The organism is Mycobacterium sp. FW102-FHT13B02 (genome assembly GCF_058790275.1).
Genome location: NZ_JBYTCM010000018.1, coordinates 1 through 115,343, shown reverse-complemented (window position 1 = coordinate 115,343; position 115,343 = coordinate 1). Strand labels below are relative to the sequence as shown.

Sequence of the window (115,343 nt, the reverse complement as noted above, 5' to 3'; positions counted from 1 at the left end):
GTGTCCGGACCGAGTTGCTGCGCGAGCGCGGCCGAATGCCCGTGCGGCAGACCCAGAAACACGACATCATGCCCGGCGAGGACGTCGACCTCGGTGGGCTGCAGCACCTGCTGCGCGATGGGCAGCAGGTGCGGGTGGTGGTCACCGACCGTGGTTCCGGCATTACCCGCGGCGGTCAGTGCACCGATGGTGAGACGACCGTCCGCGTAGGCCGGATGGCCCAGCAGAAGCCGCAGAATCTCGCCGCCGGCGTACCCACTGGCACCGGCCACCGCCACAGAAGTCATAGCCCGATTCTGCATGGTTATGCATCAACTTGCAAACCCATTAGGGCTAGGCGGTCTGCCGAAGCGCCTCATACAGCCACCGCTGCAGAGCGCCGACGGTGGTGGTCTCACCGGTGATCTCGGTGACCCGATCCCAGTATGTCCGAACCCGCGGATCCCGGTCGGCACCGGCGTTGGCTATCAGCGCCTGCCGAAACTGTGGCGTATCTGCCTCACGGCGCGACCTGGCATGCGCGTCGACGAACCTGTCGACAGCCGGCCCGGCAGCCGGTGGCCGGCCGGCACGCACCAACGGCAGCGCCAGATCGCATGCCTGCGCCACGCCAGTGACCAGCCCACGACGATCGCTGATCCTCGACGGATCGAAGCGCCACAACTGCCGGGCCATCACCACACCGAAGTCCGGTTGCCGCGCCAGCGCAACGAGTTCCGCGTAGGCGAGGGCACATGCTAAGTCCGGGTGCGCCGGCGCCGGCGGCACGGTCATTTCCACAAAGTCGTCGAACGTCCCCGGCGGAGACGCCCCGGCAAACAACTGCCGCCAGAACTCCACAAGTCCGTGCTGCGCGCCTGGGCCGTTCTGGATCACCGACTGAACGGTGGCCAGGGCTGCCTGGCGGCCGGCCAGCGCGGCGAGACCGGCGTCCACCGCTGCCTGCTCGACGCGTACAGCCTCGTCAATGGAGATCCGCGCTGCCTGGATGTCGCCGATCACCTCCAAGCCGAGACCCAGGGCGCGCAATCGCCGGATCAACAACAGCGCGTCAACCGCAGCGGCGTCGAACACGCGGTGTCCACCCGAGCTGCGGTGGAAATCGAGCAGACCCTCGTCGCAGTAGAACCGGATTGTCCGCACCGGCACACCCGTCGCCTGCGACAACTCCCCGATGGTTGTGCGGTGTGTCACAGCCACTTGAACCTCCACCCGACTGGAGTTTCTAGCGTAGGCGCAGACCCGAAAGGAGCAACCGTGAACGCCGAAGACATCTGGCGGGCTGTCGACGCCGAAAGGGACAGCCTGCAGGGACTCCTGGCGCAGTTGAGCGCCGTGCAGTGGAGCCGGCCCAGCCTGTGCGACCGGTGGCGGGTCCGGGACGTGGTCGCACACATCGTGCTGTCCGCCCGCGCCACCCCGTCGCAGTTGGCACTCGGTTTGATCCGGGCCCGCGGCGATATCAACCGCATGGCCTGCGAAACCGCGACCCGCCACGCCCGTGGCCGCACTGACTTCCAGTTGCTGGACGAACTCCGCAGCACCGTCGGGTCACGGTTCACCCCGTTCGGCACCACGCCGGCCGACCGGCTGATGGATCTGCTGGTGCACGGGCAGGACATCGCGATTCCGCTCGGCATTCATCACGCGATGCCGCCCGCAGCGGCGCAACTGGCGATCGAACGAATCTGGACCGCCCGCTTCCCGTTTCGTGCCACCACCCGGCTGTCCGGCCTGCGACTGCATGCGGTCGACACCGGATGGACGGCCGGCGACGGGCTCCCCATCGAAGCACCGGTCTCCGCGCTGCTCCTACTGGCTACCGGACGTGCCGTCGCCGCACTACCGCAGCTACGCGGTGACGGTGTCGAGTTGGTGCGGGCCGCTCAGGCGCGCTGAACCGCGCCCAGCCGCTCGGCGGCCAGGGCCACTGCCGCGTCGCGGGCCGCACTGGCCTCGTCCTCTGTCAGCGTGCGGTCGGGCGCCCGGAACCGCAGGGCCAGGGTCAGCGACTTGCGCCCTTCCCCGATCTGCGGGCCGGTGTAGACGTCGAACAACCGCGCGTCCTCGAGGAGCCCGCCGGCGCCCGCGCGTACGACGTCGACCACGGCCTGGGCCGCCACGTCGTCGGCGACGATCAGGCTGACGTCCTGGAACACCGCCGGATACGCCGACACCGATGGCACGATGGCGCGCTCGATGACCGGGATGGCGTCCAGGTTCAACTCGACGGCGCAGGTGCCCTTCGGCAGACCCGTGCGCTCGATGACCGCCGGGTGCAACTGGCCGGCGTAGCCGACCACGGTGTCACCCAGCAGCACCTCGGCACAGCGTCCCGGATGCCACGGCAGTTCCTGCGCGGCGCGCAGCGTCACCTCCACACCGCACGCCCGGGCGATGATCCGCACGGTCTCCAAAGCGTCGGTGGCCTCGACCGCCCGGCCGGGACCCCATGGACCGGCCGGCTCGCGCAGGCCGGCGAGCACCGCGGCGACATACAGCGGCTGATACGGCAGGGCCTGGTTGATCGCGGCCAGCTCGGCCTCGGTCGGACGACGGTCCACCGGGATCGGCGCCACGGCCTTGGTGTTCGGCGTCGCCTGGACGACCTGCTCGATACCGAAGAGTGCGACGTCGGCCGCGCCGCGAGACACGTTGCGTACCAATGCCTCCAGCAGGCCCGGCAGCAGCGTGGTGGCCAGCGCGGGCCGGTCGGCTTCGAGCGGGTTGAGCACCGAGATGGTGGCACGTCGCGGGTCGTCGGCCGGCAGATCCCAGGCGTCCAGCACACCGGCCGGCAGGAACGGCGTCGGCAACACCTCGACGAAACCACCCAGCGCCAACGACTTCCCGATGGCACGACGACGCTGCTGCGTCGCGGTCAGCCCGCGGCCGGCGGGCGCCTGCGGCAGCACCGACGGAATCGCGTCGAGTCCTTCGAGGCGCAGCACTTCCTCGACCAGGTCGGCAGGCTGCTTCATATCGGGCCGCCAGCTCGGCGGCACCACGGTGGCCGTAACACCAGACACCGTGACGTCCGCACCGATCTGCGTGAGGCGGCGGGCCGTGGTGCCGCTCGGGTAGCTGACGCCGGCAATCCGGTCGGGCAGGTCGACGGGGATGGTCACCGGCGGCTGCGACCAGTCCGGCGTCGCATCCTCGCTGCGCCAGTCCGTGAGCGTGGGTTCGACTGCACCACCGGCGATTTCCGCCAGCAGCGCGGCACAGCGGTCCAACGCGGCCCGGGAGATCGCCGGATCGACGCTGCGCTCATACCGGCGGCTGGCCTCACTGACCAGGTGCAGGCGACGCTGGGTGCGCGACACCGCGGCCGGATCCCAGACCGCCGCTTCCAGCAGCACGTCGGTCGTCGTGTCGCGGACCTCGGTGGTGCCGGCGCCCATCACCCCGCCGATGGCGGCAGTCGCCACCTCGTCGACGATCAGCACGTCGCCCGGATCCAGTTTGCGTTCAACGTCGTCGAGGGTGACGACCGTCTCCCCCGGCTTCGCGAAACGCACGTCCAAGCCGCCGGTGATCAGCTTGCGATCGTGGGCGTGCATCGGGTGCCCGAGTTCGAGCATCACGTAGTTGGTGACGTCGACGGCCGGCGAGATGGCCCTGATGCCCGACAGCAACAGCCGGCGCTGCAACCACCATGGCGATACCGCGGTCGGGTCGATGCCGACGACCGGGCGCAGCCCGAAACGCTGCACGCCGGTGCCGGGCTGGACCTTCAGCGGCCAGGCCTCGCCCTCAGCGGGCAGCGCCGGTACGTCGGCGGGGTCGACGAAATCGAGGTCGAAGGCGCACGCGATTTCGCGGGCCATACCGCGGATCGACAGGCAGTAGCCGCGGTCTGGGGTGATGGCGAGGTCGAACACCACGTCGTCCAAACCAAGCACCTCGGCGCCCGAGGCACCCGGCTCCGCGGTACCGGGCGGCAGCACGATGATGCCGGAATGGTCGGCGCCGAAGTTCAATTCGGCGGCCGAGCAGATCATGCCGTCGGACACCCGGCCATAAGTCTTGCGGGTGGCGATCTTGAACTCGCCGGGCAGCACGGTGCCGGGCAGGGCCGCGACGACCAGGTCGCCGACCGCGAAGTTTCGTGCACCGCACACGATGTCACGCGGCTGCGGTTCACCCACGTCGACCTTGCAGGCCCGGATGGGCTTCTTGAACTCGGTCAGTTCCTCGATCTCGACGACGCGGCCGACCGTCAGGGGGCCGGTGACCGGCCCGGCGGCGATGACGTCCTCGACCTCGTGGCCGATCCGGATGAAGGCCGCTTCCAGCTCTTCCGGTGACACGTCCCAACCAGGCGCTCCGGCCTGGACCGCTTCCCGCAGCCAGCTATAGGGAATACGCATCAGGCACCCACCCCGAACGGCAGGGAGAAGCGCACGTCGCCCTCCACCATGTCGCGCATGTCGGGAATTCCATTGCGGAACTGCAGGGTTCGCTCCAATCCCATACCGAAGGCAAATCCGGAGTATTCATCGGGGTCAATGCCGCAGGCCCGCAACACATTCGGGTTGACCATGCCGCAGCCGCCCCATTCCACCCAACCGGGGCCGCCCTTCTTGTCCGGGAACCAGACGTCGACCTCGGCCGACGGCTCGGTGAACGGGAAGAAGTGCGGACGGAACCGCGTGCGCCCCTCGGGGCCGAACTGGGCACGCGCCAGCGCATCCAGGGTGCCGCGCAGGTTGGCCATGGTCAGGCCCTTGTCCACGGCCAGACCCTCCACCTGGTGGAACACCGGGGTATGGGTGGCGTCGAGTTCGTCGGTGCGGAAGGTGCGGCCGATCGACACGATGTAGACGGGCAGTTCGCGATCGAGCAGGGCGCGGATCTGCACCGGGGACGTATGAGTGCGCAGCACCTGCCGCGACCCCTCGGGCGCGACGTGGAACGTGTCCTGCTCGCTGCGGGCCGGGTGGTCGGGCGGGAAGTTCAGCGCGTCGAAGTTGAACTGTTCGGTCTCGACCTCGGGACCCTCGGCCAGCTCCCAACCCATCGCCACGAAGGTGTCGGCGACGTTCTCGGCGAGGATCGTGATCGGGTGGCGGGCGCCGATGGGCTGCCGGGTGGTCGGCAACGTGACGTCGATGCGCTCGGCCACCAGTGCGGCGGCATCGCGCTCGGCGCGCAGCACCACGATGCGGTCGTCGTACGCCTGCTGCGCGGCGGTGCGGGCGACGTTGACACGCTTGCCGGCGTCGGACCGCGCTTCCTTGGGCAGCGTGCCCAGTGCCTGACGGGCCAGTGCGATGGGCGCCTTGTCGCCGAGGTGCTCGGTCTTGGCGCGGGCCAGGGCGTCGAGGTCAGCGGCCTGGTCGAAGGCGAGCCGGGCGGCGCCGACCGCCGCGGTCAGTGCTACATCGGATAGTTCTTCACCCTGCTCAGCCACCCCGAGATCATAGCGACGCACACCCGACCGGCCGAGATACCCTCACTCAGTGCTCTTGCGGCCGGTTCTCATCGCGGGTCTGTGGTTGTGCGTGGCGCTCACCGCCGTCGCGGCGGTGCTCGTCGATGCGCGATGGGCGGTGCCTGCGGCATTGATCGTCGCCCCGGCAGTTGTCGGCACCTCGGATCTGGTGCAGAAACGACATTCGATCCTGCGGGCGTACCCCGTGCTGGGCCACATCCGGTTTCTGATGGAGCTCCTCCGCCCAGAGGTGCGGCAGTACTTCATCGAGTCCGACACCGACGCCACACCTTTCGACCGCGAGACGCGCGATCTGGTCTACGAGCGGGCCAAAGGCACCAAAGGCGACGAACCGTTCGGCACTCCCCGTGATGTCAACGCGGTCGGATACGAGTTTCTCCGGCATTCGCTGCGGGCCCGCGCCGCTGACGACTTCAACCCACGGGTACGGCTCGGCGGGCCGGACTGTTCCCAGCCGTACGACATCGCCCTACTGAACGTTTCGGCAATGAGTTTCGGTGCGTTGTCGGCGAACGCCATCGAGGCACTCAACCGTGGCGCGGCACTCGGCGGATTCGCCCACGACACCGGTGAAGGCGGCATCAGTCCCTACCACCTGCACGGCGGTGACCTGATCTGGGAAATCGGCTCGGGGTATTTCGGCTGTCGGGACGCCGAAGGTCGTTTCGATGCGGAGGCCTTCGCCGAGAAGTCAGCGCTGCCGACGGTCAAGGCCATCTCGATCAAGCTGTCGCAGGGCGCCAAGCCCGGCCTGGGTGGTGTACTGCCCGGCGCGAAAGTCAGCCCGGAGATCGCTGCCACCCGCGGAGTCCCGGCGGGACGCACCGTGGTGTCTCCGCCGTCGCACAGCGCATTTCACACGCCGACCGAGTTGATGGAGTTCATCGCGACGCTGCGCCGACTGTCCGGCGGCAAGCCGGTCGGATTCAAACTGTGCGTGGGCGCCAGGACCGAGTTCTTGTCCGTCTGCAAGGCGATGCTGGCCACCGGCATCACACCCGACTTCATCATCGTGGACGGCTCCGAAGGCGGCACCGGCGCGGCGCCGCAGGAGTTCGAGGACCACGTCGGCATGCCACTTACTGCGGGCCTGATGCTGGTGCACAACGCGCTGGTCGGAACCGGGCTGCGCGACCGGATCCGCGTGGGCGCCTCGGGCAAGGTCGCCAGCGGCGTGGACATCGTCAGCCGGATCTGCCAGGGCGCGGATTTCACCTTGGCGGCCCGGGCGATGATGTTCGCCGTCGGCTGTATCCAGGCCCGTGCCTGCCACACCAACCGCTGCCCGACGGGAGTGGCCACCCAAGATCCCGGACGGGCGCACGCGCTCGACGTTCCGAACAAGGCCGGCCGGGTCTACAACTTCCAGCGCGCGACGGTGTCCAGCGCGGCACAGATCGTCGCGTCGATGGGATTGGACGGCTTTCATCAGCTGTCACCGGCAATGCTGAACCGGCGCGTGGACGGTCAGCACACCTTCAGCTATGCCGAGATCCACCAATGGCTCACTCCGGGTGAGCTGCTGACTCATCCACCCGAGTCCTGGCGCGCCGACTGGGCCGTGTCCCGCGCCGACCATTTTGTCTGAAGACGCCGGGACACCACGGCGGTGACGGCGGCACAAAGCAAACTTGCCGGCAGTCCGACCAGCGCCAGCTCGGGTGTGTGGACCAACACGGCGTACCCGAAGCACACGCCCACGCCGAACACGACGGCTTCGCCACGCGTCCAGTGCGGTGGTGGTTCCAGCCGGGTCGACATCAACAAACCGACTGCGAACGCGATCGCGTGACCGGCCTCGGTGAAGTCGCTGCTGACCACCACAACCGCGACGGCGCCCGCCAGCCACCAGCCGAGCCACACCGGTTTCAGCCGCGTGGGAATCACCGCGGTCAGTGCTCCGACCACCGTCAGCACCCCGTAGCTGACCCCGACATCGGCAACTCGGCTGATGGATCGCGGCAACCATCCGAGCTCGACCGCGACCACCAACCCCGCGGCGACGACGAGCGTGGTGACGACGTGGCCCACGAAGAACATCACCACCAGCCGGTGGCTCCGCCAGCGCAGTTCAACTGCCGCGAGCAGGCAGATCAGGCCGGGCAGCCAGAAGTAGAACAAGTCGTCATCGGCGATGAACGCACTGCTGAGCAAGGTGCCGAAGCGGCCGTGGGCCAGGTTGTGCAGATTGGTACTGGCGTACCCGATCACCCGGTCATGGACGGCAGGACCCAGCGCCGCCAAGGCGACTGTGACGGCGACCAGCACGATGGCGTAGACGACGGTGACCGGGACGCGGTGCAGGTGGCGCCACACCGGGCCGACCCTAAGCCTCAGCGAGCTCCCCGTCATCGGGCTCGGCGCCCGCGTCCTTACGCGGCCTGATCCAGTACATGGACAAATCCTCGGGCACGCCCGAGGATTTCGCGGCGAACAATTGCTTGCGCACCTTCTTGGGCGTGACACCGAGGGCATCGAGGTACTGCTGGTCGATCCGGTCGAGCGTCGCCTGCGAAATGATCAGCCCGCCCTTGGTGGCCCGCTCCATGACCCGCGCCGCGATGTTGACGTCGACGCCGAGCAGGTCCGACCCGATGCGTTGCGGGTGCCCCGTGTGGACACCCGCCCGCATCTTGGGCCGGTAGCCGTCGATCTCGACCTCTTTGAGCGCGTCGAGCGCCCGGATGACCGACCGGAGCGCGGTGACCGGGTTGCTGAACACAGCCATGGACCCGTCGCCCATACGTTTGACGATGTGCCCGCCGGATTCCAGTAGCGGCGGTTCGAATACCTGGGCCACCCGGCGCAGCAATCGGAGTGTCGTCTCATCACCGACGCTCAGCGACCACTTCGAGAAGCCGACCAGATCGGTGAACACGATGGTCACTTCGGGGTTCGCAGGCCGCCCGGAGACCCTTTCGGTGAGCGCCTGCCACACCTGCAGCCCTGCCAGGCTCACCTCGTGGGATGCCCCGCCGCGTGACAACAACCGATCGGCGGCACGAGCGGCCGCGCTGGGCCCGCCGACGCCGGCCACCGACAGCGGGTCACCGAAGTCCGGGTCACCCGGCAGCGCGCGCCGGGCCCGCCTGATGAATCCGATTACAGCCGGACTGTGATTGGTGTTCTGCAACCAGCCCAACGGTCCACTTGATCCTGGCCCCGCGTGTGACGCCGGGCCGATCTCTCCCACACCGTCGGATCGTTCTTCGAACGATTCGACTTCCACGACGCCACCCTAGGTGGCGGTCCGTGGCACCGGCAATGATCGCGACCGGAGCGTCGGCGTCGACTCGCCGCACACTGCGAGACCCTTCGAAAAAGTGGCTGGTCACCGAGTCGTGGCAGGCCGATAGCCGCTCCATAACGGTCCCGCCGACACTGGCCGCAAATCGTGGACAACATGCGTTGTCACGATTATCGTGACGACACAGAACCCTCGGTATCAACGCTGAGCGAGGACAACATGGCCCCACGAACGACACCCGCGACCAAGCCGGCCGAGCCGCTGGGCCCGGATTCCCTGACCTGGAAGTACTTCGGCGACTTACGCACCGGCATCCTCGGCGTGTGGATCGGCGCGATCCAGAACATGTATCCCGAGCTGGGCGCCGGCGTGGAGGACCACTCGATCCTGTTGCGGGAACCGCTGCAGCGGGTGGCACGCTCGGTGTACCCGATCATGGGCGTGGTCTACGACGGCGACCGCGCCGCCGACACCGGGGCGCAGATCAGGGGCTATCACGAGACCATCAAGGGCATCGATCACGACGGTCGCAGGTACCACGCTCTGAACCCCGAGACGTTCTACTGGGCGCATGCGACGTTCTTCATGCTGATTCTCAAGACCGCCGAATACTTCTGCGGCGGGCTGACCGAAGCCGAGAAGCGTCAGCTGTTCGACGAGCACGTGCAGTGGTACCGCATGTACGGCATGAGCATGCGGCCGGTCCCGGAGACCTGGGAAGATTTCCAAACCTATTGGGAGCACAAGTGTTCCGAGGAACTGGAGATCAACCGGGCGACGCTCGACATCTTCACCATCAGAATTCCCAAGCCGCGGTTCGTGCTGATGCCGACGCCGGTGTGGGATCAGATGTTCAAGCCGCTGGTGGCCGGGCAGCGCTGGGTCGCCGCCGGTGTCTTCGACCCCGCGGTGCGCGAGCGCGCCGGCATGCGCTGGACACCCGGTGACGAGGTCGTGCTGCGGCTACTGGGCAAGGCCGTCGAGCTCGCCTTCCTCGCGGTACCAGAGGAAATCCGTTTGCATCCAAGGGCATTGGCCGCCTACCGCCGGGCCGCCGGCCAGGTGCCTGCGGACGCGCCACTGGTCGAGGCGCCCGGTTTCATGGCCCCGCCGAAAGATCGCTGGGGCCTGCCGATGCATTATGTGCCACGTCATAAATCGTTGATGGAGCGTGCTGGGTCACTGGTACACACCACGTTCTCCTTGGCCGGTCTGCGTCCCGCGCGCGACCGTGCTGTCCCCGGAAAGGCTGCCTGAACACATGCTTGATTGGTCCGACGTCGACATTGCCGTGCGCGACGCGGTGCGCGAGTTCGTGGACAAGGAAATCCGGCCGCACCTCGATGAACTCGAGGGCGGCGACATGGAGCCGTACCCCATCATCCGAAAGCTGTTCGCCACCTTCGGAATCGACGTGATGGCCCGCGAGTCGCTGGAGCGGCGGCTGTCCCGCCTGCGCTCCGGTGAAGCGTCGGACGGCAAGCAGCGCGCGTCGGGCGGGATGTTCGGTGGCGGGCCCGACCAGGCCGGCATGGCATGGTGCTGATCAGCGAATTGTGCCGCGTCAGTTCGGGTCTGGTGACCGGCGTGGGCGTCAGCCTGGGCCTGACGGTGCCCACCATCCAGAGCCGCGGCACGCTCGCCCAACAGGAACGCTGGCTGCCCGGCCTGGTGACCTACGAGAAGATCGGCGCCTGGGCCATCACCGAACCCGACTCCGGCTCCGACGCTTTCGGTGGCATGAAGTCCTATGTCGTGCGTGACGGTGACGACTACATCCTCAACGGCCAGAAGACGTTCATCACCAACGGCCCCGACGCCGACGTCGTGGTCGTCTACGCCAAGCTGGACGAGGGCGATGGGGCTGACAAGCGTGACCGCAAGGTGCTGACGTTCGTCCTCGACCGCGGCATGGAAGGCTTCGTACAGTCGAAGCCGTTCCGCAAGATGGGAATTCACTCGTCGCGTACCGGCGAGCTGTTCTTCAACAACGTCCGGCTGGGCCGCGACAGGCTGCTCGGCGAAAGCGAGGAGAACAAGGCCGGCGACGGCCGCGACAGCGCCCGGTCCAGCTTCTCGGCCGAACGCATCGGCGTGGTGTCCATGTCGCTGGGCATCATCGAGGAATGCCTGAGGCTGTGCATCGACTACGCCAAGACCCGCACGCTGTGGGGCAAGGAGATCGGCCAGTTCCAGCTGATCCAGCTCAAGCTGGCCAGTATGGAGGTCGCGCGAATGAACGTGCGCAACATGTTGTTCCGTGTGATCGAGTCCGGCCAGGCCGGTCGCCAGATTCCGCTGGCCGAGGCCTCGGCGATGAAGTGGTACTGCTCGCAGGCCGCCACCGACGTCGCGATGGACGCCATCCAGCTTTTCGGCGGCAACGGCTACATGACCGAGTACCGCGTCGAGCAGCTGGCGCGTGACGCCAAGTCACTGATGATCTACGCCGGCAGCAACGAAGTGCAGATCACCCACGTCGCCAAGGGACTGTTGGCTTAACGGAGCACGGCCACGCCGGCGCACCGAGGGACTCTGGTCCCTTCGCCTTCGTACTTTGGTCTCTGGGCCGCCGGGCGAAGGGTCGGGCATCGTCGAGACACCAGGGGTTCTCGAACCAGGAGTCAGGCGATGAAGGGTGCCTCATGACCATCGGATTGTCCACCGACCTGCAGACGACTTTCGCCGACGCGGTCGCGCGCACCCGGCAGGCTCTGGCTCAACAGGGATTTGGCGTGCTCACCGAAATCGACGTCAAGGCCACCCTGAAGGCGAAGCTCGGCGAGGAGTTCGAGGACTACGTCATCCTGGGCGCCTGCAACCCGGCACTGGCGCACCGCGCCCTGAACGTTGACCGCCAGATCGGGCTCTTGCTGCCGTGCAATGTCGTCGTGCGCGCCGACCCGGCCACAGCCGGTCGCATCCTCATCGAGGCCATCAACCCCCAGATGCTGGTCGACGTCACCGGCGAACCACAGCTCGCCGAACTGGCCGACGATGTCGGCACCAAGCTCCGAGCCGCCATCGAATCCCTCGACAGCAAAGGAGAACCCTCATGAATCGCGAAGTCTGCAAGTTCTTCTCCGGGGCCTTTGCCGCGTTGGCCTACGCGCACGGCGCTTACGCCATCGCGACATCCCGCGGAATCATCAGCGAGCCGGTGTTTCTCGGTAAACGCTGGGGCGTGGGCTACATGTGGACCGAAGCAGCGGTGTATACCGTCGTCAGTGTCGTCCTCGGCTATCGAGGCTGGGGGGCACCCACGGAAGCCTCTACATCCGCTTGACGCGGGCCGGTCACGACTGTGCGCGGGAGCTCTCGTACAGGCAGATCGACGCCGCGGCAGCCACATTGAGGCTCTCGGCACTGCCTCGCATCGGGATATGCACCCGCTGCGACGCCAATGCCGCAACGTCGTCGGGCAGACCGTGCGCTTCGGGGCCGAACAGCCACGCGGTGCGCATCGACAGATCGGCGGAGCGGATGTCCACGGACGCATCGAGCGCGGTGGCCAGCACTTCGATGCCGCTGTCGCGCAGGGCCGAAACCACCGCGGCCGCATCGGGATCCACCACGACCGGCAGGGCGAAGATGCTGCCCGCCGAGGACCGCAGGCACTTGCCGTTGTAGGGATCCACACTGTGCCCGGCGAACACCACGGCGTCGGCGCCCATGGCGTCGGCGATGCGAATCAGCGTGCCGGCGTTACCCGGTTCGGACATGCCGACGGCGACTGCCAGCAGCCGCGGTTCCGCAGCCAGCACGGACTCGAGAGTCGCCTCGGGCAGCGTGCACACCGCGACGAGCCCGACCGGAGTGACGGTCTCGGACAACACCTTTGCGGCCTTCTCGGTGACCACCGACACCGGAGCATCAGCCAGCAGTGCGCCGAACCGGTCCAGCGCGGCTTCCGTCGCAAAGACCTCAGAAACAAGACCGCGCCGAAGCGCTGCCTCGACGAGGTTGGGTCCCTCGGCAAGAAAGCGCCCGGCGCGTTTGCGCCCGACGTGGCGCTGCAGCTTGGCGGCAGCGACCACCCGGGCAGATCGCTCGGTGAGCGCTGAGTCTGTAGTCAGACTCAGGCAGCCTCTCCGGACGGAGCATTGACATCGGCGGGCAGAGCAGCCTTGGCCACCTCGACCAGCGCCGTGAACGCGGCGGGATCGCTGATCGCGATCTCCGACAGGTTCTTGCGGTCCACCTCGACGCCGGCCAGCTTCAGACCCTGGATCAGGCGGTTGTAGGTGACGCCGTTCTCGCGGGCCGCAGCGTTGATACGCGTGATCCACAGCTTGCGGAAGTCACCCTTGCGGGCGCGACGGTCACGGTAGGCGTAGGTCAACGAATGGAGCTGCTGCTCCTTGGCCTTGCGGTAGAGCCGCGAGCGCTGTCCGCGGTAACCCTTCGAGGCCTTCAGTACTGTGCGCCGCTTCTTCTGAGCGTTCAGTGCGCGCTTCACGCGTGCCATGAGATGTTCCTTATCCTTCGGTGTTCTTCGGGAGCGGGCGGTACTAGCCGGCCAGCATCTTGGCGACACGCGCGGTGTCGTTGGCAGCAACCACGGCGCGACCGTCGAGGCGACGGGTGCGCTTGGTGGCCTTGTGCTCCATCAGGTGGCGGCGGTTGGCCTTCTGGCGCACGATCTTGCCGGTTCCGGTCTTGCGGAACCGCTTCGATGCGCCACTGTGGGTCTTGGCCTTGGGCATGTGTCCTCAGTTTCTTTCCATGCGGTCACTCGCGGCGGCTGGGGGCCGCTGCGGGCGATCGCGACTGCTGTTACGCGGTTGCGTCAGATTCGGGTGCCGCGGGCGCCGGCCGTCCGGCCGGTGCGTCGGCGTCGTGCGCTGCCTTGGCGCGAGTCTTCGCGCCGCGGTGCGGTGCCAGCACCATCGTCATGTTGCGGCCGTCCTGCTTGGCGGACGTCTCGATGAAGCCGTATTCGGCGACGTCGGCGCCCAGCCGCTGCAGGAGTCGGTAGCCCAGTTCGGGCCGCGACTGCTCACGTCCGCGGAACATGATGGTCACCTTGACCTTCGACCCTGCTTCGAGGAAGCGGACGACGTGACCCTTCTTGGTCTCGTAGTCGTGGTCGTCGATCTTGGGTCGCAGCTTCTGTTCCTTGACGACGGTCTGCTGCTGGTTCTTGCGAGACTCGCGCTCCTTGAGAGCCGTCTCATATTTGAACTTGCCGTAGTCCATGATCTTGCAGACCGGCGGCTTGGCGCCTGGCGCAACTTCGACAAGGTCGAGATCGGCGTCAGCGGCGACGCGGAGAGCATCTTCGATGCGCACGATGCCTACCTGCTCGCCATTCGGTCCGATCAACCGAACTTCAGGTACTCGAATGCGCTCGTTGACGCGTGTCTCAGTGCTGATGGGGCCTCCCGGGTTGTTCCATTACTTGTTCAGTAGAGGTCACACCCGGCTCAGCCATCTGTTCGTACGAACAGAAAAGCCCTGCATATAGCAGGGCCCATTGCCGACCGATCACGGCTCACGCCGCCTGCGCACAACGCAGAACAGGCACAATGTGCCTGTGACCGGACCGTCAAGCCGCAAGGCCGACGGTGGGAGTGGGACTCCACTTGCTGTCCTGACGTAAGCCAGGACGGTCGCGCATGACACTCTAGCAGTCATGACCGACCCGAACATAACCAGCGACCCCACCACACACTCAGGGACTGCGGCTGATGAAGCCCAGGTGCGGGAGCTGGCCGAGATCCCTGCGGTCGAGGTGATCACCCGCGCCGCCGTCATGCTGATGAGTGCCGCCGCCGAAAAGCTCGGGCTGGCCGACGCGGATCCCGACGAGAGCCCGCACCGCGACCTCGACGAGGCCCGTCGCCTCATCACCGCGCTGGCCGGTTTGGTGCAGGCCTCGGCGGAGTATCTGGGACTGCATGCCGGCCCGGTCCGGGACGCCCTCAAGAGCCTGCAACTGGCCTTCCGCGAGGCGAGCGTCGCGCCGGACGAGCCCGGCCAGGGTCCGGGCGAGAAGTACACGGGCCCGGTCTGGTAGCCCGGGGCCCTGCAGACACTTCCAGGTTTCACCGAATATTGTCCGAACTTATGACGTTGACGCCGAGCAGACCGCAGCAGCGCCCGACGACATTGGGGTGGGTTCCGGCCGCGGCCGGCTGGGCCGTCGGTGTCGTCGCGACGCTGTCGCTGTTCGCCAGCCTGTCGCCGCTGATCCGGTGGATCATCCGCATCCCGCGCGAGTTCGTCAACGACTACCTGTTCAACTTCCCGGACACCAGCTTCGCGTGGTCGTTCGTGCTGGTCCTGCTGGCCGCGGCGTTGGCCGCGCGCAAGCGGATCGCCTGGTGGATCCTGCTGGTCTACATGGTCGGCGCCATCGGCTGGAACGTCTACGGACTGCTGTCCGGCAACCGCCCGGTCGTCGACCTGACCGTCATGGAGGACCTCGGCGAGGCACTGGGTCTGGCGTTCCACATCGGCGTCATCGTCGTGCTGCTGCTGTCGCGGAATCAGTTCTGGGCCAAGGTCCGCCGCGGGGCACTGCTGAAAGCGGCCCTGACGCTCGCGGCCGGCATGGCCGTCGGCATCCTGCTGGCCTGGGGCTTGTTGGAGATGTTCCCCGGCCGTCCCCCGCTGGACCCGGACTACCGGTTGGCCTACGCGGTGAACCGGGTCAGCGGCTTCGCCGCGGTGGGCAAAGAAGCGTTCGAGGGCGGCCACCCGCACGCGTTCCTCAACGCGCTGTTCGGTCTGTTCGGAGCCGTGGCGCTGATCGTGGCTGCGATCGTGCTGTTCCAGTCCCAGCGCGCCGAGAACGCCCTCACCGGTGAGGACGAGTCCGCCATCCGCGGGCTGCTGGAGCTGTGGGGCAAGACCGACTCGCTGGGCTACTTCGCCACCCGCCGCGACAAGGCGGTGGTCTTCGCGCCCAACGGCCGCGCGGCCATCACCTACCGCGTCGAGGTCGGCGTCTGCCTGGCCAGCGGTGATCCTGTCGGCGACCCACGGGCCTGGTCGGCAGCCATCGACGCCTGGCTGGCCCTGTGCCAGACCTACGGTTGGGCACCGGGAGTCATGGGCGCCAGTTCGGCCGGCGCCGAGGCCTATCGACAAGGCGGCCTGAATGCGTTGCAACTGGGCGACGAGGCCATCCTGCATCCCGACCAGTTCAAGCTGTCCGGGCCCGAGATGCGCGCCGTGCGGCAAGCCGTCACCCGCGCCCGCCGGGCCGGGCTGACGGTTCGGATGCGCCGGCACCGCGACATCGCGGCCGACGAGATGGCCCAGGTGATCAAGCATGCCGACGCATGGCGCGACACGGAGACCGAACGCGGCTTCTCGATGGCGCTGGGACGACTCGGGGACGCCGCCGACGGGGACTGCCTGCTGGTGGAAGCCGTGCAGGGCGACGGCGGCGAGAACGCAGCCGTCGTGGCGATGCTCTCCTTGGTGCCGTGGGGCACCAACGGGGTGTCGCTGGACCTGATGCGGCGCTCCCCCGCCTCGCCCAACGGCACCATCGAACTGATGGTCAGCGAGCTGTGCCAGCGCGCGGAAGAGATTGGCGTCACCCGGATTTCGCTGAACTTCGCAATGTTCCGGTCGGCATTCGAGCAGGGGTCGCAGCTCGGTGCGGGCCCGATTCTGCGGCTGTGGCGCGCACTGCTGATCTTCTTCTCCCGCTGGTGGCAGCTGGAGACGCTGTACCGCTCGAACATGAAGTACCTGCCCGAATGGGTGCCCCGCTATGCCTGCTACGAGGATGCGCGCCTGATCCCGCGCGTCGGCGTGGCGTCGGTAATCGCGGAGGGCTTCCTGGTGCTGCCGTTCTCCCGGCGCGACGAACAACCCCATACCGGCCACCACACCGCGGCCCCCAAGAATCTGATCGAGTCGGGCCGGTTGCATGCCGACGGCAGCGCTCCCGATGTCGCCGATCTGGCGGCGGGGGCGTCCGAGACCACCGAGGCGCGCCGCCTGCCCGATCAGGTGCGGGTCCGGATGGCGAAGCTACGGGCGTTGCAGGCGGACGGCATTGACGCCTACCCCGTCGGCCAGGCACCCAGTCACACGATCGCCGAAGCACTGGAGGCCGGCGCCGACACCGCGGTCTGCATCGCCGGACGGGTGTTGCGGCTGCGTGACTATGGCGGCGTGCTGTTCGCCCAACTGCGCGACTGGTCCGGCGAAGTCCAACTGCTGCTGGACAATTCGCTGCTCACCGAGGGCACCGTCACTGATTTCACCGCAGCGATCGACCTGGGTGACCTGATCGAGGTTTCCGGCGTCATGGGCGCCAGCCGCAACGGCACGGTGTCGGTCCTGACACACAACTGGCGCTTGATCGGCAAGTGCCTGCGCCCGCTGCCCGACAAGTGGAAGGGCCTGACCGACCCCGAGGCCCGGGTCCGCACGCGCTACCTGGATCTGGCGATCAACACCGAGTCGCGGGAGCTGATCACCGCACGCAGCCGGGTGCTGCACTCCATCCGGGAAACGTTGGTGGGCAAGGGCTTCCTGGAGGTCGAGACCCCGATTCTGCAGCAGATCCACGGCGGGGCGAACGCCCGGCCGTTCGAGACCCACATCAACGCCTACGACCTCGACCTGTATTTGCGCATCGCACCCGAGCTGTACCTCAAGCGGCTGTGCGTGGGCGGCGTCGAGCGCGTCTTCGAGCTGGGCCGCGCCTTCCGCAACGAGGGTGTGGACTTCAGCCACAACCCCGAATTCACCCTGCTCGAGGCCTACCAGGCACACGCCGACTACAACGTCTGGATCGACGGCTGCCGCGAGATCATCCAGAACGCCGCCGCGGCGGCCAACGGCGCCCAGGTCGTCATGCGGCCGGGTCCCGACGGGGGCCTGACACCCGTCGACATCTCGGGGGTGTGGCCCGTCAAGACGGTGCACGACGCGGTGTCCGAGGCACTGGGCGAGCACGTCACTGCGGAGACCGACGTGGCGACGCTGCGCAAGCTGTGCGACGCCGCGACGATCCCCTATCGGACCCACTGGGATGCCGGGGCCATCGTGCTGGAGCTGTACGAGCACCTGGTCGAAGACCGCACCGAGGCACCAACGTTCTACAAGGACTTCCCCACTTCGGTGTCGCCGCTGACCCGGCCGCACCGCAGCGTCCCGGGCGTTGCCGAACGCTGGGACCTGGTGGCCTGGGGTGTCGAACTCGGCACCGCCTACAGCGAGCTGACCGATCCGGTGGAACAGCGCCGGCGCCTCGAGGAACAGTCTCTGCTGGCCTCCGGCGGCGATCACGAGGCCATGGAGCTCGACGAGGACTTCCTGCAGGCCATGGAGTACGCCATGCCGCCGACGGGCGGAATGGGTATGGGCGTCGACCGCGTGGTCATGCTGATCACCGGTCGCAGCATCCGCGAGACGCTCCCATTCCCCCTCGCGAAGCCCAGGTAGCACACAGGCACCTCCCAGCTTTCCGCGTCACGCTGGCATGGTGACGTCCGAGGCAGCGACCGCCGGCCTTTATGGCGAGCAACACATTTCGTTGACGCACGGCTGGCTGCCCCTCACCGTCCAGGCCGTCGCCGTGGCGGTCCTGATCCTCGCGGTCGGCTGGCGCAACCGCCGGTGGCGCACCGTTTGGCTGCCCGTAGCCGCCGGTGCCGGGGTGCTGTTGACCGCCACCGCACGCTGGGTCGTCGCGACGCAGGGCTGGTCCGACGATCCCGCGCCGACGCGGCTGTGGGTGTGGACGGCAGTGACCGGCACCGCAGCGGTACTGGTGATCGTCGGATGGCGTGCCACCCGCTGGTGGCGCCGCGGGCTCGCCGTCGTGTCAGTGCCGCTGTGCGTGCTGTGCACGGCACTGACGCTGAACACCTGGGTCGGGTACTTCCCCAATCTCGATACCGCGTGGGAGCAGGCCCGGTCGGCGCCGGTGCCGGGCCAGACGCGACCCGAGACCGTCGTCGCGATGCAGAAGGCACGACAGATACCCAGCAGGGGCAGCGTCGTCGAGGTCCAAACAGGCTCGGCGGCATCAGGATTCACACACCGCGACGAGTACGTTTACCTGCCGCCCGCGTGGTTCGCCAGCAACCCCCCGCCCCGGCTACCGATGCTGATGATGATCGGCGGCGAGTTCAACACGCCCGCTGACTGGCTGCGGGCCGGCAACGCGATCAAGACGGTCGACGACTTCGCCACCGCACATCAGGGCAACGCCCCGGTGCTGGTGTTCGTCGATCCCGGCGGTTCGTTCAACAACGACACCGAGTGCGTCAACGGCCCCCGCGGCAACTCCGCCGACCACCTGATCAAGGACGTGCTGCCCTTCATGACCGCCAACTACGGCGTGAGTGCCGACCGTCGCAACCGCGGCATCGTCGGCTGGTCGATGGGCGGCACCTGCGCGGTGGACCTGACCGTGATGCATCCGGACCTGTTCAGCGCATTCCAGGACATCGCCGGGGACATCGCGCCCAACGCGGGCGACCGGCGGCAGACGGTGCAGCGACTATTCGGTGGCAGCACCGCCACGTACGCCGACTGGGACCCGATGACGGTGATGTCCCGCCGTACCTACAACGACATCGCGGCCTGGTACGACATCAGCGGGCCCGAGCTCTCCCGCGGGTCGCTGCCCGCGCAGACCGTGGCGGCACATTCGCTGTGCGGCGCCGGCAGCACCCGTGGCATCCGGTGCGCAGTCGTCGAGCGACCGGGCAAGCACGACTGGCCTTTTGCCGCGCAGGCATTCGCCGCGGGGCTGCCGTGGCTGGCCGGGGAGGTCGGAACGCCGGGTGTGCCCCGGCTGCCATTGCCCGGTGCGACAGCGCCGCCCGTTCCGGTTCAGGCCGCGCGCCGGTGACGGCCTAGTAATCGGCTTCAGCAGCCAGAATCTCGGCAAGGAAGGCATCGGGGCCGGGCGCCGCGAGCCGGGCCCGCACGTAGCGCCGGACCCGGTCCCGAACTGACTCCGTCTCGCTGTTCTGCGCACCGACGGTCACCGTGGTATCGGTCCAATCATGGCCCCACGCTTGGGTTTCGGTGACCGACAACGGCAAAGTGGCATTGCCGTCGACGTCGAGCGTGCCGCCACCGGTGATCGCCCCCGAGTCCAGGCGTACCGGTATCCCGTCGGCTGGACCCATTGTGGCGACGCGGATATCGGCGACGACGGCACCGTCGCGCGCCTGCACGGACCAGTCGATGGTGTGCTCGGCGGCGTCGAACATCCGCGCCGGCACCGCGGTCCATGAGACCGATGCGACGCCGCCCGCGATGGCGCCGGTGTCCCCCGCACCGGGTTGCCCGGCGGCGAGCGCATAGTCATCCCGCCGCGACTGTGCCCGCGCCCCAAGGACTTCCGACCAGTCCCCCAGCCCGGTGTCGTCGGCGAGGCCGATACAGCTGTTGACCAGGCCGAGCACCCGCGAATCACCGGAGGCCGCGAGACGCGTCAACGCCTCTCGGTGCGGGGTCAGCAGTCCGGTGATATCCGAGTCCAGCGTGTCCTGGCTGAAGTAGTCCTCCAACGCCGCCGTCGCCAGGGCGACCTCGGCGTCGAGCACCGCGGCGTCGAGCGGGGTGATGCCGTCGCGCGCACTGGCGGGCCACCATCGCCGCAGCCAGTGCCCGACGGCCAGACGCCGGAGTGCGGCAAGGGGTTCGGGCCGCGGCAGCACGTCGGCGAGGTCGACACTGCCGGCTGTCGCGGCTGTTTCCGCGGCGGCGGCCACCGCCACGTGCCCGGCCTCCCCGACCAGCCGCCACAACCAGTCGGCCGCAGGCAGGTCCGTGAACGTGATCCGGACTGCCTGCGCCGCGTCGTGGATCGTCCATGCGAGGACGGCGCCGCTGACTTCGAGCACCGCCACCTCCGGTGGTGCCTCGACCTCGGAGCCCAAGGCCCACAACCCGGAATCGACAGTCAGTTTCATCCTGTCGCCTCCAATTCGAGCATCGCCTTGATGCGCTGGCGGTGATCGAGGCTGACCGATCTGGCGACCCCGTCCAAGAGGCCACGCACCTCGCCGGCATCACCGCAGGATTCTTGCCAGACGTCGCGGCCGTGCAGCCGGGCCCACAGCCGGGCGACGTAGGGACGGACGAACGCCGCGAGGTCGTCCACGACGTGCTGCTGTCGTGGGTGGACGGGGCCGCCCCCGGTCAGGTATCGGCGGGCGTGCAGCACATACGCTTCCTTGCGGAGCCGGGCCTGGATTTGTCCTGCCAGGTGGTAGCGCGACCGGTGGTGCACCTCCAGTGGCGCCAGGTCCATCCCGATCTCGATGCCGGCGACCAGCGTGGCCTGATTGTCCTCGGCCAGCAGGCCCCACGGGGAGGCCGCGCGGTCCGCCTCTTCGGCGCACAGGGTCGGCAGGTCGGGCAGCTCGTCGCGGTCGAGAGCGCGGCGCAGCGTCGCCCGGACCCGGTCGACGACGCTGCGATCGAGTGGGCGTTCGGCGGTGCGGGAACCGGCGACCGTCGGCTTCGACTGTGGTGCCGCAGCGGACAATCCGATCTGGTCGACCGTCCACGGCACGGCGGCCGAGGCGTCGCGCATCCTGGCGCCGAAGTTGTACGGCGTGCTGTCGCCGATCAATGCGGTCCAGACGCGCTGCCGTGCGGCATCGGCGTTGTGTCCGCCCGACGGACCGAGCACCGTCGTCAACCCGGCGAGAAAAGGCGCGGCGGGCTCGCCTCCCGCCCGGACGTCACTCCAGCAGGCGTCGAGTTGGCGCGACAGCGTCTCCAACACTGCGGGATCGGCGAGATACTCGTGCAGCCGCTCCACCGCGGTGCGGTCTCGGTCGCCGTGCACGTCGCGCAGCGCTTCTGCCACGACGTGTGAATCATCCTGTCCCGGTTCGCCTCTGGTGGCAGCCAGCTCGAAACACACCGGGAAATAGAGTTCTTGGGCGTTGCCGGTGGTGATTCGCTCGCGCCGGCGCTGCGCCTTGAGTAGCGCGAACCACATTGCCGCAGCGCGCAACTGAGCCGAATGGTCGATGATCACCCCGCGCATCTCGTCCGCGATATCGGCGGCGACCACGGGTGCCGAATATTCGGGATGCACCCGGAGCCGGAGCACCAGCGGGTCGATGATCCGCTTCACCGCGCGGCTCAGCGGACCGCCGTCGGGACTGCTGAGCAACTCGAGCCCGGGCCCGATCTCGCGCCACGCGGCGTCGATGACGGCGCGACGCGGCTGCGGCCCGCTGGTCATCGGCTCAGGATAGGCGGTCGGCGGCATGGTCAGCGCGCGCCGTCGACGGTGAACGTCATCAGGGCCGCCCAGTAGACGGGGCTGAGCGCCGCGTCGCCGGTTCGCCAACGGTGCAAGCAGTCTCGCTGCCAGCGGTTCACGGCACGGGCCGGCGTCGTCGCCTCGTGTGCCGTATCGACGGCGATGATCACCTCGGACATCGGATCCGAGTCCCCGGATGTGGCAGTGCGGTACCCGGCCGTCGTCGGCAGGGACCACAGGGTCGCGGTAACCACCTGCGCGCCACCGAGAATCATCGCCGCCACCAGTCCGGTGGCTTCGTCGAACCGGTAGTCGGCGGCCGATGCGCATGCCAACAACGCGACCCGGGGCGGGACTGCCAATCCCATCACCATGATGTCGGCAGCGGTCAGCGGCTCGGACTCGGCGATATGCAGTGCGGCCTGGTCGGCCGAGCCATCACGGTCGGGGGCCGCGCTGGCGTGGCCGACGTACACCAGCCGCGCCGGCTGCTGAGCCAGCTGATCGGCCAGCCAGTGCCGGTCGGCGTCAGCGCGCCGGAAGAGTTCCACCGGTGCCGCGACGGCCGGCAGTGCGGGGCGCCCCGCGAAGTGCCGGGCCAGCACGGTGTCCGGCGAGGGTCTCCCCAGCACCGAGCCGAGTGCCGAATCCGGCCGCTGGCCCGGCACCTTCGGGTCCAGCAGCAGAAGTGGCGGCCCGGCCGGATTCGCTTGGCGACGGGGCGCATTCGCGATGTTCGGCGGTGCCGCGAGCAGAAGGTCGGCCAGTTCGATCAGGCGCCGGTCGTCGTTGCCGGTGGGCTGGGCGAGCAGGCCCCACGGCACGCGGCTCAGGCGGGCGCTCGGTGACACGAACAGCACCGGCGGCTCCGGCTCGTCCGTGTACCGCCGTACCAAGTCCCAGGCCTCATCGGGTAGCAGTGCACCCAGAAGCCGGGCGAGTTCGCGCTCCCGCCCGACGGTCGCGAACGGGCCGGTGGCGAGAGACCGGACCAGCGCCGCGGAAATGTGTTCACCGTCAAGCGGATCCGGCAACGCCTCGGCCAGCGCCGAGGTCACCGCGAGGAGAACATCCTCTGCCACCGTCCAGGTGACCAGCCGCCCGGGCGAGCCGACCACTCGTAGGCTGACGTACGTCGCGATCCCGATATCGGCGAAGCGCAGGACCAACGTCGTTGTGGTGGTGTCGGTTACGGACATGTCGACCACGCGTCCTGATCCGCGGTGACGGCGCGGCCGTACCGGGCCTCGGCCAGTTCACGGTAGCGCGCCAGCACCGGCGCACCGTCCGGTTCCATCTGCAGCGGCGGCAGCGGCCCGAGGCGGATCAGGCCGGCAGCGCCGACTGCGACCGGTCCGGAGGCGACCGAGGCCAGCTGCTCGACATCGATTACCGGCGTCGCCGCCGTGGTGGCCCGGGCCCATTCCCTCGTCGCGTCCTTCGCAGCGCTGACGCTGAACGCGCCGCGGGCGCTGTGATATTCGATCAGTTCGCCGACCAGGACCGGATTCTGCGATTCCCACGCGACCGCGAACGCTCCGGCGAGCAGCGGCGCGGCGACCCCGGTGGCCCAGCGTGCGCGGGCCTCGGCATCGGTGATCGAGTAGCGCACCGAGTCGACGGCAAGGGCCGCAGGCAACTTCAGGTCGGCGGCGCTGGCCAGTTTGGCCATGCCGGCCCGGTATTCGTCGGTGTCCGGTTCAGCGGACCACGTGCCGAGTGCACCGCGGTAGCGCGCTTCGGCCTGTGCCCACGTGTCGGTGGGATCCCCCGCGGCATCGAAGCCGAGGTCCGCGAGTCCCTCTGCGCGCCAGACCGTACCCAGCTGGTCGTCCAACCGGGCGTACTGCAGCCAGCTGCTGCGCGGCGAGGAATCCAGGCAGGCGCGGGCCTGACCGACGAGCGCCCGCGCCTCGTCATATTGGCCACGAAAGATGGCAATCCAGCTGCGCTGCAGCAGGATGCGGTGCACGTGCAGCGGCTTGCCGAGTTCTCGCCAGTGCCGCTCGGCATGGCCCCAGCATTCCTCGGCGGCCTGCAGCGCACCGACCGCCAGCCGGGTCAGCCCGAAGTACAGCCAGCATCGGGATACCTCGTGGGCCCGCGCCTGCCGTGCGATCTCGGGATACGCAGCGGTGACGAGTGCCTCTGTGGACTGTTGGTCACCGGCCAGCCAACTCACCGCCGCCCGCTCCAATTGTGCTCGGGCCGTGGCCAATTCCCAGCCTCGCGCCTGTGCCCGCGCCTCGGCCCGGCGCAGCCACGGCAGCGCCTCGTCGACCTTGCCGGTTTCGATACAGAATCGCGCGTAGCCCAGCGCACCGGTCACCCACAGGTACTCACGCTGGGGCTCGTCGGCCGGTGTTGCGAGCGTGGCCAGCACCTGATCCCACAACGGCACCGAATGGACGTGCAGGTCGTCGTCGCAGAGCGCGAGCGCGCACAGAATGCGGGCGTGGCTGAGGAGGTAGGTGTGTTCGTCCTCAAGATCGACGTACGGGGACCGGTTGTCCAGCGCGGTCAGGGACTGCGCCGCGCCCTCGTGGTCGCCGATGGCGGCGGCCAGGCCGGTCCGCAGAAACGTGGCCCGGCGGCGATAGCGGCTGAGCATGTGATCCGCGTCCTCGGGGGTCATGGTCATCTGCGCGACGATCTCGGCCGGTGCGCGGCCGGCCAGGATCGACGCGTAGATGTCGAGGCAGTCATCGATCCGCCGGATGCATTCGCGCACGCCGTCCAGAGCGCTGCGGATCAGATAGATCTCGCCGAGCTGGGCGCAGACCTCGAGCATGTGATCATCGCGGTCGGCGGCTTCGATGGCTGGCATCAGTGACAGCAGCAGTTCTTTGGCTGTCACCTCGTCGGCGGCGAACATCAGCGCGCGGGCGCGAGCGAGTTCGCCGGTGATCGACACGGCCGCATCATAAGGCCGGCGAGCGAAGTGACGGGGCGACGAGCAGCGGGTGCATCCGATTGCTTCAATACACCCGCCGCCCGGCCAGCCTTGGGCATGTCAGCCGCAGGACACCTTGATCTCGAAGTTCTTCGAGATCATCCCGGCCATCGGGTTCTTCATGTCAGCACCCGCGGCCTGCCCGGTGATGGTGTACGTGCTGCCGTCGACCTTGACGTCAGCCGACCCGGTCTTCATGCCGCCCATCTCCGACACCGCAAGAGCGTTGCCGTCGACCACCAGGCCCAGGGACTGCACCTTGGGCGGTGCCGCGTCGGTCATCACGACGCCGAGGCCCTGCGCGCCACCACCGATCGGGGCGCTGGCGATGTTGATGGTGCCGCCCTGCTTCACACAGGTCACCGACTTCAGGTCCAGGCCGGCCAGGTCCTGGCCCTCCACCTTCACCACGGTGTTGCCGCCGCCCGTCACCGAACCCGGGCCGGACGCCTTCGGACCGTCCCCCTTGTCGGTAGAGCAGCCGATCAAGGTGGCGCCCACGGCCAGCATGCCGATACCAGCGGCCAGAGTGCGATTGATGTTCATGTCAGAGGGTTTCCCTTCCTTGTACGCCGCCCCGGTGGCGTCGTCGTGCCGTAAGTACACGCAGACGTCGCGGCTACCGATCCCAACTTTGCAGCGCGGTACCGTGAAGCCATGGCCGACGAAACCGCCGCCGAGCAGCCATCGAGCGACCCGAACCAGCCGATCGACGCCGAGATCGTGCCGGTGGATTCGGCACCCGTCGCCGTCCCGCCGACCGCTCCGACAGATCCCGGCTACACCCCCGACGGAGTTCCTACGTTCGAGTCGGTACGGGAGAAGATCGAGCACCGGTACGGCACGGCGATCGGCTCGGCCGAGCTGGCCGCGGAGACACCAGAGGGCCGGGCGGTCGAGGAACAGTACGAGGCCCGGCAGAAGGCCGCAGCGGAACGGCTCGAGCAGATTCGTCGCTCGATGCACGACAGCTGACTTGCGCACCTTCAGCATCGCCGAGCGGCGTAACCGCTTGGCGCAACGGCACTTCCTCAACGGTGAGGCGTCGAGCCTGGACGAAGTGACCCGGTCCCTCGTCGGGCTGCACGGCACCGACCCCGCCACGCCGTACCTGTCACTGTGGGCGCGGCTGCCCGGTTTCACCGTCACGGATCTGGACAGCGCCCTCTACCGCGACCGCAGTCTGGTCAAACACATGGCCATGCGCCGGACGCTGTGGGTCGTGCACACGGCGGACCTGCCCGCGGTGCAGGCCGCGGCCAGCGATCGGGTGGCGGCCACCGAGCGCAAACGGCTGATCGGGGACGTCGAGAAATCGGGTATCGCGGCCGATGGCGAGGTCTGGCTGGAGCGCGCGTCCGCCGCGGTCCGCGGGCACTTGGAAGCGGGTTTGGTGGCCGGCACCGCTGCGCTGCGAGCTGCCTTGCCCGAGCTGGCGGGCAGCCGAGATCCGGCGCCCGGGAAAACCTGGGGCGGAAGTACGCCCATTGCGCCGCGGGTCATGACCGTGCTGTCCGCACAGGGCCATGTACTGCGCGGCCCCAACGACGGCATGTGGACGACGGCGCGCCCGCTGTGGAGCGCGGCGGCGCACTGGTTACCTGAACCGGCCGCTGCCCTGGACCCTGACGCCGCCCGCGCCGTCCTGTTGCGCACCTGGCTGCGCACCTTCGGCCCCGCCACTGCCACCGACATCAAGTGGTGGTTCGGTCACACCCTGACGTGGGCCCGTGAGGGGTTGCGCTCGATCGAGGCCGCCGAAGTCGCGCTGGAAGGGTCCGACGACACCGGGTTCGTCCTGCCGGACGATCTCGACGCCACTCCCCCGGTTTCCCCCTGGGGTGCACTGCTGCCCGGCCTCGACCCGACCGTCATGGGCTGGCAGGCCCGATCCTGGTACCTCGGCCCACACGCCGGGCAGCTGTTCGACCGCTCCGGCAACGCCGGGCCCACGATCTGGTGGGACGGCCGCCTCGTCGGCGCCTGGGGTCAGGACGTCGACGGTCGGGTGCAGCTGGAGTACGTAGAGGACGTCGGCGCGTCAGCGCGGAAGGCGCTGCAGCGCAAGGCCTCCGAGCTGACGGACTGGCTCGATGGGGTACGGGTCAAGCCGCGGTTTCCCTCGCCACTCGCACAGGTTCTGTCACGAGAAGCGCCTGATAGGAACGCGCGCTAGAGAATCGCGTCGGCCAGGCGGTCCAGCTGTTCGACGGCCGCGCCGGTCGGATGGAACAGCAGCCGGTCGAAACCGAGTTCGCGATACCGGCGCACCGTTTGGCGGGCGTCCTCCGCGGAACAGACCATGTCGTCGACGTTCACCTGCGCGTACTCCGGAGCGAAGCCGTAGTAGCGAGCCAGGTGATCCCGCCCCGCCGCGACGGCATCAGCCGGCCCGAGGCCGAAGTTCACCGATGCCTGCAGGTACGGGCGGCCGGTTCGCTCCGCGGCCTGCCAGCCGGCGCGGATCTGCTCGGCCAGTTCTGACTGGGCGTCGTAATGGCGCACAGCACCGGCTGCCCACCCGTCGCCGACGGTGATGACCCGCCGCACCGTGGCCGCCGACCGTCCGCCGAACAGCAGCGGAATACTTACGGGCGCAGGGCATAACGCAGCGCCCTCGGCGACCGGATCGCCGGCCCACAGCCGACGCATCCGCTCGACCTGCTCGTCAAGAATCCGGCCACGCCCTGCGAAATCCGAGCCGGCACTGGCGTAGTCGGCAGGCCGATTGCCGACGCCGAGGCCGACGACCAGCCGGCCACCGCACATCTGATCCACGCCGGCGAGCTGTTTGGCGAGCGGAACAACCGGATACAACGGCGCCAGAAGAACATTGGTCACCAATGTCAGTCCTTCGGTCGCACCGGCGGCCGCCGCGAGGGTGGTCAGCGGGTCGATTCCCGGGTACAGCATCCTGTCGATCGCGGTGACCGATTCGAACCCGCGCTGTTCGGCGCGGCGGGCCCAACCGATCACGGTCGCACCGGAGACCCCGGCGATGTGGTTTGGCAGACCGATTCCCAGTTCCATCATGCATCCTTCGGTTGACGTCACCTGACCGGACTCCAGCTTCGACAACACGACGAAATTCGACAACAAATTTGGGTCTGAGCGTCAAAAACAGGCATCTGACGCCGCTACTCGGTAGATTTTCCTCACTATGGAGGCAGTAGACCGTCATATTCTGCACGCATTGCAAGTGGCACCGCGAGCATCCTTTCGGCACATCGCCGAAGTCATCGGCGTCGGTGAGCAGACCGTGGCGCGCCGCTACCGAGCCCTGCGACGCGACGGAGTGCTCCGTGTAGTCGGCGTGGTGAACCCGCGGGTCTACGGCGAATGCCAGTGGATAGTCCGCGTCCGCGCCAAGCCCGCTGATCTCCCTCGGCTCGCCGAGGCGCTGGTCCGCCGGCCAGACGTCACGCACGTCAACGCGTTGTCGGGTGGCACCGAACTGGTCTGCGTTGCCCGCGCCCCGATCGGTGATGCCGGCGACGGACTGCTACAGCGACTGCCGCGTACATCGGCGGTCCTCGACATGCGAATCGAATTGGTACTCAACGTGTTCGGCTCAGTAGCCGGAGGGCACTGGACCGGCTACGGGCATGCGTTGGCCCCCGACCAGATCGCCAGGCTGCGACCACTCGAACCTGCCCGCCCAGAGCAGCCGGCCGCGCCAACGGCCGATGACCGACCACTGCTGGACGCACTTGCCGACGACGGTCGAATCGCCGACAGTGCACTGGCGGCACTCACCGGCTGGTCACCGGCCCGGGTCAAACGCCGCCTGGCCGCGCTGGTGGCGTCCGACACCCTGGCCTACGACCTCGACGTGTTGCCGGAGCGCCTGGGATTCACGCTGAACGCGATGATCTGGATTTCCACGATGCCGCGACACCTCGCGTCGGTGGCCGAACGGATCACGTGCCATGACGAGATCGCCTCGGTCGCCGCAGTCAGCGGCCCCGCCAACCTGATGGCCGTGGTGATCTGCCGCGACGAACGACATCTCTACCGCTATCTCGCCGAGCAGTTGGCCACGGTCGATCACATCCAGGCGTTCGACGTCAGCATTCGCGGCGGCCGCCTCAAGCAGGTCGGCTCACTGATCTCACACGGCCGGTTGATCGGCACCGGCTAGAGCGCCGCCTTGCGGCGTCGCTTCGCGGGCGCGGCAGGCAGCACGGGAGTCGGCAACAACTCGGCCAAAAACTGCCCGGTGTAGCTGTCGGGGTCGGCCGCGACGTCCTCCGGTGTGCCGGACACCACGACCGTGCCGCCACCGGCGCCGCCTTCCGGTCCCATGTCCACGATCCAGTCCGACGTCTTGATCACGTCGAGGTTGTGCTCGATGACGATGACCGTGTTGCCCTTGTCGACCAGACCGTTGATCACCTTGAGCAGCTTGCGGATGTCCTCGAAATGCAGGCCCGTGGTCGGCTCGTCGAGGATGTACACGGTGCGCCCGGTGGACCGCTTCTGCAGTTCGGCGGCGAGCTTGACGCGCTGCGCCTCACCGCCGGACAGCGTCGGCGCGGGCTGGCCCAGCCGGACGTAGCCCAGACCGACGTCGACGAGCGTCTTGAGGTACCGGTGGATCGAGCTGATGGGCTCGAAGAACTCGGTGGCCTCCTCGATGGGCATGTCGAGGACCTCCGAGATGGTCTTGCCCTTGTAGTGCACCTCCAGGGTCTCCCGGTTGTAGCGGGCGCCCTGGCACACCTCGCACGGCACGTACACATCCGGCAGGAAGTTCATCTCGATCTTGATGGTGCCGTCACCCGAACATGCCTCGCAGCGGCCACCTTTCACGTTGAACGAGAACCGGCCCGGCTGGTAGCCGCGGACCTTGGCCTCGGTCGTCGCCGCGAACAGGGTGCGGATCTTGTCGAACACGCCGGTGTAGGTCGCGGGGTTGGACCGCGGGGTGCGACCGATCGGTGACTGGTCGACGCGCACCAGCTTGTCCAGCTGGTCGAGCCCGTTGATCCGGGTGTGCCGGCCCGGCACCTGCCGGGCGCCGTTGAGCTTGTTGGCCATGACGGTCGCGAGGATGTCGTTGACCAACGTCGACTTGCCCGAACCCGAGACACCGGTGACCGACGTCAGCACACCCAACGGGAACGCCACGTCGACCTCTTTGAGGTTGTGCTCACGCGCGCCGACCACCGTGATCTGCCGCTTACGGTCGACGGGCCGGCGGATGGCCGGCACCTCGATCTGCTCGCGGCCCGAAAGGTAGGCACCGGTAAGCGATCTGGTGTTCTTCAGCAGCTCCTTGTAGGTGCCGCTGTGCACGATCTGGCCACCGTGCTCGCCGGCCGCCGGACCGATGTCGACGACCCAGTCGGCGTGCGCGATGGTGTCGAGGTCGTGCTCGACCACGATCAGCGTGTTGCCGAGGTCGCGCAGCCGGACCAGGGTGTCGATGAGGCGGCGGTTGTCCCGCTGGTGCAAACCGATGGACGGCTCGTCGAGCACGTAGAGCACACCGACCAGACCCGAACCGATCTGGGTGGCGAGCCGAATACGTTGCGCCTCACCACCGGACAGTGTGCCCGCGGCCCGAGACAGCGTCAGGTAGTCGAGACCGACGTCGAGCAGGAAGCCCAGCCGTGATTGAACCTCTTTGAGCACCTGGCCGGCGATGGCCTGCTCGCGCGAGCCGAGGGTCAGTGCGTTCAGGAACGCCGAGCAGTCGGCGATGGACAGATCACACACCTGCGCAATGGATTTCGCATCGTCGTCGGCGGAGAGGGTGACGGCCAGGATTTCGGGCTTGAGCCGCGTGCCGGCGCACTCGGGGCACGGGATGTCCCGCATGAAGCCCTCGTAGCGCTCCTTCATCTGCTCGGACTCCGTCTGCTCCATGCGGCGCTGCAGGAACGCCAGCACGCCTTCGAAGTCGGCGTAGTAGGAACGGGTACGGCCGTACCGGTTCTTGTACCGGACGTGCACCTGGTGGTCGGAGCCTTCCAGGATCGCCTTGCGCGCCTTGGCCGGAAGTTTCTTCCATGGGGTGTCGATGTCGAAGCCCAGCTCTTCACCGAGGCCGGCCATCATGCGGGTGAAGTAGTCGGAGTTGTGGCCCATGGACCACGGCGCGACGGCGCCCTCGGCGAGCGTCAGCTCCGGGTCCGGCACGACCAGCTCGGGGTCGACTTCCTTCTTGATGCCCAGACCGGTGCACTCCGGGCAGGCGCCGTACGGGGAGTTGAACGAAAATGACCGGGGCTCAAGGTCGTCGACGGCCAGCGGGTGCGCGTTGGGGCAGGCCAGCTTCTCGGAGAAGCGCTGCTCGCGCTGCGGGTGGTTGTCGTCGCGGTCGACGAACTCGAGCACCACGATGCCGTCGGCCAGACCCAGCGCGGTCTCGACCGAGTCGGTGAGCCGCTGCTTGGCACTGGCCTTGACGGTGAGGCGGTCGACGACCACCTCGATGTCGTGCTTCTCCTGCTTCTTGAGCTTCGGTGGATCGGTCAGCGAGTGCACGACGCCGTCGACCCGGACGCGGCTGTAACCCTGGCCGTTGAGCTTGTCGAAGAGGTCGACGAACTCGCCCTTGCGGGTACGGACGACGGGAGCCAGCACCTGGAAGCGGATGCCCTCATCCATGGCGAGCACCTGATCGACGATCTGCTGCGGCGTCTGCCGGGCGATGCGCTCCCCACACACCGGGCAGTGCGGCGTGCCGGCGCGCGCGTAGAGCAGACGCAGATAGTCGTAGACCTCGGTGATGGTGCCGACGGTCGACCGCGGATTGCGGTTGGTCGACTTCTGGTCGATGGACACCGCCGGTGACAGGCCTTCGATGAAGTCCACGTCCGGCTTGTCCATCTGGCCCAGGAACTGGCGGGCGTAAGCCGATAGCGACTCGACGTAGCGGCGCTGCCCCTCGGCGAAGATGGTGTCGAACGCCAGCGAGCTCTTACCCGAACCCGACAGGCCCGTGAACACGATCAACGAGTCTCTGGGCAGGTCAAGGTCGATTCCCCGCAGGTTGTGCTCGCGCGCACCTTTGACGATCAGACGGTCCGACACACGTATCCCTTCACCAGTCTGGGCAATCCAGACACCACAGCGCCATGCTATGTGTCCCCACCGACAAGTCCGGATACGGTGGCGTCATGATCGTCGTCAATGACACGTACACCGGCCATGTCGCGGCGGGCACCGCGGCACGTCGCACGCTGCCCGCCGCGACGATCGTCAAGGCATCCGTCGGACCGATGGACAACAACGTGTACCTCATCACTTGTTCCGCGACCGGAAAGACGCTGCTCATCGACGCCGCGAACGACGGACCGGCGCTCGTCGAGCTGATCAGGTCACAGGCACCGAACGTCGAACTCATCGTCACCAGCCACCAGCATTTCGACCACTGGCAGGCCCTGGCCGAAGTGGCAGAAGCCACAGGTGCACCCACCGCCGCGCATGCCCTGGACGCCGAGCCGCTGCCGGTCAAACCCGACCGGATCCTGGCCGACGGCGACACCATCACCATCGGTGAGCTGACTTTTGATGTCATCCACCTGCAGGGGCACACCGAGGGCTCGGTGGCGCTGGCGCTGCGCGGCGCCGACGGTGAGGTCACCCACCTGTTCACCGGCGACTGCCTGTTTCCGGGCGGGGTCGGCAAGACCTGGCAAGAGGGCGACTTCGAGCGGCTGCTCGGCGACGTCACCCGCAAGGTCTTCGACGTCTACCCCGACTCGACGATCATCTACCCCGGGCACGGCGACGACACCACACTCGGCGCCGAACGGCCGCACCTCGAGGAGTGGCGCGCGCGCGGCTGGTAGCCGCTGGAGCGGTCAGCCCACGCACTGACCCGTCGGGACGGGCTGGGTGTTGCCGACCAGCGCCAACTGGGGTCCGACTTCCTTCGCGGTCAACGCGAAACTCGTGTCGGGATCGTCCTGCGCCGCCCCGAAGATCACACCGCGCACGCGGCCGTCCAGATCGATCACCGGACCGCCTGAATTGCCTTGCTGCACAGCACCTCTGAGGGCATACACCTCGCGGGTCACGGTGCCGGTCCGAAAGATGTCCGGTCCCTGTAGCTCGATGATCTGGCGGATGCGCAGCGGTTTGGCCTCGTACGCGCCCCCATGCGGGAACCCGAGGGCCGCGGCGTCGGCGCCACTGACCGCAGGCGCCTCGGAGAACATCAACGGGGCCGTCGGCAGGTCCGGGACCGCGAGGATCGAAATGTCCATGTTCGGGTCGAACGACACCACTTGGCCGTCGTACTTGGTGCCGTTCACCTCGACCGAGACCGCGTCGGTTCCCGCGACGCCGTGCGCCGTCGTCATGACCCGCTTGGGTCCCACCACAAACCCGGTGCCCTCCAACCGCTTTCGGCAGCTGTGGGCGACGCCGTGGACCCGCACCACACTCGCCTGCGCCGCGACCACCGCGGGGTGCTGCGCCACGCTCGGGTCCGGCGGGGCTACGGCTGGAATCGTCGAAGCGGTCTCGGACGATTGCGCGGAGGTCGTAACCGGTGCGGCAGTCCGATCGTTCGCACCACAGCCGGCGACCAGTGTTGCGACGGTCAGCGACAACGCCGTCCACGACGTCAGGACGAGACTTCTTCGGGCCATGCCTGGAAACTTTACGGGCACGAAAAACACTGAAGCCCCGGCAGTACGCCGGGGCCTCAGGGAAATCCGAACTTACGAGGTGTGGACGATCAGCACGTCGATCTTGGCTCGGCGGGCCACGTTCGCCGGGACAGAGCCGAGCAGACGGCCTGCGATGGTGCTCAGACCGACGTTACCGACGACCAGCAGGTCGGCATTGGTGCTCTCCGCCAGGTCGACGAGCGCGTCGACGGGAGCACCGACGATGGCCTTCTCCTCCACCTGGGTGGCCCCGGCTGCCTCGGCACGGTCGCGGGCTTCACGCAGGATCGCGTAGATCGGCGCATCGCCGTGCACCTTGTAGCCCTCGTCCTTCAGGACGTCGGCCGCACGCTGATCATCGGCGTGCGGGAAGTAGGCGGTTGCCACGACCAACTTCGCGTTGGCCCCCGCGGCGATCTGGGCAGCGCGCTCCACAGCACGCAGTGACGAATCCGATCCGTCCGTACCGACGACCACGGTCTGGTAGCCGCTCATCAATGGCCTCCCGTTATCCAGGTTTGTGCATCCGGCGTACCTGCCGGCGTCACCGCAGACAGTAGCCGCTGAAGTGCGGCCGGTGGTGCGGTTTCACCACACGAGTTCGCCGGGGACACCGTCAAAAATGTGTTTTACCGGCACCGATGTTAGCGGCAGCCACCGCAACGGTCTTGCTAATGGTGACGAAACGGTCGGGTGTTTCGTCCAGTGAGCGGGACCGCTTCAGGCCCGAGATCGTTAGCCACGACCGAAATACAGCTCCTGTGTGGCGACGCACACCAACTGTCCGGCGCGGTTGTACATCGTCCCGCTCGCAAGGCCGCGGCCGCCGATACCGCTCGGCGAGGTCTGATCGGACAGCACCCAATCGCTCAGATCGACCGGCCGGTGGAACCACAGTGCATGGTCGATCAGCGCCGAAAAAGTGTGGGCCGGCAGCGCACCGCGCGGGATCATCGCCGCCTCCAGCATGGTGGTGCCGGTCAGATACGCGAGCAGTCCAGCGTGCAATGCCGGGTCGTCCGGGATGGCATCGGCCGGCCGCCACCACATCCGCAGATGCGGCGCCGGGTCCGGTGCGTCCTTGCCCAGCCGATCCTTGGCCAGCCGCGGGTGCGGGTCGATGTACCGCAGTTCGAACGGTTGGTCACGGACCCAGAACCCGCCGGACTCCTCGGCGTAGCCGGCGAGCTGCTCCGCCATGGTCGGGACCGAAAGCGGTTCGGGCACATCGGGAATGACGTTCTGGTAATCGAGCGCGTCGACCGGGGTGCTGAAAGACGCCAACGCCTCCAGCAGAACCTCGCCGTCCTGACGGGCGGTGATGCGGCGGGTGGCGAGCGTGCCACCGTCGCGCGCGGCGTCGACCTGGACCTCGACCGGATGCCGGGCGTCACCAGCGCGCAGGTAGTAGACGTGCAGGCTGTGTGCGCTACGCCCCGGCGCGGTCCGGCTCGCCGCCACCAGCACCTGACCGGCGAGGTGGCCGCCGGCGATGTGGTGGCTGGGGTTGTCGAGCTGGGTGGCCACGAAGTGGTGGTCATCGGTCTGATCCACCAGCAGCGTGCTGACGAGATCAGACAGGGTCGGCGAACTGTACGTCACCTGAGGCATCTTGCCTGAGGCGTTTACGGACCCGTTTGATCGGTGGTGCCGATGGCCTCGGCGAGTGCGCTCACTTCCCGCGGGTTCTCCGCAATCCTCGTCGAATACTGTTGCGGCGCGGCAGATCCACCTGGCTCACGCTTAGCAGGCGGGCCGACCAAAAACGGATGGTGCACGTCTTCCGCCGCCGACACCTGTGATCGAAACGGGGATCAGCGGCTCCATGCTGGCTTCTCAACACCGAAGTTGCCACCGCTGACCACCTCGCGCGCGGAGGAATACAGGCAACCATGCCAGTCTCCGTCGCTAGGAGGAGCGTACCCCTGTTGCTGATCGCTACACCCCACGTCAGAACCTTGTCGAGCGCAGATGATGTGATGCTGAATCGGCACGGGACGGGAGCTCGTGTCGTGGGAGCCGAAGCTGAAGTCGCAGGCGGAATTTCATTCGAATTATCGCGGTTGGCGCGCACCTCACAGAGCCAACGGGTCATGGACCTCGATTCTGAGCGGCTGCTGCTCGAGGTGACTCATGGCGGCGTGACGCTGGTCGTCAACCAACGTATTCACCCATGACGTCGAGGAGACCGCGCATAGGGCGTCCTCATGGAACGGTTCGACGTCCCGTGGGCGCGGCCTTCAGCAGACAAACGCTGACCTGGAAGCTCGACAGGTGGTGGCACCTGCCGAGCTTCCAGTATTGGAGCGAGTGACGGGATTCGAACCCGTGTGAACGGCTTTGCAGGCCGGTGCCTAGCCACTCAGCCACACCCGCACTGATCACCACGGTGCCAGTCGAGCGTCCGCCCGCCCAGGGTTCTGATCGCGGTGATTGCTACCCCTCGCAGCAGTCACCCACGGGTCGGCCCACCACCGCGCCGCCCTGCGGCCAGCCGGCCGGCGACTCTTCCCACGGCTCCTGACGGCCGTAAGGGGTCAGATCGAGGAACGGGTACCCGACCGCGGAATGGTCGAGCCCGCGCGCATATGCCGAGTACGTATGGAACACCTCGTCGCCGCGGCGGAGGAAAACGCTTGCGCCGGGCCAGTCTCCGCGTAGGTCGTCGTCGGTCCAGCCGTCGGCGTGCAGCTCGTCGAGCGACTTGTAGTTGTATTCGACGGGCGCCCGTGCCGGGTCGAGCGTCACATGAAAGTCGTAGGTGAAGTCCCCGTCGCGCGACGAGTACCACGGAAACGTCCAGCCGTGCCGGTCTCGGTATCGGGCGATGCTCTCGTACGGCGCCCGGGACACGCATGCGAACGTGACCCCCTTGCCGTGCAACAGCTTTCGATCCCCTTCGGTGAACGTCAGATCCGCCGCGGCGGTGCAGCTCGGACAGCCGGCATCGATCGCATCGAGCCACATGAAGTGGTGGATGTAGAGCTGCGTGCGACCCTCGAACATGTCGAGCAACCTGACTGCGCCGTCGGCGCCGTCGAACACGTAGTCCTTCTCGACCTTCACCATCGGCAGCCGGCGACGCTCGGCGTTGACCGCGTCGCGCAGATGCGTCGCCTCGCGTTCCCGGGCCAGGAGCTTCGTGCGAGCCCGGACCCACTCCTCCCGCGAAACGACGTCGGGATAGGCGGCTGGTTGCGCAGTCATGACATCACCCCTAATCGGAAATCGGCCTTCTGAAAGACAGACTTCGACTGCCGCCAAAACTGATCGGAGCGCGTTAGTTTGTCCTTCATGGAGTGGCTGGCAGATCCCGTCTTTTTCGGCGGACCCGGGCAGGGCTCGCGACAGATCATCGAACTGGCGGTCGCGTTCGGCCTTACCGCGCTCATCGGCCTGGAACGCGAAATCCAGGGCAAGAGTGCCGGTCTGCGCACCCAGACCATCGTCGGCACCGCTGCCGCGCTGATCATGCTGGTGAGCAAGTACGGCTTCGGCGACGTGCTGACCCCGGGACTGGTGATCGTCGACCCGTCGCGTGTCGCGGCTCAGATCGTCTCCGGCATCGGCTTTCTCGGCGCGGGCATCATCATCGTGCGCCGGGGTTCGGTGCACGGGCTGACCACTGCGGCCTCGGTGTGGGAGTCAGCGGCGATCGGCATGGCCGCCGGGGCCGGACTGCTCCTGCTGGCCACCGTGATGACCGGGATGCACCTGCTGATCATCGTCGGGTTCATGCCGCTGGCCCGACGGCTGGCGTCGCGCCTGGGAGCGACCATCCGGCTCCACATCACCTACGCCGATGACCGTGGTGTGCTACGGGACGTGTTGCAGGCGTGCGGTCGACGTGACTGGCAAATCACCGACCTCGAGACTGACCCGCCGGGCGAACCTCTCGAAGCACCGCCCGGTCACGTCGGTGTCCAGCTGACGCTCGGCGGCTCCGGAGTCATGCGGGCGGCGTCTGTGCTGGCCCAGGTCGAGGGCGTCACCGGGGTCAGACAACTCGTAGAAGATCCCGACTGACGGGTGGTGTGACGCAATCGTCAGTTCCCGTTCCTGTACGTTCCCCAAAACGAGATGGGACGGACAATGCGCGACCTGACAGATGCTGAATATCTAGCCGAGCTGGAGCCAGCAGCCGCCGACGCGCTCAACCAGCATCTGTCGAGATCCGTCCACTGGTATCCCCATGACTATGTGCCCTGGGGCAACGGGAAGAACTTCGTGGCGTCAGGCGGCCAGGACTGGGACCCGGAACAGTCTCAGCTGAGTGAACTCGCCAAGGCAGCGATGATCACCAACCTGCTTACCGAGGACAACCTGCCGTCGTACCACCGCGAGGCCATGACCCATTTGTCGCTCGACAGCGCGTGGGGCACGTGGGTCAACCGCTGGACCGCAGAAGAGAACCGGCACGGCATCGCCCTGCGCGACTATCTGGTGGTGAACCGCGGGGTGGACCCGGTGGCGCTGGAGCAGGCCCGAATGGAGCACGTAACCAACGGGTTTGCACCGACCGCCGAAGAGGAGGACGCCATCGGCGCCGGGGTGCTGATGGCCATCGTGTATCCGACGTTCCAGGAATTGGCCACCAGGGTCAGTCATCGCAACACCGGCAAGGTGTGCCACGACCCGGTGGCCGACCGTCTGCTGCAACGGGTGGCGGCCGATGAGAACCTACACATGATCTTCTACCGCCAGATGAGTGCAGCCGCACTCGATCTGGCGCCGGACCAGACCCTGCATTCGATTGCCTCGGTGATCGAAAAGTTCCGGATGCCTGGCACCGGCATGCCGAACTTCCGCCGCTATGGCGTCTTGATGGCCAAGCACGGCATTTACGATCTGCGCCAGCACCTGGAGGAAGTCGTCCTACCGCCGCTGCGCCAGTGGAAGATCTTCGATCGAACCGATTTCACCGCCCGCGGCGAAAAGCGCCGCGAGGAACTGGCCGCCTATCTGGAGACGATGGAGAAGCAAGCCAGCAGGTTCGAGGAACAACGCGACCGGCTGCTGGCACGGGAAGCCGTTCGACGCGAAGAGCCTCAACCCACCGTGGTCGGCTAGCCCGCGCTGGCATCGGAGGGCTGCCGGCTCCCCCGACTGGCCCGGTACGACGCCACACAGCCCAGCGCGGCAAGCCCGGCGAAGACCGCGAACAACCAACTGGCGCCGACCGCGTCGGGCCGATCCACCGTGTTGACGACGATGCCGGCCAGCCCGGCACCGAAAGCTCCGCAGATCAGCTGCACGGTGTTGATAGCGGCCGCGGCAACCGTGCCCTGCGCGGGATCGTCGACCCGGCCCATCGCCCACACTGATAAGTGCGGCCATGCCATGCCGACGCCGACGCCGGTCACCAATAGCGAGAACGCCCAGACCGCCACGGCAGTCGCTGAGGCGCCGTCGACCTGGCTGGCTGCCGCCGCACCCCAGCCGATCGCCATCACCAGCGGCGCCACCGCCACGATGCGCACCACCCGGGCGGGCGAGGTGACCGAGGCACTGGCGATCTCGCTCACCGTCCAGCCGAAACTCAGCGCGACGGCGAGGAAGCCTGCGGACAACGGGACCAGGCCCGCCAGGCGCTGCCCGTACAGCGGCACATACATGTTGGCCATCGTGACCGCCATCAACACACCCAAGGTCACGTAGATCCACTTGAACGGACCCGGCTCGTAGGCAGTCTTCGGCAACACGCTCACCGGCATCCGCCGGTCCACCACGATGAACAGGCCGACCAGGGCCACGCCCGCGGCCAACAGCACCACCATGAGCGGCACGCTGCGCTGGATGCCCGCCACGCTGATGGCCATGGCCGCAGACCCGAGAATCACCAACGACCACAGCGGAATCCGCAACGGTTCACGTTCGTGGCCGGCGGACCTGCCCGGCAGGCTCAACGGCACCAGGATCATCACCGCCACGGTGAGGATGGCCAGCGCGCCGAACGCCCAGCGCCACACGCCCAATTGGGCGAACAAGCCGCCGGACGACGGGCCGAGCAACGTCCCGACGCCCCACATCGCCGAGACCAGGGCCGACGCCTTGGGCCAAAGCGATTGCGGCAGAGCCGTATTGATCACGGCATAGCCCAGGCCCGCCAGCGTGCCGCCCGCAGCTCCCTGCACCACGCGCCCGGCGAGCATCAGTTCCATGGTCGGCGCCAGGGCACATACGACGCTACCTAGCGCAAAGACGGTGAACCCCAACAGATATGCCTGCCGTGGACCGAAGCGGGCCACCATGCCGCTGACCGTCGTCGCCGCCATCACCGATGCGACCAGGTACACCGTGGTGACCCAGGCATAGAGCCGTCCGCCGCCGATGTCGTTCACGGCACTCGGCAGGAGGCTGATGGTCAGGAATTCGTTGGTCGCGTACAGCGCAACGCCACCGGCCAGCACCGTCGACGCACCCAGATACTTGGGACCTAGGAGTTCCCGCCAGCTGCCGATCGTCACGGTTTCGGCGCGCATCTCGGTCACGCCCGCGACGCTAGGGGCGGGGCCGCGGTTGAGGTCAAGGAGCACTCATTTCAGCCCGGCCGCATCCATGCCGCGCAATTCCTTCTTCAGGTCCGCCACCTCGTCACGGATGCGGGCCGCCAGCTCGAACTGCAGATCCCGCGCCGCGTTCATCATCTGCTCGGTGAGGTCCTTGATCAGGTCCGCCAACTCGGCACGCGGCATGTTCGCGGTGTCACGGCCTTCCACGATGCCGGCGCTGACCGCCCGGCCCGGCTCGCCCTGGGCCCGCCGGCCCCGTGAGGCGTTGCGGCCCGAACCGCCGATATCGACGGTCTCGGTGTCTTCCGCCTCGCGATACACCTGGTCGAGGATGTCGGCGATCTTCTTCCGCAACGGCTGCGGATCGATGCCGTTCTCCTCGTTGTAGGCGATCTGCTTGGCGCGGCGGCGCTCGGTCTCCTCGATGGCCGCCTGCATGGAGTCGGTGATCTTGTCGGCGTACATGTGCACCTCGCCGGACACGTTGCGCGCCGCGCGGCCGATGGTCTGGATGAGGCTTCGCGTGGACCGGAGGAAGCCTTCCTTGTCGGCGTCCAGGATCGCGACCAGTGACACCTCGGGCAGGTCCAGGCCCTCGCGCAGCAAGTTGATGCCGACCAGGACGTCGTAGTCGCCCAACCGCAGCTGCCGCAGCAGCTCCACGCGGCGCAAGGTGTCCACCTCGGAGTGCAGGTACCGGACCCGGATACCGGTCTCGAGAAGGTAATCGGTGAGGTCCTCGGCCATCTTCTTGGTCAGGGTGGTCACCAGCACGCGCTCGTCGCGTTCGGTGCGCTTGCGGATTTCCCCGATGAGATCGTCGATCTGGCCCTTGGTCGGTTTGACGACGATCTCGGGGTCGACCAGGCCCGTCGGCCGGATGACCTGCTCGACGAACTCGCCGCCGGATTGCGCCATCTCATACGACCCGGGCGTCGCCGACAGATACACCGTCTGACCGATGCGATCGGCGAACTCCTCCCAGGTCAGCGGCCGGTTGTCGACGGCTGACGGCAACCGGAAGCCGAAGTCGACCAGGTTGCGCTTGCGGGACATGTCGCCCTCGTACATGGCGCCGATCTGCGGCACCGTGACATGTGACTCGTCGATGACGAGCAGGAAGTCCTCGGGGAAATAGTCCAGCAGCGTGGCGGGGGCCGAGCCGGCGGCGCGGCCGTCGATGTGGCGCGAGTAGTTCTCGATGCCGGAGCAGAATCCGACCTGCTTCATCATCTCGACGTCGTAGTTGGTGCGCATCCGCAGCCGTTGCGCCTCCAGCAGCTTGCCCTGGCCTTCCAGCTGCGCCAGCCGCTCTTCCAGTTCCTGCTCGATGGTCGAGATCGCCATGGCCATGCGTTCCGGGCCGGCCACGTAGTGAGTGGCCGGGAAGATCCGCAGCGAGTCGACCTTGCGCACCACGTCACCGGTCAGCGGGTGCAGGTAGTACAGCGCCTCGACCTCGTCACCGAAGAATTCGATGCGGACCGCCAATTCCTCGTAGGACGGAATGATCTCGACGGTGTCGCCGCGCACCCGGAACGAGCCGCGGGTGAAAGCCACGTCGTTGCGGTTGTATTGGATATCGACGAGCAGGCGCAACAATCCGTCTCGTGGCACGTCGTCGCCGACCTTCAGCTCGACGGACCGGTCCATGTACGACTGCGGGGTACCGAGGCCGTAGATGCACGACACCGACGCCACCACGACGACATCGCGACGCGACAGCAGGCTGGACGTCGCCGAGTGCCGCAGCCGCTCGACATCGTCGTTGATCGAGCTGTCCTTCTCGATGTAGGTGTCCGTCTGGGCGATGTACGCCTCGGGCTGGTAGTAGTCGTAGTACGAGACGAAGTACTCAACAGCATTGTGCGGCAACATCTCCCGCAACTCGTTGGCCAGCTGAGCGGCCAGGGTCTTGTTGGGCGCCATCACCAGCGTGGGGCGCTGTAGCCGCTCGATGAGCCACGCGGTGGTCGCCGACTTACCGGTACCGGTGGCGCCGAGCAGCACCACGTCGCGCTCCCCCGCAGTGATGCGGCGCTCGAGTTCGTCGATGGCCGCCGGCTGGTCACCCGCCGGCTCGTACTCACTGACCACTTCGAACTTGCCGCCGGCCCGCACCATGGCGTCAACCGGCCGGTATTCCGAGTGCGCGAGGACGGGGTGTTCAGTCGCGAAGGCCATGGGTACCAGGGTAGAGGCGGCCACCGACAGGCGCTGCCGGCTGCGCGTCGGGCGCGTACGCTGACGCCATCCACGCACCCAAGCACGAGACGTTCAACCTGGCCGACCGCACGAACACCGACCCCAAGGGCATCGTGCGGGCCGTCGATGCGTACCGAGTCGAGCCGTGGGGCCTCTACATGGCACGCCCCACACCTGGCCGACCGCAGTTCCACTACCTCGAGTCATGGCTGCTGCCCACCATCGGACTACGCGCCAGCATCTTCCATTTCAATCCGGGACATGAACGCGAGCAGGACTTCTATCTCGATGTCGGCCGGTTCACCGCGGGTGAACAGGTATGGACGTCGGAGGACCACTACCTGGACCTGGTCGTGCGGTCGGGCGTGGGCGTCGAACTGGAGGACGTCGACGAGCTACTGGACGCGGTACGTCACCACCTAATGAGCACCGACGACGGCGAACGCGCGATCGCTACGGCGACCACCGCGATCGACGGCCTGGCCCAGAACAAATACCAGCTGGGAGATTGGCTAGCCAGTCTCGGTATGCCACTGACCTGGCGAGACAGGTAATGTCAACGACCATGACATCGATCAGGCGCGGACGCGTGGCCGCGGCATCGCTGGCGTGCGGCGCCGCAGTGGCCACGAGCACCTCCCTACTGTTCGCCGCGACGGCGGTGGCCGATCCGGCACCGCCCGCACCGCCGGCGCCGCCGGCCGTCCCGGCCGCGGACACCGCGCCGCCCAGCGCGGGGCCCCACAACGTCACCTACCGGGCCCGGGTCGACGGGGTGTCACGCGGCACGCTCGTCACGTACCGGCTCACCGACAACCAGCTCAACTCGGCGACGCCGAGCTTGCTGCCCGGCGAGATGTTCGAAGCCTCGGCCGTCCTCAACAACGCGGCGAACGCCGGCATGCAGGTGTCGATCCAGTGGCCGTACTCGGCGAGCCTGCACTGCGAGATTCTCGTCGACGACGAGATGGTCGCCCAGGCCGACCAGTTCGTCGCCCCGCGGCTGACGCCGCAGCGCCAGGACCCCGGGTACGGGGTACTCAGCTGCGGTTCGGTGACCGATTTCGATCCAAGCCAGCAGTACAGCGCCGAACCGCCAGGCACCCCGGCAGCGCACTAAGGGCGCCAACCGGTTTCGTCGGCCCAGGCCCAGGCGCGTCGGTACGCACCGGCGAGCCAGGGCTCCTTGGCGTCGGCGTATTGACCACTGGTGGCCGGCGCGGCAGCGATCGCATCGCGTTTGAGGGTCAGATACTCCACCCGCTCGTCGGGGTTGGCAGCGATCCAGGCCGGGAAGAGCAAAGCGAACTGCTGGCCGGGCCAGCCGTCGACGCGGATGTGCACGTTGGTGGGCCGGCCCGGATCGGCCGAAGCGTGAAAACGCTTCTGCCACAGTGCCTTGTCGTCGGATTGGTCGAACTCGGCAACGGTGCTGCGCGCAGCGTCCTTCGCGACGTCTTCGGTGATGTCCGCGATCCGCGGGTAACCGGCGGTCAGCAACAGGCCGGCGAGTTCGTCGGCCACCTCGAGCGACGTCACGGTGATCTGGATGTCGATGACGTCCTTGGCGTCCATGTCGGGCACTGCCGTCGACCCGATGTGGTCGACCCGCACCGCCCGGTGCCCGCATGTGGTGCCCAGCCGGGCCACGATGCGGCGGGCCTGCTGATGCCACGTCTCGTCGTAGGACACCACCGCCGGCACGACGGTGGCCGGCACGCCCGCCTGCACGTTGCGTGCGAAGGGCACGATCCGCTGCTCCCACAGCTCGCGAGCCTTGGCGGCCAGTTCGTCGGCGCTGCCGTGGTTGTCCAGCCAGACATCCGCAACGGCCTGACGCTGTTCGATGGTCGCCTGCGCCGCGATCCGGGCACGGGCGTCCTCCTCCGAGAAGCCGCGGTACTTGATCAGCCGCGCGACGCGCACGTCCTCGTCAGCGTGCACCATGACGACCAACGGGAACAGCGGCGCCATCTGCGACTCGACCAGCAGCGGAATGTCTTCCACCACAACCGAACCCACCGGCGCGGCGTCGATGAGCTCGGCGCGGCGTTTGCCGACCAGCGGGTGCACGATGCCGTTGAGAGTCTTGCGCTTCTCCTCGTCGCTGAACGCGACCGCAGCCAGCGCGGGACGGTCGAGCGAACCGTCGGGCAGCAAGATGTCCCTGCCGAACGCCTCCACCAAGGCGGCCAGCCCCTCGGTGCCCGGCTCGACCACCTCGCGGGCGATCACGTCTCCGTCGACGATGATGCCGCCTTCCGCGGCGAAGGTCGATGACACAGTGGATTTTCCGGCGCCGATGCCGCCGCTCAGTCCGATACGAAGCACGCAGGACACCCTATCGGGAGCCCACCGACAACAAATGCCCCGGCCCAATGGGCCGGGGCATTTGTCTATGTCCTGCTAGGACGACCTAATCAGGCGTTGCCGGCGAGCTTCTCGCGCAGCGCTGCCAACTGGGCGTCGCTGGCCAGGGTGCCACCGGTCGACTCCTCGGAACGCGAGGAACCGCTGGTCGCCGGACGGGCAGCTGCTTCGGCGTCGGCCGCGGCGAACTTCTCCATCTGGGCGGTGTGCATCTTGTGGCGACGCTCGGCCTCGGCGTACCGGGCCTCCCACTCGTCACGCTGCTTCTCGAAGCCTTCCAGCCATTCGTTGCTGTCGGCGTCGAAGCCCTCGGGGAAGATGTAGTTGCCCTGCTCGTCGTAGCTGTCGGCCATGCCGTACTTCGACGGGTCGAACTCTTCGGTGTAGTCCTCGTTGGCCTGCTTGAGGCTCAGCGAGATGCGGCGACGCTCCAGGTCGATGTCGATGACCTTGACCATCGCGTCGTCGCCGACCTGGACCACCTGGTCCGGGACCTCGACGTGGCGCTCGGACAGCTCCGAGATGTGCACCAGGCCCTCGATGCCCTCTTCGACGCGGACGAACGCACCGAACGGAACCAGCTTGGTGACCTTGCCCGGAACGATCTGACCGATCGCGTGGGTGCGGGCGAAGTGGCGCCACGGGTCTTCCTGAGTTGCCTTGAGCGACAGCGAAACCCGCTCGCGGTCCATGTCGACGTCCAGCACCTCGACGGTGACCTCGTCGCCCACCTGAACCACCTCGGACGGGTGATCGATGTGCTTCCAGGACAGCTCCGAGACGTGCACCAGGCCGTCCACGCCGCCCAGGTCGACGAACGCACCGAAGTTGACGATCGACGAAACGACACCCTTGCGGATGGCGCCCTTGGTGAGCTGGTTGAGGAACTCGCTGCGGACCTCGGACTGGGTCTGCTCGAGCCAGGCACGACGCGACAGGACCACGTTGTTGCGGTTCTTGTCGAGCTCGATGATCTTGGCCTCGATCTCCTTGCCGATGTACGGCTGCAGATCGCGCACCCGGCGCATCTCGACGAGCGATGCGGGCAGGAAGCCGCGCAGGCCGATGTCGAGGATCAGGCCGCCCTTGACGACCTCGATGACGGTGCCCTTGACGGCCTCGTCCTTTTCCTTGAGCTCCTCGATGGTGCCCCAGGCGCGCTCGTACTGAGCCCGCTTCTTGGACAGGATCAGGCGGCCTTCCTTGTCCTCCTTGGTGAGAACGAGGGCTTCGACCTCATCGCCCACGGAAACGACCTCGTTGGGGTCGACGTCGTGCTTGATGGAAAGTTCGCGAGAAGGAATGACACCTTCGGTCTTGTAGCCGATGTCGAGCAGGACCTCATCGCGGTCCACCTTGACGATGGTCCCTTCGACGATGTCGCCATCGTTGAAGTACTTGATGGTCTTGTCGATAGCGGCGAGAAAGTCCTCTGCCGAGCCAATGTCGTTGATGGCTACTTGCGGCGAGGTGATGGAGGGACTTGGCATGTGGTGGGATGCTCCGGACAGGTTAAATCGTAGGGACAAATTGGTTGTTTTCCGTGACGCGTCGCGGCGTTGCCGCCTGACGTCTCACGCGCACCCATAGCCCATGTGGACACAGGTACTTGTTGAGGGTACTAGACCCGTAGACGCAGGCCAAACGCGGTCTACTCCACTGCAGGGGAATGTCGTTCCGGGCCGATATCCTGCGTGACGTGTATCCCGCCCCGTCGCCCGTACCGCCGCCGTACCCGTACCTGGCGCCGATGCCGCGGCGAATCCGCAAGGTCGGTGCGCCACTGGGCGTGATCATCGGGCTGGGTGTGCTGATCGGCTGCGTCCTGATCCTGACCACCCTCACCAACCCGATCGGCATGACCATCGGGTTCGTGCTGGCCAGCATCGCCACCGCCGTGGTGCTGCTGACCTACCTGTGGTTCGACCGCTGGGAGCCCGAGCCGGCGCGGCTGCTGATCTTCGCGTTCATCTGGGGCGCCTCGATCAGCGTCGTCATCTCGGTGGTCCTGGAGACGATGTCGACGCCGCTGCTCGGCAAGGACGGCTTCGCGGCCATGGCCATCGGTGCACCGGTCATCGAAGAGGCCGCCAAGGGCGCGTTCCTGCTGCTGATGATGACCGGCCGGCGCCGCAACGAACTCAACTCGCTGACCGACTGCCTGGTCTATGCCGGCTTCGTGGCCGCGGGTTTCGCGTGGCTGGAGAACATCTTCTACATCGCGATGGGCGAGACCATCGCACATTCCCTGCTCACCGCCGCGCTGCGGCTGATCATGGGCCCGTTCGCGCATCCGCTGTTCACCAGCATGACCGGCATCGGTGTGTACCTCGCGCTGCAGCACCGCGGCGCCGCGGCCAAGGTGCTGTACATCGGACTCGGCTACCTCGCCGCGGTGGTCATGCACATGTTGTGGAACGGCTCGACCGTCGTCGGCGCCGGGGCGTACTTCGCCGTCTACCTGTTCTGGATGGTGCCCATCTTCACCCTCGCCATCGTCACCGGCGTGCTGGGCCGCCGCCGCGAACAGCGGGTGGTCGCCGACAAGCTGCCGGGGCTCGTGGCCTCCGGCCTCATCACCCCGAACGAGGCGACGTGGCTCGGCTCCATGCGCACCCGGAAGGCGGCGATTGCGACGGCGACGCGGATCGGCGGCGCCCCGGCCGGGAAATCGGTGAAGGAATTCGCCGTGCAGGTCGTCGAGTTGGCATTCGTCCGGGACCGCATCGACCGGGGACTGGCTGACCAGCGGACCTATCAGCTGCATGCCGAGGAGGCGTACTGGCTCACCGCCACCCGGGCACAAGCGCCGGTGCTGCAGTGGCTGACCAACTACCGGGCGGCGTGACTGGCGTGCTCGCGCACCTTCTCGACGTCCTGCCGGCGTTTCTGGTCGCGTCGGTGATCCTGGCGGCGCTGCCCGGTCCCGCGACGGCGCTATTCCTGCACCGTGCGGTGCGCGATGGTCGCAAGGCCGGCCTGGCGGCCGTCGTCGGCAATGAGATCGGCATCTGCGGGTGGACGCTGGCCGGCGGCGGCGGGCTGTCGATCCTGCTGACGGCCAACCACTGGCTGTCGCTGGCGCTGCACATCGTCGGGGCCGCGATCATGATCTGGCTCGGCATCAGTGCCTGGCGCAGCGCGAAGCACCCCACCGACATGGCCGTCGCCCTGCCGCCGCGGGGACGGACCCCGGCCGCAGCGTTCCGTGCGGCACTGGTGTCCATCGCTGCCAATCCGAAGGCCGCGGCCTTCGGAATCGTGGTGCTCCCCCAATTCCTGCCGGGCACCGGCCCGGTGCTGCCGACGCTCCTGGTGCTCGCCGGCATCCAGCTCGTCGTCGACACGTCGTGGTGCGTCGGCGTGGTTCTGGCTGCGGACAAGGCGCGAAATGTCTTGAGCCGTACCCACATTCGTCAGCGCATCGAGCGCGCCATGGGCGCGATCCTCGTTGCGCTCGGTCTCGGCCTGGCGGCTGACGCCTAGTCAGTGCGCGGCGGCATCCCAACTGGGGCCGTAGCCCACCGAAACCTCAAGCGGCACGTCCAGCGGGTAGGCACTGCCCATTTGTTCGCGGACCAGCTTCTCGAGAGCATCCCGCTCGCCTTCGGCGACCTCGAACAGCAATTCGTCGTGCACCTGGAGCAGGATGCGTGACTTCAGCCCGGCGTCCTTCATGGCGCGGTCGACGTTGATCATCGCGACCTTGATGATGTCGGCGGCGCTGCCCTGGATGGGCGCGTTGAGCGCGGCCCGCTCCGCGGCCTCCCGGACGTTGCGGTTGCTGCTGTCGAGTTCCGGCAGATAACGCCGCCGCCCGAGCACCGTCGAGGTGTACCCGTCCTTGCGGGCCTGTTCGACGACCGAGTGCAGGTAGTCGCGCACCCCGCCGAACCGATCGAAGTACTGGTCCATCTGCTGCTTGGCTTCTTCGGTCGAGATCTTCAGCTGCGAGGCCAGGCCGTACGCCGACAGCCCGTAGGCCAAGCCATAGGACATGGCCTTGACCCGGCGGCGCAGTTCGACCGTCACGTCTTCGCTCGGCACGCCGAACGCCCGCGACGCGACGAAAGTATGGAGGTCCTCGCCGGTATTAAAAGCGTTCAGTAGGCCTTCGTCTTTGGACAGGTGCGCCATGATGCGCATCTCGATCTGGCTGTAGTCGGCCGTCATGAGCTCGGTGAAACCCTTGCCCACCACGAACGCCTCGCGGATCAGCCGGCCCGCCTCGGTGCGGATCGGGATGTTCTGCAGGTTCGGCTCGGTCGACGACAGCCGCCCGGTGGCCGCGATGGTCTGGTTGAAGGTGGTGTGAATCCGCCCGTCGGATGCCACGGCGTTCAGGAGACCGTCGACCGTGACCTTGAGCCGGGTGGCATCTCGGTGCGCCAGCAGATGCTGCAGGAATGGATGCCCCGTCTTGTCCAGAAGCGATTGCAGCGCATCGGCATCCGTCGTGTAGCCGGTCTTGGTGCGCTTGGTCTTCGGCATCTCGAGCTTGTCGAACAGCACCACCTGCAGCTGCTTGGGCGAACCCAGATTGATCTGCTCACCAATGGCCGCGTAGGCCGCCTCTGCCGCGTCCCGGATCTGGTCGGCGAACTGGCTCTGCAACCGGCCGAGCAGTTCGATGTCGACGGCGATGCCCGCGTTCTCCATCTCGGCGAGCGCCCGCTGCACCGGCAATTCCATCTGGCCGAGCAGCGCCAGCGAGTCGATCCCCGCGAGTTGGACGTCCAGCGCGTCGGCCAGATCGCCGACGGCCGCGGCCCGCACGATCAGGGCCTGAATCGCCGCGTCATCGACCTCATCAGGATCGTCGAGCAGCGAAAGCTGTTGCTGCTCCGCGCTTTCCGCGCGCAGTTCGCGGCCCAGATAGCGCACCGACAAGTCGTCGAGCGCGAAGCTGCGCTGCCCGGGACGGACCAGGTAGGCGGCCAGCGCGGTGTCGGAGGTGACGCCGGCGAGCGGCCAGCCACGGCCCAGCAAGTCGTGCCATGCGAGCTTGGCCTCGTGCAGCGCCTTGGGCGGGCCGGGATCAGCGAGCCAGGACGCCAGCGCCGCTTCATCCTCGGCATCCAGCCGGGCGGTGTCGATGTAGACGCCTTCACCGCTGGCCGACACGATGGCCACCGCGGTGGCATCGGCATCGAATGCCTTGTGAGTGCCGGCAACGGCCATCCCGAAGCGGCTGCCGTTGCTGTGCTCGGCGAGCCAGGCCGCGAGCGTGCCCGGCTCCAGCAGACCGCCGCGGACGTCGAAGCCGAGCTCGACCTCGGGCTCGACCGGCGACAACGTATCGAACAGCCGGTCCCGGAGAACCCGGAACTCCAGGTCGTCGAACAGTTGATGGATGCGGTCGCGGTCCCAGGGCTGCACCCGCAGCGCGTCCGGGGTATGCGCCAGCGGCACGTTCTTGACCAGGTCGGTCAGCTCACGATTGAGGATGACGCTGGAGAGGTTGGCTCGCAGTGAGTCGCCGACCTTCCCCTTGACCTCGTCGACATGATCGACCAGCCCCTGCAGCGAGCCGTACTGGTTGATCCACTTGGACGCGGTCTTCTCGCCCACGCCGGGGATGCCGGGCAGGTTGTCGCTCGGGTCACCACGCAGGGCGGCGAAATCCGGGTACTGCGCCGGGGTGAGGCCGTACTTCTCGACGACCGCATCGGGGGTGAAGCGGTGCAGGTCGCTGACGCCCTTCTTGGGGTACAGCACCGTGACGTCGTCGGTCACCAGCTGCAGCGAGTCGCGGTCGCCGGTGACCACCAGGACCCGGAAGTCCTCCGCCTCGGCCTGGGTGGCCAGCGTCGCGATCAGGTCGTCTGCCTCGAAACCGTCCTCGGCCAAGACCGTGATGCCGAGCGCGCCCAGCACCTCTTTGGTGATGTCGATCTGGCCGCGGAACTCGTCGGGCGTGGCGGCCCGGCCCTCTTTGTACTCCGGGTACTTCTCCTTGCGGAAGGTCTGGCGGGACACGTCGAATGCGGCGGCGACGTGCGACGGCTTCTCGTCGCGCAGCAAGTTGATCAGCATGGCGGTGAACCCGTACACCGCATTGGTGGTGAGCCCACCCCGGGTCTTGAAGTTCTCGGCGGGCAGCGCGTAGAACGCTCGGAACGCCAGTGAGTTGCCGTCCAGCAGCATCAATGTGGGCTTGGTGGTAGGCGGGGCATCCGTTGCGGTGGGGCTCACGGCCCTAACTCTATTCAGCCCCACCGACAGCCAGTAACCGCCGCGCCATGTTCGCCAACTCGCGCGCCGCCGGACTCACCGGCCCGCCGGACCGCCAGGCGAACACGAGCCGTCCGCGCAGCGCCGGGATCAGCGTGACGAGGTGCAGATCGGTGCGTGAGGCGACCAACGACTGCGGCAACACGGCGACCCCCAAACCGCGCGCGGCGAGGTCGGCCAGCGCGTGCGGCGTACTGGCCTCGAACGCGACGTGCACGTCGACGCCGAGGTCGGCGCACGCCCGGTCGAACTGGTGACGAATGCCGGTGCCGACCGGCAGCGCGATGACGGGACGGTCGGCCAACTCCTCCAACCGGGCGTTGCGCCGGCCGGACCACCGATCGTCGCGGCCGACCGCAACGACGATCGGCTGATCGGTGACGACCACACCAGCGACACCCGACGGCAGCTCGGTACCGACGGACACGATGGCGGCATCCAACCGTCCCGTGCGTATGCCCTCGATCAGTTCGTCCGAGTTCGCGGTGCCGAGAGTGATGTCGACGTGCGGGTGCGCCTCGTGGAACTGCGCCAGCAGGCTCGGCATGTCGACGTCGTGCGCGGTGACGGTGCCGATGGTCACCGACCCTCGCACCAGATCGCTCAATTCGGCCACCGCGGTGCGCGCATCGAGAACGGCGGCCAGGGCGGCGCGGGCGTGCGGCAGCACTGCCTGCCCGGCAGCGGTCAACCGAATCTCGCGTCGGCCGCGATCGAACAACGGCTCCCCCAGCTCACGCTCCAGCCGGGCGATCTGCGCACTGACCGCGGGCTGTGCGACGTGGATGCGCTCGGCGGCACGGGTGAAATTGGCTTCCTCGGCAACCGCGACGAAGTACTCGAGCTGCCGTAGTTCCATAAGCATTAATTATAGTTTGTTGACTTCATCGGTATTGGACTTATAGTTCCGTCGCGCCGAGGCTGGACACATGACACAGCTACTCATCGCCGGCGGCGGTATCGGCGGCCTCACCACCGCACTGACGCTGCACGCCCGCGGATTCGACGCCCTCGTTCTCGAGCGTGCGCACGACCTGCAGCCCTTCGGTGTCGGCATCAACCTGTTGCCGCACGCCGTGCGCGAACTCACCGAGCTCGGCCTCGGTGACGAGCTGAACGCCATGGCGGTGGCCCCGTCAGCGATTCGCTTCTACACCCATCGCGGCGAGCTGCTGTTCACCGAACCTCGGGGTCTGGACGCGGGCGACGCCTATCCGCAACTGTCGGTGCACCGCGGACGGCTACAGATGATGTTGCTCGACGCCGTACGGAAACGTCTGGGCGCCGACGCTGTCCGCACCGGCAGTGGGGTTACCGGCTTCCAGCAGAGCACCGACGGTGTCACCGTCGGTACCGCCGCAGGCCCGGTTACCGGTGCCGCGTTGATCGGCGCCGACGGCATCAATTCGATCGTGCGTGCCGCGTTGCATCCTGACCATGACCTGTTGCTGTCGTCGGGCATCACGATGTACCGCGGGGCGAGCGAGATCACGCCGTTCCTGGACGGGCGCACCATGGCAATCATCAAGGCCGACAACGGAGTTGACCTGATCACCTATCCCATCGGCGGCGCTCGGGTCAACTGGGTGCTCCAGGTCCCCAGCGGGCAGCCCGGCCCGCTGCAGGGCGACGCCGAATGGAACGCGCCCGCGGCGCCCGACGACGTCTTGCCGCACGTGGCCGACTGGGACCTCGACTGGCTCGACATGGACGCGCTGATCGGCCGGAGCCCCGCGCTGTTCAGCTACCCCATGGTCGACAAGGACCCGTTGCCCCATTGGGGCGACGGACTGGTGACGCTGCTCGGCGACGCCGCCCACCCGATGTACCCCGTCGGGGCCAACGGCGCGTCGCAATCGATCGTGGATGCCCGCGTACTCGCCGACGAACTCGCTGCCCACGGCTTCTCCGGTCTTCGCACTTACGAGACAGCCCGGCGCGCCGAGACCGCGGACGTCATCGCCGCCAACCGCGAGATGCACGTCGCCGGGGCGTCCCGGACCCCGGAGCAGCTGGCCCGGGTCACCGCCCGGTACCGGACCGAGACGGCGACAAGCACCCGGTCATGAATGGGTTGACCCGCGACCATTCAAGGCGCTTTCCCGGTGTCCGGGACAGAACTGCAACACGTTTCAGTTTTCCCCGGCCGCCGGTTACTCTGAGCTGGTGCCAGGAGTGACGGACGCCGGTAGTCAGCCGGCCATTGAAGGTTGGTGGGACACCGACGAAAGCGGTGCGCCGCACCTGATCGGGGCAAAATGCCCGCAGTGCGGAACCTATGTTTTCCCGCCCCGCGAAAACAACTGCCCCAGCCCGGCGTGTGACAGCGACGTGCTTGAGCCCGTCGCGTTGTCGCGCCGCGGCACCGTGTGGAGTTACACCGAGAACCGCTATCCCCCGCCGGCGCCGTACCCGGCGACCGATCCGTTCGAGCCGTTCGCCATCGCCGCCGTCCAACTCGAGGCCGAAGGTCTCATCGTGCTGGGCAAGGTCGTCGAGGGCACGCTCGCCGCGGACCTGAAGGTCGGCATGGAGATGGAACTGACGACCATGCCGCTGTACACCGACGCCGACGGTGTCGAGCGGACCACCTACGCCTGGGCGATAGCGGACGCGAGGAGCATGGAGGATTCAGCAGAATGAGCACCCCAGATCCGTTGTACATCCTCGGTGCGGGCATGCACCCGTGGGGCAAGTGGGGCCGTGACTTCACCGAGTACGGCGTCGTCGCCGCGCGCGCCGCACTGGCCGAAGCCGGCCTCGACTGGCGCCAGATCCAGTTGGTCGCCGGTGCCGACACCATCCGTAACGGTTACCCGGGCTTCATCGCCGGGTCGACGTTCGCCCAGAAGCTGGGCTGGAACGGCGTGCCGGTGTCGTCGTCGTACGCCGCCTGCGCCTCGGGTTCGCAGGCGCTGCAGAGCGCCCGCGCCCACATCCTGGCCGGTTTCTGCGACGTCGCGCTGGTCATCGGCGCCGACACCACGCCCAAGGGTGCCTTCGCGCCGGTCGGCGGCGAGCGCAAGAACGATCCCGACTGGCAGCGCTTCCACCTGCTGGGTGCCATGAACCCGGTGTACTTCGCCCTGCTGGCCCGCCGCCGCATGGACCTGTACGGCGCCACCTCCGAGGACTTCGCCCAGATCAAGGTGAAGAACTCCAAGCACGGCCTGAACAACCCGAATGCCCGCTACCACAAGGAGGCGTCGGTCGAGGACGTGCTGGCCAGCCCGGTCGTCTCCGACCCGCTGCGACAGCTGGACATCTGCGCCACCTCGGACGGCGCCGCCGCGCTGATCGTGGCCAGCGCGGACTTCGCGCGCAAGCACCTGGGCTCGCTGGACGGCGTGCCGTCGGTGCGTGCCATCAGCACCGTCACGCCGCGGTATCCGCAGCACCTGCCCGAATTGCCGGACATCGCAACGGATTCCACCGCAGCCATCCCCGGGCCGGACCGGGTGTTCAAGGACCAGATTCTCGATGCGGCGTACGCCGAGGCCGGCATCGGACCCGACGACGTCAACCTGGCGGAGGTGTACGACCTGTCGACCGCTCTGGAGCTCGACTGGTACGAGCACCTGGGCCTGTGCGCCAAGGGCGAAGGCGAGCAGCTGCTGCGCTCCGGCGCCACCACGATCGGTGGCCGCGTGCCGGTCAACCCCTCAGGTGGTCTGGCGTGCTTCGGTGAGGCCATTCCCGCTCAGGCCATCGCGCAGGTTTGTGAGCTGACCTGGCAGCTGAAGGGCCAGGCCATCGGCCGCCAGGTCGAGGGCGCCCGCGTGGGCGTGACCGCGAACCAGGGCCTGTTCGGCCACGGCTCGTCGGTGATCGTCGCGCGCTGATACCGCCGCCCAACGTGCGGAAAATCCCGGGAAATTACCGATTTCCCGGGATTTTCTGCACAGTGGGCCGGTGATGATTTCAGTCCGGGTCAAGCCGGGGAGCCGCAAAGGGCCGCTCGTCGAGACCGACGACGACGGCACGCTGGTGGTGTACGTCCGCGAGCAGGCGGTGGACGGCAAGGCCAACACCGCGGTGATCCGGGTACTGGCCGAGCATTTCGGCGTGCCGAAGTCGCGGGTGGAGTTGGTGTCCGGCGCGGCGGCCCGGATCAAGCGGTTCCGGATCGTCGAGTAGCGCGGTAATACTGCAGTCATGCCTCGCATCACCGCCGTCCGCGGCGACATCACCCAGCAGGACGTCGACGCGATCGTCAACGCCGCGAACAGTGGGATGCGTGGCGGCGGTGGCGTGGACGGCGCCATCCACCGGGCCGGCGGGCCTGCCGTGCTACACGACTGCATCGAGCGCTTTCCTCATGGGCTGGCCACCGGCGACTCCGGCTGGACGACCGCCGGGAACCTTCCGGCGCGGTGGGTGATTCATACGGTAGGCCCGAATTACCGCGCAGGCCAACGTGATCCGGAGTTGTTGCGATCCTGCTACCGCCGTTCCCTCGAGGTCGCCGACGAACTCGGCGCGCAGAGCATGGCCTTTCCGCTGATCAGCGCCGGTATCTACGGCTGGCCGCTCCATGAGGCAATCATGATCGCCGCCGAGACGATTGCATCTGCCGCCACGAAGGTCGATGACGTCCGTCTGGTGGCGATCGACGCGGACATCGTCAACCGAATCGATGCTCAACTGCGACGAACATGAGCTCACGTCCGAAGTTTGGCAGGAACTTCGAACACAAGCTCACGTTCGGCGGAAAGCCAGCTCAGGCGACGCCGAGGTAGGCGGCTCGGATGCTGTCATCCTTCAGCAGGTCACGGGCATTGCCGCTGCGGGTGACGGCGCCGGTCTCCAGGATGTAGGCCCGATCGGACCGGCTCAGTGCCTGCTGGGCGTTCTGCTCCACCAGCAGCACCGTGGTGCCCTGGGTGTTGATCTCGGAGATGATCCGGAAGATCTGCGAGATGACCATGGGTGCCAGACCCATCGACGGCTCGTCCAGCAGCAGCACCTTGGGCCGGGCCATCAGCGCACGGCCGATCGCCAGCATCTGCTGCTCGCCTCCAGAGAGCGTCCCGCCGGCCTGCGACCGCCGTTCGGCCAGCCGCGGGAATGTCGTCAGCACCCAGTCGAGACGCTCGTCGTGGTCGTGCTTGGACTCGAATTTTCGCCCATAGCAACCCATCTCGAGGTTCTCGATGATGGTCATCCCCGGGAAGATGCCGCGCCCCTCCGGCGCCTGGATCAGGCCCGCGGTCACCCGACGATGCGCTTTCATCTTCGATACGTCCTCGCCGTCGAACCACACCGAACCCGACGACAGCGGCAACAGGCCGGAGATGGCCCGCATCATGGTCGTCTTACCCGCGCCGTTGGAGCCGAGCAGGGTGACCAGTTCGCCCTCCCGCACGATCAGCGAAACACCATGCAGCGCTTGAATTCTGCCGTACTGGACGACGACGTCACGAACCTCCAGTAGTACCGGCCGCAGGTCGAGGTCGACGGATTCAGAGCTCGTCATCGGGCACCCCCAGGTAAGCGGCGATGACCTTCGGGTCCTCGCGAATCTCGGCCGGCAGGCCTTCGGCGATCTTGCGCCCGAACTCCAGTACCACGATCCGGTCGGTGACACCCATGACCAGCCGCATGTCGTGTTCGATCAGCAGCACGGTGTAGCCGTCGTCCCGGATGGCCTGGATCAGTTCGATCAGCGCGGACTTCTCGCTCGGGTTGAAGCCGGCAGCCGGCTCGTCCAGGCAGAGCAGTTTCGGCTCGGTGGCCAGGGCCCGGGCGATCTCCAGACGGCGCTGGTCGCCATACGGCAGGTTGCGGGCCTTCTCTTCGCCGCGGTGCGCGATCCCCACGAATTGCAGTAGCGCGGCAGCGCGTTCGATGGCGTCGCGTTCCTCGCGCCGGTGTCGCGCGGAACGCAGCAGCGCACCGGGGACCGACGTCTTGTGCCGGGCGTCGGTGCCGACGACGACGTTTTCGAGCGCCGTCATCTCGCCCCACAGCCGGATGTTCTGGAAGGTGCGCGCGATGCCGCGCCGGGTGATCTCGTGGCGCTTGATCTTGCCGAGCGGCGCGCCGTCGAACATCACCGAACCCGACGACGGCCGGTACACACCGGTGATTGCGTTGAAGCAGGTGGTCTTGCCGGCCCCATTGGGACCGATGAGGCCGAGAATCTCGCCGCGGCGGATATCGAACGTCACGGAGTCGAGCGCGGTGAGCCCACCGAACTTGACGGTGAGATCGGTTGTCGCCAAGAGCTTCTCGCCCTCGGCGACCTGCACGTCACGGTGCAGTGCGGCGAGTTCCTCGTCGGGTGTGAGCTCTGGTGAGTCGCTCATGCCGCCGCCTTCGAATCGTCCGCGTTGCGCAGCAACCGACGCGCCGCCTGGCTGTACGCCAGCAGCTGCTGGCGCACCGGGAACAGTCCCTGCGGCCGGAAGATCATCAGCACCACCAGGGCCAGGCCGAAGAACAGGTATTTGAGGTCACCGAGGTTGATGCCGAGCACGTGCACTCCGAGCAGCCGGTTCGGCAGGTAGACGATGATGAACGCGCCGAAGATCACGCCGAGCTTGTTGCCCTGCCCGCCGAGGACCACGGCGCACAGGAACAGCATCGAGTTGATGATGTTGAAGGTCGGGGGTGCTACGTACTGCACCTGTCCGGCATACAACGCGCCCGACAGGCCGCCGATGCCCGCGCCGATGACGAATGCCCATAGCTTGAACTTGAAAGTGTTGACGCCCATGACTTCTGCGGCGTCCTCGTCTTCCCGGATGGCGACCCAGGCCCGTCCGACGCGGCTGCGCTCGAGGTTGCCGACGAGCAGCAGGATGCCGACCATGAGCGCCAGCCCCAGCCAGAACCACCAGGTGCCGTAGTTGGCATGCCCGGTGGAGTTACCGCTGGAGAACACACCGGTGGGCAGCTTGTCGGTCTCCCCCAACCGCGGATACGCGATCTGGTTGAGGCCGCGGGCGCCGTTGGTCAGATCGGAAAGGTTGTCGGCCAGGAGCCGGATGATCTCGCCGAATCCCAGGGTGACGATGGCCAGGTAATCCCCGCGCAGCCGCAGCGTCGGGATACCCAGCACCAGGCCGGCCAACGCCGTGACGGCCATGGCCAGCGGCACACACGCCAGCCAGGCCCAGTCCTTGTCGAGGAACCCGCCCGCCCCCACCTGGTTCCACGGGCTGTCGGGGCTGGTCAGCAGCGCGACGGTGTACGCGCCGACGGCGTAGAACCCGACATAGCCGAGGTCGAGCAATCCGGCTTGGCCCACAACGACGTTGAGGCCGATCGCGATGATCGCCACCATCGCGAACTGCGCCATGGTGCCGCCGAAGCTGATGCCGGGCGTGTTGAGGAACGGCGGGGTGTACAGCGGCAGCAACGCCACCGCAGCGAACACGACGATGCCGACGGCCCATTTCGCGGGTCGGTTCTGCTGATCCCACCACTGGCGCAACCGGTCGCCGGGCGCCAGCACGTACCGGGCCCAGCCCTCGCTTCGATGCTGCCCGCTCATGCTCGTGCCTTCCCGAGACTTTCACCGAGTATCCCGGTGGGACGGATCAGCAGCACCAGCACCAGCAGCACGAAGGCCACCACGTCGCGCCACTGGGTACCGAAGAATGCCTGCCCGTAGTTCTCCATGATGCCGAGGATCAGCCCGCCCAGCAGCGCACCCCGAAGGTTGCCGATGCCGCCGAGCACCGCGGCCGAAAATGCCTTGATCCCCAACAAGAATCCACCTGAGTAGATGATGCCCTGCGGCACCTTCAAGGTGTAGAGCAGCGCGGCCGCGCCGGCCAGCAGGCCGCCGATGAGGAACGTCGTCATGATGATGCGCTCGCGGGACACGCCCATGAGGGTGGCTGTTGCCGGGTCCTGGGCGACGGCTCGGATACCGCGGCCGAATTTGGTGCGATTGAGTGCGATATCGGTGAGCAGCGCCAGCACAACCGCGGCCACCACGATGACGACTGTGACGTTCGAGATGTTCGCGCTGAACAGCGTGAACTGAGTTTTGGGCTGCACCAGGATGATCGGCTGCTGGGCATTGCTGCCGCCGAATCCCTTGAGGATCTTCGGCAGCACGAAGTGCACGAACTCCTGCAGGACGAACGACATGCCGATCGCGGTGATGAGGAACGTCAGCCCACGCGCATTGCGGCGGCGCAGCGGCCGGTAGGCCACGACCTCCAACCCGACGGCGGCGGCACCGGAAACCGCCATCGCGACCACCAAGGCGACACCCAGATAGAAGATCGTCAGCCCGATACCCAGGTTGTACGCATTACCGCTGGGCTTGAAACCGAGAATCATCTCCAGCGCGAAGTACGCGCCGAACATGCCGAGCATGAAGATTTCCGAGTGTGCGAAGTTGATCAGCCGCAGCACGCCGAAGACCAGGGTGTAGCCGACGGCGACCAGGGCATAGATCGCACCCCACGACAAACCGTCAATCGTCAACTGCCAGAACCCGTTCAGCAGGTTGTCTACGTTGAAATTGATATTGGCCGCGGTGCACACGTAGTGGCCGACGCAATCGGGGGTCATCGGGTGGCGGCTCCTCGGTTATCGCGGTGGTGACTGTCTGCGAACAAACGACGCGCCCGGCACGGGGTCCGGACGCGTCGTCGTCTGCAGGTTCCTACTGGACCTTGTAGACCCAGATCAGGTTGGTGGTCAGCTCACCCTTGTTGTTCCACTGGTACTTACGGGCCACACCCTGACCGTCGTACTTGGTGACGAAGTCCAGCAGCGCCGGCCGGGTGACCGCACCCGAATCGATGCCCTTGACCAGGATGGTGCCCAGGTCGTAACCCTCGGTGCTGTAGGTGCCGGGCTCCTGGCCGAACTTCTTGGTGTACTCCTCGGCGAACTGCTTGCTCGCCGGGCCGCACGGGCACGACAGGATGGCGCCCTTGGAGGACTCGCCGGCCTGCTTGACGAACTCGGGGTCCTTGGTGCCGTCGGCGCTGACGAACGTCGCGGTCACACCACCGTCCTTGAGCTGCTGGACGAACGTCGCGGCTTCGGCGTAGTACCCGCTGTAGAAGATCGCATCCGGGGCCGCGCCCTTGATCTGGGTGACGGCGGCCGAGAAGTCCTTGTCGCCCTTCTTGACCGAGATGTTGCACGCCGAATCCGCGACCGGTCCCAGCGTGGTGCGCACGGCGGTGGCCAGGCCCAGGCCGTAGTCGGTGCTGTCGTCGACGACGCAGACCTTCTTGTACTTGAGCGTGTTCTTCAGGTAGTTCGCGACGGACGGCCCTTGCACGCCGTCGTTGGCCAGTCCGCGGAAGAAGGTCTTCCAACCGTTCTCGCTGAGCGTCACATTGGTGGCCGAGGCGGTGGCGGCGACGAGGCCGGCCTGGTCGAAGACGGTGCCGGTGGCTTTCGTCTCGCCCGAGAAGGCCGGGCCGACCAGGCCGATGGTGAACTTGTCGTCGACGATCTGCGGTGCGATGGCCGTCGCCTTCTGCGGGTCACCTTCGGTGTCGAAGGTCTTGAGCGTCACCTGGCAGCCCGGGTTGGCGGCATTGTGTTTGTCGATGGCCAGCTGCACGCCGTCCTTGATGTTGATGCCCAGTGCGGCATCCGGACCGTTGAGCGCACCGGCCATGGCGATCGAGACCGGCGGGCAGGTGGCCTTGCCGTCGCCGGCCGGATCAGCGGCAGTCGCGCCCCCGGCGGCCTTGATCTCCGCACCGTTCTCATCGATCTGCACCTGCTCGACGATCTTGAGATTCGAGCCTGCCGCGCCGCTCTGTTTCGGATCAGACTGACTGCATCCCGCCAGACCGAACACGATCAGACCGGCACTGCCGACTGCAAGAGCATTCCGAGCTACGCGACTGCGCACGCTTCACCTCCGGGTCATGGTTACGTGACACCGGACGTCGTTCTGACTCTTCGCAGGTGAGGCCCGACGTCCGCTACTTCGCGTAGACAGTAACCAACCGGGAGCGGTGATACCTGCTGTTGAGCGATGCTCGCCGACGTTGTGTCGGGCGGACCTGTGTAAACGCTGGGACGCGAAACACAGAGTTAACGGGCGGCAGCCCGGTGACTCAGCCGGCTGACGGCTCCGTCGTTTCCGCGGCGGGCGGATCCAGCGTTTCGACGACGACCTCGGCCACCCGTTTCATCGTGGTGCGACGGTCCATCGCCGCCCGCTGGATCCACTTGAACGCCTCGGGCTCGGTCATGCCCTGTTTGGTCTGCAGGATGCCTTTGGCGCGCTCGACGAGCTTGCGCGTCTCGAGCCGGTCGGAGAGCGAGAGGACTTCCTGCTCCAACGCCGTCAGCTCACCGAAGCGGCTGACGGCGACCTCGATGGCCGGCACCAGATCGGTGATCGAGAACGGCTTGACCAGGTAGGCCATGGCACCCGCGTCACGGGCCCGCTCGACCAGCTCACGCTGCGAAAACGCAGTCAGGATCACGATAGGCGCGATGCGTTTGGCCGCGATCTCGGAGGCCGCGTCGATGCCGTCCCGGCGGGGCATCTTCACGTCCATGATCACCAGGTCCGGCTTGAGCTTCTCGGCGAGTTCCACCGCCTCCTGGCCGTCGCCGGCCTCGCCGACGATCTCGTAACCCTCCTCGCGGAGCATCTCCGCCAGGTCCAGCCGGATGAGCGCCTCATCCTCGGCCACGAGAACACGGCGCGGTGTGACGTCATCAGTTGTTGGACCGGTCATCACCACATTGTCGCGTGAGGCGCGCTCGGAGGCGACCTCGGGGCGCGGCGCGGCCGCCAGAATCACATCAACTATGGTGGTACACCGCACCGCGAAACGCCCTCGTATCCCAACTGGCAGAGGAAACGGATTCAAAACCCGTGCAGTGTGAGTTCGAATCTCACCGAGGGCACCAAAGCTCGCCGCTAAACTGCACGCATGGGGGCACTGCGAGTCACTGCGGATGGACTGTTCGCTATTGCCGGACAACTCGAGCAGCATGCCCAAGCTCTGTCGGCACACATCACCAGCGGTGCGCCGCTGCCTGCCGGCCAATCCACCGCTGACGTCGTCGCCGAGATGCAGACGCGCATCGACGCCGCGTCCTCCGCGCATGCCGAACGCATGTGGTCGGTAGCCGCGTCGCTGACCAGCGCGGGTCGGGCCTATACCGACTCCGACAGCTCGGCCTCGGCAGCTTTGGCGGAATAGCCTCCGATGCCCGAATTCGAATTGCCGACGCTGGCACAGATCACCGATTGGGATGTGCAGCATCTGGTCGACGCCGCCGCACAGTGGAACAAGACCGCCGACCTGTGGGAGAACTCATTCCACGACGCCTGGCAAGGCATCCTGCGCCCCGGCGGCACCACGTGGGAAGGCAGCGCGGCGGAGAACGCGCAGGACATCGCCTGGCGCGATCTGGTCAAGGTCCGGGGGTCGGCCGACGCGCTGCGGGCGGCAGCCAGCATCGCGCACACCGGCGCTGCGTCGCTCTCCGATGTCAAACGCCTGGCGCTGGGCGCAATTGACGAGGCACGCACCAACGAATTCACCGTCGGTGAAGACCTGTCGGTGACTGAGGTGCGGTACCGATTCGTGGCCAGGGAGCGCGAGTCGCGCGAGTCCATGGCCGACGATCATGCCGCCGATATCCGGCACTTCGCCGCGAATCTCGTTGCGCTGGATCGAGATATCGCGCACCGTCTCCGGGCGCTCATGTCGGGCATCGGCGCCCCGATCTACTCGGTCTGAGCGCCTCCCCGGCGCATGACACGCCGGGGAGGCTTCGCCCAACCCCGTCTATGAGCCCTGGTGCTGGTGTGCCTTGTTGTCCGTCGACGAGGTGGTCTTTCCATCCGCGCCGCCCTCGGACCGCCCCGTCGGCGTTGACGGCTGGCTCGCAGCCGGGGTCTGCTTCGTCACCTTGCCCGGCTTCGTGCCCGGCTTCGTGCCCGGCTTGGTCTTGGTGCCCGACTTGTCGCTACTGCCCGACTTGTCTTGGCCCGCGGCGTTGGTCGTCGACGCCGTGGTGCCCGACTGCCCGGTGGACGTGTCATCGGACTTCGTCGCGCCAGCCGGAGCGCCCGTCTTGGGCGTTCCCGACACGGACGAATCAGGCTGCGTCGTTCCAGATTTCGGGGTATCCGTCTTGGCGGTGTCTGTCCCCGTGGTCGACGCGCCCGTGGTGCCCGTCGTCGATCCCTTGGTCTCGTCCGTCGACTTTGCCGGCGTCGTCGAGTCCTCGGCCTTCGGGTCCGCCGCCTTTGTGTCGGTCGCCTTTGTGTCGGTCGACTTGGTGTCGGTCGATGTGGTGCCCGTCGACGTGGTGTCCGTCGACGTGGTGTCCGTCGACGTCGGGTCGACGGCACCGGCCGCCGTGGGCTGAGCGGCATCGGCAACCTTGGTGTCAGCAGACCCCGACTTGTCGCCGGCCGTGACGTGCCCGGCGGTGTCCTTCGACCCGACCACCTGGGCCTTCAGTTCTGTGAGCGTCTTATTCGCCGCGGCGAGAGTGTCCGCGGTGGACAGCGTGGCAGCCGCCGGGGCGATGCTCGCGGCGGTAGTCGCCTGCGCCGTAGCCGGTTTGAAGATTCCTGACAGGAAATCGGTGAATGCCTTGACTGCGTTGGCGAATGCGGCCTGCACCGACGAGGTGAACGACGCGAATGCCTGCTGCGCCTGGGCGAAGGCTTTCTGAATGAACGCGATGAACGCCACGAAGGGTGACGTCACCGGGTTGTGGACCATGGCATCGGCAATGGCCTTCTGGATCACCGCCACCGCGAGTTTGGGCGTCCAGTCGGTTTGGTAGATGCCGTAACCGGTGTCGGTACCGGGAGTGCCGTCACGGGTCGTGTAGATGTACAGCGGTCCGGTGTAGGTCAGCGCCCGCCACGCGGTGATCATGTCTTGGATGAAGGCGGCCTGGCTCTGGTTGCTGGCGTCGGTCACCTGGCCGTTCGAGTCGAGCACGGTTTGGAAGCCGTATTCGGTGGCCCAGATCAACTTGGTCCCGTCGCCGTTCTGCACCATGAGCGCCCGGACGCCCTCGACTTGACTGATCGCGGTGAGCGGGATGCCCTGCCCTTGCGAGAACTTCACCAGCTGCGAGAAGTCATACGGGTGCACGGACAACGCGTCGAAAAAGCCTTGCGCGCCAGCGGCATACATCGCCGCCACGTAGGTGGGCGCGGAAGCGGTCAACCCGAAGAAGTCCACCAGCGGAGCCAGCGCGCCGGCGACTACCGTTGCCGTCGGATCGAGTTGCTTCAAAACCGGATAGACAGCTTTCAACAGTGCGGTGTAGCTGGCCGGACTCATCGGCTGGTAGAACGAAGCGGAATTGACCTCGTTCCAAATCTCGTAGGCCGAGATGGTGTTGCCGTACCGTTTGGCGACCTGAGTCATGAAATTCACGTAGTCCTGCGGATTGGGCGCTCCGGCACCCGGGAGAGTGCCGCTGGGCGCTGCCCACAGCGGCGTGCTGCTGACCACGGCCAGCACGCCCATGTTGTGCGCGGCAGCCGCATTCATCACGTTGTCCATCAACGTCCAGTTGTAACTGCCCTGGGCCAACGGTTCGATCAGACCCCACGGGACGAAGACTCTGACGTTCTGCACACCGATCGACTGCAGCTTGGTCAGCGTGGCGTCGATGTCCGCCGGCGACATTCCGTACAGACTCGAATCGGCAATGCCGATGGTGGTGTTCGATTCATCGATCGTCGCGGTAGGCGTGACGTCGGCCGCGACCGACCGGGGCGGCGTCGGGCCCACGTGGCTATAGGTGCAGATGACGGCCAGCGGCATCAATACGACGACGGCTCTCAGCATCAGAGCCCGGAACAGACGGTTCACCGCGGTCCCCCTTTCCACCGTGGCCATCACATTTGTCGACGGCGCGTAGGCCGCTAATTTACTGCCCCGCCAACAAATAAATGTGTACAAAAACGAAATCAGATGGAAATACTTTTAGCACGCATTTCAGGCAAACGAAAAGGCCAACTAAGTTATTCTGCCACGTTCGGATACAGCGAATTCAATATCGGTTCGATTTTTAGCCATGAGCAAGTCTTTCCAGGGATCAGTGCACCTCACAGTCGCTGATTTACCCTTCTACGCACCATTCGACGCTACTGTCGAATTTCTAGCAATTTTGATATTGATCGCTGGATGACACATTTTTCGCACACGGCGAAGGAGCGCGCACGACGCATCAATGCGCCGCTGACCGGACTCCATAAATGGCCACCGGGACTGGCCATTTATTGCTGACCTCACCTGCCCCAAATGGCAGTCCTCCCGCAACCGTGGCGCCGTCCCGACGCCGCCCTGTTCGCCGTCAGCGGAGTATCCGCAGGCGAGCACAAAATGCGGCCCTGCGCGTCTACCCTTTATTCATGGCGATCATGGACGACGCTCGCCTCGCCAGCGGTGCCGCGGCGCCGGCTCGCGCCGAGTTGGTCGCGGCGGTGCGCCGTTCGGTCTGCGTCCCGACCGCCACGGTGCGCGAGTGCCTCCACCCCGACGCTGACACCCTGAATCCGACCGTCGCGCGCAGCCGCCGAATCCTGACCCGCACCAGCCGCCTGGGCGCCATCCTCAGCGTCTTCTTCGCCTTCCAAGCGTTGTCGACGGGGCCGTACGCGATGTGGATCGGCGCCGTCAACGTGGTCAGCGCCGCGTTGTTCCTGCTCGTGCCGACGCTCTACCGGTTCGGTGAACTGGTCGCGCCGGCGGCATTCGTGCTCATCGCCTACACAACGGTCACCGTCGTGTGCATCAACGTCGGCACGGGTTCCGGAATCCTGCTGTATTTCGCCGTAGGAGGCGCGATAGCACTGTTGATAGTGGGGCTGGAACACCTCATGTTCGCCGCGGGTGTCGCCGCGGTCGGCATGATCACCGCGATCGTGCTGGAATTCACCGTCCCGGCATACACCGGCGTGCAGACCGAGATGGAAAGCCGCGTGGCCTTCGTCATCACCGCGGTGTCGGCTTGCCTGATCGTGATGGCGACCGTCTGGTCCGTCCTGCGGGAGAACGCCATCGCGCAACGCGCCATCCAGGCCGAGTATCTGCGGTCCGAGACGCTGCTGGCGAACATCCTCCCGGAGTCCATCGCACAGCGGCTGAAGGATCCGGCACACACCGTGATCGCCGACAAATTCGACGATGCCTCAATCCTTTTCGCCGATATCGCCGGGTACACCCAACGCGCCGCCGACACCGCCCCCGCCGACCTGGTCCAATTTCTCGACACGCTGTACACCGATCTCGACGCACTCGTGGACCGGCACGGCCTGGAGAAGGTCAAAACCAGCGGCGACTCCTACATGGTGGTCAGTGGGATACCCCACGGCCGGGCCGATCACCTCGAGGCACTGGCCTGCCTGGCCCTGGACTTCGCCGACTCGGTCCGCGAACTCACCGACCCGAAGGGCCGCCCCGTTCCGGTCCGTATCGGCATCGCGGCCGGTCCGGTGGTGGCCGGCGTGGTCGGCTCGCGCAAGTTCTTCTACGACGTCTGGGGCGACGCGGTCAACGTCGCGTCCCGGATGGAGAGTACCGATGTCGCCGGCCGAATCCAGGTGCCGCACAACGTCTATGAGCGCCTACAGCATGCCTACGCATTCGAGGAGCGCGGCGAGATCGATGTCAAGGGCAAGGGTCTGATGCGCACCTGGTACCTGGTCGGCCGAACGTCTGCGGCCGGGTCATCGCGCGCCGACGGCGCTCAGTCCAGCCCGTGCTCGATGGCGTAGCGCGCCGCTTCGACCCGATTGGCCACCTGCAACTTGCGGAACGTCGCCTGTACGTGGTTCTCGACAGTACGGTGACTGAGGGTCAGGCGTTCGGCAATCTGCTTGGCGGTCAACCCTTTTGCCACGTAGCGAAGGATCTCGGTCTCCCGTTCGGTCAGACCCGCGGCCGGGTCCGCACCCGGCGCTTTGGCCAGGCGCCGATGCTCCCCCAGCACCAGGCCGGCCAGTCCCGGCGTGAACACCGCACGCCCCGCGCCCGTCGCGCGGACGGCGTCGGCCAGCTCGGCCTTCGAGGCGCTCTTCACCAGATACCCGGTGGCACCGGCCTTCACGGCCTCCAGCACGTCGTCACGCTCATCGGAGGCCGACAACACCAGTACGCGGCTGGCGGGTGATACCGCCAGCACCTGGACGGTCGCCTCGACACCGCTGCCGTCGGACAGCCGCATGTCCATCACCACCACCTGCGGTTTGACCACCGCGGCCCGACGCCCGGCGGCTGCGACGCCGTCGGCCGTGGCCACCACGATGAAGCCGGAGTCTTCGAGATCACGGGCGACGGCGTCACGCCAGATCGGATGGTCGTCGACGACCATGACCGTCAGCTCGGCCTGTTGCGGCTCAGCCATCGGTACCTTCTGTTCTGGGCACCGTCAGCTCCCACTCGGTGCCGGCGCCCGGCGACGTCGTCAGCTCAGCCGCACCGCCGAGCGATTCCAACCGTCCCACAATGGATTTCGTCACACCCATATGCCCCTCCGCCGCCGCCTGCGCCAACCGTCCATCAGCGATCCCCACTCCATCGTCGCGGATGCTCACGACGACCCGCTCCCCCAGGTCCTCGACGAGGACGAATGCCCGGGCCCCCTGCCCGGCGTGCGCCTCCGTGTTACCCAGGACGTTGGCCACCGCGGCATCGAGTTCGCCTGCCACTGCGGCGTCGAGCAGCACCGGGTCCGGCGGCACGCTCACCGCCACACGGTCCCCCGCGCGGGCCCGGAGCATTTCACCGACGTCGGCCAGACCACCCGGCACGTCGTCGAGGCCGGAACTGACCAGCCGGCGTAACGCCCGTTCCTGCTCGCCGGCGAGGTGCGCGAGCTCTGCTGTCTCACCACCGATCTCCCGCCCCTTGCGGGCCACCAGCGCCAGCACCTGGATGGCACCGTCGTGCACCCGCCGGGACAGCCTCTCGCGTTCGGCGGTCGCCGCGGCCAACCTGACCGCGCGCTGCAGTTCGGCGTGGGCCCGCCGGGCAGTCTGGGCCGCCATCCCGACCGCCAGGCCTACCGCCAACTCGATGACGAGCGTCGCCTGCCGCCCGAGGTTGGGATCGAAGTAACCCTTGAGCACCGCACCGGCTGCCGTCACGAGCAGTCCGACACCCATCCCGGCCACCGGTCCCAGTTGGATCGCCGCCGACAACGTCGCGTTGGTGGCCCACAACGTCGTCGGCCACGACTGGTTGCCGGCGATCCACACCGGGGACGCCACCAGATCGGTCGACAACACCAGCAGGACGACCACCAGCACCTCGGCGAGCACCCAGCCGTTACGTCGACCGAAGCCGTGCAGGTAGGCCACCGCACACGCCAGGCTCCAGCCGATCAGGCCCCCGAACAGCGCCCACACGACGGCGGGATGCTGCATATCGTCATTCACCGCAAGCTGAAAACCCAAGGCGTACAGGCAACTGAGCAACCGGAAGCCCTGCGCCGCCCGCCACAGCGGGGCGGCCGGGTCCGGTGCTTGTTCCGGTTTTGCAGCGAGGTGCACAGCCACTACATCACTTTGGACAAAAATGCCTTCGTGCGTTCATGTTTCGGGTCGGCCATCACCTCACGCGGGGCTCCGCGTTCGACCACCACGCCGCCGTCCATGAACACCAGCTGGTCCGCCACCTCGCGGGCGAAGCCCATCTCGTGGGTGACCACGACCATCGTCATGCCCTGCTGGGCAAGCTTCTTCATGACGCTGAGGACTTCTCCGACCAGTTCCGGGTCGAGTGCCGACGTCGGTTCGTCGAACAGCATCAGCTTGGGCTCCATCGCCAACGCGCGGGCGATCGCGACGCGCTGCTGCTGGCCGCCGGACAACTGGGCCGGATAGGCGTCGGCCTTGCTGGACAATCCGACCTGGTCGAGCAGGTCCCGCGCACGGCTCACCGCCATATCGCGTTTGACGCCTTTGACGTGGACCGGCGCCTCGATGATGTTCTCCAGCGCGGTCCGGTGCGGGAACAAGTTGAAGTGCTGGAAGACCATGCCGACGTCGCGACGCTGGCGGGCCGCATCTTTGGCCGGCAACTCATGCAGCTTGCCACCGCGTTCGCGGTAACCGACCAGCTGCTCGTCGACGTACAACCGCCCGGCGCTCACTTGCTCCAGATGATTGATGCACCGCAGGAACGTCGACTTGCCGGAACCGGACGGGCCGACGAGCACGAGCACCTGCCCCCGCTCGACCTCCAGCGTGACACCCTTGAGCACCTGCAGGGCACCGAAGCTCTTACACACCTGTTCGGCGCGCACCATAGCCGTCATGGGTGCACTTCCCCGATTTGGGCGAGGGCAAGCGCCTCGAGCTGTTTGGCGGTCAGTTTGCGCGAGGCACCGCGCGAGAAGTAACGCTCCAGATAGAACTGCCCGACCATCAGCACGCTGGTGATGGCCAGGTACCAGCTGGCGGCCACCAGCAGCAGCGGGATGGGCTGGAAGATCACGGCGGAAATGTCGCGGGTGCGGGTATAGAGCTCGAGGGTGTACGGCACGGCGGTGACCAGCGATGTGGTTTTCAGCATGCTGATCAGCTCGTTGCCGGTCGGCGGCACGATGACCCGCATCGCCTGCGGAAGGACGGTGCGCCGCATGGTCATCCACCACGACATGCCCAGCGCGACCGACGCCTCGGTCTGGCCCTCCGGTACGGAAATGATTCCGGCGCGGATGATTTCGGCCATATAGGCGGCCTCGTTGAGGCCCAGGCCGATGAAGGCCATCTGGAACGCCAGCGACAGCCCCTGCAGCTGGATGTGGAACAACGACGGACCGAACGGAACCCCGACCTGGATGTTCTGGTAGATCGACGGGAACAGGCCCCAGAACACCAACTGCACGTACACCGGAGTGCCGCGGAAGATCCACAGATAGCCCCACGCGACGGCGCGGAACACCGGATTGGGCGACAGCCGCATCACAGCCAGGACGACGCCGAGCACCAAGCCGATCGCCATCGCATAGACAGTGAGCTGCAAGGTGTTCCATGCTGCCGCGGACACCCGCGCGTCGAACAGGTACTTGACGTAGGTATCCCAGCCGTAGGCGGGATTGGTGGCGGCACCGTAGACGAACAGGCCGGCCACGACGATGATCGCGGCCGCCCCGATCCACCGCCACGGGTGCCGCAGCGGGATCGCATCGATGGTGGCGGGACCGTGCGGGTCCGCCACCGAGTCAGCGTTCGTCACGTCAGCTGGTGGCCCCATTGACGACCGGCTTGTCGATCATGCCGGCCTGCACGCCCCAGTTGGTGGCGATCTGCTTGTACGTGCCGTTGTCGATCAGGTGCTGCAACGCCTGTAGCAGCGACTGCGCCAACGGCGAGCCCTTCTTCACGGGCCACCCGTACGGCGCCGAGTTGAACACTTCACCGGCCTGCACCAGCTTGCCACCCGCCTGCTTGATCGCCCACAACGTCACCGGCGAATCGGCCGACAAGGCGTCGGCCTGGCCGACGACGACGGCGTTGGCCGCCTGGTCCTGATTGTCGAACTTCACCACATCGATCGGCGGTTTACCGGCATCGGTGCACGCCTTGGTCTTGGCGGGCAGTTCCTCGGTGTCCTGGACCGTGGTGGACTCGACCGCAACCTTCTTGCCGCAGGCATTGTTGGGGTCGACGTGGTCTCCGGCGCGCTGGGCCCACAGGCTCCCCGCGGAGAAGTAGGTGACGAAATCGACCTGCTGTTCGCGCTGCTTGCTGTCGGTGAAGGACGACATGCCGACGTTGTAGGTGCCGGCCTGAATGGCCGGGATGATCTTCGAGAAGTCTGACTCTTCGCGGTAGTCGACAGTCAGGCCGAGCGTCTGCGCGATGGCGTTCATCAGGTCGACGTCGAATCCGACGACCTTGCCGCTCGGATCCTTGTATTCGTTGGGCGCGTAAGGCAGGTTGACGCCCACGATCAGCTTGCCGCTGGACTTGATGGCCTCCGGCACCGTGTTGGCGATCGATTCGACCTTGGCGGCGGGAGCAGCCGACGAGCTCGTTGCGGGGGAACTGGATTCGGTGTTCTTCGCGCAGCCCGATAACGCCAATGCGCCACTGGCGGCCACCATCACCGCAATGCGCCACGCTGTGCCCCGAACGGACTGACTCACACCTGACACGTCGCCTCTTTCTTCATGCTTCACTTCTGCCCCGACCACACCTGCCATGACACAGCGCCAGCGCGCATCGCCGCGCGCCTGCGTTGGGAGCACCTTATCGGCACGGTCGTCACCAAGCAGCCCAATCGCCGGTTGTCCACATCTTGAACCAGGGAAAAACAGTGATGTCCGAACTCGTTGCACCCAGCGTCAAATATGTGAGACTGCGTCAATGACGACTCCAACTCCGCCAAGTCTGTTGCAGCATCTGTGGAAAACCGAGCTCATCGCGGGCCTGATCGCCGTGGCATTGGGCGCTGCCGTGTTGGCCCAGCCCGGCATCTCGGTCGCGGTGGCGGCCATCTTCTTCGGCGCCTACCTGCTCGTCACCGGCATCGGCCAGGTGGTGTTCGCCTTCAGCCTGCACGTCGCGGCCGGCGGTCGGGTGCTGGCGTTCATCAGTGGCGCCGCGTCCCTGGTGCTCGCAGTGCTGGCGTTCCGTCACCTCGGCGATGCTGTGCTGCTCCTGGCCATCTGGATCGGCATCGGCTTCATCTTCCGCGGCGTGGCCACCACGGTGTCGGCGATCAGCGATCCCGGCCTGCCCGGGCGCGGCTGGAACATCTTCCTCGGCGTCATCAGCCTCATCGCCGGTTTCGTGGTGCTGGGATCGCCGATCGAGTCGATCGGCACGCTCGCGCTGGTGACCGGCATCTGGCTGGTGGTCACCGGTGTCGCCGAAGTGATCACCGCTTTCGGGATCCGCAAGGGCGCCAAGGCTGTTGACAAGGCCGTCACCGACGCTACGACCAACGCCTGAGTCGGACGATCGGCTGAATATGTGTGGCCCGGTGCACGTGTGCGCCTGGCCACACATTTCGCGGTTCGGCAGGTATGGACCGCGACCCGCATGAACTACTACGGTAAGTCGTAGACCAATCCTCCGACTGGGGAAGGCTCAATGGACGCACTGGACGTATCGAGGTGGCAGTTCGGGATCACCACCGTCTACCACTTCATCCTTGTCCCACTGACCATCGGCCTCGCGCCGCTGTTGGCCGTCATGCAGACCGTTTGGGTGGTGACCGGAAACCCGGCCTGGTACCGGCTCACCAAGTTCTTCGGCAAGCTGTTCCTGATCAACTTCGCCCTCGGCGTGGCCACGGGCATCGTGCAGGAATTCCAGTTCGGCATGAACTGGAGCGAGTACTCGCGCTTCGTCGGTGATGTGTTCGGCGCACCTCTGGCGCTCGAGGGCCTGGCCGCATTCTTCTTCGAATCCACCTTCATCGGCCTGTGGATCTTCGGTTGGACCAAGCTGCCCAAACTGGTGCACCTGGCGTGTATCTGGATCGTCGCGTTCGGGGTGAACGCGTCGGCGTTCTTCATCATCTCGGCCAACTCGTTCATGCAGCATCCCGTTGGCGCGCACTACAATCCGGAGACCGGCCGGGCCGAGTTGACGAGCATCTGGGAGTTGCTGACCAACAACACCGGAATCGCGGCGTTCACGCACACGGTCGGCGGCGCGATCCTGACGGCAGGCACCTTCGTCGCCGCCATCAGTGCCTGGTGGATGGTGCGCAGCGGTAACACCGAAGAATCGCGCACCATGTTCCGCCCCGCCGCCATGCTGGGCTGTGTGATCGCCTTGGTCGCAGCCGCATCACTCGCGCTCACGGGGGATGTCCAGGGCAAGCTCATGTTCGTCCAGCAGCCGATGAAGATGGCCTCGGCAGAATCGTTGTGTCACACCGAAACCGACCCGAACTTCTCGGTGCTGACCATCGGCACCCACAACAACTGCGACAGCGTCATACACGTCATCGAGGTGCCGTACGTACTGCCCTTCCTGGCCGAGAGCAAGTTCCAGGGCGTCCGTCTGGAAGGCGTGCAGGACCTGCAACGGCAGTACGTCGCCAAGTACGGGCCGGGCGACTACCGGCCCAACTTGTTCGTCACCTACTGGTCCTTCCGCATGATGATCGGATTGCTGGCGTTCCCAGGGCTTTTCGCGCTCACTACACTGTGGTTGACCCGCAAGGGCCGGATCCCAACGCAACGCTGGCTGAGCCTCTTCGCGCTCGTGACGCTGCCCATGCCGTTTCTGGCCAACAGCGCCGGTTGGGTCTTCACCGAGATGGGACGGCAGCCATGGGTGGTCGCCAGCAACCCGACCGGCGACCCGAACCTGCACCTGACCATCAGGCAGGGCGTGTCGGCGCACAGCGCGGGCACGGTCTGGATCTCACTGATCACCTTCACCGCGCTGTATGCGCTGCTCGCCGCCGTCTGGTTCTGGCTCATTCGCCGCTACACCCTCGAAGGGCCGCAGGAACACGACGCCGAACCGACACCACCCACCCCACCGGGCAGCGACGACGTCGCCCCACTGTCGTTCGCGTACTAGGAAGGGGCAGACGTGGCACTTCAGCACCTGTGGTTCATCATCCTGGCCGCGCTCTTCGTCGGCTTCTTCGTCCTGGAAGGATTCGACTTCGGCGTCGGCATGCTCATGGAGTTCTTCGGCCGTGCCGCTGACGGGGATGCCGACCAACACCGGCGCGCCGCCCTGAACACCATCGGACCGGTGTGGGACGGCAACGAGGTCTGGATCATCACCGCTGGCGCGGCGATGTTCGCGGCGTTCCCCGGTATGTACGCGACGCTGTTCTCGGGCCTATATCTGCCGCTGCTGGCCATCCTGGTCGGCATGATCGTGCGGGTCTGTGCCATCGAATGGCGCGGCAAGATCGACGATCCGGGGTGGCGCCGCTGGGCCGATATCGGCATCGCCATGGGTTCCTGGCTGCCCGCCGTGCTGTGGGGCGTGGCTTTCGCCTCGATCCTTCGCGGCCTGCCGGTCGACGCCCGCCATCAGATCCAGCTGTCCTTCGGCGACGTGCTGAACCCGTACTCGCTGCTGGGCGGTATCGCCACGGCCAGCCTGTTCGCGTTTCACGGCGCGGTCTTCGTCACCCTCAAGACCGAAGGGACCGTGCACGATACGGCGCGCCGCTTCGCCACCCGGCTGACCGTTCCGGTGACGGTGGTCGTCGCCGGGTTCGGTATCTGGACCCAGCTGGCCTACGGCAACGACGTCACCTGGATTGCCCTGGGAGTCGCGGTGGTGGCACAGCTCTCGGCGGTCCGGTTGGTGTGGACGCGCCGTGCCGATGGCTGGGCGTTCGCGGCGACGGCGGTGGTCGTCGCCGCCGTGGTCGTTCTGCTGTTCAGCTGCCTGTACCCGAATCTCGTTCCCTCGACGCTCAACCCGGCGTGGAGCCTGACCATCGACAACGCGTCGTCGTCGCCGTACACGCTGAAGGTGATGACGTGGGCCGCGCTGCTGCTCACCCCGCTGGTGATCGGCTACCAGGGCTGGACGTACTGGGTGTTCCGGCAACGGATTTCGGCCGAGCATATCCCGGCCTCCATCGGCTTGTCCCGAAACGGCCAACCGCACTGACCCGACCGTCGACCAATCCCCGCATGACCGCAGGTCTGCGGCGGCATCTTGCGGCCACGGTCGGTAGCGGGGTGGTCATCACCGGCGCCGCGCTCGCCGCGGCAGTGCTCACCGCACAGGTGGTGGCCGGCGTCATCACGACCCCGGCGCCGCTGTCGCACTGGGTGCCACAGCTGCTGGCGCTCGCCGCGCTCTGGGCGCTGCGCGCCGGCGCCCTGTGGTGGCAGGCCAGGCTGGGCCAGCACGGCGCGACCGCGATGATCGCCGACCTCGACGCACAAGTCCTCACCGCGGTCACCGCGCTGCCGCCGCACCGTCGACAAGCTGTGCGCGACGAAGCCGCAATCCTGCTCACCCGCGGTCTCGACGGATTGCGACCGTACTTCACCCGTTACCTGCCCGCCGTGGTCATGTCGGCACTGCTGACGCCGGCGGCAGTGATCGTGATCGCCTGGTATGACGTGAAATCCGCCGTCGTGGTGCTGATCGCCCTGCCGCTGATCCCCCTGTTCATGGTGCTGATCGGGATCATGACGACCGAGCGCTCGGCTGCCGCGCTCGCCGCCATGGCCACGCTGCAATCGCGGCTGCTCGATCTCATCGCGGGCATTCCCACCCTGCGCGCCCTGGGCCGAGCCGAAGGTGCGGCGCCGCGCATCACCGAACTGTCTGACGCGCACCGGCATTCGGCCCTGGCCACGCTCCGGATCGCCTTCCTGTCGGCGCTGGTACTCGAATTGCTGGCCACGCTCGGGGTGGCGCTGGTGGCCGTCGGCGTGGGTCTGCGACTGGTCAGCGGCGGGGTCACCCTGCCGGTGGCCCTGACCGTCCTGCTGCTGGCACCCGAGGTCTTCTGGCCGCTACGGCGCGTCGGAGTGGAATTCCATGCGGCCCAGGACGGCAAGGTCGCTTTCGGGCAGGCCTACCAGCTGCTGGAGGCCACGGGGCAACCGGAATCGGGCGCCGCGCGGATCGGGGCGCGGCCGACCATCGACCTCGAGCAGGTCAGCATCGACGGCCGGGACGGACCGGCCCCGCACAATCTGACGTTGCGGGCGGTGCCCGGCTCAGTGACCGTGCTGACCGGCCCCAACGGCAGCGGAAAAAGCACCGCGCTGCAGGCGATTCTGGGGCTGACGACGCCTGACGCGGGTCGGGTAATGATCGGTGACGACGACCACCGCGTCGAGGTCGGCGCGCTGGATCGGCAGCATTGGTGGCGACAGATCGGCTGGCTGCCTGGGCGGCCGGTACTGGTCCCGGGCACCTTGCGAGAAAACCTGGAACTGCTCGGCGCCCTCCCCGACCTCGACGATGCCTGCCGCACATCAGGATTCGACGAGGTCCTGGCCACGCTGCCCGCCGGACTCGACACCGTTCTCGGGCGCGGAGGCTCGGGGCTGTCGCTGGGCCAGCGACAGCGGCTGGCCCTGGCCCGGGTACTGGGCCGGCCGACCCCGGTGCTGCTGCTCGACGAACCGACCGCACATCTGGACGCCGAACTGGAAATCCGGGTCCTGCAAGCGATCCGGTCCCGTGCCGAGGCCGGCGCGACCGTCCTGGTCGTCGGACACCGCGACGCGGTGCTGGCCATCGGCGACGAGATCGTCCGGGCCGGAGGTGATGTCCATGTCCACGGCTAGGTTCGCGTTCCTCTTGCTCCGCCCCCGGCTGCCCCGCCTGGTGCTGGCCGTCATTCTCGGGGCAGCCGCACTCGGCAGCGCGCTCGCGCTGGCCGGGGTGTCGGCATGGCTGATCACGCGCGCCTGGGAGCGTCCGCCGATTCTGGAGTTGACCGTCGCGGTGGTGGCGGTCCGGCTGTTCGGCATTTCCCGTGGGGTGCTGGGTTATTGCGAACGATTGGCGTCGCACGACGTGGCCCTGCGCGCCGCCGGCCGCGCCCGCACCGAGCTGTACCGGCGGCTGTGCGCCGCCCCGCCGGCGACGGTGCTGCGGCTGAGCAGCGGTGAATTGGTCTCGCGCGCCGGCGCTTCCGTCGATGACCTGGCCGACACCCTGGTGCGGTCGGTGCTGCCCATCACCGTGGCGACGGTGCTGTCGACGGCCACGGTGGTCGTCATCGCCGTCATCTCCCCCGCCGCGGCCCTCGCTCTTGCCGCCGGGCTGATCGCCGCCGGGGTGTGGGCACCGTGGCAGGCCGCCCGCGCCGCGGAAGCCACCGAACACCTTGCCGCAGCGCACCATTCGGATCGCGACGAGGCCGTCATGCTGGCCCTCGACCACGCCGCGGAGCTGGCGGTCGCCGGCCGCCTCAGCGGAGTCATCACTGCGGCCACCGAGGACCACCGCCGCTGGGGCGATGCCGCCGATCGCGCCGCCCGGCCCGCCGCTCTGGCCACTGCGGTTCCGGTCCTGGCCACCGGCGCGAGTGCCATCGCCGCGGTGGTCGCCGCCATCGCGCTCGCCTCATCCGTCGCTCCAACGACGTTGGCGGTCCTCATGCTGCTGCCGTTGTCGGCATTCGAAGCAATCGGCGCGCTGCCGGCGGCGGCGGCGCAGCTGACCCGGGCCCGCATCGCCATCGCGCGGCTGACCGCGATGTTGGCCGAGGACTCCGCCGACCGCGTCCTTGCGGCGGTCCCCCCACTCGACGTGGCGGCCGGTGACCGAGTGGCCGTCCTGGGTGCCAGCGGCCGCGGCAAGACCACCTTGCTGTTGTCCACTGCCGATCACTTCCGCGAAACCGATTCCCCGGCCGGGTTTTTCGCCGAGGATGCCCACCTGTTCGACACCACGCTGCGGGACAACCTGCTGGTGGCCCGTGGTGATGCCACCGACGACCAACTCACCGCCGCCCTGGCACAGGTTGGCCTCGGACCCTGGCTGGCGACGTTGCCCGAAGGGCTGTCGACCCTGCTCGCCGGTGGGGCAGCCGCGGTCTCCGCCGGCCAGCGCCGCCGCCTCCTGCTCGCCCGTGCCCTCTTGACCGACTTCCCCGTCGTCCTCCTCGACGAGCCGACCGAACACCTCGATGCCGCGGACAGCCATCGCCTGCTCACCGAACTTCTCACTCCCGGCGCGTTGTTCGGCACCGGGCGTGCGGTGGTGGTGGCGACCCACCACCTGCCGGCCGACCTCGACTGCACGGTGCTGAACCTGGACGCCAGCGACGACGGGTACCCTGCGGGGTCATGAGCATGTACCCCGGCGGCGGCTATCCCCCGCCGCCACCGCCGCCGTACGCCAACCAGGGATATGGGGCGTACCCGACGGCTCCGCGCAACGGCGTGGGGACCGCCGCGCTGGTACTCGGCATCGTGGGACTGCTGACCTCATGGTCGGTGGTCGGTGGGCTGCTGTTCGGCCTCGGCGCGGTGGCATGCGGCATCATCGGCCGCAGCCGGGTCAAGGAAGGGCTCGCCAACAACGCCGTGGTGGCCGGCGCGGGCATCGCGCTGGGCGCGCTCGCGACAGTGCTGGCGGTGGTGTTCGTCTTCGTCGTGATCGGTTTCTACCGCCAGGTCGGGTTCGCCGAATACACCGACTGCATGACCCGCGCCGGACAGGACCAAAACGCGCAGAGCACATGCGTCCAGGAGTTCCGGAGCCGCATCGAAAAGGAGTTCGGCGTCGCGGCCGGCTGAGCCGGCAATTCGGCGTCGGTCGAGGTCTAACAAACCGGAAACCCCTTAGCCCGGAAAGTGTTTGACGATGCCTTCCTGAGTCACCGTCGCCAGCACCTGGCCGGCCCGGTCGAAGAAATGGCCGGACGCCAGACCCCGGGAGTCGGCGGCCACCGGCGACGTCGTCGAATACAGCACCCACTCGTCGAACTTGATGGGCCGGTGGAACCACACGGTGTGGTTCATGCTGACCGCGAAAATCCGGTCGTGGCCCCACGACAGGCCGTGCGTGGTGATGATCGAGTCCAGCAGCGTCGTGTCCGACGAGTAGACCAGCGCCGCGGCGTGTAGCACCGGGTCGTCGGGCATGGCGCCCATGGTCTTGAGCCACACCCGGTTGTGGTCGAGCTTGCCGCCCTTGTCGCGCATCACCCAGGCCGGGTCGTTGGTGTAACGCCATTCGATCGGTTTGAGCGCCTCGACGAACAGCGGAACGGTCTCCTCGTAACCCTTCAGCAGGTCGTCAATTGTCGGCAGCGACAACGGATCCGGCACCTCGGGCGCCTTGACGGCGTGCTCGAGGCTCCGTCCACCGGCCAGATGTGACACCAGCGCCGTCGCCAGCAGCGTGTCGCCCTGCATGACATCGACCCGGCGGTTGGCGAACCGCCGTTCGTCGCGCAGCCGGACGACCTTGAACTCCAGGTCGCGTTCCGGGTCACCGCCGGCGATGAAGTGCGTCGAGAGCGTCGTCGGCGGCAGCTTCGGCGGCACGGTGCGGCTGGCGGCGACGAACGCCTGCGCCATCATCTGGCCACCGAAGGTGCGGACCGGGTTGCGGCTCGGATGGCCACCGGTGAAGGTGTCGTCGTCGACCTGGGTGACGTCGAGAACCTTGAGCAGTTCCTCGAAATCCGCAGTCGTCACGCGCGCTACCCCCGGCCTAGTGGTCTTCCTCCCCGATCCGGTGCACGTGGATCAGGTTGGTCGAGCCTACTGTGCCCGGTGGCGCGCCCGCGACGATGACCACCAGGTCACCGCGCTTGTAGCGGTCCAGCTCCAGCAGCGCCTTGTCGACCTCTTGGATCATGCCGTCGGTGCTCTCCATCTGCGGCACGATGAACGTCTCGGTCCCCCAGGTCAGCGCCAGCTGGCTGCGCACCTCCGGCAGGTCGGTGAAGGCCAGCAGCGGCAGCGGTGTGTGCAGGCGGGACAGTCGGCGCACGGTGTCGCCCGACTGGGTGAAGGCCACCAGCGCCTTGGCGTCCAGCCGCTCTCCGATATCGCGGGCCGCGTAGGAGATGACGCCACGCTTGGTACGGGGCACGTGCGTCAACGGAGGTGCGTCGGTGGAATTCGCCTCGACAGCTTTCACGATGCGCGCCATGGTCCGCACCGCCTCGAGCGCGTACTTGCCAACCGACGTCTCGCCGGAGAGCATCACGGCGTCGGCGCCGTCGAGAATCGCGTTGGCGACGTCCGAGGCCTCGGCCCGGGTGGGCCGGGAGTTCTCGAGCATCGACTCCAGCATCTGGGTGGCCACGATGACGGGCTTGGCATTCTCCCTCGCCATCTGGATGGCACGTTTCTGCACCAACGGCACTTCTTCCAACGGCAATTCGACGCCCAGATCGCCACGGGCGACCATGACGGCGTCGAAGGCCAGCACGATGGCCTCGAGGTTGTCGACGGCCTCGGGCTTCTCCAGCTTGGCGATCACCGGGACCCGCCGACCGACCCGGTCCATGACCTCGTGCACCAGCTCGATGTCCGCCGGAGACCGGACGAACGACAGCGCGATCAGGTCGACGCCGAGCCTCAGCGCGAACTCCAGGTCGTCGATGTCCTTTTGGGACAACGCCGGAACGGAGACGTTCATCCCCGGCAGGGACAGACCCTTGCTGTTGCTGACCGGCCCGCCTTCGGTGACGGTGCAGACGACGTCGTTGCCGTCGATCTTCTCGACCACCAGGCCGACCTTGCCGTCGTCGACGAGCAGGCGGTCACCAGCGACGGCGTCTTCGGCCAGCTGCTTGTAGGTGGTCGACACACGGTCGTGGGTGCCGTCGCAGTCGTCGACGGTGATCCGAACCGTCTCGCCGGTGCGCCACTCGGTGGGGCCGTCAGCAAAGCGACCGAGCCGGATTTTGGGACCCTGCAGATCGGCCAGCACGCCGACCGCGCGGCCGGACGCGTCAGAGGCCGCCCGCACGCGCTTGTACGCCGCCTCGTGGTCAGCGTGCGCGCCATGGCTGAAATTCAGCCGCGCCACATCCATTCCCGCGTCCACCAGCGCCCTCACGGTCTCGTCGGTAGACGTAGCCGGGCCGAGCGTACAGACGATTTTTCCGCGCCTATTCACAGTGCATGAGCATAGTGGATCGATTCAGATAACGGCCCGCCGGGAGCGCTGACCGCACGACAACATCTGTGGAACGCGGAGTTGCTCCGTGGTGTCTACGGCTGGATGAACGTCGGCACCAGCGGAAAGCCCGGGAGATTGCGGACCACCGTCCACACCGCCATCGCCACCAGCGCCGTCACGAGCGGAGGCGTCACTGACTGCCGACGTCTCCAGCACACGACCAGCCACGCCACCAACAAAGGCAATCCGACGAGCGCGAACACGTTGTCGACCACCGCGGCCGAGAAGTCTCCGTGCAACACGTCGTGAGTCATCCGCAGCCCGCCGCACAGCGGACAGTTCCACCCCGTCAGCGCCCTGAATGGGCACGGCGGGAACCCGAATCCGGGGCGGTGGGGATCGGCCAGCCCGATGTACGTCAGCGCACCCAGTGCCGCGGTTCCCGTGCCGGCCACCGCCGCGACGCGTCCGAGCCTGCCTGCTGACGTCATCAGTCCATGATGCCCGTCACGCGGCCTGTCCGGGACGGCGCCCGACAGCTCTGAAACTGGCCGGGACGGACCCGCACCGCGGATGAGGCACTCACTACGCCTGCGCGCGATGTGCAATGCGAACGTCGGTGACCCCTCGACACCGACGTTCGCCACGAACTAACGACAATATTGCCGTATTGTAACGGTTCGGGCAAACGTGGCGGGGTTTATTGGCGCAACTGACCGTGACGGATCAGCTCGTTGACCGAGTCTTCCCATCTGGTCAGTTCCGCGTCAGAGGTGAACGGCGCGGGCAGGTGCCGGTCGAGGTGACGACGCAGGATGATCGACCCCAGGGTCAGCACCAGGGGGTTCAAACCGGCCCAAACCGCGTCGAGCCCGTCGACCGCGTCCCCGGTGTCGATCATTCGCTGCCACCGCTCGATGCCGCTGCGCGCCATCGCGTCGAATATCGCCATCCCGCTTGGAGTTTCAGAGGCCACCGCGCGGCCCAGGTAATCCATGACCACCAAATGATCGGTCAGCAGACGATGCACCGCCCTGCCGATCGCGGCAACCGAATCCTGACCCGGGCTCTCGAGCGCGGCAATCATCGTGGCACTGATGAGGGTCATGGCCATGTCGTCGACGGCTTTGATCAAACCGTCCTTGGTCCCGAAATGATGCTGCACCAATCCGACTGAGACACCGGCAGTATCGGCGACCATCTGCAACGTCGCATCGGACGTGCCCCGTTGCGCAAACACCTGCAGCGCCGCATTGAGGATGCGGTCCTGCCGAGACTGCTGCAGCTGCACTCCGTCGGCTATGTCATCCACAGGGGACATCCAACCACCGCACGGGCTCACGCAACCGGCGAGTCAGGAACATACCGTTCGGATGAAAGTCCAGGTTGTGCGCATTTTCGCCGCCGGACGGAGGTGAGGTCGCACTGACTCTGCCCCTTCCGTCTTGTGGTTGCGCCCTCATCGCAGGGTCAACCGTCACGGCGTGCTGACTCTGCGCCTGCGGTCTTCGCTACTCGACCGTTTCCGCCCTCAGTTCAGGGCCAACGACCAGGGCTGCCGAGTGTCTCAGCCCTGCCGGCGCCACCACCGACGACGGGGCGCCGGCGGTTCCCACACTGGAACCCCAACCGGCTCAACCTTTTCGGCGGCTTCGGCTTTAGGCGCAGCTTCTTCGACCGCGGATTCACCAACTGATTCGTCGGAGTCTGTAGCCTCTTCCGACTCCTCGACGGCCTCGTCCTCGGCAGCGTCAACGGCATCAGCAACATCGTCAGCGTCCGCGACATCGGTCTCGGCCGCAGCCCCGTCAGCCGCCTCCTCGGACTCCGTTGACCCCTCGGACTCCGCCTCGTCCTCGTCCTCGTCCTCGGCAGCGTCAACAGCATCAGCAACATCGTCAGCGTCCGCGACATCCGTCTCGGCCGCAGCCCCGTCAGCCGCCTCCTCGGACTCCGTTGACCCCTCGGGCTCCGCGACACCTTCGACGGCTTCGGCCTCCGCAGCGTCGGCCCCGGCTTCGTCTGCATCGACCGCGTTTACGTCGACAGATTTCTCCGCGTTCTCGGCGTCGACGACTTGCTCGGCGAGGGCTTCGGGTTCGTCGGGCTGGGTCTCGACGGCGTCAGCCTCGTCGGCGACGTCGCTGGCGGCCGCAGGTTCGACGAGGTCAACGTCCTCGGCGTCGTCGGTTTCAGTGGTACCACCGGCAACCACGCCGGCCGCGACGGCCACCGGGACGGCCAACGCCGCAGCGCCCTCGGCCTCGACCTCGATCTCGGCGTCGAACTCCTCGGCCTCGGCCTCCTCGGCCTGCGGGCCACCGAGCGTTGCCGGATCCTCACGGCCCCGCGGCGCCACCATCATGTAGACCACCGCGCCGATGAACACGAACGTCGAGGTGAACGAGTTGACGCGGATACCGGCGATCAGCGTGGCGGTGTCGCTGCGCATCAGCTCGACGCCGAAGCGGCCGACGCAGTAGGCGGCGACATACAGTGCGAACAGCCGGCCGTGGCCCAGCTTGAAGCGGCGGTCGGCCCACAGCAGCAAGAAGAACACCAGAAGGTTCCACAGCAATTCGTAGAGGAACGTCGGGTGCACGATCTCGTAAACCTGCCCGGTCGAGACCCCGTTGAGCAGGTGCGGGTTCACCACGCCGGAACCGTCGCTGCGCTGGAAGATCTCCAGGCCCCACGGCAGATCGGTCGGCCGGCCGTACAGCTCCTGGTTGAAGTAGTTGCCCAGCCGGCCGATGGCCTGCGCCAGGATGATGCCGGGTGCAATGGCGTCGCCGAACGCCGGCAACGGAATTCCGTGCCGGCGGCAGCCGATCCAGGCGCCGACGCCACCGAGCGCGACCGCACCCCAGATGCCCAGGCCGCCATCCCAGATCCGGACGGCCGCCCCGATACCCGCACCGCCCTCGGCGAAGTATGTGCGCCAGTCAGTCATCAGGTGGTACAGCCGACCACCGATGAGCCCGAACGGCACCGTCCACAACGCGATGTCGTAGATGACGCCCGCTTCACCACCGCGCGCAACCCAGCGGCGATCGCCGATGACCAGCGCGGCGATGATGCCGGTGATGATGCAGAGCGCGTAGGCCCGGATCGGTACTGGCCCCAAGTGCCAGACGCCCTGGGCCGGACTCGGAATGTATGCCAGCAACGATGTGGTCACGCGGAAACTTTCTGTCGTACTCCGTGGGCCAGTTCTTCGGACAAAGCTCGAACCGCGGGGATGCCGCCGTCACCGAGCGCGGATACCAACGCCGAGCCGACGATGACGCCGTCGGCGTAGGCCGCGATCTCAGCGGCCTGTTCCCGTGACCGCACGCCGAGTCCGACACCCACCGGGATGTCCGACACAGCCCGCACGCGGGAAACCAACTCGGGCGCCATATTCGACACCGCATCGCGCGCACCCGTGACACCCATGGTCGAGGCGGCGTAGACGAAGCCGCGCGACGCCTGGACAGTGGTAGCCAACCGCTCCGGGGTGGACGACGGCGCCACCAGGAAGATGCGGTCCAGGTTGTGGGCGTCGGAGACGCTGAACCACTCGTCGGCCTCGTCGGGGATGAGGTCTGGGGTGATCAGTCCGAGCCCGCCGGCCGCGGCCAGGTCGCGCGCGAACGCGTCGACACCCCAGCGCAGCACCGGGTTCCAGTAGGTCATCACGACGGCGTGACCACCGGCGTTGCTGATGGCCTCGACGGCCTTCAACGCATCGCGGACCCGTACCCCACCTTGAAGGGCGACGTTGGTGGCGGCCGCGATCACCGGCCCGTCCATGCCCGGATCGGAGTACGCGACGCCGACTTCGATGATGTCGCAACCGGATTCGGTCATCGCCACCATCGCGTCGATCGAGGTCTGCACGTCCGGGTAACCGGTCGGCAGGTACCCGATCAGCGCCGAACGCCCTTCGGCCCGGCACGATTCGAACAATCCAGCCAGTCGGCTCATGACGCTTCCCCAGTCTCACCGTCCAGTAACCCGAACCATTTCGCGGCGGTCTCGACATCCTTGTCGCCGCGGCCGGACAGGTTGACCACGATCACCGCGCGAGGACCGAGCTCCATACCTAATTTCAAAGCACCGGCGACAGCGTGCGCCGATTCGATCGCCGGGATGATGCCCTCGGTGCGGCACAGCAGTCCGAACGCTTCCATGGCCTCGGTGTCGGTGATCGGCCGGTATTCGGCGCGGCCGGTGTCCTTGAGGTAGGCGTGCTCGGGACCGACGCCTGGGTAATCCAGACCGGCCGAGATGGAATGTGATTCGACGGTCTGGCCGTCCTCGTCCTGCAGGAGGTACGAGAACGAACCCTGGAACGCACCTGGGGAGCCGCCGGCGAAAGTTGCTGCGTGCCTTCCGGTTTCGACGCCGTCTCCGGCCGCTTCGAAACCGACCAGGCGCACACCCGGATCATCGATGAAGGCGTGGAAGATTCCGATGGCGTTCGATCCGCCGCCGACGCAGGCGGTCACCGCGTCGGGCAGCCGGCCGGCCTGCTGCTGCACCTGGACCCGCGCCTCCATGCCGATGACGCGCTGGAAGTCGCGCACCATGACCGGGAACGGATGCGGCCCGGCCGCGGTGCCGAAGCAGTAATAAGTGTTGTCGGCGTTGGTGACCCAATCGCGGAAGGCTTCGTTGATGGCGTCCTTGAGGGTCGCCGAGCCGGCTTCGACCGACACCACGGTGCCGCCGAGCAGCCGCATCCGGGCCACGTTCAGCGCCTGCCGGGCGGTGTCGACCGCACCCATGTAGACAACGCATTCGAGGCCGAGCAGCGCGCAGGCCGTCGCGGTCGCGACGCCGTGCTGGCCGGCACCGGTCTCGGCGATGACGCGGGTCTTGCCCATGCGCTTGGCCAGCAGAACCTGGCCGAGCACGTTGTTGATCTTGTGAGAACCGGTGTGGTTCAGATCTTCTCGTTTGAGGAACAGCCGCGCACCGCCGGCATGTTCGGATAGCCGCGTCGCTTCGTACAGCGGCGACGGCCGGCCGGTGTAGTGCTGCTGCAGGCGGTCGAGCTCGTCGAGGAAGTTCTGGTCGGTGCGGACCTTGTCGTAGGCCGCGGTGACCTCTTCGATGACCGCCATCAGCGCCTCGGGAACCAGCCGGCCACCGTAGGCACCGAAGTGGCCCTTGGCGTCGGGGTCGTGGCTTGTGGCTTCGGCGACCGCCGCGCTCATCCGCGGCAATTCAGTACCAGTGCGATCAGACATGAGAACTCAGGCTGCTCTTCGCGCAGGAGCCCGCAATTCAGCGGGCTGGTTTCGGGCAGGACGGGTGCGTGCCGGCCGTCACCAGGTCGGCGACGGCGCTACGGGGATCACCGCTGGTCACCAAGCCTTCACCGACCAGCACTGCGTCGGCGCCGGCACCGGCATAGGCCAGCAGGTCAGCGGTGCCACGCACCCCTGACTCAGCGATCCGGATGATGTTGCTCGGCAGGCCCGGAGCGATGCGGCCGAAGCAGTCGCGGTCGACCTCCAGCGTCTTCAGGTCGCGGGCGTTGACGCCGATGACCTTGGCACCGGCCTGCAGAGCCCGGTCGGCCTCCTCCTCGGTGTGCACCTCGACCAGTGCGGTCATCCCGAGGGACTCGGTCCGATCGATCATCGAGGTCAGAACCGACTGCTCGAGCGCGGCGACGATCAGCAGCAGCATATCGGCGCCGTGGGCCCGGGCCTCGTGAATCTGATAAGGGGTGACGATGAAGTCCTTGCGCAGCACCGGAATCGACACCGTGGCACGCACGGCGTCGAGATCTGCCAGGGAACCGTTGAAGCGGCGCTCCTCGGTCAGCACACTGATCACCCGGGCACCGCCGGACTCGTAGGCCTTGGCCAGCTTGGCGGGATCGTCGATCTGCGCCAACGCACCCTTGCTGGGGCTGGCCCGCTTCACCTCGGCGATGACGCCGATGCCGGGCTCACGCAGCGCCGCGAGCACATCCTTGGCTGACGGCGCCTGCTTGGCCCGCTCCTTGACCTCGGTCAGACTCAGTGCGGCTTCGCGGGTGGCAACATCAGCGCGAACTCCCTCGATGATGGAGTCGAGCACGGTCCCCGAAGTCATAGCGCGTCGTCGTCCTTCCGTGCCGGTTCGGCAAGCCAGATGATCTCCTCGAAGGGTAGTCGCCGGGGCGGCGCAGACTGCCACCGGGCCACGCTCATTTGCTCCCACCCTCATTCTGGGTCGGATCGTGCCCCTCATCGAGGGCATCCCACATCATCCGTTCGGACATGCCGTCGGCAGCTTCTTCCGGTGCAGCTTCGCGGCGTGCAGCCGGCGCGGCGTATTTGGAGGCGGCCGGGGCGGCGGCGCCCTGACCTGCCGAACGCATCAGCAAAACGGCTCCGACCAGCGTCAACACCGCGGCCGCCAGCGTCACGCCGGCGCCCCAGTAATGCCGCTGCGTCCCGACCAGGAACATGACGGCGATCTGCGCCATGTCGGCCGCGCGCACCGAGACGTCGGTGACCACCCACAGGCTGATGGCCAGGTATCCCATCCCGGCACTGGCCACGGCGACCAGCAGCGCCAGCAGCCGCAACGCCCAGCCGCGCACGGCCAGCGCCGCCACCGCGGCGGCGCCGACCACGAGCGCCAGTGGGATGAGGGCCGTCGACCAGGCCGAGCCGGACAGCGTCGTCGTCTTGGGCTGGCCCAGCCCATCGAACGACGACACGTCGACCCAGGGCAGCCGGGAAGCGCCCCACAACATCAGCGCGGCGACGAGCAGCAGCACCTGGGCGGTGCGGGTGGTCTTCACGGCTCGCTCAGCGTCTCAGCGGCCGCGATGGCCGCCAGCACGGCCTTGGCCTTGTTTGACGACTCGTTGTATTCGTAGGGCCCATTGGAGTCCGCCACGACGCCGCCCCCGGCCTGGACGTAGGCGGTGCCGCCGCGCATCAGCGCGGTGCGGATCGCGATCGCGAAGTCGGCGTTGCCGGCGAAGTCGAGGTACCCGAGCACGCCGCCGTACAGACCACGACGGGTCAGCTCGACCTCTTCGATGAGCTCCATGGCCCGCACCTTCGGCGCACCGGACAGCGTCCCGGCCGGGAAGCAGGCGGTGACGGCGTCCAGCGCGGTCTTGTCGTCGGCGAGGTGGCCGGTGACGGTGGAAACCAGGTGCATGACGTGGCTGTAGCGCTCGATGTGGCTGTAGTCCTCGACGCGCACGGTGCCCGGCCGGCAGACGCGCCCCAGATCGTTGCGGCCCAGATCGACCAGCATCAGGTGCTCCGAGCGTTCCTTGTCGTCGGCCAGCAGCTCTTTTTCGAGCAGGATGTCGTCCTCCTCGGTGGCGCCGCGCCACCGGGTACCGGCGATCGGGTGCGTGGTCGCCACGCCGTCCTTCACCGTGACGAGCGCCTCCGGACTGGAGCCGACCACCGAGAAGTCAAGGCCCCCTTCGGCATTGGGCACATTGAGCAGATACATGTACGGGCTCGGATTGGTCACCCGAAGCATCCGGTAGACATCAAGAGGATCGGCTGGGGTATCCATCTCGAACCGCTGCGATGGCACCACCTGGAATGCCTCGCCGGCCTCGATGTCGCCGACCAGCTTCTCGACGATCGCGGTGTACTCCTCGACCGTGCGCTGCTGGCGGGGCTGCGGCTGCGGCCGGCTGAAGGTGGCGATGCTCGACGGCAACGGCTCCCCCAGCGCCTTGGTCATGACGTCGAGGCGGGCCACCGCATCGTCGTAGGCCCAGTCGACGCGCTCGTCGGTGCCGTTCCAGTTCACCGCGTTGGCGATGAGCGTGATGGTGCCCTCGTGGTGGTCGACGGCCGCGATGTCGGTGGCCAGCAGCAGCACCATGTCCGGCAGCTTGAGGTCGTCGACCGCCAGCTCCGGAAGTCGTTCGAGGCGGCGCACCATGTCGTAGGCGAAGTACCCGACCAAGCCGCTCGACAGCGGCGGCAGCCCCGGCACCGGCGCGGTCTGCAGCAGGGCCAGGGTGTCGCGCACCGCCTGCAGCGGGTCTCCGCCACTGGGCGCGTCCTGCGGCGTGTTGCCCAGCCAGACCGCGTTGCCGTCTTTGACCGTCAGCGCCGAGGGCGCGCCCGCGCCGATGAAGGACCATCGCGACCACGACCGCCCGTTTTCGGCCGATTCCAGCAGAAACGTGCCGGGACGGTTGGCGGCCAGCTTGCGGTAGGCCGACAACGGCGTCTCGCTGTCGGCGAGCACCTTGCGCGTCACCGGCACGACGCGGTGCTCGGCGGCCAGCGCCCGGAATTCCTCACGTGAGGTCGTCTTCACGGGGTCATCCTCCCAGAAGTAGCGTGGCAGTCATGAAACGTGGTGACGTCGTCGCAGAGTTCAGCCTCCCCGACCAGACCGGGACCGTCCGCAGCCTTTCCGAGCTGCTGGCCAATGGGCCGATCGTGCTGTTCTTCTACCCCGCGGCCATGACGCCGGGCTGCACCATGGAGGCCTGCCACTTCCGCGACCTGGCGGCCGAGTTCGCCGCGGTCGGCGCCTCCCGGGTCGGGATCAGCATGGACGCGGTGGAGAAGCAGGACAAGTTCGCCGAAAAGCACAGCTTCGACTACCCGCTCCTGTCGGACACCTCGGGCGCGGTGGCCGAGGCGTTCGGTGTCAAACGCGGTCTGCTCGGCAAGCTGATGCCCGTCAAGCGGACCACGTTCGTCATCGACACCGACCGCAGGGTGCTCGAGGTCATCGCCAGCGAGATCTCGATGGACTCGCATGCCGACAAGGCCCTCGAGGTGCTGCGGTCGCGTTGAGCGATGTTGTGCACGCGCCGTGACGCTGACCGTCACGGAACGTGCACCAATCGCCGCGGCGGACCGTCATCAGCCGACCAGCTGACTGCGTGGCGTGCCGCTCCCGCCTTCCTTCGCCGCCACCACCTGAGCGAGGATCGACAACGTGATGTGCGGCGCCTCGCGGCCGCCGAGATCGAGCCCGATCGGCGCCTGGAGACGGTCGACGTCCGCGGGTGCCAATCCGTGCTGGAGGAGGGCGCCACGCTTGTTCAACGAGCGGACTCGCGACGCCAGTGCGCCGACGAATGTCGGTTGTGGACCGCCGGCCCACAACCGCGAATCGAGTGCTTCGATGAGCAGCGGGATCGAGAATCGATCGTCATGCGTCAGATCGACGATTGCGGTATCGGCGTTGATACGGCCCGCTTTTCGTTCCTGATGCAAGTAGCGATCCGGCCAGTCCCGAACCAGGTCCGCCGTGGGAAAGCGTTCCTCCTGCAGGAAAGCGGGCCGGGGGTCGCACACGGTGACCGCATAGCCCAGCGGCAGGGCCAGGGCAGCAAGCCCGGTTGCGACGTCAGTGGTTCCGAAAATCAGCATGCGCGGCGGCGGTTCGTAGTGGGTAACAAACACCGGTGCACCTTCCGCCTGCGTCAGCGACGTCTGACCCGAGCGCAGATTCAAGAACGTGGTGGCGCGCAGGCCCTGCTGAACCATCGACATCAGCGTCGCCAACTCCGGGAAATGCTGTGGTGTCACCGGGTGCATGGCGACCCGGAGAGTTCCGCGACATGGCCCTGGTGGAGCGAACGGATCGCCGTCGTACCGACGTTCATCGAAATCGACTGTTCGGCAAGCAATCCCGTCCAATGCGGCCGGATGCTCAGCGAACGCGGCCCGGGCACGCTCGAACAGATCCGCCTCGACGCAGCCCGAAGATACGCTGCCTTCGAAGCGTTCATATCGATCGAAGGCCATCATCGACCCAGGCGGGTACGGAGAGCGATCAAAAGTGCCGAGAACTGTGACCGCGACGACATCCTCGTTGCGCCGATATCTGTCGTAAATCCATTGCAGCACAGCCCTATTTTTCATCTATGTCCAATCCGCCGGCCAGGTCGGAACATTCCACGCGCACGAGCTCGGTGCACGATTCAAGGAACCGTCCGGCGCCGATATCGCCGGACAGACTGCGTGACAGTCGATTCCAATAGTCGCGCCCGATCAGCACCGGATGTCCAGGCCTGCCGCCATAGACCGCGCGTACGAGACCGCTGTCCACCGCCAGTATTCGTTCGGTGACTGCCGCGCCGATGCCAGGAGTGTCGACGGTGTGCAGGACCAGAGCATCGATCGCGTCCTCGGCCCGCGCGGCACCGACCGCCGCCGCCACGGTAGCCGACAGTCCACGCCGCCAGTCGGGTACGAGCAAGGTAGCCGCCGGTGAGGGAACCGGCACCACTGCCGCGCCGAGCGCGACAAGAATGCGGGATACCCCGCCGTCGGCCAATGCACGCACCGCGCTCTCAAGCCAGGCACCGTGGGCAGCACCGACTTTGGGCATTCCGTAGCGTGTACCGCCGCCGGCCGCCAGAACCACGCCGAGGGTTCTCGACGAGGATGTCGTTCGTGCGTGCGATCTCACCGTTCAACAGTCTTGGACGTCGGGCATCGCTACGCATCAGTCAGGTGACTGATGCGTATCGGCCGTCAATCGCCGAGAGTTCAACAGGAAGTGCTGATTACACTGCCCGTCTGCCCGCACGTGTTCCGCCGGATCAGGAGTGACATGACCAGACCCCACACCAATGTCCTCTGATTCGCCAAAGGCGGTACGGGTTGCGTCGCTCGATGATCTGACCGAGGACATACCGCACGCCGTCCGTGTCTTCGGTGTCGACCTCGTGTTGGTCCGGCAGAGCGACGAGGTCAGGGCGCTGTATGGGCGCTGCGCTCACCGCGGTGCCCTGATGTCTGACGGCCGTGTGGAGGGTGACCTGCTGGTGTGTGGTCTGCACGGCTGGCGCTACGAGATCGAGACCGGGGTCGCGCCGGTCAATCCCGCCGTGACGCTGGCGACGTTTCCCGTGTGGGTGTCGAACGGAGCGGTCTACGTCGACCACGCCGCAGTCGACGCGTACGCCCGGGCCAACCCGCCGACCTATGACGACGACGGATATCAAGGCCAGTGGATCAAACCGGCCGACAGCGCAGAGGAACCGTTCGTCACGCAGATCCATCAGTGGGCCGCACACGGATTGAACAGCGCACATGGTCCGACTGCAGCCATGGGCGTCCCGCGCGACGAACTCCCGTCATGGGACTCGATCCAGGTTCTCACCGCCCAACTGGCGCGGCTGCTACTGCTCGACGACGAACCGGTGAACACCCAGACAGTGATCGGGCCGGCAGCGCGGCGGCCGCTGGTCCTGGACATCCCGTTGTTCGTCAGCGACATGAGCTTTGGCGCCCTGTCCCAGGAAGCCAAGACTGCTCTGGCCGCCGGTGCGGAGCTGGCCGGAACGGGTATCTGCTCAGGCGAAGGTGGCATGCTTCCCGAAGAGCAGCAACAGAATTCAAAGTACTTCTATGAGCTCGCATCCGGCAGATTCGGGTGGAGCCTCGACCGGGTCCGCGAGGTACAGGCGTTTCACTTCAAGGGCGGGCAAGGCGCCAAGACCGGGACGGGCGGTCATCTGCCGGGTAACAAGGTGATCGGCCGGATCGCCGAGGTTCGCGGGCTACCCCCGGGGACCGCGGCTGTCTCCCCGGCGCGGTTCCCCGACTGGACATCTTTGCAGCCGTTCGAAGAATGCGCGGCGCAAGTGCGCCAAGTCTCCGGCGGCATCCCGGTGGGATACAAGATGAGCGCCCAGCACATCGAACGCGATATCGACGCTGCGCTGCAGATCGGGGTCGACTACATCATCCTCGACGGCCGAGGTGGTGGAACCGGCGCCGCCCCAACGATTTTCCGCGACAATATCTCAGTGCCAACCATCCCGGCGCTGGCCCGCGCACGCAGGCACCTCGACCGTTCACAAGCCGACCACGTCACGTTGGTCATCACCGGCGGTATCCGCACTCCGGCCGACATGGTCAAGGCATTGGCTTTGGGGGCCGATGCCATTGCGCTTTCCAACGCCGCGCTGCAAGCCATCGGATGCGTCGGAATGCGCGCCTGCAACACCAACAGCTGTCCGGCTGGTATCGCCACCCAAGATCCGCGCCTGCGCGCACGGTTGCCGGTACCGGCGGGTGCGGAACGGTTGAACCGGTTCCTGCGCTCAACCGTCGATCTGATGGTCGTCCTGGCCCGCGCCTGCGGCCACCGCAATCTGGCGGACTTCAACATCGATGACATCGTCACCTTTGATCGCGATTTCGCTTACCTGAGCGGAGTCCCCTACGCAGGAGCCATCCCACTGTGAACGATCAGGATCTCAACTGGCACAAGGCAGTCGATGCCGGCCAACTCGACGACGGCGAAGTGGCGATGTGCCCCGTCGGCCTCAAGACCGTCGCGCTCACCAAGCTCGACGGCCGCTACGGAGCTATCGACAACCGGTGTCCCCACCAGGGTGGTCCGCTCGGCCAGGGCACATTGGAGAACGACAAAATCCGTTGCCCCTGGCACGGTTTCGACTTCGATCCGTTCACCGGCGAAGCTGCGGGCGGCCCCGATTTCAACGTGCGCACGTATCCGGTGGAGGTGCGTGAGGACGGCGTCTACGTCGGTACCCCGCCCGCCACCACACACCCACGCACGGTGAGCGATGTACTCGTAGAGACCATGACCAACTGGGGTGTCGACACCGTGTTCGGCATGGTCGGTCACTCGAATCTCGGGCTCGCCGAGGCGATGCACCGAGCCGAAACGGATGGCAAACTGCGGTATTTCGGTATCCGACACGAAGGTGCCGCGGCGTTCGCCGCGGCCGCCTACGGCAAGCTCACCGGTCGGCCCGCCGCATGTTTCGGCATCGCCGGTCCCGGATCGACCAACCTGTTGACCGGCTTGTACGACGCCAAATCCGACCGCGCTCCGGTGCTGGCGCTGTCGGGCAATGTGGACTCCTCGGTCGCCGGCAAAGGCGCTTTCCAGGACATCGACCTGCTCGCGGCATTCGCCGACGTCGCGGCGTACTCGGCCATGGTGCGCTCCGGTTCCGACCACGCCGAACTGATGACCATGGCTCTGAAACACGCGATCCTCGAGCGCGGTGTGGGCCATCTCGTCCTCCCCGACGAGGTACAGATTCTCGAGGCCCCGAACCAGAAAGCCTCTGGGCCCGAAGGTCGAATGCCCGACCTTCGGGTATCGCCTCCGGCAGCCGCACTCGACCAGGCACTCGAGCTCATCGCCACGGCGACCCGACCGCTGATCATCGTCGGCGCCGGCGCGAAGTTCGACATGCCGGCGGTCATCGCGCTGGCGGAGAGTTTGAACGCGCCCGTGCTGACCACATTCAAGGCCAAGGGACAGATCTCCGACACACACCCACTCGCATGCGGCGTGCACGGCCGGTCGGGCACGCCCGTCGCGTCGTGGATGATGAACAAGGCCGACCTGCTCCTGGTCTTTGGCGCATCATTCTCGAACCACACCGGGATCTCGCCGTACAAGCCGATCATCCAGGTCGACACCGACCCTATGATGCTCGGCCGGTTCCGTCCGGTGACGGTCCCGGTACTCGGCGACGTGGGCGTTACCGCTTCCGCCGTTGTGCAAGGCCTTCGCCCGAACCGGGCGCTGGTCGACCAACGCCCGGAGATCGCCGAACGCTGGTCCGTCTGGCGTACGGAGAAAGCTCGCCGCGCCGTCAAGCATCCGGACGGACGGGTCGCTGCCGCAACCGTTTTCGATGAATTGAGCCGCCTGGTCCCGGCGAATGCCGTCGTGGCGGTCGATGTCGGCAATCACGCCTACTCGTTCGGGCGCTACTTCGAAACCACGGAGCAGTCGGTGCTCATGTCCGGGTATCTCGGTTCGATCGGGTTCGGTTTCCCTGCTGCAATGGGTGCGTGGGCGGCCACGCCGGACCGTCCGATCGTCGCGATCACCGGAGACGGCGGCTTCGGTCAGTACCTTGCCGACTTCACGACGGCGGTCAAGTACGACATGAACATCACGCACATCCTGCTCAACAACGGCGAACTCGCCAAGATCAGCGAGGAACAGCGCGGGGCCGAGTACGCGGTCTGGCAGACGTCACTGCTCAATCCGGACTTCGCCGCGTACGCGGCGAGCTGCGGCGGCTATGGTCGTCGCGTCACAGATCCGGCGGAAGTCTCCGTGGCCATCGCGGAGGCACTCAGCCACCGCGGACCGGCCATGGTCGAAATCATCACCGACCCCAGTACCCACTAATCCCCCAACAGATCGCGAAGTTGGTGACGCCGGCTGACGCCCAGTTTGGGATAGACGTTGTACAAGTGGGAGGCGATGGTTCGCGGCGACAGATTGAGTCGTTGGCCGATCTCGGGATTGGTCAGCCCGGAGGCCGCCATCGACACGATCTGACGTTCTTGCGCCGTCAGCGAATCCAAGCCGGCAACGGCGCCGGCAACCGGCGCCGTCACGCCGGCGGCGCGGAGTTCGGCGCGCGCGATCTGCGCGTACGGCACCGCACCCAGGCGATCGAACACTTCGAGGGCGGCGGTGAGCTGGGTACGAGCTTCGGCTGGTCGGCGCACCCGGCGAAGCCATTCGCCGTAATGCAGACGCGCTCGTGCGCGTTCCATTGGCCACTGATCGCCGGCCGGGTCGAAGATCGCGAGGCGGAAGTGCCGTTCCGCCAGATGGGTGGTCGCGGTCAGGGCGAGTGCCTGGTGCCGCAGAAGGCGCAGCCGCACAGGAGGATTCGACCCTAGCTGCCGCCCGATCGAAGCCACCAGAGGCCGTACCTCTTCCAAGTGGCCGCTGCGTGCGCCGGCCCAGGCCAGGTCGGCCATGGCGCGATGGGACACGACGAAATGAGTCGGCTCCCCGTCTGCATCGAACATTTGTCGCAAGGCCCGATAGGCAGAATCGAACTCGCTGCGGGCCAGCGCGCTGCGCCCCGTGGCCCATGTCAGTGCGGTTCTGGTTGCGGTGCCACATTTTTCGCCGATGAGACGAGATGCTGCGTCGATGGCAGCGTCCGCCGGATCCGTGTCACCACAGCAGGACAACAGATGGGCGCGCACGACGTTGCTTTCGGCATGAAGCAACGCCAGGTCATAGACCGCGCACAAGGCCTCCGTCTCGTCAAGCAGTGCCCGCAGTTCTGACCACCGCCCGGTGTCGTGTAGTCCCCACGCCAGTGGCGCGATGGCGAAGGTGAAGCCGCGCAGTCCTCCGGCTGCTTTGAGCTGCTCGACGGCTTCCCGCAATTCGGTGACCGCGAGGGCACTGTCCTCCGTGGCATACGCCATTGCTCCCACTACGAGACGCCGAAACGGTTCGACGGGAGCCGGCATGGGATGCAGCCAACGCCGATCCCATGGCCCTGGACGATCGTGGGCGCTACCCGCACTTTGCGCGTACATGGCGATATACGCCCGTTGCACAGGCCCTGCTTCGGCCGGGAAAGGCGTCGGAATTACGCTCTCCCCCAATACATCGAGAGCGGAGTCCTGCAGCCAGCGGCCAAGGCGGCTCCGGTGCGCCAGTTCCCCGGAGTAGTACGCCGATGACGCGCCGGTGTACATCAATGCCAGCCGCAGGCGCGAGTTGGACGGCGGCGCGCCGTCGAGCGTACTGCGAATCAGTTCGGCCGCCTCCGCCGGCCGCCCTGATTGCAGCAGCACCGAGGCACGAGTCAACGCTGCGTGACCGACGATCTCCGGGTCCTCCGCGCGCTGGACGGCACTGGCATTGAGAGACAGCGCCCACGACGGGTCACCGCCGAAGTTGGCCGCCACCGAGGCCAGCGTGAACCGCCGGGCCGCGTCGTCGGCACCAGGGCTCAATTCAGCGGACCGCTGCAGCGCCCTGGCCACCTCGAGATAGCCGCCGCGCTGCCGCGAACGCTCCGCGCCCTGCTCCAACAGGGATGCCACGGTCTCGTCCGGACCAGCCGCCGCAGCTGCCAGATGCCAAGCGCGGCAAGCCACATCCAGTTGCGGCGAAGCCGCAAGCGCAATATGGGCAGTGCGGCGATCGGCCAAATCCCCTTCGCTGTAGGCCACACTGCGCAGCAAGGCGTGACTGAACTGCACACGACGGTCCTCGGTCACGCGCACCAGGGACCGTTCCATGGCAGGCTCCCACCGCCACAGGTCCGCACCGAAACCGGCTGCGGCCGTGATGGTGTCAATCGTCTCGTAGCCGGCCCCCGCGGCGGCGAACAATGTCAGCCGCCGCGCATCGGGCGGCAGCTCCGACAGTTGCGCGGCGAACAACGCGTGCGCAAACCCGGAACCGACCATGTGGTTACCCCGGAACCTGACCGAACCGGTCTTGCCATAGAACCGGGCTGATTCGATCAGGGCCAATGGATTACCGTCGGACCAGCGGATGATCTCACCGCGGACGCTCGCGTCAGGCGCCAGCGACTGAGTCGCGATCAGTTCCGCGGCCGCGGCATCGGTCAGGGGCGGAACCTCAACCACCCGGAAGGAACGGTCGAGACCGTTGAGCTGGTCCACCTGCCGCGCGCTGATCAGCAACCGAACCGCAAGGTGCGGAATCCGGCCGATCACATAGGTGAGTACCTGGCGGGAGTCTGGTTCGAATCGGTCGAAGTCATCGAGCACCATCACCAGTGGCCGATCGACAGCGACGACCGCCAACAGCGCCAGCACCGCCTGCGGAACCAGCGCCGGGCCATGCCCAGCGGCACCGACACCGCCGTTGACGATGTCCTGCAGCACATCCCGCAATGGTGTCGGCAGGTCCGCGATCCGCTCGGCGATGGGCCAGAGCAGCTCGGTCAACGCAGTGAAGGGGCGCACATGGTCCGGCTCAGAACCCCCGGCGAAGAGCACAGTGGCGCGCTGTGGCCGCAGCGATGCCACTGTGTGGCGCAGCAGCGTCGACTTACCAATACCCGGTTCGCCGACCAGAATCACTGCCTGAGGCGCGCCCGCAACACCAGAGGCCACCTCGGTCATGAGACCGATCAGCTGACCGCGCCCGACGATTGGCGACTGTGGATGGGTGAGTGTCATTCGGGAAACCGCTTCCTGCGCAGCATAATCAGGCGGCGTCTTCTCATCGCTGTATCGCTTCGTCCAGGAATCGCACGCCCTGCTCCAGCGCGGCCCGAGCAGACGGTGTGTCGCTGAGCTGACTGAGCACGACGAAATCGTGGACCGTGCCCAGATAACGGGTGCAGGTGACCGGCACACCCGCCTCGCGCAGCAGTTCGCCAAACGCTTCGGCCTCATCGCGCACCACATCGGCCTCGGCGGTGATAATCAATGTCGGCGGCAGCCCCCTGAGATCCGCCACCGGTGCGCGAACCGGGGACACTGTGGGGCAATCAACATCACTGTCGCAGTACTGATCCCAATACCAGGCCTGTTCATCGCTGGTCAGCAGATAGCCCTCTGCATAGGCGTTGTGGGACGGGAATTCACACCGTGCATCAGTCGGCGGGTAATACAGCAGCTGGGCGCGGAGCCGCGGACCACCGCGAGACTTGCACAGCATGCCCACCGCCGCCGCGATCGTCGCGCCCGCGCAGTCACCGGCCAGCGCAATCACTTTCGCATCGACACCCAGAGACTCCGCGTTGTCACGGACCCACAGCAGCGCTGCATAGCATTCCTCCAGAGCAACCGGGTACCGCGCCTCCGGCGCCCGAGTGTATTCGGGAACCAGGACCGCGGCACGGCAGCGCGTGGCGATGGCTCCGACGACCCGCCCGTGAGTGTCCGCGTCGCCGAACATGAATCGCCCACCGTGGATGTACAGCACCGTCGGCAACGGACCGTTCTCGTGCTCCGGTCGCACCAGCCAAAAACCGACCAACCCAGACGGACCCACCGGCGCTGTGTGGAACCGGGCCGTCGTCCCCCGCTGTTCGATGACGGTTTGCTGCGCTTCCCGTAGTGCCAGCCGACCGTCGTCGGGCCCCAGCTGCCCCAGCGTCGGGGGCGTGGCCATGGCGGCGACCAGACGCGCGATCGCTGGGTCCAGCACCACGTCTCGACTCACGGCATCCTCCCAATCGACGGGGCCTTCGGTGTCGAGAACACTACGCCGGTCTCGTTTTCGCCGACCGGTCATCTGCGCGAGCCCAGTCATGTGACTGATGACGGCGCCCGGCACTTCTTGCAGACTCGACATGTATGCAAGCGAACCGGCCAGATGGGTCAGCGACCGGAGGATCATGCTGTCTGTCGGGCTGGTCGGCGTACCGCCGCGGCGGGTTTTCAGGCCTCGAACTGCACAGCTCACACGGCTACCTGTAACCAACCGTCGTACGCGATAACCAAAGGAGATGTCATGTCCGATGCCGACGGGATCGACATATTCGATCCGAACGAACATCGGCTGGTGCCCGCACGAACATTCGAGGAACTGAAGGTCGGCGAGGTGTTCCGCGCCCCCAGCCGCACTGTGACCGACGCCCACGGGTCGGCCTTCCAAGCGATCTCAGCCGACAACCACCCTGTGCACTACGACGTGGAATGGGCTCGGACTCATGGTCATTCGGCGCCGGTCGTGCATGGTTTGCAGGTGTTGGCCTTCACCGCGCCCGGGGCGACGCTGTTCCCGCACGTAATCGGTGACGTATTCGTCCGATTCGACAGTCTGGCGTGCCGTTTTCTGGGCGAAGTGCACGCCGGGGATACCCTCTACTCACAGCTGCGGATCACTGAACTGATTCCCCAGGACAGCGAGGGGCGGGTCAAAGCTGCTGTGTCCGTGAGGAATCAGCGCGGCGAACTGGTTCTCGACGGCGAACACGTCTACGTACTGAAACGTCGGTCCGCATGAGCAAGGAGAACAACATGGCTCAGACCTACGCGGTAATCGGTGCCACCGGGGCGACGGGTGGTGCCGTGGTCAGCGCCCTGGTCGAGCGTGGCCTACGTGTGCGCGCCATCGCGCGTAACCCCCAGTCGCCGCGCGCCCAGAAACTCTCACAGGAGGGCATCGAGATCGCTGCGGCCGATCTTGGCGACGAACGAGCCCTCACCGCTGCCTTCACCGGCGTCACCGGGGTCTTCGCGGTCACCACGCCGTTCGAGGAGGGCCCCGATATCGAAGTGGCCCAAGGTCTGCACATCATCGGTGCCGCAGTGCAGGCCCGAGTCCCCCATCTGGTCTACGCATCAGTGTCCGACGCCGACCAGCACACCGGGATACCGCATTTCGACAGCAAGGCCAAGATCGAAGAAACGCTCACCGCGTCGGGTCTGCCCCACACCATCGTCGGTCCGACCTACTTCTACGACAACATGCTCGGCGGGATCGACGAGCTCCGATCGGGTCAATTCTCGTTGCCGTTGCCGACGACCACACCGCTGCAGCAGCTTTCGCGGCGCGACCTGGGTCGATTCGTCGCCGCGATCCTGCAAGAGCCACAACGGTTCATGGGGCTGCGCATCGACGTAGCGTCCGACGCACCGACGCCACTCCAGATGACCGCCGCCCTTGAGCATGCGTTGGGCTATCCGATCGAGCTGGTCACTTACGAGCCGTCCCGAATCGCCTCCGCCGATATGCGGGCCATGTTCAGCTTTCTGTCCGTGCACGGTTACAGCGCCGACATCGCCGACTTGCATCGGCGCTACCCGGAGATCGGATGGCAGACGTTCAGCGACTGGGTGGACGAACACCTCACCGCACGCGCGAGCGACCGGTAAGCGCACAGCCCCGTAGACGCTGGTCCCGGGATCAGTCGAGGATTCTTCGCGCCACATTGGTGGTGACCAGATCGAGGAGCTCGTCCGAATGGCCGGCAAGAACGGTACGAATCGCATACAGGGAGAAGCCTTTTGCTTGTTCCGCGGTGATCGCCGGCGGGATGGTCAGTTCGTTGCGTGCTGTCACCACGTCGACGAGAGCCGGCCCGTCGTGCGCAAGCACGTCGGTGATCGCCGACTCCAACTCGGCAGGATGCTCGACACGGCGGGTGAACAGGCCACACGTGCGAGCGACCTCCGCAAAATCGGGGTTGTGCAGGTCTGTGCCGAATGTGACGATCCCTGCTGCCTTCATCTCCAGTTCCACGAAGTTCAGCGAGGAATTGTTGAACACGATCAGCTTGACCGGTAATCGGTTCTGCACCAGGGTGATCAGCTCGCCGAACAGCATGGTCAGACCACCATCGCCCGCGAGCGCGACGACTTGGCGGTGCCGGTCGGCTGTTTGTGCGCCGATAGCAAGCGGCAGCGCACAGGCCATGGTGCCGTGGTTGAAGGAGCCGATGAGCCGCCGTCGACCGTTCATCGTCAGGTAGCGCGCCGCCCACACGACTGGTGATCCAACGTCGACTGTGAAGACCGCATCGGTCGCCGCCAGCCGGTTGACCATGGCGGCGACGTATTCCGGACGGATCGGGGTTCGGTTGTGGTCGTTGACGGCAAGCGAATCGAGCCGCTCGCGCGTCCGACGGTAATGGCCGAGTGCACGGTCGAGGTGAGTTCGATCCGTTTTCGCTGCCAACATCGGATGCAGCGCGATGAGGGTGTCTCGTACCGTGCCGACAAGCCCGAGATCGATCGGTGTGCGGCGGCCGAGATGCCGGCCCCGAATATCGACCTGGATGACGATCGCATCCTCAGGATAGAACTGGCGGTACGGGAAATCGGTACCGAGCATCAGGAGCACATCTGCTTCCTTGATGGCCTTGTAGCCGGAGGCAAACCCCAGCAGTCCGGTCATGCCCACGTCGTACGGATTGTCGTACTCGACATACTCTTTGCCGCGTAGGGCATGCACCACCGGCGCCTTGAGCGTTCCCGCCAACTCAACCAACTGCTCGTGCGCCCCCGCTGCGCCGGCGCCCGCGAGAATCGTGATTCTGGCCGACTGGTTGAGAATCGCGGCCGCGGCCGCGAGCGCGGTGTCGTCCGGCCGCACGATCGGCCGGGTCGGCAATACCGGGCGGACGCGGGCCGGATCGCGCAGCCTGTGCAGGAACACCTCACCTGGGATGACAACCACTGCCACTCCCTGTTCCTCGATCGCTGCGCGCATAGCCATCTGCAGCACGCGCATCGCGGACTCCGGGGTACCGGCCATTTCACAGAAGACGCTGCACTCGCGGAACAATTCTTGCGGGTGGGTTTCTTGAAAGTACTGAGAACCGATCTCGGCGGCGGGAATGTGGGCGGCAATGGCGAGCACCGGTACGCGACTGCGCTGCGCATCGAACAAACCGTTGATCAGGTGCAGATTTCCTGGACCGCAACTACCCGCACACACGGCCAACTGACCGGTCACGGCGGCGAAACCCGCGGCGGCGAAGGCGGCCACTTCCTCGTGACGCACATGCTCCCAAGCGAATCCGTCGGCCCGCCGGATCGCATCGGTGAATCCGTTGAGACTGTCGCCGGGCAGACCGAACACCCGGTCCACCCCGCTGGCCTGCAGTGTGGCAATGACGTGGTCGGCAACAGTAGGCATCATCGCTTGTCCTCGCTTGCGTTGTTGTCACTTCTGTATAGCCGACGCAGCTGCCCTCGCCATCAGTTTGATGACTGAGCGAAACCCGTTCAGTCGGCAATGCCAGTCAGCTGACTGATGACGCGACCCACGCCGTCCTGCAACGGTGGCATGGGCGACGTCCATCGCCCATTACCGCTCCCCGAGCCAGGAGGTGGCATGACGATCACGGTGTATCCGTCGCCGGCGAGTGCCGACGCCGTCGATGTTCGGGTGGTCGCGCTCGAAGAGCACTACACCACCGCGGAGTACCTGGCGGCCACAGAAAAGTTCCTGCCGCCCGCCGCGCACTCACCCACATTGCGGGCAGCCTTACTCGATCTCGATGACTCCCGGATCGCCGCCATGGACACAGGCGGTGTCGACGTTCAGGTGCTGTCCCTGGCCGCCGGCGGTCAGCACCGACTGATACCCGCCGATGCAACCGCACTGGTCCGCGACGCCAACGACACGGCACACGCCGCGACCCGCAGGCACCCGGGCCGTTTGCGCATGTTCGCGAGCCTCGCGCTCCGGCAACCTGAGCAGGCGGCCGATGAACTGCGCCGTGGGGTACGTGAATTAGGCTGCCTGGGCGGATTTCTCGACGGCACCACAGGCGGCTCCTTTCTCGACGATCAGCGCTATACCCCGATCTTCGAGGCCGCCTCGGAACTGGGAGTGCCGCTGTACCTCCATCCGTCGCCACCGCCTCGCGCTGTCCGGGACATCTATACCGCCGGCCTGCCCGACAGCGCTGCTTACTTCCTGGCCACCGCTGCGTACACCTGGCACGCGGAACTCGGATTACATTGTCTGCGTATCATTCTCGCCGGTGTGCTCGACCGCTTCCCGAAGTTGCGCTTGATCATCGGGCATCTCGGGGAACACCTCCCGTACAGCTTGCTGCGCGCCCAAGACGGGTTGCCGTCGTCCGTGACGGGACTGCAACGCCCCATCAGTGAATATTTCCTGGATCACTTCACCATCACCACGAGCGGCTATTTCACGGCACCGCCCTTCATGTGTGCACGCGACGTGATGGGTGCCGACCACATCATGTACTCAGTGGACTACCCCTACCGGTCTCCCCTGTCCGGAGCGGAATTTCTTCGCCGACTACCCATTCCGGCAGCAGAGCTGGCTCAGCTGGCCTCGGGAAACGCGGAACGGATCCTCCACCTGTGAGCGCCGATCGCGAACGCTGGACCGAGGCGATCGGGCGACCACTCAACCGGGTCGAGGGCAATGACAAGGTGACCGGTCGAGCACGCTACGCGGCCGACACCACGCTACCCGGGGTGCAGCATGCGGTTCTGGTGCAGTCGGAGATTTCGCACGGGCACGTCACCCGCGACTCGCTGGTAGCCGCCATCTCCCGCGCCGAGACCGCAGCAGGGGTGGTCTGCGTTTTGTCACCGCTGAATTGTCCTTCCCTACAAATGCTTCCCGAGGTTCTCACCTGGGACCTGCCGTTGGAACGCCGGCCACCACTGTCAGATCTGACGGTCCAGCACCGCGGCCAGCATCTGGCCGTCGTCGTCGCCGACACCCTGGAAAATGCGCAGTTCGCCGCGTCGTTGATGGACCTGACCTATGACGAGCTGCCCGCCGTACTGACGGCTCGTGAGGTGCTCGACCAGCCCGAAGACCGGAACCACGGCGACGGTCGGATTGTGCGCGCAGGGGTGTACCAGCCCGACCATTTCGTGAAACTGCCGGAAGAGAAACTCCAAGACCACCGCGGTCCTGCCGACGAACCGGTCGAGGGAATGAGAATCTCGTCGCGCTACACCACATCGGAGAACGCCCACTACCCCATCGAGCTGGCATCGACGATCGCCACCTGGGACGGGGATCACCTCACCGTGTACGACAGCACCCGATGGATCGACGGTGAACGACAAACACTGGCAACCTATCTGGGCATCTCCGTCGACCACATCCGGATCGTCGCTCCACTGGTCGGAGGCGCCTTCGGCTCAAAAAGTTTCATGTGGATGCACGTCGCGCTGTGCGCCGCGGCGGCACGAATGACGGGGCGGGCCGTCAAGTTGGTCGTCAGCCGCGACCAGATGTTCACCTCGACCGGACACCGTCCCCGCACCGAACAACATCTGCGACTGGTCGCCGACGCTCAGGCTCGGTTGACCAGCATCGAGCACCATACCCTCACTGAAACGTCCACCGTCGGCCACTTCTGCGAACCGGCCGGGTTGTCGACGCGGTTCCTCTATCAATCACCGCGAATGGTGGTGTCGCACACCGTTGCCCGAGTGAACCGACCCACACCGTGCTTCATGCGCGGACCCGGCGAAGCGCCGGGGTTGTTCGCCCTCGAAGTCGCCATGGATGAGCTCGCCCATGCACTGCGCATCGATCCGCTGGAACTGCGGATTGCCAACTACGCCGGCAGAGATCAAGCCAGCGGACGGCCCTGGTCCGACGAGCACCTGCTCGAGTGTTACCGGCAAGGATCCGATCGCTTCGGTTGGGAGCATCGACCGCACCAACCCCGCTCGCTGCGGCGCGACGGCGTGCTCGTCGGTTGGGGCATGGCCACCGCCACCTATCCGGGGCGCCGGATGCCGGCCGGTTGCCACGTACGCACCAGACGCGGCGGCACCGTTGAATTCTCTTCTGCCACCCACGAAGTTGGCACCGGCGTGCGGACTGCCATGACCCAGATCGCCGCGGACGCCGCCGGTTTGAATCTGTCGCAGATCGCATTCTTTTCTGGCGACTCGGACTTCCCCACGGCACCCTATAGCGGAGCATCGCAAACCACCGCCGCCGTCGGCTCGGCGGTGTTCGAGGCTGCCCGCGAATGGAAGCGTCGGGTGCTCGAATACGTCGTCACCGACGAGAGCTCACCGCATGCCGGATGCGATCTGACCACGGTGGACATCCTGGGCGGTCAGATCGTCAGCGTCCAGCCGGCACGGCCCGGTATCCCCGTCGCGTCCCTACTCGCGACAGCCGACAGCGCCCTGCTCGACCAGTTGTCCTTCACCACCGGCAGCGATGGGGCACCCGAAAATGGGCCAGTGTCACAGTCTTTCGGAGCGCACTTCTGCGAGGTGGAGGTGGACGAACAAATCGGGCGAGCATCGGTGACGCGGTGGGTAGCGGTGATGGACTGCGGACGGGTCATCAACCCGATGCTCGCACGTAGTCAGGTGATCGGTGGCATCACCTTCGGGCTCGGCATGGCGCTGATGGAGCAGGTGCCTTACGCCCCCGGAACCGGTCATCCCTTGGGCGAGTACTACCTGCCCACCCACGCCGACATACCGGCCTTCGACATCAGCTTCATCGACGGTGCCGACAGCCACCTGACGGCATTCGGTGCTCGCGGCATCGGCGAGATCGGCATCTGCGGTGTGCCCGCCGCAATCGCAAATGCTGTGTACCACGCCACAGGTCGACGACTGTACGACCTGCCCATCACTGTCGAAAATCTGTTGTCCCCCTTCAGCGATACACTCAAGGAGCCAACATCATGACGGCCGGCAACTCACCACCGCACTCTGTCGAACTGTTGATCAACGGTGTTCCGGTCTCCGTACAAACCGACGTTCGGTCGACGCTGCTCGACCTGCTGCGCGAACGTATCCAGCTCACCGGAACCAAGAAGGGCTGCGACCACGGCCTTTGTGGCGCGTGCACGGTGAGCGTCAACGGCCGGCGCGTGGTGAGCTGTCTGACGCTCGCCGTGTCGATCGACGGGGCCACCGTCCTGACCATTGAAGGCATCGCCGAGGGCGAGCAGCTTCATCCGCTGCAACAGGCATTCGTCGACCACGACGGATTCCAATGCGGCTACTGCACGCCCGGCCAGATCAGCTCTGCGCATGCGCTTCTCGGTGAGCACGCCCGTGGTGACCTGTCCGCCGCATCCTTCGACGGCCCGTACAGCGATCTTGCCAAGGGCCCCGAGGCCCTGTCTAACAATGAGATTCGCGAACGGATGGCGGGAAACATCTGCCGCTGCGGCGCCTATCCCAACATTGTGGATGCGATCGCGTCATGCCTGCACGAGTGTGGCAGATGAAGACATTCGACTTCCACCGCGCGCGCGATGTCGACGCCGCTCTTGCCGTCGCGGGCATTACCGGCGGCAGCTACTACGCCGGCGGCACGAACCTGCTCGATCTGATGAAACGCGGCGTCACACAGCCATCGTCGTTGATCGACGTCGGTAAGCTGGGCCTGGACGAGATCACCGCCACCGACAGCGGCGGCGTCCTGATCGGCTCGGGCGTAACGAACAGCGCGATCGCGAACCATCACCTGATCCGCACGAGGTACCCCGTGCTGTCACATGCAATCCTGTCCGGAGCGACCACACAGCTGCGAAACATGGCCACTGCCGGCGGCAATCTCATGCAGCGCACCCGCTGCCCGTACTTCATGGATGTCACGTTCCCGGCATGCAACAAGCGCGTGCCCGGCTCCGGGTGCGCTGCGCTCGACGGGTTCAACCGCGAGCACGCGCTTTTCGGCGCGAGCCGCTCGTGCGTCGCGGTACACCCGTCCGATATGGCGGTGGCACTCGCAATCCTCGACGCCGTCGTGCACGTGCGGTCGCGCGAAAGCTCCCGCAGCATCGCACTGGCCGAGTTCTTCCGGCTTCCTGGGGATCACCCCGAGCAGGACAACGTGCTGCATCCGGGTGAGCTGATCGTCGGTATCGAGCTGCCGCCCTCCGAATACGCCTTCCACAGTTGGTATCTCAAGGTGCGCGACCGCCACAGCTACGCCTTCGCCCTCGTCTCTGTGGCGGTCGGCATGACGATCGACGACGGAATCATCACCTCGGCTGCCCTCGCCTTAGGCGGCGTCGCCGCCAAACCATGGCGGTCCCCCGACGCCGAAGTGGCATTGGTTGGAGAGATTGCCGATACCACGACGTTTCGGCGGGCCGCCGAGGCGGCGATGAACGGGACCGCCGCGCTGAGCCAGAACGCATACAAGATCGATCTCGGCAAAAACAGCGTGGTGCGGGCACTCCGGCGGGCCGCCAACCGACAATGAACGCCATCCCATCCCTTACATCGAATCGAGGTTGACCAACACGATGGCCCGCGACGACGCTCACTACTACGAGCCCGCCGAAGGCAGCGGGCTACCCCACGATCCGTTCAATGCGATCGTGGGGCCCCGACCTATCGGATGGATCTCGTCGACCAGCGCCTCCGGAACGCGAAACCTGGCACCCTACAGTTTCTTCAACGCGTTCAACTACACCCCGCCGCTTGTCGGATTCTCCTCCATCGGATGGAAGGACACCGTCGCGAACATCGAAGCCACGGGAGAATTCGTCTGGAACCTTGCCACCAAAGACCTGTCCGAGGCGATGAATGCGACCTCGGCAACGCTGCCGTCAGAAGCCGACGAATTCATCCATGGCGGTCTGACTCCTGTGCCGGCGCGCCGTGTACGCGCGGATCGTGTCCTCCAAAGTCCGGTGAACTTCGAATGTCGACTCACCCAACTGGTTCAGCTGCAGTCTGCCGAACGTCAAGCGCTTCAGACGTGGCTGGTGATCGGCGAGGTCGTAGCTGTACACATTGACCAGCGCATGCTCGTCAACGGTATCTACGACACCGCAGCCGCGCACCCGATCCTGCGCGCCGGCGGGCCGGCCAATTACGCCGAGATACGGCCCGACTCGATCTTCAGGATGCTGCGGCCGCAATAGCCGGCGATGCATCAGTTGGGGGCTTCGTTGGCCGCCCGGATCACCGCCGCCAGTGACGCGGTGAGCACGGAATCGCTGCGACCGCAGGACCAGCCGCCGCGGTGCTCCAGGTAGGTGACCGCCGTGGCACCGATGGACTGCTGGGTCAGGCCCAGAATCTCGACCGGACGGCCCACGTCGGCCAGCGCCTGGGTCAGCGCCGCGACCGGTCCGACGCCGCGATGTGCGCTGGTGTGGGCCATCCCGTTGACGGTCAGCGTGATCTCGGTGGTCTCGTCGCTGCTCGCGTGCCAGTCCTTGAGCTCAACCGGACCCCTGTGGTCCAGGTAGGTGGCCTCGAACAGGTCGTACAGCTCCGCCGCGGTCACCTCGGCACCGCTGCCGTCGGTATGGGCCTGCACGTGCCGGGCGAAGTCGATCTGCAGCCGCCGCGGCAGGTCCAGCCCGTATCCGGTGTGCAACAGGTAGGCGATGCCGCCCTTGCCCGACTGTGAGTTGACCCGGATGACGGCGTCGTAGCTGCGTCCGATATCAGCCGGATCGATCGGCAGATAAGGCACCCGCCAATCGATTTCGCGCTCCGATTTGCGCTCCGCAGTGGCCCGGGCGCGATGTTCGATCAAGCCCTTCTTGATCGCATCCTGATGCGTGCCCGAAAACGCGGTATGCACCAGGTCGCCGACATATGGATGCCGATCGTGGATGGGCATCCGGGTGCAGTGCGAGACGGTGCGGGCGACCGCGTCGATATCGGAGAAGTCGATCATCGGGTCGACACCCTGGGCGTACAGGTTCAGGGCCAGGGTGGCGATATCGACATTGCCGGTGCGCTCGCCGTTGCCGAAGACACAGCCCTCGACGCGTTGTGCGCCGGCGAGCACGGCCAATTCGGCGCAGGCCACCCCGGTCCCGCGGTCATTGTGCGGGTGCACGGACAGGATCACCGCGCCCCGCCGGGCCAGGTTCCGGTGCATGTACTCGATCTGGTCGGCGTACACGTTGGGCGTCGCGACCTCTACGGTGGCAGGCAGATTCAGGATCACCGGCCGCTGCTCGGTGGCGTCCCACAGCTGTGTCACGGCATCGCAGATCTCCAGCACATAGTCGGCTTCGGTGAGGTTGAACACCTCCGGAGAGAACTGGAATCGGATGTTCGGCAGGCCATCCGTCAGCGTCAGCACATCGAGCGCGCCGTGCAGGATCAGGCTGCGCAGTTCGTCTCGGTCTCTGCCCAGCACGGTATTTCGCCACGTGGGCGCCGTCGCGGTGTACATGTGGATGACGACGTCGTTGCGCATGCCCCGCACCGATTCGACCGTGCGCTCGATCAGGTCGCGCCGGGCCGGGGTGAACACCGCGATGGTGACATCCGGTGGCGCAATGTCGGTCTCGGCCAACAACCGCACGAAGTCGAAGTCGGTCGCCGACGCCGACGGGTAACCGACCTCGATCTCCTTATAACCGATGGCGACGAGCTGTTCGAAGAATTCGCGTTTGCGATCGGGGTCCATCGGCTCGGCCAGCGCTTGGTTGCCGTCGCGCAGGTCGACGGGCACCCACAACGGCGCGGTGGTGATTCGCTTGCTGGGCCAATCCCTTTGGGCCACCGGAATGTCCACGCGGTTGAAGACATCGGTGTAGCGGTGCCAGGGCATCGGTGACGGTTGTTGACGGTTCCAGGAGGTGCTCATGAGTGGTCTGCTTTCGGTCGGTTGCTGAAGTGACCGGTCGCGACAGAGCCCCACGGCAGGGGGCCGGTCGTTTCAGACCCCGCCGCGGCAGCCAAGGAGGAGCACGCGCGTCATGATGGTTAGACTATACACAACTCCTCAGACAAGTAGAGAGGTTTCATGGTCTCGCAGGTACAGCGTCAACCGCTGGCGGCACAAGCCGCACAGCTGCTGCTGACGCGCATCAAAGATGGCGAATGGGCACTGGGACAACGCCTTCCAGGCGAGATCACCTTGGCCGCGCAGCTCGGCGTGGGACGCTCCACTCTGCGGGAGGCCATCCGGGAACTGGCCGGAAAAGGCGTCCTCGACAGCCGTCAGGGCGCCGGCGTGTTCGTCACCGCCCTCGATGTCACCGACGATTGGGACACCGTGCTGCGCAGTGCCAACATCGCCTCGGTGATCGAGGCCCGCATCGCCATCGAGGCCGAGGGCGCCGCGCTGGCCGCGACCCGTCGTACCCCTGCCGACTTGCGCACCATCCGACGGACCCTCGCGGCCCGCGGGGTCGCCGGCCAGTCAGTCCCCGAACATGTGGACGCAGACATGGCTTTTCACCGGGCCGTGATCGCCGCTGCGCACAACGACGTGTTGATCCAGTTGTTCGACGCATTCCTCCCCCGGCTGCGGTTGGCGATGATCGACATGCTCAAAATCCGCCCAGTCCCATCAGAGCCGTGCGACCACGACCTGCATCAGCAACTCGCCGACGCGATCGTCGCGCGCGACACTGCCGCGGCCGCCGCGGCCAGTCGCACCCATCTGAGCACCCTGAAGGAATCATTCTCATGACCCCGGTCCTCGAACTCGACGACGTGACCTTCCGCCGCGAAGGCAAGCAGATCATCGACGGCATCTCACTGACGGTGCAGGAAGGTGAGCACTGGGCACTGCTCGGTCCCAACGGTGCCGGCAAGAGCACGCTGCTGGGTTTCTGCGGCGCGGTGACGTTTCCGACGACCGGAATCGTGCAGGTCCTGGGCGCGCAGATGGGCCGCACCGACCTGGCACCGCTGCGCCGGTCCATCGGCCACGTTAACCCCCGGCACCGGCTGCAGTACCCGCTGATGGTGCGCGAGGTGGTACTGACCGGCATCACCGGCACCATCGACATCGCCGCTCGCTGGACGCCGACCGCCGAAGACATCGCCCGCGCCGACGAGTTGATCGGGACCGTGGGGCTGACCCACCGGGCCGATGCGGCGTGGCCGACGCTATCGCAGGGTGAACGGGGCCGGACCCTGATCGCCCGCGCCCTGATCGCCGAGCCCCGACTGCTGTTGCTCGACGAGCCGACCACCGGCCTCGACGTGGCGGCCCGTGAGCAGTTGCTGGAAACCCTTGATGCACTGGAGCATTCACATCCCGAAATGGCGTCGATTCTGGTGACGCATCACCTCGAGGAACTGCCGACCTCCACGTCCCACGCCCTGTTGATCTCGGGCGGCCGCACGGTCGCAGCAGGCCCCGCCATCGAGACCTTGACGACCGATCATGTGTCAGATGCCTTTTCACACCCTGTCGAGGTCGGCTACGACCACGGCCGGTGGTCCGCCCGCGCGAAGGCCAGCAGAGTCAACGCCTAACACACAAGCCGGCCCCTGTCCGGCAATTGGCAGTATTACTGCCCAGTACCCTCGTCTTCTGCCGTTAATTTACGTGTGCGACAGAGTCTTTCGGTTCACTTGCGACAGCTGTTCGACTAGTGGTCTACTGCGAACTAGAACATGTTCCACCAGCCAACCACGACGATGTGGACGCGGGAACGTAGTCGGGGACATCTACGGACACCTGCGGGGTTGCCTCATGGCCATCGCGGGCGCTGTCGCCGCGTCATCTGCTTCGGAATCGACTTCACCGCGCTGACAGCGAAAGGGCATCGATGACCTCAACGACAGAAGCGACCGGCCTCAGCCGGGCCGGCGACGCGTTTCCGCCCTACCCCTACAGCTGGTATGCGGTGGCATTCGCGCACGAGCTCAGGCCCGGGACCGTGTTGACGCGGCGCTTCCTCGACGGCGAGATCATCATCTTCCAGACCGCCTCCGGCGAGCTGTCCGCTGCCGAGCCCTACTGCCCACACCTCGGCGCCCACATCGGAAAACGTGGCTGGGTCGACGGCGAGGCCGTGGTGTGCCCGTTCCACGAGTTCAGATTTGCTCCGTCGGGCGCGTGCGTCTCGACGCCGACCGGCGAGCCGCCGCGTGGCGCGGCGCTCAAGACGCTGCCGGTCCGTAACCACCTGGGCATGATCATGGTCTACCACGGGCCACCCGGACAGCAGCCGGCGTTCGAGCTCGATCTGCCCGCCGCCGACGCGGGCTGGCACCCGATCGCGACCAAGAAGCTGCACTTCAAGACCCACCCCCAGGAAGTCAACGAAAACGGTTTGGACCATGCGCATTTCGCGACCATTCATAAGTTTCGTGACTTCGTCGTACCCAAGCCCATGGAGATCGACGGTCCCCGCATCTACACCGAATACGGTGGCACCAAACCCATTCCGGTGATCGGCGGTGTCAGCTTCCACTTCAGATCGGTTCTCGTCGGCCTCGGGTTCTCTCTGGTGGAGATCGCCATCCAGGGCGGCTTGACCGTCCGTCAGATGGTGCTGCCCACGCCTGTGGCCGAACGCAACGTCGACATCTACATCGGCATTGCGGCGAAACGGCATGTGCGAAACCGGCTTCTAGGTGCACTGCTGGCGCCGATCGAACGGCTGGCGGGCTGGATCGTGCTCCAGGTCGTGGCATATGAGGTGCAGCGGGACCAGTTGATCTGGGATGACAAGGTGTACCTCGAGCATCCGAAGCTGACTCCGGGCGACGGCCCGATCGGCAAGTACCGCCACTGGGTGCGGCAGTTCTACCCACCGGCGGCATGAGCACGGCGATACCCCGCGCCGAGCGGGTCAGCGGGATGGATGCCTGGCAGCTGTATCAGGAGACCGAGCTGCAGGTCGGCAATGGGATGTCGCTGATCCTGGTCGATCGCAGTTCGGTGATCGGCAACCTTCGCGACTACGTGGTGTCGGCCCTCGACAACCGCATGCATCTCATGCCGGCGTACCGCAAAGTGCTCTACGACCCATGGTTCAACCTGGACCGGCCCATGCTCGTGGCTCGCCCGCAGATCGACGTCGCGGCTCGCGTGACGGCCCTGCCCATGCCTGCCCCCGGTGGCGCGGCCGGTGCGGCGAAAGCGCTGGCCGCGGTCCGCGCCATGCACCTGGACCGACGGGAACCGTTGTGGCACATGTACGTTCTGGAGGACGACGACCCCGAACATGCGTATCTGATCTCGGTGGTACATCATCTCCTCGTCGACGGTGACTCGGCGATCGAGGTGACCGGCTGCCTGATGACCCCCGGCGATTTGAGCTCCCGGCCCGCCAAGGTCGTCCCCGAGTCGTCGACGTTTCCGGCGCGGCCGGCGGCGATCCTGCGCGATGCCGCCGCACGCAAGGCCCAACGCCTACGTCGACTGCCCCGGCTCGTGGCCACCTCGGCGCGCATCTTGCGCGACAAGTGGGCTGTCCGCCACCTCGACGTGAAAGTGCCCCGGACAGCACTCAATTGCTCGTTGTCGGGTACCTCGACCGCCGCCGTGGCCGTCCTGCCTCTCGCGGCCCTGCAGACGGTGGCCCAGCGGCATTCGGTGACCATCAACCACATCCTGCTCAGCTGCGTCGGATCGGCTCTGGACAATGTGCTGCGCCGGAAGGGACAGCGTCCCCAGCAGCCGTTGGTGGCGGCCGTGCCCTACGCGATGCGCGCTGCCGACACCTCCGACTACGTGACCGATGGCGTCGGCACCACCACGGTGCTGCGAGTCAACCTGCATACGACGGTGACCGATCCGGTGCAGCGGCTGCTCGCCGTCGCCGAACACGCCCGAGCGGTCAAGGCGGTCCAGGAACAGCGCGGTGTCAACCTGTTTCGGCAGTGGAACGAATATGCGCCCGGCCGCGCGGTCAACCTGCTGTTCCGAACCATCGAGCGCTTCGGTCTGGCCGAACGGATTTCCTGGCCCTGCAACGTCATCGTGTCCAACGCCAGCGGTATCGCGGTCGAAGATCCGGTGTTCCTCAATCTGCCGGCGCTGCGCTTCCATCCGGCCGGACCGCTCTACCACGGCATGGGGCCCAGCATCATCGCCATGTCCTGGAACAACAATCTATGCCTGTCGGTGACGGCCGACTCCCGGCACGTCTTCGACGCCAGCGCCATCACGGCCGGCATCGAATCTGAACTCGCGACCCTATTGGCCACGGCGAGTTAGGGTTCCGTGTTCACCCTACGGTTCGACATGCGGGCACCGGCCGGTGGCGCGCCGGCGTCGTCGCTGTACCCCGCTGCGCTCGACATGGCCGCGTGGGCGGAATCCCGCGGCCTGATCCTGCTGGTCGTGTCCGAGCATCACGCGGCCGACGACGGCTACCTGCCGAGCCCGTTGCCCATGGCCGCCGCGCTGGCCGCCCGCACCAGGTCGGTACCCATCGCGGTGAGTGCGCTGATCCTGCCGCTGTACAACCCGGTCCGACTGGCCGAGGACATCGGTGTGCTGGACCACCTCAGTGGCGGGCGCATCTCCTACACGCTGGGCGTGGGCTACCGGCCCGAAGAGTTCGAGTCGCTCGGAGTGGACTATCGCCGTCGCGGCGAACTCGCCGAACAACACCTGACCGTGTTACTGAAAGCCCTTGACGGAGAACGGTTCTTCGACGACGCACGCGGTGTGCTGGTCCGTCCCGCACCCGAGCGCAAGGTCCGCCTGTCCTACGGCGGCGGCACTCCGCGGGCCGCGCGGCGGGCGGCCCGCTTCGGTCTCGGTTTCAACGCCCAGAACAATCTGCCGGAACTGGCGGAGGCGTATCACGACGAGTGCGCCAGACAAGGCCGGGTACCGGGCCGGATGCAGGCGCCCCGCCCCGGATTCCCGACCACCGTCTTCGTGGCCGACGACGTGGACCGGGCCTGGGACGAGATCGGACCGTATCTGTTGCACGATGCGATGACTTACGCCGACGGCCACCACGACCCCCACATCGTCAGCCTCTCGGCCGCGCGGACCGTCGATGCGCTGCGCGCCGAGAACGGCAGCCACCGCATCTATTCGGTGGAGCAGGCCATCGACGCCATCGCGCGCGACGGCGTGCTGTCGCTGCACCCACTCTGCGGTGGCCTGCCGCCGGATCTCGCCTGGCCGTACCTGCGCCGCGTCGTGGACCAGGTCATGCCCGCGGTACCGCGCTAAAACCGCACCCCGGTCAGGGCTTCCGCGGCATCCCACAACCGGTGCGCGACGAGTGGATCGCGCGCGGCATCGGCCAGTTCCACCTTGACCGGTGCACCCGTCATCTGCAAACGGCCACCCGGTCCGTAGAAGTCACCGGCGGCAGCGCCGGCGTCGGTCGCCGCGCGCAGGATCGGCAGGGCCCCGGCGTCGGCGTCCTGCACGAACCACGCCGTGGAGAACCGCAATCGCGGGTGATACGCCAGTTTCTGCCAACCCTGGTCGCGGAGAATCGCCGTCCTGGCGCTGCCCGGATGCGCTGCCACACACATGGCCTGGTGCCGCCGGTTGTACTCGGACATGAACAGCAGTTGGGCCAGTTTCGAATTGGCGTAGGCCTTCGCGCTGCGAAACTTCTTGTGGCTCTGCAAGTCGTCGAAGTCGATGACGCCGCGGCGGTGGGTCAGGCTGCTCACCATCACGATGCGCTCGGCGCGGTCGTGCAGCAGCCCCGTGAAGGCGAAGTGGCCGAGGAAATTCACTCCGAAATCGCCCTCGAAGCCGTCCATGGTCTCGGTGCGCACCGGATGCATGACGCCCGCGTTGTTGATCAGCAGGTCGATTCTGCGGTGCCGCGTACGGAGACTTTCGGCGCAGCGCCGCACCGACGCCAGATCCGCCAGGTCCAACTCAGCGAATTCGGTTCGCGCATCGGGTAGTACGGCCTGCACCTGGCGTGCCGCATCAGCGTTGCGGCACGCCAGCACCACGGTCGCACCGAGCCCCGCCAGGCCTCGGGCGATCTCCACACCGATACCGCTGTTCGCGCCCGTGACCACTGCGACGCGCCCGTCCTGGCGGCTCGCGTCCGCCAGGGTCCAAGGTGTACTCGTCATATTCGTTGCAAGCGTAGTGATTTGTGCACGATTTTCCGCTGCAGGTGGCTGTTGCGTTTTGTGTTGCGTGGTTGATGCACTCGGGTTTTGAGTGGGGTCGCGGCGTGTCATCTTCGG

104 protein-coding genes, 2 tRNA genes and 2 pseudogenes (1 of these 108 running past the window's edge) are annotated in these 115,343 nt (G+C 66.7%); 50 read left to right on the top strand and 58 right to left on the bottom strand.

From position 1 onward, the window contains the following. Positions 1–302, bottom strand: the start of a protein-coding gene (gene argC / locus AC3WTE_RS24725; protein ID WP_492441737.1) for an N-acetyl-gamma-glutamyl-phosphate reductase. Its footprint begins 748 nt before the window's first position; 302 of the gene's 1,050 nt are visible here — the first part of the coding sequence; the start codon lies at positions 300–302; its stop codon lies off the left edge, out of view. A gap of 31 nt (positions 303–333) precedes the next feature. Beyond that, positions 334–1,194, bottom strand: coding sequence for a MerR family transcriptional regulator (locus tag AC3WTE_RS24720; protein ID WP_492441736.1), 861 nt, complete (start codon positions 1,192–1,194; stop codon positions 334–336). 63 nt (positions 1,195–1,257) lie between these two features. On the opposite strand from AC3WTE_RS24720, the gene AC3WTE_RS24715 reads away from it, so the two are divergent. Continuing rightward, positions 1,258–1,899: a maleylpyruvate isomerase family mycothiol-dependent enzyme gene (locus AC3WTE_RS24715; RefSeq protein ID WP_492441735.1), complete on the top strand. Its 642-nt coding sequence runs from the start codon at positions 1,258–1,260 to the stop codon at positions 1,897–1,899. Here the strand turns inward: AC3WTE_RS24715 and pheT are convergent. Both pheT and pheS read right to left on the bottom strand, forming a co-directional pair. Continuing rightward, positions 1,887–4,373: a phenylalanine--tRNA ligase subunit beta gene (gene pheT / locus AC3WTE_RS24710; protein WP_492441734.1), complete on the bottom strand. Its 2,487-nt coding sequence runs from the start codon at positions 4,371–4,373 to the stop codon at positions 1,887–1,889. The two genes, AC3WTE_RS24715 and pheT, sit on opposite strands and share 13 nt — an antisense overlap. Next, on the bottom strand, positions 4,373–5,416 hold the full coding sequence (gene pheS / locus AC3WTE_RS24705; protein ID WP_492441733.1) for a phenylalanine--tRNA ligase subunit alpha: 1,044 nt from the start codon (positions 5,414–5,416) through the stop codon (positions 4,373–4,375). The genes pheT and pheS overlap by 1 nt, the downstream gene beginning before the upstream one ends. 115 nt (positions 5,417–5,531) lie before the next feature. Here pheS and AC3WTE_RS24700 point away from each other — a divergent pair, with 115 nt between their 5' ends. Beyond that, positions 5,532–7,046: an FMN-binding glutamate synthase family protein gene (locus AC3WTE_RS24700; protein WP_492441795.1), complete on the top strand. Its 1,515-nt coding sequence runs from the start codon at positions 5,532–5,534 to the stop codon at positions 7,044–7,046. On the opposite strand, the gene AC3WTE_RS24695 is transcribed toward AC3WTE_RS24700, so the two are convergent. Together AC3WTE_RS24695 and AC3WTE_RS24690 are read right to left on the bottom strand one after the other, a co-directional pair. Further along, a complete protein-coding gene (locus AC3WTE_RS24695; protein ID WP_492441731.1) occupies positions 6,986–7,774 on the bottom strand; it encodes a rhomboid-like protein in 789 nt (262 codons plus the stop codon). The two genes, AC3WTE_RS24700 and AC3WTE_RS24695, sit on opposite strands and share 61 nt — an antisense overlap. Before the next feature lie 10 nt (positions 7,775–7,784). Next, on the bottom strand, positions 7,785–8,687 hold the full coding sequence (locus tag AC3WTE_RS24690) for an adenylate/guanylate cyclase domain-containing protein (protein WP_492441730.1): 903 nt from the start codon (positions 8,685–8,687) through the stop codon (positions 7,785–7,787). A 237-nt stretch (positions 8,688–8,924) separates the two neighbouring features. Here AC3WTE_RS24690 and AC3WTE_RS24685 point away from each other — a divergent pair, with 237 nt between their 5' ends. The 4 genes and pseudogenes from AC3WTE_RS24685 (at position 8,925) to AC3WTE_RS24670 (ending at position 11,991) form a co-directional block, all read left to right on the top strand. Then, entirely contained in the window at positions 8,925–9,962 is a 1,038-nt protein-coding gene (locus tag AC3WTE_RS24685) for an oxygenase MpaB family protein (RefSeq protein WP_492441728.1), read from the top strand. Positions 9,963–9,966: 4 nt separating this feature from the next. After that, positions 9,967–11,207 (top strand): annotated as a pseudogene (locus AC3WTE_RS24680) (acyl-CoA dehydrogenase family protein). A gap of 143 nt (positions 11,208–11,350) precedes the next feature. Continuing rightward, positions 11,351–11,764 carry a DUF302 domain-containing protein gene (locus tag AC3WTE_RS24675; protein ID WP_492441726.1) on the top strand — a complete coding sequence of 138 codons (414 nt, stop codon included), beginning with the start codon at positions 11,351–11,353 and terminating at the stop codon, positions 11,762–11,764. After that, positions 11,761–11,991 (top strand): hypothetical protein, encoded by a 231-nt coding sequence (locus tag AC3WTE_RS24670; protein WP_492441724.1) that lies wholly within the window; start codon positions 11,761–11,763, stop codon positions 11,989–11,991. Before AC3WTE_RS24675 ends, AC3WTE_RS24670 begins: the two co-directional genes overlap by 4 nt. 10 nt (positions 11,992–12,001) lie before the next feature. Here the strand turns inward: AC3WTE_RS24670 and AC3WTE_RS24665 are convergent, their stop codons facing one another. The 4 genes from AC3WTE_RS24665 to infC all read right to left on the bottom strand — a co-directional run bounded on the left by AC3WTE_RS24665 (position 12,002) and on the right by infC (position 14,081). After that, on the bottom strand, positions 12,002–12,742 hold the full coding sequence (locus AC3WTE_RS24665) for a TrmH family RNA methyltransferase (protein ID WP_492441722.1): 741 nt from the start codon (positions 12,740–12,742) through the stop codon (positions 12,002–12,004). A gap of 41 nt (positions 12,743–12,783) precedes the next feature. Beyond that, a complete protein-coding gene (gene rplT / locus AC3WTE_RS24660; RefSeq protein ID WP_029121325.1) occupies positions 12,784–13,173 on the bottom strand; it encodes a 50S ribosomal protein L20 in 390 nt (129 codons plus the stop codon). 43 nt (positions 13,174–13,216) lie between these two features. Then, positions 13,217–13,411, bottom strand: a complete 195-nt coding sequence (rpmI, locus tag AC3WTE_RS24655) for a 50S ribosomal protein L35 (RefSeq protein ID WP_020103309.1) — start codon at positions 13,409–13,411, stop codon at positions 13,217–13,219. Between the two features lie 70 nt (positions 13,412–13,481). After that, entirely contained in the window at positions 13,482–14,081 is a 600-nt protein-coding gene (infC, locus tag AC3WTE_RS24650) for a translation initiation factor IF-3 (protein ID WP_492441794.1), read from the bottom strand. A 259-nt stretch (positions 14,082–14,340) separates the two neighbouring features. Here infC and AC3WTE_RS24645 point away from each other — a divergent pair, with 259 nt between their 5' ends. From AC3WTE_RS24645 to AC3WTE_RS24635, 3 genes are read left to right on the top strand one after another with little or no spacing between them, the layout of a single operon-like run. Continuing rightward, on the top strand, positions 14,341–14,724 hold the full coding sequence (locus tag AC3WTE_RS24645; RefSeq protein WP_492441719.1) for a DUF1844 domain-containing protein: 384 nt from the start codon (positions 14,341–14,343) through the stop codon (positions 14,722–14,724). A gap of 50 nt (positions 14,725–14,774) precedes the next feature. Next, on the top strand, positions 14,775–18,119 hold the full coding sequence (lysX, locus tag AC3WTE_RS24640; RefSeq protein ID WP_492441717.1) for a bifunctional lysylphosphatidylglycerol synthetase/lysine--tRNA ligase LysX: 3,345 nt from the start codon (positions 14,775–14,777) through the stop codon (positions 18,117–18,119). 37 nt (positions 18,120–18,156) lie between these two features. After that, the gene (locus AC3WTE_RS24635; RefSeq protein WP_492441716.1) at positions 18,157–19,536 is read left to right on the top strand and encodes an alpha/beta hydrolase; all 1,380 of its coding nucleotides are present in this window, start codon (positions 18,157–18,159) and stop codon (positions 19,534–19,536) included. A 4-nt stretch (positions 19,537–19,540) separates the two neighbouring features. Here AC3WTE_RS24635 and AC3WTE_RS24630 read toward each other — a convergent pair whose 3' ends face one another. The 5 genes from AC3WTE_RS24630 to AC3WTE_RS24610 form a co-directional block, all read right to left on the bottom strand. Then, positions 19,541–20,608 (bottom strand): hypothetical protein, encoded by a 1,068-nt coding sequence (locus tag AC3WTE_RS24630; protein ID WP_492441714.1) that lies wholly within the window; start codon positions 20,606–20,608, stop codon positions 19,541–19,543. Continuing rightward, a complete protein-coding gene (locus AC3WTE_RS24625; protein ID WP_492441712.1) occupies positions 20,605–21,897 on the bottom strand; it encodes a hypothetical protein in 1,293 nt (430 codons plus the stop codon). Before AC3WTE_RS24625 ends, AC3WTE_RS24630 begins: the two co-directional genes overlap by 4 nt. Positions 21,898–21,926: 29 nt before the next feature. Then, positions 21,927–23,126, bottom strand: a complete 1,200-nt coding sequence (locus tag AC3WTE_RS24620; protein WP_492441710.1) for a CHAT domain-containing protein — start codon at positions 23,124–23,126, stop codon at positions 21,927–21,929. Further along, positions 23,108–24,832 carry a hypothetical protein gene (locus tag AC3WTE_RS24615; RefSeq protein ID WP_492441708.1) on the bottom strand — a complete coding sequence of 575 codons (1,725 nt, stop codon included), beginning with the start codon at positions 24,830–24,832 and terminating at the stop codon, positions 23,108–23,110. Before AC3WTE_RS24615 ends, AC3WTE_RS24620 begins: the two co-directional genes overlap by 19 nt. 99 nt (positions 24,833–24,931) lie before the next feature. Beyond that, positions 24,932–25,417 (bottom strand): lipoprotein LpqH, encoded by a 486-nt coding sequence (locus tag AC3WTE_RS24610; RefSeq protein ID WP_459365622.1) that lies wholly within the window; start codon positions 25,415–25,417, stop codon positions 24,932–24,934. A gap of 111 nt (positions 25,418–25,528) precedes the next feature. Between AC3WTE_RS24610 and AC3WTE_RS24605 the strand changes: the two genes are divergently transcribed. Together AC3WTE_RS24605 and AC3WTE_RS24600 are read left to right on the top strand one after the other, a co-directional pair. Further along, entirely contained in the window at positions 25,529–25,846 is a 318-nt protein-coding gene (locus tag AC3WTE_RS24605; RefSeq protein WP_492441706.1) for a PspA/IM30 family protein, read from the top strand. 1 nt (position 25,847) lies between these two features. Further along, complete coding sequence (locus AC3WTE_RS24600; protein WP_492441704.1) at positions 25,848–27,047, top strand: winged helix DNA-binding domain-containing protein; 1,200 nt, start codon at positions 25,848–25,850, stop codon at positions 27,045–27,047. On the opposite strand, the gene AC3WTE_RS24595 is transcribed toward AC3WTE_RS24600, so the two are convergent. Beyond that, entirely contained in the window at positions 27,044–27,901 is an 858-nt protein-coding gene (locus AC3WTE_RS24595; protein WP_492441703.1) for an LLM class flavin-dependent oxidoreductase, read from the bottom strand. The two genes, AC3WTE_RS24600 and AC3WTE_RS24595, sit on opposite strands and share 4 nt — an antisense overlap. 130 nt (positions 27,902–28,031) lie before the next feature. Here AC3WTE_RS24595 and AC3WTE_RS24590 point away from each other — a divergent pair, with 130 nt between their 5' ends. Then, positions 28,032–29,012, top strand: coding sequence for an Lrp/AsnC family transcriptional regulator (locus AC3WTE_RS24590; RefSeq protein ID WP_492441701.1), 981 nt, complete (start codon positions 28,032–28,034; stop codon positions 29,010–29,012). Here the strand turns inward: AC3WTE_RS24590 and uvrA are convergent. Next, positions 29,009–31,912, bottom strand: a complete 2,904-nt coding sequence (gene uvrA / locus AC3WTE_RS24585) for an excinuclease ABC subunit UvrA (protein ID WP_492441699.1) — start codon at positions 31,910–31,912, stop codon at positions 29,009–29,011. The genes AC3WTE_RS24590 and uvrA overlap by 4 nt on opposite strands. Positions 31,913–31,998: 86 nt before the next feature. On the opposite strand from uvrA, the gene AC3WTE_RS24580 reads away from it, so the two are divergent. Beyond that, entirely contained in the window at positions 31,999–32,673 is a 675-nt protein-coding gene (locus AC3WTE_RS24580; protein ID WP_492441697.1) for an MBL fold metallo-hydrolase, read from the top strand. 12 nt (positions 32,674–32,685) lie between these two features. Here the strand turns inward: AC3WTE_RS24580 and AC3WTE_RS24575 are convergent, their stop codons facing one another. The 3 genes from AC3WTE_RS24575 to AC3WTE_RS24565 form a co-directional block, all read right to left on the bottom strand. Beyond that, a complete protein-coding gene (locus tag AC3WTE_RS24575) occupies positions 32,686–33,477 on the bottom strand; it encodes a MarP family serine protease (RefSeq protein ID WP_492441695.1) in 792 nt (263 codons plus the stop codon). A 72-nt stretch (positions 33,478–33,549) separates the two neighbouring features. After that, positions 33,550–33,993, bottom strand: a complete 444-nt coding sequence (locus AC3WTE_RS24570) for a universal stress protein (RefSeq protein ID WP_459365631.1) — start codon at positions 33,991–33,993, stop codon at positions 33,550–33,552. A 240-nt stretch (positions 33,994–34,233) separates the two neighbouring features. Beyond that, complete coding sequence (locus AC3WTE_RS24565; RefSeq protein ID WP_492441693.1) at positions 34,234–35,109, bottom strand: acyl-CoA thioesterase; 876 nt, start codon at positions 35,107–35,109, stop codon at positions 34,234–34,236. A 401-nt stretch (positions 35,110–35,510) separates the two neighbouring features. Between AC3WTE_RS24565 and AC3WTE_RS24560 the strand changes: the two genes are divergently transcribed. After that, the gene (locus AC3WTE_RS24560) at positions 35,511–35,675 is read left to right on the top strand and encodes a hypothetical protein (RefSeq protein ID WP_492441692.1); all 165 of its coding nucleotides are present in this window, start codon (positions 35,511–35,513) and stop codon (positions 35,673–35,675) included. A gap of 125 nt (positions 35,676–35,800) precedes the next feature. On the opposite strand, the gene AC3WTE_RS24555 is transcribed toward AC3WTE_RS24560, so the two are convergent. Together AC3WTE_RS24555 and AC3WTE_RS24550 are read right to left on the bottom strand one after the other, a co-directional pair. Then, positions 35,801–35,874, bottom strand: a tRNA-Cys gene (locus AC3WTE_RS24555). Between the two features lie 60 nt (positions 35,875–35,934). After that, positions 35,935–36,705: a DUF899 domain-containing protein gene (locus tag AC3WTE_RS24550; RefSeq protein WP_492441690.1), complete on the bottom strand. Its 771-nt coding sequence runs from the start codon at positions 36,703–36,705 to the stop codon at positions 35,935–35,937. Between the two features lie 87 nt (positions 36,706–36,792). Here AC3WTE_RS24550 and AC3WTE_RS24545 point away from each other — a divergent pair, with 87 nt between their 5' ends. Continuing rightward, the gene (locus AC3WTE_RS24545) at positions 36,793–37,524 is read left to right on the top strand and encodes an MgtC/SapB family protein (protein WP_492441688.1); all 732 of its coding nucleotides are present in this window, start codon (positions 36,793–36,795) and stop codon (positions 37,522–37,524) included. A 66-nt stretch (positions 37,525–37,590) separates the two neighbouring features. Continuing rightward, positions 37,591–38,568, top strand: coding sequence for an acyl-ACP desaturase (locus AC3WTE_RS24540; RefSeq protein WP_492441686.1), 978 nt, complete (start codon positions 37,591–37,593; stop codon positions 38,566–38,568). Here AC3WTE_RS24540 and AC3WTE_RS24535 read toward each other — a convergent pair. Both AC3WTE_RS24535 and uvrB read right to left on the bottom strand, forming a co-directional pair. Then, entirely contained in the window at positions 38,565–39,980 is a 1,416-nt protein-coding gene (locus AC3WTE_RS24535) for an MFS transporter (protein ID WP_492441792.1), read from the bottom strand. The two genes, AC3WTE_RS24540 and AC3WTE_RS24535, sit on opposite strands and share 4 nt — an antisense overlap. Positions 39,981–40,034: 54 nt before the next feature. Further along, positions 40,035–42,194, bottom strand: coding sequence for an excinuclease ABC subunit UvrB (uvrB, locus tag AC3WTE_RS24530; protein ID WP_492441684.1), 2,160 nt, complete (start codon positions 42,192–42,194; stop codon positions 40,035–40,037). A 68-nt stretch (positions 42,195–42,262) separates the two neighbouring features. On the opposite strand from uvrB, the gene AC3WTE_RS24525 reads away from it, so the two are divergent. Next, positions 42,263–42,769 carry a ribonuclease FAU-1 family protein gene (locus AC3WTE_RS24525; protein ID WP_492441790.1) on the top strand — a complete coding sequence of 169 codons (507 nt, stop codon included), beginning with the start codon at positions 42,263–42,265 and terminating at the stop codon, positions 42,767–42,769. 11 nt (positions 42,770–42,780) lie between these two features. Further along, the gene (locus AC3WTE_RS24520; RefSeq protein ID WP_492441682.1) at positions 42,781–43,335 is read left to right on the top strand and encodes a hypothetical protein; all 555 of its coding nucleotides are present in this window, start codon (positions 42,781–42,783) and stop codon (positions 43,333–43,335) included. On the opposite strand, the gene coaE is transcribed toward AC3WTE_RS24520, so the two are convergent. Both coaE and rpsA read right to left on the bottom strand, forming a co-directional pair. Then, positions 43,332–44,546, bottom strand: coding sequence for a dephospho-CoA kinase (gene coaE / locus AC3WTE_RS24515; protein ID WP_492441680.1), 1,215 nt, complete (start codon positions 44,544–44,546; stop codon positions 43,332–43,334). The two genes, AC3WTE_RS24520 and coaE, sit on opposite strands and share 4 nt — an antisense overlap. Positions 44,547–44,635: 89 nt before the next feature. After that, positions 44,636–46,075, bottom strand: a complete 1,440-nt coding sequence (gene rpsA, locus AC3WTE_RS24510; protein WP_061006315.1) for a 30S ribosomal protein S1 — start codon at positions 46,073–46,075, stop codon at positions 44,636–44,638. Between the two features lie 260 nt (positions 46,076–46,335). On the opposite strand from rpsA, the gene AC3WTE_RS24505 reads away from it, so the two are divergent. Next, positions 46,336–47,433, top strand: coding sequence for a PrsW family intramembrane metalloprotease (locus AC3WTE_RS24505; protein ID WP_492441788.1), 1,098 nt, complete (start codon positions 46,336–46,338; stop codon positions 47,431–47,433). A gap of 5 nt (positions 47,434–47,438) precedes the next feature. Then, positions 47,439–48,071, top strand: coding sequence for a LysE family translocator (locus AC3WTE_RS24500; protein ID WP_492441786.1), 633 nt, complete (start codon positions 47,439–47,441; stop codon positions 48,069–48,071). Here AC3WTE_RS24500 and polA read toward each other — a convergent pair whose 3' ends face one another. Together polA and AC3WTE_RS24490 are read right to left on the bottom strand one after the other, a co-directional pair. Continuing rightward, positions 48,072–50,732 carry a DNA polymerase I gene (gene polA / locus AC3WTE_RS24495; protein ID WP_492441785.1) on the bottom strand — a complete coding sequence of 887 codons (2,661 nt, stop codon included), beginning with the start codon at positions 50,730–50,732 and terminating at the stop codon, positions 48,072–48,074. 58 nt (positions 50,733–50,790) lie between these two features. Then, entirely contained in the window at positions 50,791–51,678 is an 888-nt protein-coding gene (locus tag AC3WTE_RS24490; RefSeq protein ID WP_492441677.1) for a LysR family transcriptional regulator, read from the bottom strand. Positions 51,679–51,748: 70 nt separating this feature from the next. Here AC3WTE_RS24490 and AC3WTE_RS24485 point away from each other — a divergent pair, with 70 nt between their 5' ends. The 5 genes from AC3WTE_RS24485 to AC3WTE_RS24465 all read left to right on the top strand — a co-directional run bounded on the left by AC3WTE_RS24485 (position 51,749) and on the right by AC3WTE_RS24465 (position 55,478). Beyond that, positions 51,749–52,888: an FAD-dependent monooxygenase gene (locus tag AC3WTE_RS24485; protein ID WP_492441675.1), complete on the top strand. Its 1,140-nt coding sequence runs from the start codon at positions 51,749–51,751 to the stop codon at positions 52,886–52,888. Between the two features lie 106 nt (positions 52,889–52,994). Further along, positions 52,995–53,462, top strand: a complete 468-nt coding sequence (locus AC3WTE_RS24480; protein ID WP_492441783.1) for a Zn-ribbon domain-containing OB-fold protein — start codon at positions 52,995–52,997, stop codon at positions 53,460–53,462. Beyond that, positions 53,459–54,661, top strand: coding sequence for a lipid-transfer protein (locus AC3WTE_RS24475; protein ID WP_492441674.1), 1,203 nt, complete (start codon positions 53,459–53,461; stop codon positions 54,659–54,661). Before AC3WTE_RS24480 ends, AC3WTE_RS24475 begins: the two co-directional genes overlap by 4 nt. A gap of 73 nt (positions 54,662–54,734) precedes the next feature. Beyond that, on the top strand, positions 54,735–54,956 hold the full coding sequence (locus AC3WTE_RS24470) for a DUF167 domain-containing protein (protein WP_459370387.1): 222 nt from the start codon (positions 54,735–54,737) through the stop codon (positions 54,954–54,956). 18 nt (positions 54,957–54,974) lie between these two features. After that, the gene (locus tag AC3WTE_RS24465; RefSeq protein ID WP_492441672.1) at positions 54,975–55,478 is read left to right on the top strand and encodes an O-acetyl-ADP-ribose deacetylase; all 504 of its coding nucleotides are present in this window, start codon (positions 54,975–54,977) and stop codon (positions 55,476–55,478) included. A gap of 61 nt (positions 55,479–55,539) precedes the next feature. On the opposite strand, the gene AC3WTE_RS24460 is transcribed toward AC3WTE_RS24465, so the two are convergent. The 6 genes from AC3WTE_RS24460 to AC3WTE_RS24435 all read right to left on the bottom strand — a co-directional run bounded on the left by AC3WTE_RS24460 (position 55,540) and on the right by AC3WTE_RS24435 (position 61,501). Then, positions 55,540–56,295, bottom strand: a complete 756-nt coding sequence (locus AC3WTE_RS24460) for an ABC transporter ATP-binding protein (RefSeq protein ID WP_492441670.1) — start codon at positions 56,293–56,295, stop codon at positions 55,540–55,542. Continuing rightward, positions 56,282–57,127 (bottom strand): ABC transporter ATP-binding protein, encoded by an 846-nt coding sequence (locus AC3WTE_RS24455; RefSeq protein ID WP_492441668.1) that lies wholly within the window; start codon positions 57,125–57,127, stop codon positions 56,282–56,284. Before AC3WTE_RS24455 ends, AC3WTE_RS24460 begins: the two co-directional genes overlap by 14 nt. Continuing rightward, the gene (locus AC3WTE_RS24450; RefSeq protein WP_492441666.1) at positions 57,124–58,317 is read right to left on the bottom strand and encodes a branched-chain amino acid ABC transporter permease; all 1,194 of its coding nucleotides are present in this window, start codon (positions 58,315–58,317) and stop codon (positions 57,124–57,126) included. The genes AC3WTE_RS24455 and AC3WTE_RS24450 overlap by 4 nt, the downstream gene beginning before the upstream one ends. Next, complete coding sequence (locus AC3WTE_RS24445) at positions 58,314–59,351, bottom strand: branched-chain amino acid ABC transporter permease (RefSeq protein ID WP_492441665.1); 1,038 nt, start codon at positions 59,349–59,351, stop codon at positions 58,314–58,316. Before AC3WTE_RS24445 ends, AC3WTE_RS24450 begins: the two co-directional genes overlap by 4 nt. Before the next feature lie 94 nt (positions 59,352–59,445). Next, the gene (locus AC3WTE_RS24440) at positions 59,446–60,660 is read right to left on the bottom strand and encodes a branched-chain amino acid ABC transporter substrate-binding protein (RefSeq protein ID WP_492441663.1); all 1,215 of its coding nucleotides are present in this window, start codon (positions 60,658–60,660) and stop codon (positions 59,446–59,448) included. Positions 60,661–60,868: 208 nt separating this feature from the next. Further along, on the bottom strand, positions 60,869–61,501 hold the full coding sequence (locus tag AC3WTE_RS24435) for an ANTAR domain-containing response regulator (protein WP_492441781.1): 633 nt from the start codon (positions 61,499–61,501) through the stop codon (positions 60,869–60,871). A gap of 98 nt (positions 61,502–61,599) precedes the next feature. Here AC3WTE_RS24435 and AC3WTE_RS24430 point away from each other — a divergent pair. The 3 genes from AC3WTE_RS24430 (at position 61,600) to AC3WTE_RS24420 (ending at position 62,515) form a co-directional block, all read left to right on the top strand. After that, positions 61,600–61,676, top strand: a tRNA-Leu gene (locus AC3WTE_RS24430). Between the two features lie 23 nt (positions 61,677–61,699). Then, positions 61,700–61,972 (top strand): hypothetical protein, encoded by a 273-nt coding sequence (locus AC3WTE_RS24425; protein WP_492441661.1) that lies wholly within the window; start codon positions 61,700–61,702, stop codon positions 61,970–61,972. Positions 61,973–61,978: 6 nt separating this feature from the next. Then, positions 61,979–62,515, top strand: a complete 537-nt coding sequence (locus tag AC3WTE_RS24420; RefSeq protein WP_492441659.1) for a hypothetical protein — start codon at positions 61,979–61,981, stop codon at positions 62,513–62,515. A gap of 48 nt (positions 62,516–62,563) precedes the next feature. Here AC3WTE_RS24420 and AC3WTE_RS24415 read toward each other — a convergent pair whose 3' ends face one another. Further along, on the bottom strand, positions 62,564–64,621 hold the full coding sequence (locus tag AC3WTE_RS24415; RefSeq protein WP_492441657.1) for a hypothetical protein: 2,058 nt from the start codon (positions 64,619–64,621) through the stop codon (positions 62,564–62,566). 542 nt (positions 64,622–65,163) lie between these two features. Here AC3WTE_RS24415 and AC3WTE_RS24410 point away from each other — a divergent pair. Next, entirely contained in the window at positions 65,164–66,528 is a 1,365-nt protein-coding gene (locus tag AC3WTE_RS24410) for an adenylate/guanylate cyclase domain-containing protein (RefSeq protein ID WP_492441655.1), read from the top strand. Here the strand turns inward: AC3WTE_RS24410 and AC3WTE_RS24405 are convergent. From AC3WTE_RS24405 to AC3WTE_RS24385, 5 genes are read right to left on the bottom strand one after another with little or no spacing between them, the layout of a single operon-like run. Beyond that, the gene (locus AC3WTE_RS24405) at positions 66,501–67,157 is read right to left on the bottom strand and encodes a response regulator (protein WP_492441654.1); all 657 of its coding nucleotides are present in this window, start codon (positions 67,155–67,157) and stop codon (positions 66,501–66,503) included. The genes AC3WTE_RS24410 and AC3WTE_RS24405 overlap by 28 nt on opposite strands. Next, a complete protein-coding gene (gene macS / locus AC3WTE_RS24400; protein ID WP_492441652.1) occupies positions 67,150–68,310 on the bottom strand; it encodes a MacS family sensor histidine kinase in 1,161 nt (386 codons plus the stop codon). Before macS ends, AC3WTE_RS24405 begins: the two co-directional genes overlap by 8 nt. Beyond that, positions 68,310–69,062, bottom strand: a complete 753-nt coding sequence (locus tag AC3WTE_RS24395; protein WP_492441779.1) for an amino acid ABC transporter ATP-binding protein — start codon at positions 69,060–69,062, stop codon at positions 68,310–68,312. The genes macS and AC3WTE_RS24395 overlap by 1 nt, the downstream gene beginning before the upstream one ends. 5 nt (positions 69,063–69,067) lie before the next feature. Further along, positions 69,068–70,012 (bottom strand): amino acid ABC transporter permease, encoded by a 945-nt coding sequence (locus AC3WTE_RS24390; protein WP_492441650.1) that lies wholly within the window; start codon positions 70,010–70,012, stop codon positions 69,068–69,070. Further along, the gene (locus AC3WTE_RS24385; protein WP_492441777.1) at positions 69,996–70,865 is read right to left on the bottom strand and encodes an ABC transporter substrate-binding protein; all 870 of its coding nucleotides are present in this window, start codon (positions 70,863–70,865) and stop codon (positions 69,996–69,998) included. Before AC3WTE_RS24385 ends, AC3WTE_RS24390 begins: the two co-directional genes overlap by 17 nt. Before the next feature lie 244 nt (positions 70,866–71,109). Between AC3WTE_RS24385 and AC3WTE_RS24380 the strand changes: the two genes are divergently transcribed. The 6 genes from AC3WTE_RS24380 to AC3WTE_RS24355 all read left to right on the top strand — a co-directional run bounded on the left by AC3WTE_RS24380 (position 71,110) and on the right by AC3WTE_RS24355 (position 77,969). Then, positions 71,110–71,715: an HdeD family acid-resistance protein gene (locus AC3WTE_RS24380; protein ID WP_492441775.1), complete on the top strand. Its 606-nt coding sequence runs from the start codon at positions 71,110–71,112 to the stop codon at positions 71,713–71,715. Between the two features lie 141 nt (positions 71,716–71,856). Further along, positions 71,857–73,305, top strand: coding sequence for a cytochrome ubiquinol oxidase subunit I (locus AC3WTE_RS24375; protein WP_492441648.1), 1,449 nt, complete (start codon positions 71,857–71,859; stop codon positions 73,303–73,305). A gap of 12 nt (positions 73,306–73,317) precedes the next feature. Further along, positions 73,318–74,364 (top strand): cytochrome d ubiquinol oxidase subunit II, encoded by a 1,047-nt coding sequence (gene cydB, locus AC3WTE_RS24370; RefSeq protein ID WP_492441647.1) that lies wholly within the window; start codon positions 73,318–73,320, stop codon positions 74,362–74,364. Positions 74,365–74,387: 23 nt separating this feature from the next. Continuing rightward, positions 74,388–76,007: a thiol reductant ABC exporter subunit CydD gene (cydD, locus tag AC3WTE_RS24365; RefSeq protein WP_492441645.1), complete on the top strand. Its 1,620-nt coding sequence runs from the start codon at positions 74,388–74,390 to the stop codon at positions 76,005–76,007. Beyond that, complete coding sequence (locus AC3WTE_RS24360) at positions 75,994–77,520, top strand: ATP-binding cassette domain-containing protein (protein WP_492441643.1); 1,527 nt, start codon at positions 75,994–75,996, stop codon at positions 77,518–77,520. Before cydD ends, AC3WTE_RS24360 begins: the two co-directional genes overlap by 14 nt. After that, on the top strand, positions 77,517–77,969 hold the full coding sequence (locus AC3WTE_RS24355) for a DUF4190 domain-containing protein (RefSeq protein WP_492441641.1): 453 nt from the start codon (positions 77,517–77,519) through the stop codon (positions 77,967–77,969). Before AC3WTE_RS24360 ends, AC3WTE_RS24355 begins: the two co-directional genes overlap by 4 nt. A gap of 45 nt (positions 77,970–78,014) precedes the next feature. Here the strand turns inward: AC3WTE_RS24355 and AC3WTE_RS24350 are convergent, their stop codons facing one another. From AC3WTE_RS24350 to AC3WTE_RS24305, 10 genes are all read right to left on the bottom strand, one after another. After that, positions 78,015–78,875, bottom strand: coding sequence for an acyl-CoA thioesterase II (locus AC3WTE_RS24350; RefSeq protein ID WP_492441639.1), 861 nt, complete (start codon positions 78,873–78,875; stop codon positions 78,015–78,017). A gap of 16 nt (positions 78,876–78,891) precedes the next feature. Further along, positions 78,892–80,310, bottom strand: coding sequence for a pyruvate kinase (gene pyk / locus AC3WTE_RS24345; protein ID WP_492441637.1), 1,419 nt, complete (start codon positions 80,308–80,310; stop codon positions 78,892–78,894). A gap of 95 nt (positions 80,311–80,405) precedes the next feature. Beyond that, complete coding sequence (locus tag AC3WTE_RS24340; RefSeq protein WP_492441635.1) at positions 80,406–80,804, bottom strand: DUF2752 domain-containing protein; 399 nt, start codon at positions 80,802–80,804, stop codon at positions 80,406–80,408. A gap of 209 nt (positions 80,805–81,013) precedes the next feature. After that, on the bottom strand, positions 81,014–81,634 hold the full coding sequence (locus tag AC3WTE_RS24335) for a TetR/AcrR family transcriptional regulator (protein WP_492441633.1): 621 nt from the start codon (positions 81,632–81,634) through the stop codon (positions 81,014–81,016). 246 nt (positions 81,635–81,880) lie between these two features. Next, the gene (lgt, locus tag AC3WTE_RS24330) at positions 81,881–83,494 is read right to left on the bottom strand and encodes a prolipoprotein diacylglyceryl transferase (protein WP_492441631.1); all 1,614 of its coding nucleotides are present in this window, start codon (positions 83,492–83,494) and stop codon (positions 81,881–81,883) included. Further along, a complete protein-coding gene (trpA, locus tag AC3WTE_RS24325; RefSeq protein WP_492441629.1) occupies positions 83,491–84,282 on the bottom strand; it encodes a tryptophan synthase subunit alpha in 792 nt (263 codons plus the stop codon). Before trpA ends, lgt begins: the two co-directional genes overlap by 4 nt. Next, positions 84,279–85,550, bottom strand: coding sequence for a tryptophan synthase subunit beta (gene trpB / locus AC3WTE_RS24320; protein ID WP_492441627.1), 1,272 nt, complete (start codon positions 85,548–85,550; stop codon positions 84,279–84,281). The genes trpA and trpB overlap by 4 nt, the downstream gene beginning before the upstream one ends. Before the next feature lie 37 nt (positions 85,551–85,587). Further along, positions 85,588–86,406 (bottom strand): indole-3-glycerol phosphate synthase TrpC, encoded by an 819-nt coding sequence (gene trpC, locus AC3WTE_RS24315; RefSeq protein ID WP_492441626.1) that lies wholly within the window; start codon positions 86,404–86,406, stop codon positions 85,588–85,590. Positions 86,407–86,500: 94 nt separating this feature from the next. Next, positions 86,501–87,055 carry a TIGR02234 family membrane protein gene (locus AC3WTE_RS24310; RefSeq protein WP_492441773.1) on the bottom strand — a complete coding sequence of 185 codons (555 nt, stop codon included), beginning with the start codon at positions 87,053–87,055 and terminating at the stop codon, positions 86,501–86,503. 44 nt (positions 87,056–87,099) lie between these two features. Further along, on the bottom strand, positions 87,100–88,635 hold the full coding sequence (locus AC3WTE_RS24305; protein WP_492441771.1) for an anthranilate synthase component I: 1,536 nt from the start codon (positions 88,633–88,635) through the stop codon (positions 87,100–87,102). A 2-nt stretch (positions 88,636–88,637) separates the two neighbouring features. Here AC3WTE_RS24305 and AC3WTE_RS24300 point away from each other — a divergent pair, with 2 nt between their 5' ends. Further along, positions 88,638–89,093 (top strand): peroxiredoxin, encoded by a 456-nt coding sequence (locus tag AC3WTE_RS24300; protein WP_492441624.1) that lies wholly within the window; start codon positions 88,638–88,640, stop codon positions 89,091–89,093. A gap of 69 nt (positions 89,094–89,162) precedes the next feature. Here the strand turns inward: AC3WTE_RS24300 and AC3WTE_RS24295 are convergent, their stop codons facing one another. The 3 genes and pseudogenes from AC3WTE_RS24295 to AC3WTE_RS24285 form a co-directional block, all read right to left on the bottom strand. Beyond that, positions 89,163–89,834: an XdhC family protein gene (locus AC3WTE_RS24295; RefSeq protein ID WP_492441769.1), complete on the bottom strand. Its 672-nt coding sequence runs from the start codon at positions 89,832–89,834 to the stop codon at positions 89,163–89,165. Positions 89,835–89,966: 132 nt separating this feature from the next. Further along, positions 89,967–90,170: pseudogene (locus AC3WTE_RS24290) on the bottom strand (XdhC family protein); the annotation flags it as partial. Then, positions 90,160–90,720 (bottom strand): nucleotidyltransferase family protein, encoded by a 561-nt coding sequence (locus tag AC3WTE_RS24285; RefSeq protein ID WP_492441622.1) that lies wholly within the window; start codon positions 90,718–90,720, stop codon positions 90,160–90,162. The pseudogene AC3WTE_RS24290 and the gene AC3WTE_RS24285, both read right to left, overlap by 11 nt. 163 nt (positions 90,721–90,883) lie before the next feature. On the opposite strand from AC3WTE_RS24285, the gene AC3WTE_RS24280 reads away from it, so the two are divergent. Beyond that, positions 90,884–92,506 (top strand): glutamate synthase-related protein, encoded by a 1,623-nt coding sequence (locus tag AC3WTE_RS24280; RefSeq protein ID WP_492441620.1) that lies wholly within the window; start codon positions 90,884–90,886, stop codon positions 92,504–92,506. Further along, entirely contained in the window at positions 92,503–94,446 is a 1,944-nt protein-coding gene (locus AC3WTE_RS24275; protein ID WP_492441618.1) for a thiamine pyrophosphate-dependent enzyme, read from the top strand. Before AC3WTE_RS24280 ends, AC3WTE_RS24275 begins: the two co-directional genes overlap by 4 nt. On the opposite strand, the gene AC3WTE_RS24270 is transcribed toward AC3WTE_RS24275, so the two are convergent. Together AC3WTE_RS24270 and AC3WTE_RS24265 are read right to left on the bottom strand one after the other, a co-directional pair. Next, positions 94,443–97,229 carry a helix-turn-helix transcriptional regulator gene (locus tag AC3WTE_RS24270; protein WP_492441616.1) on the bottom strand — a complete coding sequence of 929 codons (2,787 nt, stop codon included), beginning with the start codon at positions 97,227–97,229 and terminating at the stop codon, positions 94,443–94,445. The genes AC3WTE_RS24275 and AC3WTE_RS24270 overlap by 4 nt on opposite strands. A 43-nt stretch (positions 97,230–97,272) precedes the next feature. Further along, positions 97,273–98,220 (bottom strand): alpha/beta hydrolase, encoded by a 948-nt coding sequence (locus AC3WTE_RS24265; protein WP_492441614.1) that lies wholly within the window; start codon positions 98,218–98,220, stop codon positions 97,273–97,275. A 291-nt stretch (positions 98,221–98,511) separates the two neighbouring features. On the opposite strand from AC3WTE_RS24265, the gene AC3WTE_RS24260 reads away from it, so the two are divergent. Both AC3WTE_RS24260 and AC3WTE_RS24255 read left to right on the top strand, forming a co-directional pair. Then, on the top strand, positions 98,512–99,006 hold the full coding sequence (locus AC3WTE_RS24260) for a MaoC family dehydratase (RefSeq protein WP_492441613.1): 495 nt from the start codon (positions 98,512–98,514) through the stop codon (positions 99,004–99,006). 14 nt (positions 99,007–99,020) lie between these two features. Then, complete coding sequence (locus AC3WTE_RS24255) at positions 99,021–99,878, top strand: NmrA/HSCARG family protein (RefSeq protein WP_492441611.1); 858 nt, start codon at positions 99,021–99,023, stop codon at positions 99,876–99,878. Positions 99,879–99,909: 31 nt separating this feature from the next. Here the strand turns inward: AC3WTE_RS24255 and poxB are convergent, their stop codons facing one another. Next, positions 99,910–101,643 (bottom strand): ubiquinone-dependent pyruvate dehydrogenase, encoded by a 1,734-nt coding sequence (gene poxB, locus AC3WTE_RS24250; protein ID WP_492441767.1) that lies wholly within the window; start codon positions 101,641–101,643, stop codon positions 99,910–99,912. A 198-nt stretch (positions 101,644–101,841) separates the two neighbouring features. Between poxB and AC3WTE_RS24245 the strand changes: the two genes are divergently transcribed. The 5 genes from AC3WTE_RS24245 to AC3WTE_RS24225 are packed head-to-tail and all read left to right on the top strand — an operon-like array spanning position 101,842 to position 107,365. Next, positions 101,842–102,849, top strand: a complete 1,008-nt coding sequence (locus AC3WTE_RS24245; protein WP_492441609.1) for an amidohydrolase family protein — start codon at positions 101,842–101,844, stop codon at positions 102,847–102,849. Beyond that, the gene (locus AC3WTE_RS24240) at positions 102,846–105,167 is read left to right on the top strand and encodes a xanthine dehydrogenase family protein molybdopterin-binding subunit (protein ID WP_492441607.1); all 2,322 of its coding nucleotides are present in this window, start codon (positions 102,846–102,848) and stop codon (positions 105,165–105,167) included. Before AC3WTE_RS24245 ends, AC3WTE_RS24240 begins: the two co-directional genes overlap by 4 nt. Beyond that, positions 105,164–105,715 (top strand): (2Fe-2S)-binding protein, encoded by a 552-nt coding sequence (locus AC3WTE_RS24235; protein ID WP_492441605.1) that lies wholly within the window; start codon positions 105,164–105,166, stop codon positions 105,713–105,715. Before AC3WTE_RS24240 ends, AC3WTE_RS24235 begins: the two co-directional genes overlap by 4 nt. After that, entirely contained in the window at positions 105,712–106,698 is a 987-nt protein-coding gene (locus tag AC3WTE_RS24230; protein ID WP_492441766.1) for an FAD binding domain-containing protein, read from the top strand. Before AC3WTE_RS24235 ends, AC3WTE_RS24230 begins: the two co-directional genes overlap by 4 nt. Positions 106,699–106,741: 43 nt before the next feature. After that, positions 106,742–107,365: a flavin reductase family protein gene (locus tag AC3WTE_RS24225; RefSeq protein ID WP_492441603.1), complete on the top strand. Its 624-nt coding sequence runs from the start codon at positions 106,742–106,744 to the stop codon at positions 107,363–107,365. 11 nt (positions 107,366–107,376) lie between these two features. Here AC3WTE_RS24225 and AC3WTE_RS24220 read toward each other — a convergent pair whose 3' ends face one another. Further along, positions 107,377–109,020, bottom strand: coding sequence for a 2-isopropylmalate synthase (locus AC3WTE_RS24220; protein ID WP_492441764.1), 1,644 nt, complete (start codon positions 109,018–109,020; stop codon positions 107,377–107,379). 195 nt (positions 109,021–109,215) lie between these two features. Here AC3WTE_RS24220 and AC3WTE_RS24215 point away from each other — a divergent pair, with 195 nt between their 5' ends. The 5 genes from AC3WTE_RS24215 to AC3WTE_RS24195 all read left to right on the top strand — a co-directional run bounded on the left by AC3WTE_RS24215 (position 109,216) and on the right by AC3WTE_RS24195 (position 114,351). Beyond that, entirely contained in the window at positions 109,216–109,887 is a 672-nt protein-coding gene (locus AC3WTE_RS24215; RefSeq protein ID WP_492441601.1) for a FadR/GntR family transcriptional regulator, read from the top strand. Further along, entirely contained in the window at positions 109,884–110,681 is a 798-nt protein-coding gene (locus AC3WTE_RS24210) for an ABC transporter ATP-binding protein (RefSeq protein WP_492441599.1), read from the top strand. Before AC3WTE_RS24215 ends, AC3WTE_RS24210 begins: the two co-directional genes overlap by 4 nt. Positions 110,682–110,977: 296 nt before the next feature. Then, positions 110,978–111,979, top strand: coding sequence for a Rieske 2Fe-2S domain-containing protein (locus AC3WTE_RS24205; protein WP_492441597.1), 1,002 nt, complete (start codon positions 110,978–110,980; stop codon positions 111,977–111,979). After that, positions 111,976–113,376 carry a wax ester/triacylglycerol synthase domain-containing protein gene (locus AC3WTE_RS24200; RefSeq protein WP_492441595.1) on the top strand — a complete coding sequence of 467 codons (1,401 nt, stop codon included), beginning with the start codon at positions 111,976–111,978 and terminating at the stop codon, positions 113,374–113,376. Before AC3WTE_RS24205 ends, AC3WTE_RS24200 begins: the two co-directional genes overlap by 4 nt. A 6-nt stretch (positions 113,377–113,382) precedes the next feature. Further along, positions 113,383–114,351: an LLM class flavin-dependent oxidoreductase gene (locus tag AC3WTE_RS24195; protein WP_492441593.1), complete on the top strand. Its 969-nt coding sequence runs from the start codon at positions 113,383–113,385 to the stop codon at positions 114,349–114,351. On the opposite strand, the gene AC3WTE_RS24190 is transcribed toward AC3WTE_RS24195, so the two are convergent. Then, a complete protein-coding gene (locus AC3WTE_RS24190) occupies positions 114,348–115,226 on the bottom strand; it encodes an oxidoreductase (protein ID WP_492441591.1) in 879 nt (292 codons plus the stop codon). The genes AC3WTE_RS24195 and AC3WTE_RS24190 overlap by 4 nt on opposite strands. Between the last annotated feature and the right edge of the window lie 117 nt (positions 115,227–115,343).

Coding starts and splice junctions, on each gene's coding strand:
- trpC (WP_492441626.1), bottom strand. CDS start 86,406: ATGACTTCGGGGACCGTGCTCGACTCCATCATCGAGGGAGTTCGCGCT.
- AC3WTE_RS24445 (WP_492441665.1), bottom strand. CDS start 59,351: ATGACCCCCGATTGCGTCGGCCACTACGTGTGCACCGCGGCCAATATC.
- AC3WTE_RS24450 (WP_492441666.1), bottom strand. CDS start 58,317: ATGAGCGGGCAGCATCGAAGCGAGGGCTGGGCCCGGTACGTGCTGGCG.
- AC3WTE_RS24225 (WP_492441603.1), top strand. CDS start 106,742: ATGGCCCGCGACGACGCTCACTACTACGAGCCCGCCGAAGGCAGCGGG.
- AC3WTE_RS24300 (WP_492441624.1), top strand. CDS start 88,638: ATGAAACGTGGTGACGTCGTCGCAGAGTTCAGCCTCCCCGACCAGACC.
- AC3WTE_RS24235 (WP_492441605.1), top strand. CDS start 105,164: ATGACGGCCGGCAACTCACCACCGCACTCTGTCGAACTGTTGATCAAC.
- AC3WTE_RS24385 (WP_492441777.1), bottom strand. CDS start 70,865: ATGGTGGCCGCCAGTGGCGCATTGGCGTTATCGGGCTGCGCGAAGAAC.
- rpmI (WP_020103309.1), bottom strand. CDS start 13,411: ATGCCCAAGGCCAAGACCCACAGTGGCGCATCGAAGCGGTTCCGCAAG.
- AC3WTE_RS24520 (WP_492441682.1), top strand. CDS start 42,781: ATGACATCGATCAGGCGCGGACGCGTGGCCGCGGCATCGCTGGCGTGC.
- AC3WTE_RS24425 (WP_492441661.1), top strand. CDS start 61,700: ATGGGGGCACTGCGAGTCACTGCGGATGGACTGTTCGCTATTGCCGGA.
- AC3WTE_RS24505 (WP_492441788.1), top strand. CDS start 46,336: ATGCCGCGGCGAATCCGCAAGGTCGGTGCGCCACTGGGCGTGATCATC.
- AC3WTE_RS24465 (WP_492441672.1), top strand. CDS start 54,975: ATGCCTCGCATCACCGCCGTCCGCGGCGACATCACCCAGCAGGACGTC.
- AC3WTE_RS24535 (WP_492441792.1), bottom strand. CDS start 39,980: ATGCGCGCCGAAACCGTGACGATCGGCAGCTGGCGGGAACTCCTAGGT.
- AC3WTE_RS24460 (WP_492441670.1), bottom strand. CDS start 56,295: ATGACGAGCTCTGAATCCGTCGACCTCGACCTGCGGCCGGTACTACTG.
- AC3WTE_RS24570 (WP_459365631.1), bottom strand. CDS start 33,993: ATGAGCGGCTACCAGACCGTGGTCGTCGGTACGGACGGATCGGATTCG.
- AC3WTE_RS24670 (WP_492441724.1), top strand. CDS start 11,761: ATGAATCGCGAAGTCTGCAAGTTCTTCTCCGGGGCCTTTGCCGCGTTG.
- AC3WTE_RS24395 (WP_492441779.1), bottom strand. CDS start 69,062: ATGGTGCGCGCCGAACAGGTGTGTAAGAGCTTCGGTGCCCTGCAGGTG.
- AC3WTE_RS24605 (WP_492441706.1), top strand. CDS start 25,529: ATGGCCGACGAAACCGCCGCCGAGCAGCCATCGAGCGACCCGAACCAG.
- AC3WTE_RS24405 (WP_492441654.1), bottom strand. CDS start 67,157: ATGGCTGAGCCGCAACAGGCCGAGCTGACGGTCATGGTCGTCGACGAC.
- AC3WTE_RS24280 (WP_492441620.1), top strand. CDS start 90,884: ATGTCCTCTGATTCGCCAAAGGCGGTACGGGTTGCGTCGCTCGATGAT.
- AC3WTE_RS24205 (WP_492441597.1), top strand. CDS start 110,978: ATGACCTCAACGACAGAAGCGACCGGCCTCAGCCGGGCCGGCGACGCG.
- AC3WTE_RS24625 (WP_492441712.1), bottom strand. CDS start 21,897: ATGACCAGCGGGCCGCAGCCGCGTCGCGCCGTCATCGACGCCGCGTGG.
- AC3WTE_RS24410 (WP_492441655.1), top strand. CDS start 65,164: ATGGCGATCATGGACGACGCTCGCCTCGCCAGCGGTGCCGCGGCGCCG.
- AC3WTE_RS24335 (WP_492441633.1), bottom strand. CDS start 81,634: ATGTCCCCTGTGGATGACATAGCCGACGGAGTGCAGCTGCAGCAGTCT.
- AC3WTE_RS24310 (WP_492441773.1), bottom strand. CDS start 87,055: ATGTTGTGGGGCGCTTCCCGGCTGCCCTGGGTCGACGTGTCGTCGTTC.
- AC3WTE_RS24545 (WP_492441688.1), top strand. CDS start 36,793: ATGGAGTGGCTGGCAGATCCCGTCTTTTTCGGCGGACCCGGGCAGGGC.
- AC3WTE_RS24220 (WP_492441764.1), bottom strand. CDS start 109,020: ATGCCCTGGCACCGCTACACCGATGTCTTCAACCGCGTGGACATTCCG.
- AC3WTE_RS24270 (WP_492441616.1), bottom strand. CDS start 97,229: ATGACACTCACCCATCCACAGTCGCCAATCGTCGGGCGCGGTCAGCTG.
- AC3WTE_RS24390 (WP_492441650.1), bottom strand. CDS start 70,012: ATGGGGCCACCAGCTGACGTGACGAACGCTGACTCGGTGGCGGACCCG.
- poxB (WP_492441767.1), bottom strand. CDS start 101,643: ATGCCTACTGTTGCCGACCACGTCATTGCCACACTGCAGGCCAGCGGG.
- AC3WTE_RS24355 (WP_492441641.1), top strand. CDS start 77,517: ATGAGCATGTACCCCGGCGGCGGCTATCCCCCGCCGCCACCGCCGCCG.
- AC3WTE_RS24610 (WP_459365622.1), bottom strand. CDS start 25,417: ATGAACATCAATCGCACTCTGGCCGCTGGTATCGGCATGCTGGCCGTG.
- AC3WTE_RS24675 (WP_492441726.1), top strand. CDS start 11,351: ATGACCATCGGATTGTCCACCGACCTGCAGACGACTTTCGCCGACGCG.
- rplT (WP_029121325.1), bottom strand. CDS start 13,173: ATGGCACGCGTGAAGCGCGCACTGAACGCTCAGAAGAAGCGGCGCACA.
- AC3WTE_RS24685 (WP_492441728.1), top strand. CDS start 8,925: ATGGCCCCACGAACGACACCCGCGACCAAGCCGGCCGAGCCGCTGGGC.
- AC3WTE_RS24420 (WP_492441659.1), top strand. CDS start 61,979: ATGCCCGAATTCGAATTGCCGACGCTGGCACAGATCACCGATTGGGAT.
- AC3WTE_RS24255 (WP_492441611.1), top strand. CDS start 99,021: ATGGCTCAGACCTACGCGGTAATCGGTGCCACCGGGGCGACGGGTGGT.
- AC3WTE_RS24210 (WP_492441599.1), top strand. CDS start 109,884: ATGACCCCGGTCCTCGAACTCGACGACGTGACCTTCCGCCGCGAAGGC.
- AC3WTE_RS24590 (WP_492441701.1), top strand. CDS start 28,032: ATGGAGGCAGTAGACCGTCATATTCTGCACGCATTGCAAGTGGCACCG.
- cydD (WP_492441645.1), top strand. CDS start 74,388: ATGACCGCAGGTCTGCGGCGGCATCTTGCGGCCACGGTCGGTAGCGGG.
- AC3WTE_RS24565 (WP_492441693.1), bottom strand. CDS start 35,109: ATGCCTCAGGTGACGTACAGTTCGCCGACCCTGTCTGATCTCGTCAGC.
- AC3WTE_RS24360 (WP_492441643.1), top strand. CDS start 75,994: ATGTCCACGGCTAGGTTCGCGTTCCTCTTGCTCCGCCCCCGGCTGCCC.
- AC3WTE_RS24645 (WP_492441719.1), top strand. CDS start 14,341: ATGACCGACCCGAACATAACCAGCGACCCCACCACACACTCAGGGACT.
- AC3WTE_RS24245 (WP_492441609.1), top strand. CDS start 101,842: ATGACGATCACGGTGTATCCGTCGCCGGCGAGTGCCGACGCCGTCGAT.
- AC3WTE_RS24230 (WP_492441766.1), top strand. CDS start 105,712: ATGAAGACATTCGACTTCCACCGCGCGCGCGATGTCGACGCCGCTCTT.
- AC3WTE_RS24595 (WP_492441703.1), bottom strand. CDS start 27,901: ATGGAACTGGGAATCGGTCTGCCAAACCACATCGCCGGGGTCTCCGGT.
- AC3WTE_RS24490 (WP_492441677.1), bottom strand. CDS start 51,678: ATGGAACTACGGCAGCTCGAGTACTTCGTCGCGGTTGCCGAGGAAGCC.
- AC3WTE_RS24635 (WP_492441716.1), top strand. CDS start 18,157: ATGGTGACGTCCGAGGCAGCGACCGCCGGCCTTTATGGCGAGCAACAC.
- AC3WTE_RS24190 (WP_492441591.1), bottom strand. CDS start 115,226: ATGACGAGTACACCTTGGACCCTGGCGGACGCGAGCCGCCAGGACGGG.
- trpB (WP_492441627.1), bottom strand. CDS start 85,550: ATGTCTGATCGCACTGGTACTGAATTGCCGCGGATGAGCGCGGCGGTC.
- AC3WTE_RS24575 (WP_492441695.1), bottom strand. CDS start 33,477: ATGGCCCGAAGAAGTCTCGTCCTGACGTCGTGGACGGCGTTGTCGCTG.
- AC3WTE_RS24260 (WP_492441613.1), top strand. CDS start 98,512: ATGTCCGATGCCGACGGGATCGACATATTCGATCCGAACGAACATCGG.
- trpA (WP_492441629.1), bottom strand. CDS start 84,282: ATGAGCCGACTGGCTGGATTGTTCGAATCGTGCCGGGCCGAAGGGCGT.
- AC3WTE_RS24485 (WP_492441675.1), top strand. CDS start 51,749: ATGACACAGCTACTCATCGCCGGCGGCGGTATCGGCGGCCTCACCACC.
- AC3WTE_RS24375 (WP_492441648.1), top strand. CDS start 71,857: ATGGACGCACTGGACGTATCGAGGTGGCAGTTCGGGATCACCACCGTC.
- AC3WTE_RS24200 (WP_492441595.1), top strand. CDS start 111,976: ATGAGCACGGCGATACCCCGCGCCGAGCGGGTCAGCGGGATGGATGCC.
- pheT (WP_492441734.1), bottom strand. CDS start 4,373: ATGCGTATTCCCTATAGCTGGCTGCGGGAAGCGGTCCAGGCCGGAGCG.
- lysX (WP_492441717.1), top strand. CDS start 14,775: ATGACGTTGACGCCGAGCAGACCGCAGCAGCGCCCGACGACATTGGGG.
- AC3WTE_RS24630 (WP_492441714.1), bottom strand. CDS start 20,608: ATGAAACTGACTGTCGATTCCGGGTTGTGGGCCTTGGGCTCCGAGGTC.
- AC3WTE_RS24475 (WP_492441674.1), top strand. CDS start 53,459: ATGAGCACCCCAGATCCGTTGTACATCCTCGGTGCGGGCATGCACCCG.
- AC3WTE_RS24340 (WP_492441635.1), bottom strand. CDS start 80,804: ATGACGTCAGCAGGCAGGCTCGGACGCGTCGCGGCGGTGGCCGGCACG.
- AC3WTE_RS24215 (WP_492441601.1), top strand. CDS start 109,216: ATGGTCTCGCAGGTACAGCGTCAACCGCTGGCGGCACAAGCCGCACAG.
- AC3WTE_RS24540 (WP_492441686.1), top strand. CDS start 37,591: ATGCGCGACCTGACAGATGCTGAATATCTAGCCGAGCTGGAGCCAGCA.
- rpsA (WP_061006315.1), bottom strand. CDS start 46,075: ATGCCAAGTCCCTCCATCACCTCGCCGCAAGTAGCCATCAACGACATT.
- AC3WTE_RS24550 (WP_492441690.1), bottom strand. CDS start 36,705: ATGACTGCGCAACCAGCCGCCTATCCCGACGTCGTTTCGCGGGAGGAG.
- uvrB (WP_492441684.1), bottom strand. CDS start 42,194: ATGGCCTTCGCGACTGAACACCCCGTCCTCGCGCACTCGGAATACCGG.
- AC3WTE_RS24580 (WP_492441697.1), top strand. CDS start 31,999: ATGATCGTCGTCAATGACACGTACACCGGCCATGTCGCGGCGGGCACC.
- AC3WTE_RS24435 (WP_492441781.1), bottom strand. CDS start 61,501: ATGACCGGTCCAACAACTGATGACGTCACACCGCGCCGTGTTCTCGTG.
- AC3WTE_RS24455 (WP_492441668.1), bottom strand. CDS start 57,127: ATGAGCGACTCACCAGAGCTCACACCCGACGAGGAACTCGCCGCACTG.
- AC3WTE_RS24470 (WP_459370387.1), top strand. CDS start 54,735: ATGATTTCAGTCCGGGTCAAGCCGGGGAGCCGCAAAGGGCCGCTCGTC.
- polA (WP_492441785.1), bottom strand. CDS start 50,732: ATGCTGCTGGACGGCAACTCACTGGCGTTCCGAGCGTTCTACGCGCTG.